General features: G+C 60.1%; 95 protein-coding genes and 18 pseudogenes (1 of these 113 running past the window's edge). 28 read left to right on the forward strand and 85 right to left on the reverse strand.

Annotated elements, in window-relative coordinates; translation table 11 throughout:
* The 3 genes from IVA79_RS31280 to IVA79_RS31290 all read right to left on the reverse strand — a co-directional run.
* A partial coding sequence (locus IVA79_RS31280) for a hypothetical protein (RefSeq protein ID WP_247560395.1) occupies nt 1-667 on the reverse strand: 667 nt, incomplete at its 3' end.
* 363 nt (nt 668-1030) lie between these two features.
* Nucleotides 1031-1333 (reverse strand): hypothetical protein, encoded by a 303-nt coding sequence (locus tag IVA79_RS31285; RefSeq protein WP_247560398.1) that lies wholly within the window; start codon nt 1331-1333, stop codon nt 1031-1033.
* A 556-nt stretch (nt 1334-1889) separates the two neighbouring features.
* Nucleotides 1890-2279: a hypothetical protein gene (locus tag IVA79_RS31290; RefSeq protein WP_247560400.1), complete on the reverse strand. Its 390-nt coding sequence runs from the start codon at nt 2277-2279 to the stop codon at nt 1890-1892.
* A gap of 127 nt (nt 2280-2406) precedes the next feature.
* Here IVA79_RS31290 and IVA79_RS31295 point away from each other — a divergent pair, with 127 nt between their 5' ends.
* The gene (locus IVA79_RS31295) at nt 2407-2598 is read left to right on the forward strand and encodes a hypothetical protein (RefSeq protein WP_247560412.1); all 192 of its coding nucleotides are present in this window, start codon (nt 2407-2409) and stop codon (nt 2596-2598) included.
* 1679 nt (nt 2599-4277) lie between these two features.
* Here the strand turns inward: IVA79_RS31295 and IVA79_RS31300 are convergent.
* From IVA79_RS31300 to IVA79_RS31390, 19 genes and pseudogenes are all read right to left on the reverse strand, one after another.
* Nucleotides 4278-4454, reverse strand: a complete 177-nt coding sequence (locus IVA79_RS31300) for a formyltransferase family protein (RefSeq protein ID WP_247449445.1) — start codon at nt 4452-4454, stop codon at nt 4278-4280.
* Nucleotides 4451-4618: a hypothetical protein gene (locus tag IVA79_RS31305; RefSeq protein ID WP_247560414.1), complete on the reverse strand. Its 168-nt coding sequence runs from the start codon at nt 4616-4618 to the stop codon at nt 4451-4453. The genes IVA79_RS31300 and IVA79_RS31305 overlap by 4 nt, the downstream gene beginning before the upstream one ends.
* An 8-nt stretch (nt 4619-4626) precedes the next feature.
* Nucleotides 4627-5667 (reverse strand): hydrogenase expression/formation protein HypE, encoded by a 1041-nt coding sequence (hypE, locus tag IVA79_RS31310; RefSeq protein ID WP_247560416.1) that lies wholly within the window; start codon nt 5665-5667, stop codon nt 4627-4629.
* Nucleotides 5664-6806, reverse strand: a complete 1143-nt coding sequence (gene hypD / locus IVA79_RS31315) for a hydrogenase formation protein HypD (protein ID WP_247560418.1) — start codon at nt 6804-6806, stop codon at nt 5664-5666. Before hypD ends, hypE begins: the two co-directional genes overlap by 4 nt.
* Nucleotides 6803-7039, reverse strand: coding sequence for a HypC/HybG/HupF family hydrogenase formation chaperone (locus IVA79_RS31320; protein WP_247560420.1), 237 nt, complete (start codon nt 7037-7039; stop codon nt 6803-6805). Before IVA79_RS31320 ends, hypD begins: the two co-directional genes overlap by 4 nt.
* On the reverse strand, nt 7039-9288 hold the full coding sequence (gene hypF, locus IVA79_RS31325; protein WP_247560432.1) for a carbamoyltransferase HypF: 2250 nt from the start codon (nt 9286-9288) through the stop codon (nt 7039-7041). Before hypF ends, IVA79_RS31320 begins: the two co-directional genes overlap by 1 nt.
* Complete coding sequence (hypB, locus tag IVA79_RS31330) at nt 9285-10169, reverse strand: hydrogenase nickel incorporation protein HypB (RefSeq protein WP_247560434.1); 885 nt, start codon at nt 10167-10169, stop codon at nt 9285-9287. Before hypB ends, hypF begins: the two co-directional genes overlap by 4 nt.
* Nucleotides 10169-10510, reverse strand: a complete 342-nt coding sequence (hypA, locus tag IVA79_RS31335) for a hydrogenase maturation nickel metallochaperone HypA (RefSeq protein ID WP_247560436.1) — start codon at nt 10508-10510, stop codon at nt 10169-10171. Before hypA ends, hypB begins: the two co-directional genes overlap by 1 nt.
* Nucleotides 10503-11597, reverse strand: a complete 1095-nt coding sequence (locus tag IVA79_RS31340; protein ID WP_247560439.1) for a nickel-dependent hydrogenase large subunit — start codon at nt 11595-11597, stop codon at nt 10503-10505. Before IVA79_RS31340 ends, hypA begins: the two co-directional genes overlap by 8 nt.
* Nucleotides 11594-12109, reverse strand: coding sequence for a [NiFe]-hydrogenase assembly chaperone HybE (gene hybE / locus IVA79_RS31345; protein WP_247560441.1), 516 nt, complete (start codon nt 12107-12109; stop codon nt 11594-11596). The genes IVA79_RS31340 and hybE overlap by 4 nt, the downstream gene beginning before the upstream one ends.
* Nucleotides 12106-12306, reverse strand: a complete 201-nt coding sequence (locus IVA79_RS31350; protein ID WP_247335150.1) for a rubredoxin — start codon at nt 12304-12306, stop codon at nt 12106-12108. Before IVA79_RS31350 ends, hybE begins: the two co-directional genes overlap by 4 nt.
* A complete protein-coding gene (locus IVA79_RS31355; RefSeq protein WP_247560443.1) occupies nt 12303-13166 on the reverse strand; it encodes a hydrogenase expression/formation protein in 864 nt (287 codons plus the stop codon). The genes IVA79_RS31350 and IVA79_RS31355 overlap by 4 nt, the downstream gene beginning before the upstream one ends.
* Nucleotides 13163-13606: a hydrogenase accessory protein gene (locus IVA79_RS31360; RefSeq protein ID WP_247560445.1), complete on the reverse strand. Its 444-nt coding sequence runs from the start codon at nt 13604-13606 to the stop codon at nt 13163-13165. The genes IVA79_RS31355 and IVA79_RS31360 overlap by 4 nt, the downstream gene beginning before the upstream one ends.
* A 238-nt stretch (nt 13607-13844) precedes the next feature.
* On the reverse strand, nt 13845-14141 hold the full coding sequence (locus tag IVA79_RS31365) for a HypC/HybG/HupF family hydrogenase formation chaperone (RefSeq protein ID WP_247560447.1): 297 nt from the start codon (nt 14139-14141) through the stop codon (nt 13845-13847).
* 25 nt (nt 14142-14166) lie between these two features.
* A complete protein-coding gene (locus tag IVA79_RS31370) occupies nt 14167-14751 on the reverse strand; it encodes a HyaD/HybD family hydrogenase maturation endopeptidase (RefSeq protein WP_247560449.1) in 585 nt (194 codons plus the stop codon).
* Nucleotides 14752-14769: 18 nt separating this feature from the next.
* Complete coding sequence (cybH, locus tag IVA79_RS31375; protein WP_247560451.1) at nt 14770-15513, reverse strand: Ni/Fe-hydrogenase, b-type cytochrome subunit; 744 nt, start codon at nt 15511-15513, stop codon at nt 14770-14772.
* 16 nt (nt 15514-15529) lie between these two features.
* Nucleotides 15530-17320: a nickel-dependent hydrogenase large subunit gene (locus IVA79_RS31380; protein WP_247560454.1), complete on the reverse strand. Its 1791-nt coding sequence runs from the start codon at nt 17318-17320 to the stop codon at nt 15530-15532.
* A 31-nt stretch (nt 17321-17351) separates the two neighbouring features.
* Nucleotides 17352-18443 carry a hydrogenase small subunit gene (locus IVA79_RS31385; protein ID WP_247560456.1) on the reverse strand — a complete coding sequence of 364 codons (1092 nt, stop codon included), beginning with the start codon at nt 18441-18443 and terminating at the stop codon, nt 17352-17354.
* Nucleotides 18444-18785: 342 nt separating this feature from the next.
* Nucleotides 18786-19261 (reverse strand): annotated as a pseudogene (locus IVA79_RS31390) (nickel-dependent hydrogenase large subunit); the annotation flags it as partial.
* Nucleotides 19262-21451: 2190 nt separating this feature from the next.
* Here IVA79_RS31390 and IVA79_RS31395 point away from each other — a divergent pair.
* On the forward strand, nt 21452-22510 hold the full coding sequence (locus tag IVA79_RS31395; protein WP_247277981.1) for a pyridoxal-phosphate dependent enzyme: 1059 nt from the start codon (nt 21452-21454) through the stop codon (nt 22508-22510).
* 81 nt (nt 22511-22591) lie between these two features.
* Here IVA79_RS31395 and IVA79_RS31400 read toward each other — a convergent pair whose 3' ends face one another.
* Entirely contained in the window at nt 22592-23215 is a 624-nt protein-coding gene (locus IVA79_RS31400; RefSeq protein WP_247560458.1) for a hypothetical protein, read from the reverse strand.
* Nucleotides 23216-24093: 878 nt separating this feature from the next.
* Here IVA79_RS31400 and IVA79_RS31405 point away from each other — a divergent pair.
* From IVA79_RS31405 to groL, 3 genes and pseudogenes are all read left to right on the forward strand, one after another.
* Nucleotides 24094-24771, forward strand: a pseudogene (locus IVA79_RS31405) (IS5 family transposase).
* Between the two features lie 1504 nt (nt 24772-26275).
* Complete coding sequence (groES, locus tag IVA79_RS31410) at nt 26276-26590, forward strand: co-chaperone GroES (RefSeq protein WP_247277985.1); 315 nt, start codon at nt 26276-26278, stop codon at nt 26588-26590.
* An 84-nt stretch (nt 26591-26674) separates the two neighbouring features.
* Nucleotides 26675-28315 carry a chaperonin GroEL gene (gene groL, locus IVA79_RS31415; RefSeq protein ID WP_247494167.1) on the forward strand — a complete coding sequence of 547 codons (1641 nt, stop codon included), beginning with the start codon at nt 26675-26677 and terminating at the stop codon, nt 28313-28315.
* Between the two features lie 442 nt (nt 28316-28757).
* Here groL and IVA79_RS31420 read toward each other — a convergent pair whose 3' ends face one another.
* The 3 genes and pseudogenes from IVA79_RS31420 to IVA79_RS31430 all read right to left on the reverse strand — a co-directional run.
* Nucleotides 28758-29135, reverse strand: coding sequence for a hypothetical protein (locus IVA79_RS31420; RefSeq protein WP_247560460.1), 378 nt, complete (start codon nt 29133-29135; stop codon nt 28758-28760).
* 518 nt (nt 29136-29653) lie between these two features.
* Nucleotides 29654-30175: a prolyl oligopeptidase family serine peptidase gene (locus IVA79_RS31425; RefSeq protein ID WP_346658219.1), complete on the reverse strand. Its 522-nt coding sequence runs from the start codon at nt 30173-30175 to the stop codon at nt 29654-29656.
* A 323-nt stretch (nt 30176-30498) separates the two neighbouring features.
* A pseudogene (locus tag IVA79_RS31430) lies at nt 30499-31821 on the reverse strand (S9 family peptidase); the annotation flags it as partial.
* Nucleotides 31822-32059: 238 nt separating this feature from the next.
* Here IVA79_RS31430 and IVA79_RS36670 point away from each other — a divergent pair.
* From IVA79_RS36670 to IVA79_RS31450, 4 genes are all read left to right on the forward strand, one after another.
* On the forward strand, nt 32060-32764 hold the full coding sequence (locus IVA79_RS36670; RefSeq protein ID WP_249816262.1) for a VirK family protein: 705 nt from the start codon (nt 32060-32062) through the stop codon (nt 32762-32764).
* Between the two features lie 776 nt (nt 32765-33540).
* A complete protein-coding gene (locus IVA79_RS37065; protein WP_346658220.1) occupies nt 33541-33972 on the forward strand; it encodes a carbonic anhydrase in 432 nt (143 codons plus the stop codon).
* A 219-nt stretch (nt 33973-34191) separates the two neighbouring features.
* On the forward strand, nt 34192-34557 hold the full coding sequence (locus tag IVA79_RS31445) for a helix-turn-helix domain-containing protein (RefSeq protein WP_247560464.1): 366 nt from the start codon (nt 34192-34194) through the stop codon (nt 34555-34557).
* A 242-nt stretch (nt 34558-34799) separates the two neighbouring features.
* Nucleotides 34800-35528 (forward strand): hypothetical protein, encoded by a 729-nt coding sequence (locus IVA79_RS31450; RefSeq protein WP_247560466.1) that lies wholly within the window; start codon nt 34800-34802, stop codon nt 35526-35528.
* Between the two features lie 52 nt (nt 35529-35580).
* On the opposite strand, the gene IVA79_RS31455 is transcribed toward IVA79_RS31450, so the two are convergent.
* Entirely contained in the window at nt 35581-38862 is a 3282-nt protein-coding gene (locus IVA79_RS31455) for a Ulp1 family isopeptidase (protein ID WP_346658214.1), read from the reverse strand.
* 985 nt (nt 38863-39847) lie between these two features.
* Between IVA79_RS31455 and IVA79_RS31460 the strand changes: the two are divergent.
* From IVA79_RS31460 to IVA79_RS31470, 3 pseudogenes are all read left to right on the forward strand, one after another.
* Nucleotides 39848-40888: pseudogene (locus IVA79_RS31460) on the forward strand (ISNCY family transposase); the annotation flags it as partial.
* Between the two features lie 479 nt (nt 40889-41367).
* Nucleotides 41368-41597: pseudogene (locus tag IVA79_RS31465) on the forward strand (IS110 family transposase); the annotation flags it as partial.
* A gap of 34 nt (nt 41598-41631) precedes the next feature.
* Nucleotides 41632-42130, forward strand: a pseudogene (locus IVA79_RS31470) (DUF2493 domain-containing protein); the annotation flags it as partial.
* Between the two features lie 271 nt (nt 42131-42401).
* On the opposite strand, the gene IVA79_RS31475 reads toward IVA79_RS31470, so the two are convergent.
* Genes IVA79_RS31475 through IVA79_RS31485 form a run of 3 tightly spaced genes read right to left on the reverse strand, consistent with a single transcriptional unit; the run spans nt 42402 to nt 44724 of the window.
* On the reverse strand, nt 42402-43193 hold the full coding sequence (locus tag IVA79_RS31475; protein WP_247560468.1) for a hypothetical protein: 792 nt from the start codon (nt 43191-43193) through the stop codon (nt 42402-42404).
* Complete coding sequence (locus IVA79_RS31480; RefSeq protein WP_247560470.1) at nt 43190-44242, reverse strand: recombinase family protein; 1053 nt, start codon at nt 44240-44242, stop codon at nt 43190-43192. The genes IVA79_RS31475 and IVA79_RS31480 overlap by 4 nt, the downstream gene beginning before the upstream one ends.
* Nucleotides 44236-44724: a hypothetical protein gene (locus tag IVA79_RS31485; protein WP_247560472.1), complete on the reverse strand. Its 489-nt coding sequence runs from the start codon at nt 44722-44724 to the stop codon at nt 44236-44238. Before IVA79_RS31485 ends, IVA79_RS31480 begins: the two co-directional genes overlap by 7 nt.
* 32 nt (nt 44725-44756) lie before the next feature.
* Here IVA79_RS31485 and IVA79_RS31490 point away from each other — a divergent pair.
* The 8 genes and pseudogenes from IVA79_RS31490 to IVA79_RS31525 all read left to right on the forward strand — a co-directional run.
* Nucleotides 44757-44963 (forward strand): annotated as a pseudogene (locus tag IVA79_RS31490) (ATP-binding protein); the annotation flags it as partial.
* A 1184-nt stretch (nt 44964-46147) separates the two neighbouring features.
* Entirely contained in the window at nt 46148-47617 is a 1470-nt protein-coding gene (locus tag IVA79_RS31495; RefSeq protein ID WP_247560474.1) for a biotin carboxylase N-terminal domain-containing protein, read from the forward strand.
* 1 nt (nt 47618) lies between these two features.
* The gene (locus tag IVA79_RS37070) at nt 47619-48125 is read left to right on the forward strand and encodes a biotin/lipoyl-containing protein (RefSeq protein WP_247560476.1); all 507 of its coding nucleotides are present in this window, start codon (nt 47619-47621) and stop codon (nt 48123-48125) included.
* A 1-nt stretch (nt 48126) separates the two neighbouring features.
* A complete protein-coding gene (locus IVA79_RS31505; RefSeq protein ID WP_247560478.1) occupies nt 48127-49734 on the forward strand; it encodes a carboxyl transferase domain-containing protein in 1608 nt (535 codons plus the stop codon).
* A 1347-nt stretch (nt 49735-51081) separates the two neighbouring features.
* On the forward strand, nt 51082-52095 hold the full coding sequence (gene trpD, locus IVA79_RS31510) for an anthranilate phosphoribosyltransferase (protein ID WP_247560480.1): 1014 nt from the start codon (nt 51082-51084) through the stop codon (nt 52093-52095).
* Nucleotides 52096-52264: 169 nt separating this feature from the next.
* Nucleotides 52265-52492: pseudogene (locus IVA79_RS31515) on the forward strand (M20 family peptidase); the annotation flags it as partial.
* Between the two features lie 714 nt (nt 52493-53206).
* Nucleotides 53207-53428 carry a hypothetical protein gene (locus tag IVA79_RS31520; RefSeq protein WP_247560482.1) on the forward strand — a complete coding sequence of 74 codons (222 nt, stop codon included), beginning with the start codon at nt 53207-53209 and terminating at the stop codon, nt 53426-53428.
* 319 nt (nt 53429-53747) lie between these two features.
* Nucleotides 53748-55280, forward strand: coding sequence for a long-chain fatty acid--CoA ligase (locus tag IVA79_RS31525; RefSeq protein ID WP_247560484.1), 1533 nt, complete (start codon nt 53748-53750; stop codon nt 55278-55280).
* 1371 nt (nt 55281-56651) lie between these two features.
* On the opposite strand, the gene IVA79_RS31530 is transcribed toward IVA79_RS31525, so the two are convergent.
* The 15 genes and pseudogenes from IVA79_RS31530 to IVA79_RS31600 all read right to left on the reverse strand — a co-directional run bounded on the left by IVA79_RS31530 (nt 56652) and on the right by IVA79_RS31600 (nt 66325).
* Entirely contained in the window at nt 56652-57128 is a 477-nt protein-coding gene (locus IVA79_RS31530; protein ID WP_247560721.1) for an Lrp/AsnC family transcriptional regulator, read from the reverse strand.
* A gap of 484 nt (nt 57129-57612) precedes the next feature.
* Nucleotides 57613-58122 carry a hypothetical protein gene (locus IVA79_RS31535; RefSeq protein WP_247560486.1) on the reverse strand — a complete coding sequence of 170 codons (510 nt, stop codon included), beginning with the start codon at nt 58120-58122 and terminating at the stop codon, nt 57613-57615.
* Nucleotides 58123-58420: 298 nt separating this feature from the next.
* Nucleotides 58421-58600 (reverse strand): hypothetical protein, encoded by a 180-nt coding sequence (locus IVA79_RS31540; protein WP_247560488.1) that lies wholly within the window; start codon nt 58598-58600, stop codon nt 58421-58423.
* A gap of 1266 nt (nt 58601-59866) precedes the next feature.
* Entirely contained in the window at nt 59867-60085 is a 219-nt protein-coding gene (locus IVA79_RS31545; protein ID WP_247560490.1) for a hypothetical protein, read from the reverse strand.
* A 560-nt stretch (nt 60086-60645) separates the two neighbouring features.
* Nucleotides 60646-60915, reverse strand: a complete 270-nt coding sequence (locus tag IVA79_RS31550) for a DUF6129 family protein (RefSeq protein WP_247560492.1) — start codon at nt 60913-60915, stop codon at nt 60646-60648.
* Nucleotides 60916-60948: 33 nt separating this feature from the next.
* Entirely contained in the window at nt 60949-61302 is a 354-nt protein-coding gene (locus tag IVA79_RS31555; RefSeq protein WP_247560494.1) for a DUF3024 domain-containing protein, read from the reverse strand.
* A gap of 15 nt (nt 61303-61317) precedes the next feature.
* Nucleotides 61318-61557, reverse strand: a complete 240-nt coding sequence (locus tag IVA79_RS31560) for a nitrogen fixation protein NifZ (protein ID WP_247560496.1) — start codon at nt 61555-61557, stop codon at nt 61318-61320.
* Nucleotides 61554-61865 (reverse strand): nitrogen fixation protein NifZ, encoded by a 312-nt coding sequence (locus IVA79_RS31565; protein WP_247560499.1) that lies wholly within the window; start codon nt 61863-61865, stop codon nt 61554-61556. The genes IVA79_RS31560 and IVA79_RS31565 overlap by 4 nt, the downstream gene beginning before the upstream one ends.
* Nucleotides 61862-62155 (reverse strand): hypothetical protein, encoded by a 294-nt coding sequence (locus IVA79_RS31570; RefSeq protein ID WP_247560501.1) that lies wholly within the window; start codon nt 62153-62155, stop codon nt 61862-61864. Before IVA79_RS31570 ends, IVA79_RS31565 begins: the two co-directional genes overlap by 4 nt.
* Nucleotides 62156-62806: 651 nt before the next feature.
* Nucleotides 62807-63031, reverse strand: coding sequence for a ferredoxin (locus IVA79_RS31575; RefSeq protein ID WP_247560503.1), 225 nt, complete (start codon nt 63029-63031; stop codon nt 62807-62809).
* Between the two features lie 12 nt (nt 63032-63043).
* Nucleotides 63044-64229, reverse strand: a pseudogene (locus tag IVA79_RS31580) (NifB/NifX family molybdenum-iron cluster-binding protein).
* A gap of 362 nt (nt 64230-64591) precedes the next feature.
* Nucleotides 64592-64984 (reverse strand): SIR2 family protein, encoded by a 393-nt coding sequence (locus tag IVA79_RS31585; RefSeq protein ID WP_247560505.1) that lies wholly within the window; start codon nt 64982-64984, stop codon nt 64592-64594.
* A 455-nt stretch (nt 64985-65439) separates the two neighbouring features.
* Nucleotides 65440-65628, reverse strand: a pseudogene (gene nifT / locus IVA79_RS31590) (putative nitrogen fixation protein NifT); the annotation flags it as partial.
* A 99-nt stretch (nt 65629-65727) separates the two neighbouring features.
* Nucleotides 65728-66021: an aminotransferase class V-fold PLP-dependent enzyme gene (locus tag IVA79_RS31595; RefSeq protein WP_247560507.1), complete on the reverse strand. Its 294-nt coding sequence runs from the start codon at nt 66019-66021 to the stop codon at nt 65728-65730.
* A complete protein-coding gene (locus IVA79_RS31600; RefSeq protein WP_346658215.1) occupies nt 65939-66325 on the reverse strand; it encodes an aminotransferase class V-fold PLP-dependent enzyme in 387 nt (128 codons plus the stop codon). Before IVA79_RS31600 ends, IVA79_RS31595 begins: the two co-directional genes overlap by 83 nt.
* A gap of 529 nt (nt 66326-66854) precedes the next feature.
* On the opposite strand from IVA79_RS31600, the pseudogene groEL reads away from it, so the two are divergent.
* A pseudogene (groEL, locus tag IVA79_RS31605) lies at nt 66855-67249 on the forward strand (chaperonin GroEL); the annotation flags it as partial.
* Nucleotides 67250-68215: 966 nt separating this feature from the next.
* Here the strand turns inward: groEL and IVA79_RS31610 are convergent.
* The 3 genes and pseudogenes from IVA79_RS31610 to IVA79_RS31620 all read right to left on the reverse strand — a co-directional run.
* Nucleotides 68216-68727: pseudogene (locus IVA79_RS31610) on the reverse strand (transposase); the annotation flags it as partial.
* A gap of 565 nt (nt 68728-69292) precedes the next feature.
* Nucleotides 69293-69701, reverse strand: a pseudogene (locus IVA79_RS31615) (hypothetical protein).
* 26 nt (nt 69702-69727) lie between these two features.
* Nucleotides 69728-69928, reverse strand: a complete 201-nt coding sequence (locus tag IVA79_RS31620; RefSeq protein WP_247560509.1) for a hypothetical protein — start codon at nt 69926-69928, stop codon at nt 69728-69730.
* 1397 nt (nt 69929-71325) lie between these two features.
* Here IVA79_RS31620 and IVA79_RS31625 point away from each other — a divergent pair.
* Nucleotides 71326-71742, forward strand: a pseudogene (locus IVA79_RS31625) (aldehyde dehydrogenase family protein); the annotation flags it as partial.
* Between the two features lie 331 nt (nt 71743-72073).
* Here the strand turns inward: IVA79_RS31625 and ald are convergent.
* Nucleotides 72074-73186: an alanine dehydrogenase gene (gene ald / locus IVA79_RS31630; RefSeq protein WP_247560511.1), complete on the reverse strand. Its 1113-nt coding sequence runs from the start codon at nt 73184-73186 to the stop codon at nt 72074-72076.
* Nucleotides 73187-73561: 375 nt separating this feature from the next.
* Between ald and IVA79_RS31635 the strand changes: the two are divergent.
* The 4 genes and pseudogenes from IVA79_RS31635 to IVA79_RS31650 form a co-directional block, all read left to right on the forward strand.
* Nucleotides 73562-74475 (forward strand): annotated as a pseudogene (locus tag IVA79_RS31635) (IS630 family transposase); the annotation flags it as partial.
* A gap of 547 nt (nt 74476-75022) precedes the next feature.
* A complete protein-coding gene (locus tag IVA79_RS31640) occupies nt 75023-75280 on the forward strand; it encodes a LuxR C-terminal-related transcriptional regulator (protein ID WP_247560513.1) in 258 nt (85 codons plus the stop codon).
* Nucleotides 75281-75346: 66 nt separating this feature from the next.
* A pseudogene (locus IVA79_RS31645) lies at nt 75347-75716 on the forward strand (acyl-homoserine-lactone synthase); the annotation flags it as partial.
* A complete protein-coding gene (locus IVA79_RS31650; protein ID WP_256465676.1) occupies nt 75703-75897 on the forward strand; it encodes an acyl-homoserine-lactone synthase in 195 nt (64 codons plus the stop codon). The pseudogene IVA79_RS31645 and the gene IVA79_RS31650, both read left to right, overlap by 14 nt.
* 130 nt (nt 75898-76027) lie before the next feature.
* On the opposite strand, the gene IVA79_RS31655 is transcribed toward IVA79_RS31650, so the two are convergent.
* The 28 genes and pseudogenes from IVA79_RS31655 to IVA79_RS31795 all read right to left on the reverse strand — a co-directional run bounded on the left by IVA79_RS31655 (nt 76028) and on the right by IVA79_RS31795 (nt 106870).
* Complete coding sequence (locus IVA79_RS31655) at nt 76028-76270, reverse strand: DUF2274 domain-containing protein (protein WP_247560515.1); 243 nt, start codon at nt 76268-76270, stop codon at nt 76028-76030.
* A gap of 5 nt (nt 76271-76275) precedes the next feature.
* Nucleotides 76276-77481, reverse strand: coding sequence for a TrbI/VirB10 family protein (locus tag IVA79_RS31660; RefSeq protein WP_247560517.1), 1206 nt, complete (start codon nt 77479-77481; stop codon nt 76276-76278).
* On the reverse strand, nt 77478-78452 hold the full coding sequence (gene trbG, locus IVA79_RS31665) for a P-type conjugative transfer protein TrbG (protein ID WP_247560520.1): 975 nt from the start codon (nt 78450-78452) through the stop codon (nt 77478-77480). Before trbG ends, IVA79_RS31660 begins: the two co-directional genes overlap by 4 nt.
* A 1-nt stretch (nt 78453) precedes the next feature.
* Nucleotides 78454-79134 carry a conjugal transfer protein TrbF gene (gene trbF / locus IVA79_RS31670; RefSeq protein ID WP_247278012.1) on the reverse strand — a complete coding sequence of 227 codons (681 nt, stop codon included), beginning with the start codon at nt 79132-79134 and terminating at the stop codon, nt 78454-78456.
* A gap of 51 nt (nt 79135-79185) precedes the next feature.
* Nucleotides 79186-80418, reverse strand: coding sequence for a P-type conjugative transfer protein TrbL (gene trbL / locus IVA79_RS31675; protein WP_247560522.1), 1233 nt, complete (start codon nt 80416-80418; stop codon nt 79186-79188).
* Between the two features lie 3 nt (nt 80419-80421).
* Complete coding sequence (gene trbK-alt / locus IVA79_RS31680) at nt 80422-80793, reverse strand: putative entry exclusion protein TrbK-alt (protein ID WP_247560524.1); 372 nt, start codon at nt 80791-80793, stop codon at nt 80422-80424.
* 19 nt (nt 80794-80812) lie between these two features.
* Nucleotides 80813-81547, reverse strand: a complete 735-nt coding sequence (gene trbJ, locus IVA79_RS31685) for a P-type conjugative transfer protein TrbJ (protein WP_247560526.1) — start codon at nt 81545-81547, stop codon at nt 80813-80815.
* Nucleotides 81547-83979: a conjugal transfer protein TrbE gene (gene trbE, locus IVA79_RS31690; protein WP_247560528.1), complete on the reverse strand. Its 2433-nt coding sequence runs from the start codon at nt 83977-83979 to the stop codon at nt 81547-81549. The genes trbJ and trbE overlap by 1 nt, the downstream gene beginning before the upstream one ends.
* A gap of 8 nt (nt 83980-83987) precedes the next feature.
* Nucleotides 83988-84251: a VirB3 family type IV secretion system protein gene (locus tag IVA79_RS31695; protein WP_247560530.1), complete on the reverse strand. Its 264-nt coding sequence runs from the start codon at nt 84249-84251 to the stop codon at nt 83988-83990.
* Nucleotides 84251-84571 (reverse strand): TrbC/VirB2 family protein, encoded by a 321-nt coding sequence (locus IVA79_RS31700; protein ID WP_247278044.1) that lies wholly within the window; start codon nt 84569-84571, stop codon nt 84251-84253. The genes IVA79_RS31695 and IVA79_RS31700 overlap by 1 nt, the downstream gene beginning before the upstream one ends.
* A gap of 2 nt (nt 84572-84573) precedes the next feature.
* Nucleotides 84574-85494: a P-type conjugative transfer ATPase TrbB gene (trbB, locus tag IVA79_RS31705; protein WP_247560532.1), complete on the reverse strand. Its 921-nt coding sequence runs from the start codon at nt 85492-85494 to the stop codon at nt 84574-84576.
* 490 nt (nt 85495-85984) lie between these two features.
* Nucleotides 85985-87280 (reverse strand): C4-dicarboxylate transporter DctA, encoded by a 1296-nt coding sequence (dctA, locus tag IVA79_RS31710; RefSeq protein ID WP_247560534.1) that lies wholly within the window; start codon nt 87278-87280, stop codon nt 85985-85987.
* A 69-nt stretch (nt 87281-87349) separates the two neighbouring features.
* Nucleotides 87350-87820 (reverse strand): hypothetical protein, encoded by a 471-nt coding sequence (locus IVA79_RS31715; protein WP_247560536.1) that lies wholly within the window; start codon nt 87818-87820, stop codon nt 87350-87352.
* The gene (locus tag IVA79_RS31720; protein ID WP_247560538.1) at nt 87817-89031 is read right to left on the reverse strand and encodes a TlpA disulfide reductase family protein; all 1215 of its coding nucleotides are present in this window, start codon (nt 89029-89031) and stop codon (nt 87817-87819) included. The genes IVA79_RS31715 and IVA79_RS31720 overlap by 4 nt, the downstream gene beginning before the upstream one ends.
* Before the next feature lie 217 nt (nt 89032-89248).
* A complete protein-coding gene (locus IVA79_RS31725) occupies nt 89249-90496 on the reverse strand; it encodes an MFS transporter (RefSeq protein ID WP_247560725.1) in 1248 nt (415 codons plus the stop codon).
* A 2058-nt stretch (nt 90497-92554) separates the two neighbouring features.
* Nucleotides 92555-92704 (reverse strand): hypothetical protein, encoded by a 150-nt coding sequence (locus tag IVA79_RS31735; protein ID WP_247388744.1) that lies wholly within the window; start codon nt 92702-92704, stop codon nt 92555-92557.
* Nucleotides 92705-93314: 610 nt separating this feature from the next.
* A complete protein-coding gene (locus IVA79_RS31740) occupies nt 93315-94316 on the reverse strand; it encodes a nitrilase-related carbon-nitrogen hydrolase (protein WP_247560542.1) in 1002 nt (333 codons plus the stop codon).
* 10 nt (nt 94317-94326) lie between these two features.
* Complete coding sequence (locus IVA79_RS31745; protein WP_247560544.1) at nt 94327-95037, reverse strand: SDR family oxidoreductase; 711 nt, start codon at nt 95035-95037, stop codon at nt 94327-94329.
* The gene (locus IVA79_RS31750; protein ID WP_247560546.1) at nt 95034-95372 is read right to left on the reverse strand and encodes a hypothetical protein; all 339 of its coding nucleotides are present in this window, start codon (nt 95370-95372) and stop codon (nt 95034-95036) included. Before IVA79_RS31750 ends, IVA79_RS31745 begins: the two co-directional genes overlap by 4 nt.
* Before the next feature lie 609 nt (nt 95373-95981).
* Nucleotides 95982-96401, reverse strand: a complete 420-nt coding sequence (locus IVA79_RS31755) for a CopG family transcriptional regulator (RefSeq protein WP_247560727.1) — start codon at nt 96399-96401, stop codon at nt 95982-95984.
* A 12-nt stretch (nt 96402-96413) separates the two neighbouring features.
* Nucleotides 96414-98393 carry a conjugal transfer protein TraG gene (locus IVA79_RS31760; RefSeq protein ID WP_247560548.1) on the reverse strand — a complete coding sequence of 660 codons (1980 nt, stop codon included), beginning with the start codon at nt 98391-98393 and terminating at the stop codon, nt 96414-96416.
* A gap of 965 nt (nt 98394-99358) precedes the next feature.
* A pseudogene (locus IVA79_RS31765) lies at nt 99359-100649 on the reverse strand (IS5 family transposase).
* A 538-nt stretch (nt 100650-101187) separates the two neighbouring features.
* A complete protein-coding gene (locus tag IVA79_RS31770; RefSeq protein ID WP_247560550.1) occupies nt 101188-102915 on the reverse strand; it encodes a DUF3363 domain-containing protein in 1728 nt (575 codons plus the stop codon).
* 590 nt (nt 102916-103505) lie between these two features.
* Nucleotides 103506-104261 (reverse strand): lytic transglycosylase domain-containing protein, encoded by a 756-nt coding sequence (locus IVA79_RS31775; RefSeq protein WP_247560552.1) that lies wholly within the window; start codon nt 104259-104261, stop codon nt 103506-103508.
* On the reverse strand, nt 104261-104755 hold the full coding sequence (locus IVA79_RS31780) for a S26 family signal peptidase (RefSeq protein WP_346658216.1): 495 nt from the start codon (nt 104753-104755) through the stop codon (nt 104261-104263). The genes IVA79_RS31775 and IVA79_RS31780 overlap by 1 nt, the downstream gene beginning before the upstream one ends.
* Before the next feature lie 11 nt (nt 104756-104766).
* On the reverse strand, nt 104767-105231 hold the full coding sequence (locus IVA79_RS31785) for a DUF2840 domain-containing protein (RefSeq protein WP_247560554.1): 465 nt from the start codon (nt 105229-105231) through the stop codon (nt 104767-104769).
* A 454-nt stretch (nt 105232-105685) separates the two neighbouring features.
* Complete coding sequence (locus IVA79_RS31790; protein WP_247560555.1) at nt 105686-106588, reverse strand: replication initiator protein A; 903 nt, start codon at nt 106586-106588, stop codon at nt 105686-105688.
* 3 nt (nt 106589-106591) lie between these two features.
* Nucleotides 106592-106870 carry a helix-turn-helix domain-containing protein gene (locus tag IVA79_RS31795; RefSeq protein WP_247560557.1) on the reverse strand — a complete coding sequence of 93 codons (279 nt, stop codon included), beginning with the start codon at nt 106868-106870 and terminating at the stop codon, nt 106592-106594.
* Between the two features lie 489 nt (nt 106871-107359).
* Here IVA79_RS31795 and IVA79_RS31800 point away from each other — a divergent pair, with 489 nt between their 5' ends.
* Entirely contained in the window at nt 107360-107704 is a 345-nt protein-coding gene (locus IVA79_RS31800; RefSeq protein WP_247560731.1) for a GNAT family N-acetyltransferase, read from the forward strand.
* Nucleotides 107705-107839: 135 nt separating this feature from the next.
* Here IVA79_RS31800 and IVA79_RS36870 read toward each other — a convergent pair.
* From IVA79_RS36870 to IVA79_RS31815, 3 genes and pseudogenes are all read right to left on the reverse strand, one after another.
* A pseudogene (locus tag IVA79_RS36870) lies at nt 107840-108325 on the reverse strand (DUF2285 domain-containing protein); the annotation flags it as partial.
* A gap of 61 nt (nt 108326-108386) precedes the next feature.
* Nucleotides 108387-108578: a DUF6499 domain-containing protein gene (locus tag IVA79_RS31810; protein WP_247560559.1), complete on the reverse strand. Its 192-nt coding sequence runs from the start codon at nt 108576-108578 to the stop codon at nt 108387-108389.
* Between the two features lie 156 nt (nt 108579-108734).
* Nucleotides 108735-109013, reverse strand: coding sequence for a DUF2285 domain-containing protein (locus tag IVA79_RS31815; protein ID WP_247560561.1), 279 nt, complete (start codon nt 109011-109013; stop codon nt 108735-108737).
* Nucleotides 109014-109247: 234 nt separating this feature from the next.
* Between IVA79_RS31815 and IVA79_RS31820 the strand changes: the two genes are divergently transcribed.
* Complete coding sequence (locus tag IVA79_RS31820; protein WP_247560572.1) at nt 109248-109475, forward strand: helix-turn-helix transcriptional regulator; 228 nt, start codon at nt 109248-109250, stop codon at nt 109473-109475.
* Between the two features lie 62 nt (nt 109476-109537).
* Here IVA79_RS31820 and IVA79_RS31825 read toward each other — a convergent pair whose 3' ends face one another.
* The 5 genes from IVA79_RS31825 to IVA79_RS31845 form a co-directional block, all read right to left on the reverse strand.
* Nucleotides 109538-109858 (reverse strand): DUF736 domain-containing protein, encoded by a 321-nt coding sequence (locus IVA79_RS31825; RefSeq protein ID WP_247560573.1) that lies wholly within the window; start codon nt 109856-109858, stop codon nt 109538-109540.
* A gap of 527 nt (nt 109859-110385) precedes the next feature.
* Nucleotides 110386-110868, reverse strand: coding sequence for a hypothetical protein (locus IVA79_RS31830; RefSeq protein WP_247560574.1), 483 nt, complete (start codon nt 110866-110868; stop codon nt 110386-110388).
* A gap of 133 nt (nt 110869-111001) precedes the next feature.
* A complete protein-coding gene (locus IVA79_RS31835) occupies nt 111002-111925 on the reverse strand; it encodes a DUF2493 domain-containing protein (RefSeq protein ID WP_247560575.1) in 924 nt (307 codons plus the stop codon).
* A 333-nt stretch (nt 111926-112258) separates the two neighbouring features.
* A complete protein-coding gene (locus tag IVA79_RS31840) occupies nt 112259-113320 on the reverse strand; it encodes a toprim domain-containing protein (protein ID WP_247560576.1) in 1062 nt (353 codons plus the stop codon).
* A protein-coding gene (locus IVA79_RS31845) for a strawberry notch family protein (RefSeq protein ID WP_247560577.1) crosses the window boundary here: on the reverse strand, nt 113320-115343 show its final stretch. 2275 nt of this gene lie beyond the right edge of the window; only the last 2024 of its 4299 coding nucleotides appear in the window; the start codon falls outside the window, past its right edge — the gene reads right to left on this strand; the stop codon is at nt 113320-113322. The genes IVA79_RS31840 and IVA79_RS31845 overlap by 1 nt, the downstream gene beginning before the upstream one ends.

Below are 115343 nucleotides of genomic sequence, written 5' to 3' on the forward strand. Positions count from 1 at the left end.
CGGCTCGACGAACTCTTGCCCTGGAATTGGCGCGACCGGAACAAGCAAGCCAATCAGGCTGCCTGAGTGACCGCTGCGCGGTCCTCACCGGATGCTTACCAGGTAGATGTCGGCAAGCTGGATCATGCGGGAGTGGTGCGATCGCGCGAAGTGCACCGAGTCCACGATACTGGTGATCTTGATGCCCCAATCCCACGGCGTACCTTTTGTTCGGTAACGGGCGAAGTCCGCGATCATGTTCTTGAACTCCTGATTGTCCAGGTCGCCGATCAGGATTGTCCGCTCTTCTTGATTCGCCATCTCGACACGCTCGCAGAAGTGGGCGAACGCGATCCGCGATTTTGTGCTTTGCCTTTAGTTTCTCGTAATCAATGGCCACGTAGACCCGCTTCACAGGCGCGTTCGCCAGGATCTCGGTCAGGCCCTTCAGGACTGCTAGGCGTTCCGGGAAATCCATGTTCCCGAAAGGCCCCTTCTTGAAGTGGATCAAGCGAGCGTGGAAGCAAGTCTCCGGCGTAAGGTCTGCCGTTTCAAACAGCTCGATGGCAAGGTTATTCAGTTGGCTTTCGATCTCCATGATCTTGTCCATGGGCACGCAGATGCCGCCAACGAAATAGTAGTTCTGGCCCTGTGATGGCTGGGACTTCACTTCGTCGAAATAGGTCACGTACACAGCACAATCTCGCGGGTTAGCAGGGAAGAATGCTCAGAACAGTTACACCGGCCTGAAGCAGAAACTTCCAGTCACATGTTGTCCAGGCTCGATCGACTAAGCCTGCACACGGCAAAGGCCCCCACGAAGGGGCCTTGTTGTTTGGCGAGTTGAGGACGGCGGATAGGACAAACGGCCAAAGCTGCTCCTGGTGCCCTCTCCTTGTTCCCGTTGCTGGACACGGTGGACGGGTCCATTCAGCCTACGCCGGGTAAAATACCCTCACAGCCGTTTCCCGACTTTGGACTTTCCCGTGCGAGAGGTGATCGCCGGCCGGGACGGTACAATTCTGCGCACAGCAACACAGAAGCTGGCAACTTAGAACAGCATCTTGATGTCCTGCGTCAGCGTTTGCCAGAGTGTTAGGGCCACTCTCCAGAATACGCCTGCTGACGGAATAAGAAGGCAGACAAAGCCGATGGAGTACAAAACCGCGACCACGACGCGGGATATGGGATGAAGCTCGTCGAGGTATCGGTAATGCAGATGCAAGTATCCGATTTGTGTCTCTGTCTCCGTCTGCCCGCTCGGGTTTGTCTTTTTGTAGCGCTCCCTGATTCCCCAATACTCTTTGAAGTACTTATCGTTGTTGTGAGTGAACGCTTTCTCGATATCAACCATCGGAAAGTCGCCGCTTACATCCTTCACTGCTGAAACGTAGGCATTGGCAGAGCCGTAGTATTTGACAGCGTTTGGACAGCGCCACGAGTAAATAGCGACTGCCGCCGCGATAGCGCAGAGTCCGAAATATATGAGCAGCAACTGGGCGAGACAGACACCTCGTTCGGCGAGCCGCCCAGCTCACGAATGACATGCAGATACTCCGCGATCTTTGCGTTGAAGATGATCAAGTAGCCTATCAAGGGAATAAGCACCGTCATACGGGCTGCTGGCGAGCTGCTAACCGCCCAAAAACGCGACCACACCACGGGGCGTAGGTGAAGCAATGAGATGCGATGCGTCATCCGTCCAAAGAACGTGCGTTTCATAAATTCGTACCCTTGCGCAAGCTCTAAGCCGGCCACGTGTTCTAACTGCCACTTCAGTATGTTTCTCACCCAAAAGCCGGGAGACCGTACTTCAACACGAGGCCACCGGCCACACTCGCGGCAGCAATCAGCCCGCTCCACCAAAAGGACCTAGGCTTGGCCGCTTTCATCGGTGAGTTTTGGATCGTTCAGATATGGATCGAGCGGCTCAAGCAACTGGCCGGCGCGAGATCCCAAGCGGGCTGAATCCCGGTGCCCACGACGTCCCAGCTTGGTGACTTCGTGCTGAGTTGGATCGTCAGCTTATTCCAATATGCGTCGTCCGGATAAAGCTCCGGCGTCACCTTGATGCCGGTGAGCTTCTCGAACTCAGGCAGCTGGGCTGCGACCGCGTCGGCGTACGGATGAATGTCGTAGGCCCAGACGATCGATGCACCTTCGAACTGCCGCCAGTTGATGTCGTCCGTCTTGGCGTGGGTAGATGTCATGGCCGACCCGGCCAAAAGCGTGCAGCATATAAGAGCTTTTCTGACAAAATCGGCAGAATGGCCGCAACCAGCGGCGAGCTTCCTTGGCATGATCCCCTCCGATGGGCTCTTTGTCCCGTAAACCACGCGCCCTCCTCATCCGAAAGGCCGCAGTGGTGGGAACGCTAGCGGTCATTCTTCCGTCGTAACCGGCTTTTCGAACTCAGGTTGGGTAAAATTGAGTAAGGTCAAGAAGTGGATGATTCAGCACAGAATCGCGAATTGGGAGAAAGCTCCGCCGGGCCAGACGGGTATTGAAGTTAGAGGCATGGAAGCAGTGATGCTGCACATTCATTCAGCGCATGCAAAACGGCAGGCTGATGATCAGCTTGCCGCGCAGCGTATGCCGGTTCGGATCGAGCGTCTATGATGACTTCCACTGAACTGCTCAAGAGCACTGAGCGCAAGGCTCGTCAGGGGTTGGGTTGATCGTGCAAATCAATTCCTCGAGTTGCGCTCAAGCAGCCTTCGCGGAGGTCCTGGCCCTAAACAGGCCCTCACATTGAACGCGAGGACCCGTTTCGATCTACGGGCTCCGCAACCCGATAGAGCGAAGCGTTTCCTGCAACGCGTGATCGATCGTCGATAATTGACTAAGCCTCAGCAGCAGTAGTTCATTCAACGAGTTTATATGGCATTGAAGGTTCTCGCGCACGCGCCGGTCATCAACGCTCCCAGTCATGCTCTCAATGGTCCTGAGACATTCGCGCAAACTCTCGATGCTCCGTCGCAATGTTTGACAGTGTCTCCTGGTCTCTGAGATCTGGTTTCTCTCCTCGAAAGGAACAGTGATGATGTTTGCGCCCGCAACTTCGGACGAAGTCTCAGCTGTATCCATTTGATTCCTTCATTTCGGATTGTGCTGCCCGTTGATCTTCCTTCAGGACGGTGGAAGCGCCTACTAGGCAGCTTTAAGGTACGCGAACCATCATCAGGAACTTCTCGACTCGGGTCTTCAGTCGCCGCTGTCGTTGGACAGCCTCTGTGCCGAGACAAGCAGCTGGCTTAAAGCCGAACAGGCGTCCGTTGCGCCGCGTTTGACGTCGGCAATGCATGCCACTGCCGCCTTACGCTCCCTGCTGCACGTTTCGGGAAATGCCTTTGCGTGGCTGGCTACCCCCTGCTCTCAACTGCAGACGGGATCGCCATGAGATTTCCGAGACCCGGCTTATGATCCCGCCGATCTTCTGGATTGCGAGGGAACCTACGGCCGACTGCATATCATCGATTTGTGGACTGATCTCGCCAGTCTCAAGCCGTCCGCAACCGACGAAGCCATTTATGGTCGGCTTCCCGCCGCTCCCTGAACCGGTCGACGCATTTCTTGGAGCAAAGTGCCGTTCGCCAGCTGTAGTAGCGTACGAGCCCAAACCTTCGACCGCACATTGCGCAGAACTTTACTGAACCGTGCTGGGAACGATAAGAGCTATCGTGCATTCTCGCCTCCTGTCGGCGTTACGTGGGTGCCTCCTGCATCTTCTTCACCGCAGCACTGACCTACGGGACGACAATGCCAAGCCTCTCGGCGCACGATTGGCGCAAGAGTCTGAGTGCGCCCTCCTTGGCGACCGGAACATTCAATTTGAGTGCTTCGCCGTGACCGCTGAACCTAACGATACCTGAATCTTAATTGATGCAACAAACAGGGTCTTAACTGTGAAATCCTGCGCTCTGACCCGCATTCTCGGCGCAAATCAACAGATCGAGCCAGTAGGGCGCGTATAGCTGCATCGCCTGGCGCAGGGTGCGCCAGTCTTTTTTAACTGGCGAGATCCGATATCCCCTGGCTATGAGGTCGGTGAGATGTAGATTTGAAGGCTGCTTTGGCGAAGCCGAAGCGCCTGCCTTCGTCAGAAAAGCATGCAGAGCAGATCGAATCCCGCCTTGGGAGCCCCCGCCTGCATTCGATGAGACAGAGGCAAGATGGGCGAGATTGCCAACGGCGATTATTGTTTGAAATCATCGCAGCGGAATGACGCTTTGAACGCGGTCTGCAGCGTGTCCGTGGTTAGGGAAGAAAGCCAGCGCAATCGACCGAGCCAACAGGACCTAGATCGGACCGGCGTCGAACTCGCCATCCGCCTGCAGCACCGTGACACCCCACTCCGCGACGCCCTCGAGAATGGCCCGGTCGAGAGCCGCAGGACCGCGGTCACCTGGCGGGCCGGGGTGCACGATGAGGCAACGCACGCCACGCCAGACATCGTCCGGGATCGGCCGTTTCAAGAACGGCGCGATAACGAGGTCGGGCGGATACAGCGCAACACTTCGCGGGTCACGTCGGGATGGATATCGAGCTCGACCGAGATCTCATGGCTACGCTCGCAGAGTTCGACATGCAGCCGCTGCGTCAGGTTGTTCAAGGAATGCGACAAAAGCAGAATGGGCATCCTGAGCCTCAACAGATCCGAGGTAATTGTTCGCCCGACAGCCAGTCGACGATCCTTCCGCCGCCAAAGCTCGTCGCCATCTGCACGAAATGGTGGTCGTCTGCCACGGCCTCGCCGATCTCGGCGGCATCACGGCCGAACGGATGCACCCGCATCGCCGCAAGCACGGCTGCTGCAACCTCGGGCGCCACGATGGCTGCGAGCTTGCCTTCGTTGGCGACGTAGAGCGGATCGAGCCCGAGCAGTTCGCAGGCCGCAGCAACACCTGGCTTCACCGGGATCGCCGCCTCCTGAAGTCGGAAGCCGAGGCCGGACTGCTGGGCGATCTCGTTCAGCGTCGCGGCGAGCCCACCGCGGGTGGGATCGCGCATCAAACGGATGCCCTTGCCGCCGGCCGCCAGCATGCTCGCCACGAAATCATGCAACGACGCGGAATCCGAGACGATCTCGGTCTCAAAAGCGAGGTTCTGGCGTTTGGACATGATGGCGACGCCATGGTCCCCGAGCGTTCCAGAGATCAGGACACGATCGCCGACGCGGGCATTCCCAGCAGAGAGGTCGAGCCCGGCAGGCACGACACCGACCCCGGCTGTCGAGATGAACAGGCCGTCGGCCTTGCCGCGCTCGACGACCTTCGTGTCACCGGTGATGATGTAGACGCCCGCGGCTCGCGCGGCCTCGCCCATGGAATCCGCAATCATCTTCAGGTCGGAGAAACGAAAACCCTCCTCGATGATAAAGCTCGCCGAGAGATAGAGGGGCCGCGCGCCGGCCATGGCGATGTCGTTGACCGTGCCATGCACGGCGAGCGAGCCGATATTGCCGCCCGGAAAGAACAGCGGCGAGACCACATAGCCGTCGGTCGTCATCACCATGCGCCCGGCGCCGACATCGAACGCAGACTGGTCGTTGCCGCACGCCAGCCATTCATTGCCGAAGGCCTCGTGGAACAGGCCCGAGATCAGTTGCGACATGGCGCGGCCACCGGATCCGTGGGACAGGTCGACGCAGCCGTTGCTTATGTCGAGCTTGCGCTGATGGGCTTTCATGACGCCCGCCGTTGCTGATGATCGCGGAAGCGGCCGTAAGTCCAGTGTGCCGCACATGCACCCTCGGACGAGACCATGCAGGACCCCATCGGCGTCTCCGGCGTGCACACCGTGCCGAACAGCTGGCAGTCAACCGGCTTCTTCACGCCGCGCAGGATGGCGCCGCATTCACAGGCCGGATTGTCGGCAACGCGAAGCTCGTTCATGTCGAAGCGGACCTCGGCGTCGTATTTGGAGTAGGCCCGCTTCAGCTTGAGCCCGCTATAAGGCACTAGGCCGAGACCGCGCCACTCGAACTGGTCGCGCGGCTCGAAGATGTCGGAGACCTCCTCCTTGGCGCGCAGATTGCCGTCACGGGTCACTGCGCGGCTATACTGGTTCTCCACCTCATGCCGGTGCTCGTTGACCTGCCGCACCAGCATCAGGATCGCCTGCATCATGTCGAGCGGCTCGAAGCCCGCGATCACCACCGGCTTGCCAAATTCTTCGGCAAAGAACTCGTAAGGCTCGGTGCCGATGATGGTCGAGACATGGCCCGGCCCGACGAAGCCGTCGATCTCGACACGGTCGATATTGCGGATATCGGGGCTTTCCAGGATGTTCTGCATCGCCGGCGGCGTCAGCACATGATTGCAGAACACGCTGAAGTTCTTGAGCTGCTTCTTATCAGCGAGCCGGATCATCATGGCAGTCGGCGGCGTCGTGGTCTCGAAGCCGATGGCGAAGAACACGACCGCGCGGCCGGGAATTTCTTCCGCAACACGGATTGCATCAATCGTGGAATAAACCATACGGACGTCGCCGCCGCGCGCCTTCGCCTTCAGCAGCGAGCCACCCTGCGAGCCCGGCACCCGCATCAGGTCGCCGTAGACGCAAAGGATCACGTCCGGCCGCTCGGCGAGCCGGATCGCCATGTCGATGCGTCCCGCTGGCAAGACGCAGACAGGGCAGCCGGGGCCGTGGATCATCCGCACGTTCTTCGGCAGCATGTCCTCCAGCCCGTAGCGGGAGATTGCATGCGTGTGGCCACCGCAAAATTCCATGAAACGATAGGATTTTTCCGGATCGGCCTCCGAGCGAATCGCCTTCGCCAATCCCAGCGCGATCTCCTTGTCGCGAAACTCGTCGGCATATTTCATTGCGCGGCCTCCCGGCTTTCGGCGCCGATTTCACGCAACAGCCCCAGCGTCCGCTGCGCCTCCTCCGGATCGATCTTGGTCAGGGCGTAGCCCACATGGATGATCACGTGGTCGCCGACGGCGAGGTTTTCGATCAGCGCCACCGAGATCTCCTTGCTGACGCCATCGATCGAGACGACGGCCATGTCGTCGGGCAGGAGCTTTGTGACCTCAGCAGGTATCGCGAGACACATCAGGCGTTTCCTTCCGGGCCTTGCTGTTCGAGGAGTTGGAGCGCGGCGAGCCAGGCCTGCCCGAGGCTGAGGCCGCCGTCATTGGACGGCACCTGGCGAGGCAGCAACGGCGAGAGCCCGGCGGCGACGCAGCCGCGCCCGATCTCGTTTGCGAGGATCGCATTGAGGAAACAGCCACCGCTCAGGATGACGGTCGTGACGCTGGTCTCCAGTGCCGCGCGCGCGATCCAGTCGACGCAGGCGGCGGCGAAGGTGCCATGGAAGAGGTCGGCCCCATCGACCGGATCGACCGCAAGGCGCTCGAGCAAGGGGAAAAGAGACAACACGCCATTCTCGATCGTCCAGCCGTCCTCCGCGAGGCGCGGTGTGCGGACACGCGCTTCCAGTTTCATTGCGGCTTCGCCCTCGTAACTCTGCACCGGACAGAGACCAAGCAGCCCCGCCGCCGCGTCAAACAGCCGGCCGGCGCTGGTCGTCGTCGCCACGCCGGGCTGGTCGAGCATAGCGCAGAGACGCGCAGCCTGCGGCTGCATCGCAAAGCGCTTCCCAATCGCGTCGCCGCGCCGCAAGGCGTGCAGCACGCTCGCGGCCATGCGCCACGGCTCGCGCGTCGCGCGATCGCCACCGGGCATCTTCATCGGCGCCAGATGTCCGAGCCGCCGGAAGCGTGCACCATCGCACGAGAGCAACTCGCCGCCCCAATTGCCACCGTCGCTGCCATAGCCGAAGCCGTCGAGCACCAGCGCCAACGCTGGCCCTGCGACGCCATGTTCCGCCATCACGGATGCCGCATGGGCATGGTGATGCTGGACCGCGATCAGCCGCCTCCCGCTGGCTTCGGCGAAACGGGTCGAAGCCATGTTCGGATGCAGGTCGTGGGCGATGACGACCGGCTCGATGTCCAGCGTCGAGAGCAGGTGATCCACCGTCTCCTCGAAAAAGCGAATGCCTTCCGCGGTGTCGAGATCGCCGATGTGCTGGGAGACGAAGGCTTCGTTGCCGCGGATGATGGTGACCGTCGACTTCAGCGCGCCGCCGACCGCAAGCACCGACGGGACGGACTTCGCGAGCCTAATCGGCTCGGGAATATAGCCGCGGGCGCGGCGGATGAACTGCGCTCGGCCCGCGACGACCGACACGACAGAGTCGTCCGCGCGGGTGACGATGTCGCGGTCATGCGTGACGATCAGGTCGGCGATGCCGGCAAGCCGCCGTTTGGCCTCGTCATTGACGACCACCAGCGGCTCGCCGCCAGGATTGGCGCTGGTTGCCACGATCGCCCAACTTGCGCCGTCCGCTCGCGGATGCGCTGAATTGAGCGCCTTCAGCACCAGATGATGCAGCGGCGCGACGGGCAGCATGACGCCGATCCGCGACAGCTCCGGCGCAATCGCGGGCGGGAGCATATCGCGGGATCTCATCAGCACGATGGGCCGCGGCGAGGATTCCAGCAGCGCGAGCCCGACCCCATCGATTTCAGCGATCTCGCCGACCACATCCGTCGAACCGACCATCACGGCGAACGGCTTCTGATTGCGATGCTTCCGGCGCCGCAGACGCCACACAGCCGCATCTTCACGGGCATTGCACAGCAATTGATATCCGCCGAGCCCCTTGATCGCGACGATCCGTCCATCAGCGATCGCAGTGGCGATCTGCTTGGTATCATGACTGATCCTTGGCCCACATCGCGGGCAGGCAATTGCTTCGGCGTGGAAGCGACGGCTCGCCGGATCGGCATAGTCTGCTGCGCAGGCCGTGCACATCGCGAAGCGTCTCATCGCGGTGGTACGGCGGTCATAGGGCAGCCGCTCGGCGATGGTGTAGCGCGGGCCGCAATGGGTGCAACTGACGAAAGGATAGAGATGGAAGCGGCTCGCCGGATCAAACAGCTCGCTCAGACACTGCGGACAGGTCGCGGCATCAGCGGCGATCCGGGTCGAGACCTTGCCCTGCTCACTGGCGCGGATGTGGAACTCGTCGCTTTCGGTGATGCCGACCGGTTGCACGGAAATCTCGTCTATCCGAGCCAGTGGTGGTTTTTCCAGCGGCAGCGCATCGACAAAATCGGCGGCGCGGTCGCCCTCGACCTCGATCACCACGCCACCGGGATCATTGGCAACGAAGCCGCCGAGCCGATAGCGCGCGGCGAGGCCGTAGACGTAGGGACGAAAGCCCACGCCCTGCACGGCGCCGCGCACATGCAGGCGCAGCCGTGTTCGGTCTCGCGCCATGGCCTCGCCGCTCATGCTGGTCCCGACACGGCCATCTCGGTCGGCTTCATCTGTGCAATCCGCTTGCGAATCCAGGCATAGAATGCCGCAAAACCCTCACCGGAGCACGCCGACACCGTCAAAACCTCAATCTTCGGATTGACCCGGCGCGCATATTCGATCGTCCTTGCAAGATCGAAATCGAGTACGGGCGCAAGATCGATCTTGTTGATCAGCATCAGAGAGGAGGCTGCGAACATGTCCGGATATTTCAGCGGCTTGTCCTCGCCTTCCGTGGTCGAGAACACCACGATCTTGCAGGCCTCGCCGAGATCGAACGCCGCGGGACAGACGAGATTACCGACGTTCTCGATGAAGAGGATGCCGCCGTTAAGCCAGGGCAAGCGGTCATAGGCTTCGCCGACCATGGCGGCATCGAGATGGCAGCCCTTGCCGGTATTGATTTGGATCGCCGGCACGCCGGTCGAGCGGATCCGTTCGGCATCGTTGGAGGTCTGTTGATCGCCTTCGATCACGCCAATCGGAAAGCTGTCCTTCAGCTCGGACACGGCACGAACCAGAAGCGAGGTTTTTCCGGCGCCGGGACTCGAGACCAGGTTGAAGACGAGCACGTCGTCGGTTCGGAAGCGCGCGCGGTTGTCGGCGGCAAGCCGATTGTTCTTGCAGAGAATGTCGCGATCGACCTGGATGATGCGGTCGCTGCTCATGCCGGCGATCTGCTGGCCTGCCGGATTGGCGCTGCAATCGACCAGCCCGCTATCACCGGGCGCGTGATCATGATGATGGTGATGGTCGTGGCTGTGCCCATGATGATGCGAATGATCGTGCCCATGGGAATGATCATAGGTGTGTTCGATGGACGCTTTGGCATCGCTGCAACCGCATACCGTGCACATCAATCGACCTCCAGCTCCCTCACGCGCATCTCTTCGCCGCCGGTCGCCTGCAATTGATAGCTGCCGCAGGACGGACATGGCTCATAGCGCTGCTTGATCTCGACGCCTTTGGAGCAGGCCATGCACCAGGCCGCCCCCGGCATCTCGACGATCTCGAGCTTTGCTCCTTGCGCAATGGTGCGCGCGGCGACGGCCTCGAAGCAGAACTTCATCGCCTCAGGCGCAACATGGCTGAGCGCACCGATCTCCAGGCACACGACGTTCACCCTAGCGAAGGCGCGCTTGCGCGACTCCTCCTGGATAATCTCGATGATTCCTTCGCACAGCGCCATCTCATGCATGGCCGATCTCGCGGAAGCTGAGGCTGAAGCCGACGCACGGATCGAACGAGCTGACGAGCGTGCGGACCGCATCCAGCCCCTGCCGGCCCCCAGCGAGAACGGAGCCCTGGAGGCTGCGAACCAACGGCCCGCGGGCATGGAAATTCCACTCCGTCGGCGCCAAGAATTCGAAGCGGACGATGCGGTCTTCATCGTCGAGCTCGACGGCATGATACAGCCGGCCCCGCGCGCATTCGACGGCACCCGCGCCTCTGCCGGTCCCCAGCCGGTAGCTCTGGAGGATGGCGTCCTCGACTGTCCCATCGTCCGCCTCTAGGAACGCGCAGAGCCGCGCCACTTCCGCGATCCGCGCCTTCAGACGCTCGGCGGGCCCCGCGCCTGGCGGCAGAATCGGCTCACGCCCAACCCGCCGTGCCCAGACGCCGGTCTCCGGAACCCGGCCATGGAGATCAGGCGCATCGGAGAATATCGCGCCATCGGCAAGCAGCCGCATGACGATTTCGAGATCGTCGGCTGCCGACAGGAATGACTCTTCGACCACCGGCGGCAGCAAGGCATGCCCATCGAAATTCGCAAGATGTACCGCCAGCGCGCTGCCGGCCCCGGGGGTTTGCTCCTCGCTCGCGATCCCGAGCGCGGCGAGCGATGCCCTGATCTTCGCCACCGCCTCGCGGCGCGAGACCGCCTCCCCGCGCTCGGCGATGCTGCCACCCAGAACGGCCGTGGCCTCCATCATGGCACGAACGGCTGCCGCGCCGGCACCGTCAAGCGTGAGACGGCCAACGAACAGGCCGCGCAACAATTCGATCAGGCGTTCGGCGACGACAGCGACGACGCGACCGTGCTCGATCTCGAGACTGGCATGCTCGCCCCGCGCCGCCTCGACCGCGGACAGGAAAGCTACCTGATGCGCCATCGAGCACAGGGAGAACAGACGCGACAGCACCGACGGCAGTGACGAGGCCGGCTTTCCCGCGAACAAGCGCGTCAACGGCGGCCGGCTGCGCGGCCGGATCGCGACGTCGGCAATCGTGCCGCCGGCGAGCCACACCGTGATGTCGATCTCGTTGCGGAAGGCCAGACTCATCCGCACCGCTCCGTCAGAACACCGCGCAGGAAGTTACGCCGATCGATCTGGCTTGTTGCTGGCTCGCGACGACGGACCGCCTCCTCGCTGTCGGCCGGCAGCATCAGCTCGGCGAGGGTCGCTTCGGCCGTCGCCCGCGCGGCGACCATGTCCGCGAACTGGAACATCGGCGAGAACAGCGAGCAGCTCGCGATCAGGCCCATTTGTCCGACGTCGCTGAGAGTGAATTCGATATCGCCCGCAGGGAAGCGCATTCGCAGGCTCGGGCCCGACGTATCCCGCGCGATCGCGCTCGCCGGCATCACCACGTTCATGAACCAGGGCGTGACCATGATGCCGATGGTCGTGCCGTTGAACCAGCGGAAACCGACCGCTTCGACGCCGAGCGCGTCGTTGTAGATCGGCAGATCGCGCATCGCGCGCTCGCCGATCTCCCGATAGCTTCCTGCCAAGAGCTCGCCCCACGCGTCGGCGTCGGCAACGCTGGCAGGAATTTGCGCATCAGCCGTCATGACTCGATCGCCATGAACTTGGATTTTGGAGAGTCGCAGTTCGGGCAGCGCCAGTCTTCCGGCAACGCCGCGAACGGAGTGCGGGGCTCGATCTGTGCCACCCCGTCGCCATCAGTGGGGTCATAGACCGTCCAGCAGATGCCGCATTCCAGCCGCGTGACATCGGCGACGTCCTGGCGCTTCTCGAACCCGCTCATTTGAAATAGGCCTCGATGATCTCCTGAAGCCGCTCAGCCGAGTCCTCGAAATCCTCGTCAGCCGCAATCGCCACCGTCGGCACGCCGCCGACCTCCAGCGTATCGAGGATGATGGCGTCCATGGCGTTGAAGAACTGCACCGACCAGACATTGCGAATGCCCGTGGAGAGCACCCGGCAGCTACCATAGCCGCGAGAAACCAGTTGGATCGGCCCGTTCTTGATCGTGTCCTGGAGAAAACTCATGTCGACCGGGCTCATCGGCAGCAGCGTGAAATTGATGATCTGCGAGCGGATGCCCGGCCGCCATGCGGGCGCCCGCTCGCGGATTTCCGCAAGCACCGGCAGCACGTTCATGGCACCTTCGGGGGCCTGCCCGATCTCGAAATCCGCAGCCGTGAGATCGGCAGCGGCGCGCTTCACGATCTCCGGGATCGGCCCGACCTCGAGATATTCGTGATTGGCGTCGCTCTCGAGCCGCACGCGCCAGATCCCGGCCAGCACAGATTCCTGGATCTGCGCCAACGATCCATCGGGCAGCGCAACGACGGCGGCCACTTCGCCCTCGCCCATCACGTCGGCAATCAGCTTGCGCTCGAGATCGTTGAGATTGCCAAGCCGGAACAGTTGCGTCGGCATGTCGGCCTTCTGGCTCCCGATCGCTGCGGCCACCTTCGAAAACAGCTCGATGACCTTCGGGCAGATCCTGGCGAGTTCCGCGCTGTCGAGCTTGGCAAGCTTGGCCAAGGCACCGGCCGCGGTCAGACTGCCGCTCGTCGCGGTCAGGTTCTCATCGCCGATCGGAAACACGTTGATCGGCTGCTCCGCGCCCTCGGGCGCAGTCCAGAAACCCGCTTTCATAGTTCGACACCTTGGCGGTGTGGGGGAACGACGGTTGTCATGACAACGGCGCGCGTGCCGCGCGGACGGTCGATCAGCTTGGTGATGCGGTCGACATAGATCGACCAGTCCTGGATCTTCGCGATCAGTCCGAGTGTCTCGCCCTTGGCGACGAAGATCAGCGTCGGCTGCACGCGTACGCCAAAGCGCTGGCCGAGTTCGCTCTCGGCACCGCGGGCGATCACCGCGGCACGCAACCGACCCTTGAATGCCTCGATTAGCTCCGGCAGCACGACCGCGACGTCGATCGCCTCCGGAAAACGCGCGGGGTCTCCCGCCGACAGCAACACGGCGATGGCGCGGGCCTCGTCGGTCGTATTCAGAAAACGACCGACTGTCGCAGCATCCACGTCCGGCAAGCCACGCCGCGCCAGATCCTGCCTTCCCTGCTGGAATTTCATCAGACCTCCCCTGACAAGCTTATGATTCTGCTGGGAATAGGGATCAGCAAGTTACGTGCCAAGGACGGTTATCACCTTTCCTGATTTATCTAGTTGATTTGAATCATATATTTCCACGACAGAAGATGCATCAATCCCAGGACGGAAAGCTAATTTCCATATCGGATGAAAATAAACTTAGCAGATAGAAATTTAGCTTCCAGCGAGTACGCGGGCTCTCGCGGAGCGGGCTGCCGCCCTAATCAAGCCGGAGATGCTCGGGCAGTTGCGGCTCGCGGTCAATGAGGTCGGCGAAGAAGTGATCGCAATCCTCGCCATTGATCGCCGCGCCCAGACCGTCGATCGCGGCGCCGATCAGGCGCGCCTCGGCCTCATGCAGAAGCCGAACCGCGGTGTCGATAAAGACCAGCACCCTGGCACCGGCCGGAGGGTCCGAGAGCAGCAGCATCGAAACGCGCCGCTGCTCGCCTCGGAACTCGCACAGCGCCGATATCCCGTCAGTCTCAACGATCGTCATCGGCAAGCCGAGGCACATGGCGGATCTCCGATGGTTCAGCCGGTCAGGCCGGCCGCCCCCTCATCTCGTAATGCTGATGATCGATGTCGTTGGCGAGCAGCCGCTCCGATTCTGCCAACGGCGCGGTGCGCGGCATCACCTCGACGCCCCATTCGGCCAGGATCTCGCAACCAAGCTCGAGCGCCGGCGCGATCTGATCGCGCACCGGCTGTGTCAGCGGGCCACCCCAATCCTCGAGGTCGAGCGGCTGGCAGCCGATCAATACGAGATGTCGCGGACAACGGCCAAGCAGGTCGGCCGCGCTGATGACCTCCTGGAAGCCGGTCTGGTGCAAGCTCATCTTCTTGGCGTCGGTGAAACGCGGCACCTCGTCGTCGCGAACGAGCTTCAACTGCCCGGGCTCGAGCCCATAGTCGATCGCGTCGAATACGATCAAACGATCCGCATCCTCCAGGTAGTTCACGAGGTAGAGCCCCTGCGTGCCGCCGTCGAGAATGGTGACGTTGTCGGGCACGGCGTAGCGGCGGTGGAATTTCTCCACCGCACGCACGCCGAAGCCTTCGTCGGCCCACAGGATGTTGCCGATGCCGAGCACCAGGATGCGGTTTGCTTGCGAAGATGTCGGCATCGGTATCATTCCAGTTTCTCAGTCGCGGAATTGCCGCTCGCCGGAGATCATCGAGGAGACGATGCTGTGGCGCGACATGATGTCCTCACGGACCGCGGCGTAGATGTGCACCATCACGAATACGACCAGCGCCCACATGCCGAGATGATGCCAGGTGTGAACGTCCTGGCTGTTCGGCCAAATCGCGAACACCCAGCCGAACAGCTTGTGCTGCCAACTGTCGATACCCGCACCTTCCGAATAGAGCGCAAAGCCGGTAACGATCATGAACGCCACGAACAGCGTGAAGCCCGTGAACATCGCGGTCCGCGCCAGCGGGTTGTGGCCGATATACATCTTCGGCTCGCGCTCCAGGAACGCATACCAGCGGATTTCATGCAGCACTTCCTTCCAGAAGTGCTTGCGATGCACCGGCAGATAGAAAATCTGCCGGGAATGGTGATTTCCGACGAAGGCCCACAGAATGCGGGCAAGGAAGAACACCGCCAGCACCTGCCCCGCCGCGAAATGGGCAAAGCGGATATAGCCCATCACGAAGTTCGCCGAGGCCTCCCCCTCGACCGACGGCAATGGCGTTCCGATCAGATAACCGGTCACCATCAGCACGATGATCGAGAACGCGTTCACCCAATGGCAGATCCGCACCGGCGCTTCGTAGACATAGACGGCGGGACGGCAGACCCCATGTTCGCCGGCCGCATCGGCCGCTATCGCGGAGAGGTCCGGCTCGGCTTCCGCCGGACGTGCAGCTACATCCATCATGGCGTTTCCCCCTGCTTCACCTGACCTTGACGCTGGCCATTTCCTGGCCGTCCGGACTCATGACATGCGTGGAGCAGGCCAGGCACGGATCGAAGGAATGGATCGTGCGCAGGATCTCCAAAGGCTGCTCGGGATTGACCATCGGGGTGTTCATCAGCGAGGCCTCGAATGCACCGATGTTCCCTTGCGGATCGCGCGGTGAGCCGTTCCAGGTGGTCGGCACCACGCACTGGTAATTGTCGATCTTGGTTTCCTTGATCTTGATCCAGTGCGCGAGTGCGCCGCGCGGCGCCTCGGTGAAGCCAAAACCCTTGGCCTCCTTCGGCCAGCTCTCCGGCTTCCACTTGTCGACGTTCGCGGTCGAGCTGTCGCCGGCCTTGATGTTGGCGACGAGCTTGTCCTGGAAGTAACGCATTTGTCGTCCGGCCCAGACCGACTCCAGCGCGCGCGCCGCCGTCCGACCGAGCGTCGAGAATAGCGCCGATAGCGGAAGGTCCATATCCTTCAGGAACTTGTCGACAGGATCCTTGAACTCGGCCTTGTTCTGCGCATAGCCCACCACCCAACGCGCCAGCGGGCCGACCTCCATGGCGTGACCCCGCCAGCGCGGCGCCTTGATCCATGAATATTTTCCGCCCTCATCGAGCTGCTCGATCGCGGTCTTGGTGCCTTTCGCATTGGGCCCCAGCACGTAGTTCGGCTCGGTTACGCCGTCCCAGGGATGCAGTCCCTTTGTTTCGTCGGGATATTTGTACCAGGAGTGAACCACGAACTCCTGGATCTCACCGGGGTTGGCATGATCGACGGGAAGCACCTCCGAGAGATTGCCGTTTATGATGGCGCCCCGCGGCAGCTTCAGGCTCTTGGAGGAGTAGTCGTTGGCGTGTTCCGGCACGTCGCCATAAGAGAGTACGCTCTTGCCGGAAAGACCGCCGCCGTAGAGCCAGTCCTTGTAGAACGAACCGATCGCCGCCACGTCGGGCAGGTAGACCTGCTCGTTGAACTCGATCAGGCGATCGATGATCGACGAGATCAGGTTCAGGCGCTCGATGTTGATGGCACCGACCGCGCCCGTGCCGTCGACGTTGATCGGAGAGGGCACGCCGCCCACGAGCCAGTTCGGATGCGGATTCTTGCCGCCGAAGATGGTTTGGATCTTGACGATCTCCTTCTGGAAATCGAGCGCCTCCAGATAGTGCGCGACCGCCATCAGATTGGCCTCAGGCGGCAGCTTGTAGGCCTTGCTGCCCCAATAGCCGTTCTTGAAGGGCCCCAACTGCCCCGACTCGAAGAACTTCTTGAGACGGGTTTGCAGGTCCTTGAAGTAACCTGGCGACGACAGCGGCCAGCTCGAGATCGACTGCGCCAGCGTCGAGGTTGCCCGCGGGTCGGCCGAAAGCGCGGAGACCAAATCGACCCAATCCAGCGCGTGCAGGTGATAGAAGTGAACGACGTGGTCGTGCACCTGCAAGGCAAGCTGCATCAGATTGCGGATCGAATTGGCGTTCTCCGGAATGGTGATCCCGAGCGCGTTCTCGACCGCGCGCACCGACGTCAGCGCGTGCGTGCCGGTGCAGACGCCGCAGATCCGTTCCGTGAACGCCCAGGCGTCGCGGGGATCGCGATCCTTCAGGATCACCTCGATCCCGCGCCACATCGTGCCGCTGGAGACTGCGTTTCGGATGACGTTATCGGCGTCGACATTGACCTCGACGCGCATGTGACCTTCGATACGGGTCACCGGATCGACGACGATGCGCTTGCCGGAATTGTCGCGATTGAAGCCGTTGGGAGTCTGGATACCCATGATTTTGTTTACTCTTGGATCTCTTTGGTGCTTAGCTGGTGTGGTGCGCGTCTTCGCGCTTGCCGGCGAGCCGCTTCACCGCGGTCACCGCTGCATGCGCGGCGACTGCCGCACCGACGGCTCCGGCCGCCATCATGCCGATCTGGTCGGCGTTCTTCTCGATGCCGAACTGCTTGATGTTGGTGAGGCGGTCGTAGAACGAACCCTTGTCCCAGAATCCGTCTTCCGAGCAGCCGATGCAGCCATGGCCCGACTGGATCGGGAAGGAGACGCCGCCATTCCAGCGCACGGTCGAGCAGGCGTTGTAGGTGGTCGGGCCCTTGCAGCCCATCTTGTAGAGACAATAGCCCTTGCGCGCCGCCTCGTCGTCCCACTCCTCGACGAACTGGCCGGCGTCGAAATGCGACCGCCGGTAGCACTTGTCGTGGATACGCTGCGCGTAAAACATCTTCGGCCGGCCCTGACGGTCGAGCTCGGGCAATTTGCCGAAAGTGGTGATGAAGGTGATGACGCCGGTCATCACTTCAGCGATCGGGGGGCATCCCGGCACCTTGATGATCGGCTTGTTGGCGATGACCTTGTCGATGGGCGTCGCCTGCGTCGGATTGGGCTTGGCCGCCTGCACGCAGCCCCACGAGGCGCAAGCGCCCCAGGCGATGATCGCCATCGCATCCTCCGCCACCATCTTCAGCTTCTCGACGAACGGCTTGCCGCCGTCGATGCAGAACATGCCGCCTTCGTTCAGCGGCGGATTGCCTTCCACCGCGAGAATGTATTGCCCTTTGTGCTTGGCGCGGGTCTCTTCGAGGATCGCCTCCGCCTGGTGGCCTGCGGCCGCCATGATGGTGCCGTCATAGTCGAGCGAGATCATCGAGAGCACGGCATCCTTCACCAGCGGGTGCGCGGAACGAATGAAGCTCTCGGAACAGCAGGTGCATTCGAGGCCGTGCATCCAGATCACCGGCACGCGCGGCTTGGTCTCGAGCGCGTTCGCGATGCGGCTCGCCCCCAGCGGCCCGAGGCCGAGACTCGTCGCAGTCAGACTGCAAAATTTGTGAAAGCTCCGACGCGTGATACCTTGTCGCCTGATCACGCTGTAAAACGTTTCCGTCGCCGCGCCCATGAATCGTCCCGCCTCGGCTTTGACTTGTCTATGACGCCAAGGACAGCAAGAAGCAGGCCAAGCACCGGGAGCGTAAGGAAAGTAGAGTGATACCAAATTGTTGCAGATTTGAATTGCTCGAATTGCGGTGCGCGCGCATGCCCCGACCGAGAAAAACGCAAACAATTCGATTTCAGGCGACAACGAAGTTTCCGTCCCCGCGCGAGAGACCACTCAATGCGCGGTGCACACCATCCAGGGATCGAACGAGCGCACGACGTGCTGGATGGCGACCGAGCGTGCGCCGGCGCCGCCGACATCAGTGCCGATCAGCGCCTGCTCCAGCGGGCCGCCGACATCGGCCGGCTGGAAGGCCAGACTATGCGGCCATTTCCCGTCGAAGATACCCATAGGTTCGAGCAGCCGCGCCCGCGCCGGCAAGACATCGCGTGCCGCAGTGCCGCGCGTCGCTGCGAAACGGTCCCGTGTCTCCTCATGCCAGGAGTGCGCGGCACAGGCCTCGCGAGCGAAGTCCGGCATGAAGAAGATGTAGACGTGCGTGAGATGATCGGCGGCCTTCTCCGCCGCATGCGCGAGATTGATGGCGAGAATCCCGTTCGGCGCGACCTCGGCCGCCATCGCATCGCGAAGAGCGACAGGCGCGGCGACTGCGCGACCGAGCAGATGCCGCAGATCCGCGGCGCCAGCGCCCGCGCTTCGATGGGCGGACGCGCCTCCAGGATCTGCTCGAAGCCGCGACACAGCGGCGCCGTCACCTCCGCGTGCATGACCCGCCCACTCTCGACATCGAGGCCAACTTCGAGATCGCCCTCGACGCGTTGAGCGGACCATCGTGAAGCGCGTCATGGCGTGCGCTTGGCCGTCGGGCGGCCGGGCAGCACGACAGCGGTCGCATTCAGCCGCACCCGCCGCGGCGTCGCCGACCCACGAACGAGGTCTTGGGCATGTCGGTCGGAAGTCCGACCGGAATGCCGGCAAGCTTTGCGGATGTCTCTCTCCACAGTGAAACGCGAAGCGACTTGCTCCGGCGCGACCTCCCTCGGTACATCTGGTGCGTACGCGCGATGTTGGAAAGACAATCAATCTTCGACTTGCTTTTTGACGCGACAGATCTCTTCAACCGAGCCACGTGCCCGAGCTGGCTTATCGGCCCGATATGTGCAGTTTTCGCTTCGCTGGCGAGCACGCCTGAATTCCAACAGCGCAAAGCGACGGCGCCTCCGAACAGACACGTGGACAAACGTTGGAATGGCTCATCGACCACCTGGATGAATTTCAAGCAGCGGCGACCGCCGGCGCGACTCCGGTTCGCACTCCACGCCCGTGCTGCCGTCCGCAAGCCCTGTCCTGACGCCTCAGTGAGCGAACAGAGCGCGGCGGGCTATACTCAACATACGAGAGGCGGTGATCCGCTTTCGAGCGGGCGCTAACGAATAACTAGGCCAAAGGGGCGACACCTTAAGCTCTTAAGAAGTTGGAACGGGCCCTGGGCCTCAGCGGGGTCAATGCCTAGATCTTGTGATCTGCGGCAGCCGCTTTATCGGCAAGGTCCTCGCGAACCGACGCACTATGTCGCCGCGGGGCAGTGTCTAGCGCACCCTCAACGCGCCCCTCGCCGGCACATATCGCCGCGGCTTAGCCCAGAGTATAGTATGCAGAGACGTGGCTTGCCCCATCAATGCTTGCCTGTAGAGACCGTTCGGGCCTCGGCTGATCCGAACTCCTCTTCAATCGCGGGACACACCAACTGCACGTCCGGCTCGAAGACGAAGCCCCGTAGCACAAGCGTCACTTCAGCTTGATCTGGACATCACCACGGCAGAATGCCTTCGGCAATGCCGAAGCCGCACGACTTTCCAGTCGCGTTAGTGTCGAGATCGCAGCAATGACCAGAACAAAAATTTAGCTGTCGGTGAAGCTCCACTGTCACATTCAACGGGTCCTAGTCATTGTATTCGTTTTGGGCACAGCTGAGCCACTGACCGCCACGTCAAAACTAAACATCGTTACCGTCTTGATGGACCATCAGGAGGCTGGGACATGCTGGGCCCTCATCGTTTGATTCTAAGTTTTCAGGATTTTGCGCCATGTCATATCCACCCCCTCAAACCAAGCTGCATGCTGTGCTGAAAGGTGCTCTGGAGGATGCTGTCCGGATGGTGCCTGAAGCAAAGCGGACGTCTTCATTGAAGGCTTGCCTCGCCGAGAAGGTTCTAACTCTGGCCGCGCGGGGCGAGAGCAATCCAACGATCCTAACTCGTCTCGCCGTGCTGACAGTGCAGAAATCCTGCCATGGCTGTTACGGATGTGAAAGGTGGCAGTCGCACGGGGGAGCCTGCGAGGCGCGAATTGATTAATTTGAACTGGAAGGTCGGGCTTTCTGGCGTCACAGTAGCGCGGTTGGCGATACGCTTTTCGCTGACGTGATGGGAGACTCGTTCACTATGTCATAGCGTCCGCGTGACCCAGTAGCGGCCACCCACGCCGAGGCCAAACTTAACGCATATAAAATATGACAGAACTTCCCTCGATCTGTAAAGCGCCACTGCCTCGCTTCGGGAATGTCGTTTTCGCGACACACGAGCGTGCATTGAAACACGACCGCGTCGGAATCGAACACAACACACATTTGCCGAATACCGGAGTGCACATGCAGGGAGGACCAGACTTTGATGACGGAAACGGTCGCCTTGATCACGCAGGCGAATACTACCCAAGAGCCTAAGTACTGTTCGCTCGAAACGTCGGCTGGTTCTGCGACGTGATATCCGCGAAGATCCGCAGCATCCCGCACAATGCAATCCTTCAGTCGAGCTTCGCTGGGATCGCTCCAACCGCAATTTAAACTTGCGTAGGCGGACGCGAGCGCGAAAAGGGCCCCTGGGAGAAGCGCGCGATCGAAGTCCTCGAGGATGGTGCTCGCAGGTACAGCTGGTTATGATCGGCGGAAAGAGTTGCTGTGCAACGCTCCAGCAGCAGCCGTCACCTGTAGCGGGCAAGATCAACGCATGAACAGCACCTCTTCACCAGTCAATGCGATCGCAGCCGAGCTTGGCCGCCTCGATCCCGCATACGCGCCGACGCCACTCCTGAACCTTCCGACGCTTGCGGAGCGGCTCGGAGTGGCGCAGGTGCTAGCGAAAGACGAGGGCCGCCGCATGCTCGGCAGCTTCAAGTCGCTTGGTGGCACCTATGCCGGGTTGCGCGCGCTCGCCCGGGCCTCGCGCATGCAGTTGGCCGACCTTCTCGCGGCCCGACCTAAGGGGCAGCCGACCCTGGTCTGCGCCAGTGACGGTAATCACGGGCTCGCGGTAGCTGCCGCCGCGCGCTTTGCCGGGGCGCCCGCCCGCGTGTTCCTGCACGAGGGCGTGCCGAACGCGCGCGCGCGCCGCATCGAGAATCAGGGTGCCGAGATCGTCTGGGTGCCGGGCACCTACGACAATGCAGTTGATGCGGCCGCAGCCGCGGCCTGCCAGGGCGCCGGCATTCTTGTCGCCGATACGACCGACGATCCGAACGATCCCATCGTTTGCGACGTCATGGCGGGATACGGCGTTACGGCGGCGGAAATCCGCGATCAAGTAGATTTCGCCGGCCATGGGCGTCCGACACACGTCTTTATACAAGCTGGTGTCGGCGGACTCGCCGCTGCCATCGCCGAGGGCCTCTCGGGCTGGCTGGCACCTCCGGGATGCATCGTGACGGTCGAGCCGGAAACCGCCGCGTGTCTTGCGCCCGCGCTCGCGGCCGGTCACCCGATTCGGGTGATGGGCGACCTCCGAACATCCGCGGAGATGCTCTCCTGCGGCCAGGCGAGTGCGCCCGCCGTTGCGGTGCTCAGGCGTCACGGCGCTCGGGCCATCACCGTGCCCGAGGCGGAATTGGTGGATGCTGTTCGCGTACTCTCCGCCCATGATGGCCTCGCCACCACGCCGTCCGGTGCAGCGGGCCTGGCGGGTGCTATGGCTGCCCTCGCAGACCCGAGCCATACAAGCGATCTCGGACTCGACCGGTCGAGCCGCATTCTCGTCCTCCTCACCGAATGCGCCTGGGAGGACCGAACGTGAGCACCGCGATCTTCGCTCCTAGTTCGACTTGCATCCTCTCAGCGAGGCCATGTCTGGCAGGCTCGAGGCTTCATGATTAGATCATCGGCGGTCCGTCTCCGGCTCCGGAACCAGCGGCGCGCCCCCGACGGAAACCGGCCCTTCTGGTTTAGGCGGGCGAGTGGCTCTTGTAATCGGCTTTGAAGCGGCCTGGGCTGCCGGCGGACGAATATCTGCAGGAAGAGGCGCAGCAATGTTCTGCAGAGACTCAATTCTTGAGGTCAGGGCTGCGATTTGATCTAACATCCGTTTCAAATCGGCTTGCTGCGCATCGATGTTGCGGTTAAGCGCTGAAATCTCCTCGCTCACCTCCTGTTGCCCCGACCGGATCTCCGAAAGCGCTGCCTTGTCTTCAGGTGACAACGCCGGCATTGGGACGACTTCACGTGCCGTTAACGCCTCGATCATTCGGTCGATATGGGGCCAGTAAAATGCACCCCCAACGCATAGCCCGATGAAGACGGCGATAAATCCAAAAACCCACGGAAGGCGTCTTGATGACTTCTGCAAGACGGGCGGCAACTCCGAACCGTTCGCTTGATCAATCACATTCATCATTCTTTCTCTCGATCTATAATGGCTCTCGTTGCCGAGATAATAGATGACGGTCAAGAGCGTCCATGTGAAAGTAATTGGCATGCGCACAAAGATATCGGGAAAGATCATGCCGCTTCAGCGTCCAACACGATTCCTCTCGTTCAACAAATCGATGTTTTACCGCGCCAACAGGCACTCGGCGCATTAACGCTGCACAGGCAATGAAAAAACGCACGATACGATCGCGGCCATAGCTCTAAGTACACTCGCGATGGCGCGGGCTCCTCCGCACAGGCCGCAATCTGCGGGCGCACTATCGAAAGATAAACAAGCACGCTCGCAGAAGGCGGGCTCAGCTTCTCAGATCAATTCTGCGCCTGAATGGATGGCTTTAGGCAAAGTTAAGCTAGCCGATTGAGAGATGACGAATCGCGGTCTATAAGAACGGGCGTTATCTGCGCGAGTCTAACAGCGAGCCATTTGACCAGAATCATGAGCCAGGAGCCACGGCTCCCTATGCCGGAATTTACCGGTGCATGGGCTGGCATCGCGAGATCGGCATCGTAGCGGACCACGTCTTACCGCCACAAGGACATCATACGCACGCGGTGCATTTTTCAAGCGTGACCACCCGGTTCGCAGACTTACTCGGAAATACAAGGAATATTGATTTTGGCGACTGAGTGGGCCTATCTTTTCGACTTTGCAAGCCTAACAGCCTGCATTGAACGCGGCGGCATTTTCGCGGCGAGCTTAGAGCAAGCGCATCAGGTGTCAGCCGTTTCATAATTGCGATGGAATTGGTGGGTAATTCTTTGGAATGCGTGGACTTCTGATCGTTTTTGTGGCGCTTACAATAGTGTTGGCAGCACGCGGCCGACACCAAGATGGCTTTGTGCCGCGGCTGACCGCGTCCATGCCGCCTCAACGTGCCCTAGGTGGTGTGGACTCTTGGGATTCTCAAATCAGACGGAACGTGATTCAAGGCTTTCTTTTAGGAGGAAGCCTTGGGCGTCATGGATCGGCTCGTCCTGAGCGATGGGCAATGGGATCGCCTCTCCGGCTTGATCATCGGTCGGCCGGACCAGCGCGGTTCGACGGGCCGCGACAACCGGATGTTTGTCGAGGGCGTTTTATGGATCGTGCGAACCGGTTCGCCGTGGCGTGGTCTGCCCGAAGTGTTTGGATCCGGACTTTGAATACCTGATCGTTGACTCCACTATCGTCCGCGCCCACCAACACGCCAGCGGCGCAAAAGGGGGGCTCAAAATCAGGCCATCGGGCGTTCGCGCGGCGGCCTGACGACAAAAATCCATATGGCTGTCCGCGGCCTGGGTTGCCCGGTCCGCTTCTTCCTGACGGCAGGTCAGGCCGGCGATGCGCCTCAGGCCCAGCCGCTCATCGAGGGGCTCGCAGCCGAGGTCGTCATGGGCGATGCGGCCTACGATTCCGATGCGTTGAGATCCGCCGTCGACGCTAAAGGCGCACAGGCCGTCATTCCAAACAATCCCTCGCGGGCGAAGAAATATCCGCTCAACAAGCCCATCTACGCCGAGCGTCATCTCGTTGAATGCTGCTTCTCAAAGCTGAAGCAGTTCAGACGCGTCGCAACGCGCTACGAAAAGACCGCCCGGAACTACTTCGCCGTCGTAACTATCGCTGCAGCTCTGCTCTGGCTAAGGTAACTGTCCACATTACCTAGTCTTATGATCGTGGTCGAGTAGCGCGACCATTTGGCTTTCCGCTGACAGATCCGGGCAGCCGGCTTTCCCGCAGCCCCGCTCTTCCCGGGGACAACCCGCGTCATATCCGCGCCTGTGCCCAAATGTGAGCGGCGTCTTACCATCCGGCGGTGAGCCAAGCGCATCTGTCGGACGCGCGTTGCTATGACCCAGCCACAGCGAGCTTCACGACAGTCGCTGATGACCGGGCTCATCTTGCATGAGCCTAGGATTTGGGACATTTGCACTCTATGTCACTCGTTCGGACGGGCTTCGGGTACCGAAGCCTGTCGCCGCCTATTTCGATACGTTACATCTTGACGTACGGTGCGATTCAAGCGCCTTAGATAGCTTGTCGTGTGAAACTTTTCGGACCACTCGGTTGTGTCGCATGTAATCCGAGGCGCACAGTATGTGTACGATGTCCAACATGAATCCCATCAAGCTCCAAAGCTAAAGACGCGCCCAAAGCACAAGGCAGCATCTTAAGTCTAGCTTTAAGGTCACGTGGCGAATGCAAGTCGATGTGTTCGGCGCCGAAGGTCGGCGGCGATGGAGTTGCGACGAGAAGGTTCGTCATGTCGATGGACCTTGCAGGCTGGCGAGACGGTCTGCGGCGTCGCGCGCCGGTACGGGGTGGCTCACAGCCTGCTGTTCACCAGGCTTCGACAAGTGCACCAGGGGCGACCGGGCGGAGATTCCGTGCAGCTCTTGTTCCTGTCGAGATCACAACTACGCTGGCTCCGGTATTGATCAGCACGCCGCCACCGGCGTCTTCACAGCTCGCCCATCGCTTCAGGATTTAGTTGAACGCCTTGGCCAGGTCATGGCCGCCGGACAGTTTGGCGAGCTGTTTGCGCATATAGATCTGTCGCGATGCCGGCATGCCCTTTCGCGCAAACCGGGGACATCGGCGCGCACGCTGTCTGGAGCACGGGCGATCCGCCCAGCAGCGACTTCGGCGCGCAAAGGTGATCTGATACTGGACGAGGTGCCGAACGATTTGCGCTAGCTCTCGCAGCCAGCGTTGCCTCGCCTCGAGTTGCTGAGTATCGGATCATCGATCAAGCGGAGCGATACCTCCAATTCCCGACCTCCGCGTTAGGTTCTAAACGCATCGCAATCTTAGAACGAAATCAGCCGACGATTCGCATTTGAACCGGCACCAGATCGGCGGGCCTTTACCATCTCGAATTTAGGGCAGAGGAATTGAACTGTAGATGACATTAGGTCGAGAGACAGAGCCATACGACTCACTCAGAAGAAGGTCGACGCTCGGCGGCAAACTCGAAGAGGTGATTTGGGGCAGCCCCACAGAGATCCCGCGGGCCCAGCCGATTTTCCTGCTACAAACACTTGTTCCCCAAAAAATCGGTCCTATTTCAGCTGCGCCTGCATTGGCACTCGCAGGCAGCGATTGCTAGAAATCGTGAAATTTTCAACTGGTGTAAATGCTTAGGAGATCTGCATGGAATTCCGTCCGCTTCACGACCGGGTCGTGGTCAAGCGTATCGACGCAGAAGAAAAGACCGCTGGCGGCATCATCATTCCGGACACTGCCAAGGAAAAGCCTTCGCAAGGTGAAGTCATCGCCGTCGGCCCCGGAGGCCGCGACGAGAGTGGCAAGCTGATCCCGATCGACGTCCTGGTCGGCGACCGCGTCCTGTTCGGCAAGTGGTCAGGCACCGAGGTCAAGATCGACGGCCAGGAGCTGTTGATCATGAAGGAGAGCGACATCCTGGGCGTTCTCACGGACGCGTCCGCCAAGAAGAAGGCCGCCTAAACCATCGCTCGCACGCTCATCCTGAGGAGCGCCTGCTGGGCGTCGCCAAGGGTGAGACCAAGTAAAACATTCAGGAAAACCCACATGTCAGCCAAAGAAGTCAAGTTCGGCGTAGACGCCCGCGACCGCATGTTGCGCGGCGTCGAAATTCTCAACAACGCGGTAAAGGTCACGCTCGGCCCCAAGGGCCGCAACGTCGTGCTCGACAAGTCGTTCGGCGCTCCCCGCATCACCAAGGACGGCGTCACCGTCGCCAAGGAGATCGAGCTCGACGACAAGTTCGAGAACATGGGTGCGCAGATGGTGCGCGAAGTCGCCTCCAAGTCCGCCGATGCGGCCGGCGACGGCACCACCACCGCAACGGTGCTTGCCGCTGCGATCGTTCGTGAAGGCGCCAAGTCGGTTGCCGCCGGCATGAACCCGATGGACCTGAAGCGCGGTATCGACCTCGCGGTCGAAGCCGTGGTGGCAGACCTCGTCAAGAACTCCAAGAAGGTCACCTCGAACGACGAGATTGCCCAGGTCGGCACCATCTCGGCCAACGGCGACGCCGAGATCGGCAAGTTCCTCTCCGACGCCATGAAGAAGGTCGGCAACGAGGGTGTCATCACCGTCGAGGAAGCCAAGTCGCTCGAGACCGAGCTCGACGTCGTCGAGGGCATGCAGTTCGACCGCGGCTACATCTCGCCCTACTTCGTCACCAACGCCGACAAGATGCGCGTTGAGATGGACGACGCCTACATCCTCATCAACGAGAAGAAGCTCTCCTCGCTGAACGAGCTACTGCCGCTGCTCGAGGCCGTGGTGCAGACCGGCAAGCCGCTGATCATCGTCGCCGAGGACGTCGAGGGCGAAGCCCTCGCGACTCTCGTCGTCAACCGCCTGCGCGGCGGCCTCAAGGTCGCGGCCGTCAAGGCTCCGGGCTTCGGCGATCGCCGCAAGGCCATGCTCCAGGACATCGCGATCCTGACCGGCGGCCAGGCGATCTCGGAAGATCTCGGCATCAAGCTCGAGAACGTCACGCTCAACATGCTCGGTCGCGCCAAGAAGGTGATGATCGACAAGGAGAACACCACGATCGTCAACGGCGCCGGCAAGAAGGCCGACATCGAAGCGCGCGTGGCCCAGATCAAGGCGCAGATCGAGGAAACCACCTCGGACTACGACCGTGAGAAGCTCCAGGAGCGTCTGGCCAAGCTCGCCGGCGGCGTCGCGGTGATCCGCGTCGGCGGCGCGACCGAGGTCGAGGTGAAGGAGCGCAAGGATCGCGTTGATGACGCGATGCATGCGACCCGCGCCGCGGTCGAGGAAGGCATCGTCCCCGGCGGCGGCGTCGCCCTGCTCCGTGCCTCCGAGCAGCTCAAGGGTCTGCGCACCAAGAACGACGACCAGAAGACCGGCGTCGAGATCGTGCGCAAGGCGCTCTCCGCGCCCGCTCGCCAGATCGCGATCAACGCCGGTGAAGACGGCTCGGTGATCGTCGGCAAGATCCTGGAGAAGGAGCAATACGCCTACGGCTTCGACTCGCAGACGGGCGAGTATGGCAACCTGGTCAGCAAGGGCATCATCGACCCGACCAAGGTGGTCCGCGCCGCGATCCAGAACGCTGCCTCGGTGGCCGCGCTGCTGATCACCACGGAAGCCATGGTCGCCGAGCTGCCGAAGAAGAACACCGGCGCGCCCGCGATGCCCCCGGGCGGCGGCATGGGCGGCATGGACTTCTGATCCAACTCTCTCTAAAGTGCGATCCCCGGCAGAAAAATGCCGGGGGTCATTTTTTGCTCGCGACTTTTCAGTTCGTTGTTCTGATCTCGCGCTATGCGCTCTGCGGAAATGACGATCAGCAGTTGCTAGACGTTCCGCTTGGGGTTTTGCGAGTCTGCTGGTAGGCATGTCACCGGGAGGACGAGCGGGTGATCGCGGTTCTGCACGGTCTTTCCCTGCGGCCTCAACGTCGGCGGCTGGTCAAGGCGAACACCTGAGAACGCCCGGTCGCGGTAGCCACCCATTGGCGCTACTGACTTAAATAGCATCGGTCCCCGCGCCTATCCATCGCTGTAAACGGATGCGCGAGCTAGGTGGTGGTCCCCGGGAAGAGCGATCCTCATCTCTCGTAATTTGTCCGATCTGTTGCACCGTCCACAATCAGAAGAAGAACATCGCCAACTCAATCGAGACGGAAGATCTTTCGCCCAACCGCTACAATTTCCCGGTCGGTCGGAGGATTACTTGTCTCGACGTGCAGGATGAGATCCGGCCTGTTCACTCTCAGGAAGTTCATCAGCTTGGTCTTCTCGGTTCCCGGTCCGATGATCAGCAGATCAGTGCAGCTACTCAGCGCCCGACCTACCCTGACGACAAACGTCGGATCGTCATTCACGTCGGCAGAGCCAGTATGCGCTTTGCAATCAAGACGCTGGGGCGCCAAATGCGCGCGCACGGCCGTCGCGCTGACGCCCGTTAAACCTATGGAGAATATCTTAGCAATGAGGTGGTCGATCCACACGACCGCGTGCGAATGAATCTGTGTTGTCATGTCGCTCATGAATGGATTCCATTGTATTTCGTGATTCACCTGTCCGTCGGAGCGCAAGCCCGCACGCAAATTTCCTGCGGCTGACGATGCCAATCATGGCTCAAGTGATCAGCGTGAACCGACTCGCTACGTTGATGTAGCCGGGAACAGATCGCGTTGACCGTGAGCGCTTTACAGGTCCAAAACCTCATGCCGCACGCTGCCTCTTGACGATCGAAGGCTTGTGCATTCTCCGCTCCATGTCGCCCACTGCTCCGAGATGGAATTAACGCACCATTGCGAATGCTCGAGCGCAACGAAGGAGAGCTCTTGTGGCTGTGAGAGTTCTAGATATTCAGGTTTGCGAAGCCATCCCGCCGGACGCGGGATGGCTGGAGTGAAGCCATAGAGCACAACGACATCCCGCAGTGGCGGGTCATGACAAACACGGATGCGGCCTGGTCACTGATCTCTCCGACCAAACGCGCTGATGCTGACAAGCCGCCATTTGCACTGGCGACCTTAACGAACTCGCCCGTCAACCGCACTCAATCCACAAGCCGCCTGGATGCATAGGTGTATTCGAGTGCCAGCCGTCGCGCGTATCCTAAGATTGGCGGTCGCGCTATGTCCGCCGTCGATATTCTCATAGTAGTAATAGGGCTGGCGGAGCGCAGCAAGCCTGGCGGCTGCCTCGCGGCCGTGGGCGGATGCACGCCGTTGTCCTTGGTGGAGGTGAGAATGAAGGGGACTGGGTAGGTCTTGCCCGGGACAAGCTTCTGATAGGGCGAGTAGGCCTCGATCCATCCGCGCTGCTCGGGATGGCGGGATCGCCATCCCGACTTGGTGAATCGAAGCATGTCGAACAGCGCCACCTGCACGATCGCTGCGTTGAAGAGGTCCCGGCGCTGAGTAATCGCGGTGCCCACCAGCAGACCTTCCTGGCTGGCGCCGACCACGCCCAGTCGGCGCGGAGAGGTGACCTCCGGCGGATTAGGTCCTCCGCAAAGGCGATGAAATGATCCCATGTCCGCTGCTTCGTTGCCGCTTGGGCCGACTGCTCGTGCCATCGCGGTCCAAACTCGCCGCCGCGCAGGTTCGCGACGACATATGCATTGCCCTGCTCGGGCCAGAGCCTCCCCATCGCTCCCGCATAGGATGGCAGGAGCGAAGCCTGGAATCCGCCATAACCATTGAGAAGGGCTGCGATCTCCGCTCCGAACCTCGCGTTCTTGGGACGCACCAGAAAGTAGGGAATCCGGGTCCCGTCCAGCGAAGTGGCCTCGAACTGCTCCGCAACATACCTGGACGCGTTGAACTTCGGAGGTGTCGTCCTCAGTATTTCAAGCCGTTCGCTCGCCGCGTCGAAGTACCAGAGGGAGGTCGGCCCCAGATAGTTGGAGACGGTGAACAGCACCACGTCCGTTTCTTCGCTAGCGGCAGACAGGCTGACGTTCTCGTTCGTAGGGAGCGGGATCGGCGTGGCCCGCCAAGTGCCCTGGTCGTACCTGTAGGTGAATGCCTTGCTCTGAACATTGTCAGGGATCGCCAGGATCAACAAGTTCTTGGTGACCGCGAACCCGCTGAGCGCTTGCCGAGGCTCGGGCTGGAAGACGAGCGATGGCATCGCGCGCAGCGGATCTTGCTTCCATTTGTCCAAGCCATATGAGATCATCGAGCCGGCCGCAAAGCGGGTGCTGCCGGACAGTATCCAGTCTTCATTGAGCGTCACGAGCAGGCGGCCACTGACGATGCCGCTGATGTTCGCTTTCTTTGGCAGGTTTAGCTTGATCGGTCCGTTGGGCGCAAAGAGTACATACTCCTGCTCGAAGAAGCTTATGGCGCGCATGGCGCCGGCCGCATGAACTTTGCCTTCATTATCCCGCAGCACGAAGGGCGCCGCCACGGCATCGGTCGGCTCCCCACGGAAGACCTCGCGCGCTCGAACGAGCGGCTGAGCGCGCTTGAGCTCCTTCAAGAGGAAAGGGCAGCCAACCTGCGTCAGGGTCCGTTCTCCCCAATCCCGTGCAGTGAGGACCGTGTGGCGGTCGACCCAGCTGACGGCCTGCTCTCCCTCCAGAAGCGCGAAACCGGTCGGGACGAAGGCGTTGGTGTCCGGGTCGAACTCTCGGACGAGCACAGCGTCCTTACCGCCATCAGAAAATTGGACGAGGCACGGGCGCACTTGGGGCGGCAGGCAGGTAGCGCCTTTAAAGACCCAGCTTTTCTTACCCGCGACCGCCAGCGCGTCAATATCGAGGATGGTCTCCCAGTGCGGGTCCTGGCCGCGATAGCTGTCAAGCGTAGTACGCCGCCAGATGCCGCGCACGTGGTTCTCGTCCTGCGAGAAATTGCTGAGACCCCGCCGTTCCAACGAAACATAGGAAATCCGGTCTTTGGCCTGAAGGATGCTGATGGCCTCCTCATAGAAGCGGCGATTGCGGGGATCTGATTGGAGCGCGCCGAGCGTCTTGTCATTCTCGGCGCGGGCCAAATCCAGTGCGCGTGGCTCTTCGATTTCCTCGAGGCAAAGGAAGGAATCGTCCACCCGGGCCGCAGCGGCCCACTCCTGGGGCACCGCCGTGAAGGACAAACACGTCAGCGAGAGCAACACGGCGGCGAGGAGCGAGTGTTTCATGGGAGTGATCCTGGGCTGGGTGGGCCGCCCGGCTCGCGCGACTTGCGAGCTGGCCGAAAGCGGACAGAAGACGTACATTCGGTTTCGACAGCGGTCATGGGGCGGGACTGTGCCCGCCGGTCCGAACGAAGCAAGCAGCGTGCCGCCTGAAAATTGGCGGTTCTCCAGTCGCTCGGTCGCGCGCCTTGGCTCAAACCTGACAATGCAGTGTTAGCTTCGAAAATATTGTGATGAGCTTTACACTACTCACCGATGGAGCAGAGGTGCCCTGCTCTGGCATTTCACAGACCGGTCCGTAATCGCGCTAGAAACATTTATGGCGCGCCTAACTTGCAACGGCACGTGCTCAAGAAAGGCCCTCGCGCGGAGAATTTGCCGCTGCTTGGTGCAGCGAGCGCGAGCACATGTCAGCACGGCGCGTCATAATGCGGAGGATCCAGTGACAAGCCCGCCGAGACGCCAGTCGTTCTCGCAATTCGCAGGCATTGCACGAAGTGACTCGCACTCCGCGGGATCGATCATAATCATTTGCAAGCGCTACGCACCCTTAGGCCCACATACCCAATCACCTGCGCAGGTTCCGTCGGGTAACAACAAGAACTGGCTCCACCGAATCAAGCACAGGCTCTCGACTTTCGTCAAAATCGTCAGGGCAGTGTCTCTTGGTTGTTCATTAAGAGCGGCCACCAATGGTGGTCCGCTACTCACCGACCTCCGAGATCGATGGGGCGTGCCAGGGAGAGGTTGGTCTTACCGGCGGGCAACAAAACCCGGCTCGGCCACACAGGGCGGGCCAATTATCAATGCATTCAGGGTGACTGCCCAGAACGGCATCAACTTCTCCTATGCTCATCAAACCGTGGACAGTTCCGGGTACCCAGTGACGGAATACATCCGCCACAGCCTCAGCCGCGAAGGCAAACTCACGGTGCGGGCCTCAAAGCTGGTGGCCGGGCCGGCCAAGATCATGAACCAGGGCGAATTGGTCTGCGAACTGCGGGACGGCGCGAAGTTCGTCTAGAAATTGGAATGAGGCTTGAGCCGTTCTTAGCCGCGTCGGAATGTGATAGGTATCCCATTCGGCACGCACCGATGACAACTTCGATCGGGCTACATTACCTGAGGAGCGCTAGCGACCAGGATGCCAAGTTCGTTCGTGCTCACCGCTGCCAGCGCACATCGATGGATTCCGGCGCTAAGGCCGTTCGCGCGGCTCCGCGTTCGCTCCACTCATCTTAATCTAGTGGATCGCATGCCGCGCGAAGAACGGCTGTTTGGGAGGCGGTGACGTTGTCTCGAAATCCTGATCAGGTTGCCGTAACGACCCTTTAGAACTCCTTCTCGGAGCCATTTTGGATAACGCTCATCGCGGTGTCATCAAGCGCAACGAGAGGCGCTAGGGCGAACACATCACACATCTGCGCAACTGAGTTGGTGCAACTCCATAGGTAAGGCGCTGGGTTAGCGCTGGTTCCGCAGCGAGGCGGAGCCCGAAGCGACGGGACAGCGTAGAGCAGCACACGAAGAGGGAAAACATGTGTGAAGACCGCCTCCCGAGCTTGCCTTATCCGATGACGCCGTCTCGCCGTTCACTATGCTGTTCACGGCTTCGGCGGCGGGCATGCTGCTGGGCGGTAGGATTGCGGGCGCCATGGAGGCAACGGCGCCGCCAAAACCGGACAACCTTCTCACGCCGGATGCTTCGCTGAAGCGCCTAATGGAAAGCAATGCGCGCTACCTCCAGGGCCAATCACGACGCATCCATATGCGGCGGTCCTAACCTGCGCCGATTCACGTATCGCACCCGAACATGTTTTCAATAGCGGACTTGGCGATCTGTTCGTCTGCCGTGTCGCTGGTAATTTCGCCAACGATGAAATGCTCGCCAGCATTGAATATGCGGTGGCCGTGCTAAATACCCCGGTGGTCCTGGTACTTGGCCACGATCTCTGCTGCGCCGTCGGTGCTACGATCGAGTCCTTAAGAGAGGGCAAGTCTTTGCCTGGGCACATTCCATCTCTCGCCGCCGCACTTGCGGCCGCGGTAAAAGCGTCTTCCCAGGAAAGCGGGGATGCACTCGCAAATGCGATCCGGCAAAATGTAGTCGACAACGTCAATAAGCTCAAATCGGCGGCTCCGATTTTAAATTTAGCAATCGAGCAGAATAGGCTGAAGGTCGTCGGGGGTCTTTATCGGCTCGACACCGGCCGCGTCGAATTGGTAAGCTGACGGTCATCAGGGCGTTAACTTCTGAGCAGTGCCGTTTGAAGCGACAAGGTTGAAAGGTTGTTGTCTCTGCCGCCGAGTCGACCAGATCCTGGATCGGAGGGACAGATCTTACGCAGCGCGCCGGCGCAGCGCGTTCACGGGGTGTCGCGCGCCATGGAAAACTGCCCCCTCAGGGTCACGAGGAATTGCCCCCTCCTCGGACAGCTGAGGAGAGAGTGAATGAAGCGGGAACGAATCACTGAAGGCTCGCCGTGGAATGATCCACGGGGGCAGGTGATGAAGACGCCGGATGACGTGGCGGAGATGATGCGCCTGAGGGCGTGCGGGTGGGGCGTAAAGCGGATTGCGCGGCAGCTGGGCTGCAGCCATCACACGGTGAAGGACTATGTGGCGGCGGGCGGGGTGAAGCCGTTCAAGTCGCCTGAGCGGCCGAAGCGTCTTGACGGCCTTGAGGGTTGGCTGCGGGAGAGGCTCATTCGGCATCGCGGCAATGCCGACGTGGTGCGCCAGGACCTGTTGGCCGAGAAAGGCGTGGCCGTCAGCCGGCGGACACTGCAACGCGCCGTGCAGCCCTATCGGCGCTGAAGGCGGAGGCGCTGGCGACGACGCGGGTTTGAGACGCCGCCGGGCCGGCAGCTGCAGATCGACGTCGGGGAGCGCCTGGTCGAGATCGGAGGGGCGAAAGTCAAGGCATTCGTGTTCGTGGCAACGCTTGGACACTCGCGACGGCTCCATGTGCGTGCGTTCCGGGCCGAGAGCAGGAGCATTGGTTCGCCGGGCTCGAGAGCACATTCACGACCTTCAGCGGTGTGCCGGAGGAAGTGCTGATGGACAATCCACGCGCGCTTGTCGTGCGCCACGACGCGGTGAGCCGGTCGGTTCAGTTCAACGACAAGCTGATAGCCTTCGCAAAACATTGGGGCTTCCGCCCTCGCGCCTGCGCGCCATATCGGGCGCGCACGAAGGGCAAGACGGAGAACGGCGTCGGCTATGTGAAGAAGAACGCTATCGCCGGTCATTCCTTCCCAAGTTGGGAAGCATTCGAGGCGCATCTCGACAGATGGGAGCGTGAGGTTGCGAACGTTCGTATCCACGGCACGACCGGCGAGGCGCCGATCATCCGCTTCGCGCGTGACGAGATACATCGGTTGAAGCCGCTCGGCGGGCAGCCCTCGTTCGGATCCTTGCGTGAACTGACCCGCGTCGTCGGCAATGATTGCGCCGTCGAGATCGACACGAACAGCTACTCGGTACCGTGGCGGCCTGATTGGCGAGCGCGTGGCGGTAACGATTACGGCCGGCGAAGTGCGGATCCGCCATGGATTGCACCAGGTAGCAGTGCACAAGCAATCGGAGGGGCGCCGGCTGCGGATCGTCGACTCCGCCCATCTCGATGGTGTCGCTGGGCGCAATGGCGCGGTCCGCCATGCGGAGATCGCGGCGGTGCTGGCGCCGTCTCCACCGCTATCGCTCCTTCGGTGGAGAAGTGGAGGCGTCAAGCACCCCCACGATATGCCGCCTTTCCGATTCCCGCCGTCACCAAGTTTGGGCGATAGCTCTTTGGGTGCTTCACGGACGACTATCATCTATTGCTCGATCTTTTCCTCCCTATTGCAGGAAGACGTGAATGTCGTTCTGCTTGCCTGATCGCCCCAGAGTGGCCGTGTAGGGCACATCATGGATCCTGATGTGGGTCTGTGGTCGGTCCGCGTTCGGCAGCACGTTATGCCAGTGCATTCCGCGCCGGAGGTTCTCCGGCGCCGGTTGATTGCCGTGTTGCCAACTCGGAGGGACGAATCCTCCTAAGTCTTGCGCTGGCGGCATGTACTGTGGCGCGAAGATCGATGTCCCGAAGTTTTGCTCCCATGATGGTGGCGGATTGACGCTTTGCACTGGCGAATGGGCGGGTAACGACAAATCCTGCCAGAAGTTCGCTGTATTCCAGCTATCGGCGGGAGGCTGGCCGGCTTGATCCACTCCACGCCAAAACTCTGGCGAATCGACAAGTTGCGTTGAGGGTCCCGGTCGATCCGCTATCGATGTCCCGAAGCTTTGCTCCCATGATGGTGGGCTTGGCGGATTGACGCTTTGCACTGGCGAATGGGCGGGTAACGAAAAATCCTGCCAGAAGTTCGCTGTGTTCCAGCTATCGGCGGGAGGCTGGCCGGCTTGATCCACTCCACGCCAAAACCCTGGCGAATCGACAAGTTGCGTTGAGGGTCCCGGTCGATCCGCTGCAGCCGCCGCTCGCGCACTGCTGGGAGCGGTCCTCAAACGTCGTTGGAGTTGCTGCCGATCGGCGACGAGGTTGTCGAGGTGCAGCACGGCTGGCGGCCGTCTTTGCGCCAGTCGCCTAACAAGCGCCCGCGTGCCGTCAACCACGAAGACTCCGCAATCCCAACCGTTCCCCTGCCGGGTCATGCGGACAGGCTCCAGACGCGTACCCAGCCTTTGTGCGAGCATTTTTGCAAGCTTGTCGTTGTATCCCCCGAAGGAGTCATAATGATAGGCAACCGGCCGTTCCCGGTCGCTGCGATCAACGAACAGCAGCGACCAATGGGTGCCGCGACGATCAGGATCCGTAGCACTGGCATCGTTCACTGGCACGAACAGGAAGTCGGCTGTGTCGTTACCGTTCTGATTATGGACGATGCGCTGGAATGCGCTTAGCGCGACGCTCTCGGGGCCCAAGCGCAGATGATAATTGGCTATGAGGGGATCCACGAACCGCGTCCGGGCGGCGAGATCTGGATTGTTCCCCTGCAACTCCTGCTCCAGGAGCTCGTAATCCCTCTGGATATGCTCGTCGCCCAGCCAATCCTCGCGGCCAAGCGATAATTCGCTGCGGCCTTGAATCGATGGATCAACCTGCTGCGGCGGCCAGGTTGATCCGAACCCGGTAGGTTGATCCAAGCGGCCCTCCGGACCGGCCGATTCCCGCCCACTTGCCTGCTGAGGGGACAACCCCGACGCCGCGTTCGCCTCAACGACCTGTAGGTACTGCCCAAGCCGCTTGAAACCCACGGAAAATCCTCTGAGGGCTTCGGTGCAGTCTCGGAAGTCTTGGTAATCTATTTTTAACGACCATTTCTGCTGATCACTGCCGTTGAGACGGCTCGCTATGCTCCCCCTACCCCTCGTTCGCAGCCAATCACTAAACTTTCGTTGATTGCTGGCCAGTTTCGAGACTTCTTTCCTCTGGGAAGCCGAGTCCGATCCGAGCTTGCTCCGCTCTTCGTTGGCCAGGCCATCAATCATGCGGGCGTCGTCGGGATAAGGATGATGATGCTTCAATTGGGGCTCGGTGCCTAGATACTGCCGAAGCCGATCGAAACTCACGGCCACTCTTCCCTCGGCTTTGGTAAAGGCCCTGTAATCGTCATCCAACGACCATTTCTGCTGATCACTGCCAGTGATTCGGCTGACTATGCTCCCCCTACCCTCCCTTAGGAGCCAATCACTAAACTTTCGTTGATTGCTGGCCAGATTCAAGAAAACTTTCCTCTGGGAAGTCGAGTCCGATCCGAGCTTGCTCAGCTCTTCGTTGGCCAGGCCATCAATCATGCGGGCGTCGTCGGGATAAGGATGATGATGCTTCAGATGATGCTGCTTCAGATGATGCTGCTTCAGATGATGCTGCTTCAATTGGGGCTCGGCGCCTAGATACTGCCGAAGCCGATCGAAACTCACGACCACGCTTCCCTCGGCTTTGGTAAAGTCCCTGTAATCCTCCATCAACGACCGTTGCTGCTGATCACTGCCGGTGAGTCGGCTGACTATGTTCCCCCTACCCTCCCTTTGGAGCCAATCACTAAACCTACGTTGTTTGCTGGCCCGTTCCGAGACACCTTTCCTCTGGGAAGTCGAATCCGATCCGAGCTTGTTCAGCTCTTCATTGGCCAGGCCATCAATGAGGTGGGCGTCCTCGGGATAAGGATAATGTATTTGGCGCCCCATCAGGCGCGGCCCGGGCCCGACGGCTTGGAGTTCTTGCTCGTTAGGCGCGAACCTCCTGAAATGAGACAGTGCCGACTTGAGACGGTTATGATTGTCCCCACCGCCTGCCCTGTAATCCGCGATATCAGCGGCTAGTGACTCAGGATCGTTTAAAAGCCGAGAAGCCATCGAACCCCTGTTCTCTGCTCGGAGCCAACGAGCAAACCCCCTAAGAAGCCCTAAATTGGTCCTGAGGGTACCATCGCAAACCCTTCCGTCCCCTCGGCCGGTGCTACCGTCGGGGAGAATTTCGTATCCTCGGACTGCTTCCGCGAACTGCTCGATGCGGGCCTCGTCTTCGGGATGCATGTCCTGGCCAGCGGGGCGACCACGCTTGGCGAAATCCATCCGAAGCTCTGAAGAGGCCACCTCGGATGTCGAGCCGCCGGACGACTTTTCGCCACCACTTCCTCCGAAGACTTTGCCGAACCCTGACTTAACACGAGAAAACAGTCCACGGCTTTTGCTATCCTTCGTCCGCGCCGCAGGCTGCGGTTCCGATGGCGCTGTGTAGCGCGTGCTACTGAACAACCGGTCACGCAAGCTAGACTGCGAGGCCGTCGCACCCGCGCCAAGGTGAGCGCTAGGAATATCGACGCTGTACCGCGTACTGCTGAGCCCCTTGTCCTGCAGGCTGGATTGCGGCGGCATCCGCATCGAACGGCCCATGTCAGTGCGCTGGATTGGTCCATGTGCCTCCGCGGGGCGAGTATCAGGCGAACCAACCTCAGCGGAGCTCTCATCAGGGGAACTGAGTTGCAGGTTGCTCAATTGCTGCTCAAAGCTAGCTTGATCCGCAGGGTCAACGTCGGTCTCTTGCCGCGCATGCTGCAGCTCCCGCTGCTCGGCGTACCAGCGCATCCAATCGTCCGGATTGTTATATACGGGTTCCACACGACTCTCCCTAGATGAGGTGACTCTTCATAGCTGCCCCGCAGCCACACTCCGGTGCACTGACCACAGAGACTCCGGATTCAAAAAGCCGGACGTCAAGATTCGCCAAATTGAACAAAAAGGGACCGTTAGCGCCGCTCCGAGCTCGTGCATTACTCACACCTGTCCAGCCTTGGCTGCTGCAGAAGAGCGCCCCGGCTCCCGGGCAACAGGTGACCGCTCACCAAACCTCAAAACAATCCAGGAAAAACGAAACCCAAATACTCGCACAATCCAAAAAGCCACGGTGTTGCCGCACTCCTTCCGGGCAAGATCGCATGCGGCACATCGCGATCGAAATTGGGCCGCCCCATTGCTGTTGGAAAGCGTCCGGGTTTCGATACTTGCACTGCAAGCTCTGCTTCCTCATCAGTTCTTCAGTTCAACGTCCTCACATTCGCTAAAACCAACCGGGTCGTGCCTGCACAATCACATACTCCAACGCACCTGCGGTCTCAGGACATTGAAGCCTCTCCTTGTGATCATGAAGCTTCAGAGCGATGGCCGCATGTATGATTCAGACTGTACAACCTGACGCTACGTAGACTTCAAGCCCCCATCGCTGTCGCGTCGAGCCTGGTTGGCTTTCATACCCGTTTCAGGATGCGGCAAATCCTGCAGCTTGGTGATCTACCGCCGCTTCAAGGACCTTAATTGCGCGAGGCGCCGCCGCCGATGAATACAAGACGTGTTGGCAGCGGCGTAAGCGCGAAGCTTTGGCCGTTCAGGCTTGGAAGTTCCAGGGCATGAGAGTATCGATCTGAGAGATCGGCCAGCGCCGCTTTATCGATGCGAAGTCCCCCGAACATCATACACCGACGCTGACCCAGCATAACGCTGCCGCGGTCGCAGCGATATACAGCGGGTGGTCACGACTGTAAAAACCCTGACGACGCCCTTGCAGTTATCCGCAGCATGGCGGCCGGCCGCGGTCCAGGTCTTGCGCATCCGCGCGAAGCTGCTGGCGGTGAGCGCGTCGACGGGCAAGATCCGACAGGAGGGTGGACGCCAGCGGCGCCGGCCGGTGGCGAGCGCATTGCGACGGAATCCCGGTACGGACGTCCGCCGGCTGGAAGGATCCGGCGCCGGGCTTAGTCGAAGCCGATCTGGTCGCTCACAGTGGGCGCGCGCCAGTTTTATACAGACGCTGGTGCTCACGGATATTGCGACCTGTTGGACGGAGCGTGCGCCGTTGCTGGTGCGCGAGCAAACGCTCCTGAGCACTGTGATGACAGAAGTTCGCCGACAGCTGCCGCTCTCGCTGCAGGGCATGTGAGCAGACGAACATCGAGTTCACGCGTTGCCGACCCTACCGCAAGAACGACCAGGCGTTTGTCGAACAGAAGAACGGAGCCGTGGTCCGACGCATCGTCGGCTATCGGCGGTTTCAAGGACTTGAGGCGGCTGCGTTGCTCGCAGAACTCTATCGCTCAGTGCGCCTGTTCGTGAACTTCTTGCAGCCGTCGTTCAAGCTGATAGCGCGATGGCGCACGCGTCCGTAAATCTTATAGTGCACCGACGACGCCGCATCAGCGGCTGGCAGCTGACCACATATCTCCGATGCGGTTCTGGCCCGACCGCAGGAAATCTGCTTCAGCTTGGACCCGATCGCGTTGATGCGTAACATTCGGTCTGCGCAGCAACATCTGACCGACCTTGCCGACGTGAAGTCGTCGGGCGATTCGATTACTGCGGCCCCGCCGATCGACTTCTTCGCCAGCTTGCGAACGGCTTGGAAAGAGGGCGCATCTCGACGGACGGACCGTCCGATCCTCAAAGCGAAGCGAGGTCGTCGTCCCCCTGATCCGCTCGTTCAGGCGACCCCACAGCTGCAGGAGTGGTCAAGGCCGAGCCGTGGCGAAACGGCGCCGAGCTCCTGACAAGGCTACAGGCGGAATATCCGGGCGTGTATCCGGATAAGTTGCTGCGAACGCTTCAGCGCCGCCTCAAATCCTGGCGCAGCGAGCAGGCAAGCGCGCTGCTGTTTGGATCGGCAGATCATGCAGAGCGGTTCGACGAGGCACCCGTTGCAGGGAGACAGCACCCGCTTCCGACACGGGGGAGGCCGGTCGTTGCGCAACCCGGCCAGCTCCACGACCGGCCTCCGAGGTACCGACCGTCCGGTGTTCTCGGGAGCAAAATAAATGAGGCAACGATCGCGTCTTCGGGAACATTCCACCATGAGGCATACGGCAGTACTGCTTGATTGTCGCGCAGCGTCAATCAGCGCTTGCCAAGCCGGCGGCCAGCGTCAATTATCTCCTAACTCGGCTGCCTTGTCTCACGTTGATTGACGCGCCATACTCAACTGTTCCGCAATCAGATAAGCAAGCTAAGCTATTGGGCAAAGATCATCAGCGTCTCAGCGTGATTGCGCCGCTCCTGTCGATCCATGAGCATATCTGTCAGCAGCAGAACAAGTTCGACGACGAGGTCCGCCGATTGTCGAAGTCTGACGAGACGACGCGTCGCCTGATGACGGTTCCTGGTGTCGGCGTGGTGACTGCCTTGCCGTTCCGCCATACGATCGATGACCCGTCCCGCTTCCGATCGGCCTCGACAGTCGGCGTCTATCTCGGCCTCACACCTCGGCGCAACCAATCTGGTGAAACTGACACTAGTGGCACTAGATGGGCGACAGGCTTCTCCGAACCTACCTGTTCGAGGCAGCGACCGTTCTTCTCTACCGGACCAAAAATAGTCTTCCCTCAAGGCCCTGTGCGCGTTTCGCGGGATCGTGCCGCGGATGAGTTCAACGCCACACCCATTCCGCCTGGCGGCCGCGCAACGGGTCGAAGGTCAACCACCGCAATCTGACCTCTGCGATGATCGACAGTCGCGACTTCCTGGCCGCGAAGAAGCGCGCCGAGAACCAAGTGCTCGTGCCGACGGGGCAGAAGGTGGCGCTCACAGGCGGACTCGACTTCAACGATCACCGGCTGATCTGGGCGAAGCTGACCAGGTGCACGCCAAGCATGCCGACATGGTGCTGCTGCACGGCGGATACCCCAAGGGTGCCGAGTTGATCGCCGCCAAGTGGGCCTACAATCGCAAGGTCCCGCAGATCGCCTTCAAGCCCGACTGGACGAAGCATGCCAAGGCCGCTCCATTCAAGCGCAACGACGCGATGCTTAACGAGCTGCCGATCGGCGTAATGCATTTCCCGGGCACGGGAATCCAGGACAATCTCGCCGATAAAGCCAAGAAGCTGGGCATTCCGGTCTGGAGGGCGGCGCATAGGCGCCGCCGTACCTCGTCGTGCAGAACGACGGGCGAGCTGAGAGCCCAATCGCGCCATGAAACACCTAGCGGCCCTCAGGCGTCCTCATCATCAAAGTAATGTGACTCATCCACGGCGCCCGATGTGTCCAGCTACGGCCGCATATACCCCACCCGACCAGCCACACGCTCCAATGACATGATCGTTGTGGAAAACGATCGAATCTCCGTGAAACGGTTTATCCGAATCGTTCTCCCATTGAGCGCACCTGAGACATTTATCACAAGGACTCGTCTCCAACGTCCAGACTTACTTCTTTGACGTAGAGCTCATCAAAAAAGGCGTTCGTCCTAGCCATCTCACCCGAGAGGGCGTCCTCGATCATCATGGGATCTTCTTGAATGAAGGACACGTCGATGTACTCTTCGAGATCTCGAGTGTACCAAACCTCACCAGAAAAGTAGCCGTTAAGAAAGTTGGAGAGCTGCGACGCCAGTTCGTCAACAGCGGGTAGGCCCGCGGGAAGACCATTGAGCTGCAGCATGCGCTGGTCCATCAAGTGAAGACGAATGCGCTTGCGATCGGCTGCCGACGTGGTGGCCGCGTTCCAAATCCGCGGCAGGTTCTCGCCGAGCGCTTGTAGCGCTGCGCGTTCCGCCGGGCCAATCAGAAGCGGCTCTTGCGCGCGCCAACGCGCATGCTGCTGCTCGACCGCCTCGACGATACGCAGCTTCTCTTCCCAAACCCGCTCGAGTGAGCGCGCCACAAGACGGTTCTCGGGCTCTACGGCGTCATACTGACGCCGAGCGCGCTCGGCCTCGTAGCGGGCGCGCTCCACGCGAAGCGCCCACTGGCGCTCGAGCTGACGGCTCTCCTGCTCCAGTTGGCCCGCCGCCGCGAGTGCGATCTCAATCTGATCCGGCACCAGGGCATCGAGGACCACCCGCTCGACCAGCGCGTCAACCGCCAAGGCCCGGACTTCCTGACACAGAACACTGCCTTGCTGGTCCCGATCCGAGCGGCAGCAATAGACCGGATAGTCGGCATTCGGGCCGGTGTAGCGCATGCTCATGCGCCGTCCACAACGGCCGCAGATCGCAATTCCTTGTAACAGGGCTGCCCCTTGCGCGGTACGCCAGAGTGTCCTGCCTCATAGCGGAAGACGTTATCTGCCAGTCGCCGCTGGTTGGCCATGAACTCCTCCCAGCTGATATAGCCTGGACGAGCGGCGTGGAGGCAAATCGCCCAATCCGCGATCGCCACCTTGACCGTTCCCGTCAGCGATCCCGGCCGGCATCGGCTCGGATCCTTTTGCCGGCGGCCATAAACATACGCACCAGCATAGGCCGGATTTTGAAGGATACTAAGGACGCGTGCACTATCTGGCGCACGCCAGGCGATCTCGTGTGGAGTTGGTCCAAGCGGCGGTCGAACCGGCAAGGACAATCCGTTCCTGTCCAAGTACCGCATCACCCCGCGAGCGCTTTGCAGTTCCTGGAATTTGGCAAACACGAGATGAAGACGGGCCTGCACCTCCTCATCGGGATTGAGAATAATTGTGCCCGCTCGATCATAGGCGAGCCCGGCTGGCAGGGGCAGCCGCAGTTCGCCCCGCGCCGCCTTCTGGCGTTCCCCTTGGTGAAGGCGCATCCGAAGTTGATGCAACTCCGCCTCGCTCATGATGCCGGACAGGCCCAACAGCAGGCGGTCGTGGTAGGCGCGCGGATCGTAAAGCCGCTCGTCATCCGCAATGAGCACGCCGAACACCGAGCACAGTTCGAGCAGCTGATGCCAGTCCCGGTTATTGCGGGCCAAGCGCGAAGCGTCGAGGCTCACCACAAGACCGGCGTTGCCAAGGCCGATCTCGGCAATGAGCTTCTGGAAACCATGACGATCCACACCGCCAGCACCAGATTTGCCCAGATCCTCATCAATGACCTGGACACGTTCAGGCGGCCAGCCCAGACCGATGGCACGATCGACGAGGCGGTACTGCAGCTGCGTGCTCTCCTGGTGCTGGCGCACCTGGTTCACGGATGACTGCCGCACGTAGACATAGGCCAACTTGGCTCGGTGCGCAGTCGTGAGCCGCTCGTCAGCGACGTTCAAGCTGATCAGCACGGCTCAGTCCCCTTCCGGGCGTGCCGGGAACCGCTTGCATCCGCCGCAGCAGCGTGGCGAGGATTTGAGCGATCTGGGTTTGCGTCGCGGTCGACAAATTCGGCCACAGGCGCGGAATGTCGGCCGTCGGGCGGCCGGGTGGATTTGCCGACGTCGGCAGTGGTCGATACGCAACGCGACCTGGAAGCGGTCGCTGGGTCATCGCGAATCACCTTCTCGTCGAGAAGGCTCAGACTCGCGCTCAAATGTTGCATCAATGGGATCAGCGTACGTGCACTGATGCGCGGCAGATCGGCGGCGTTCGGGCGGGAAGTGATAGGCGTCTCGCCAAGATCCGTCGACGCGATCCGAACCGCCCGCGGCCGTCCGTCCGGCAGCGCGACAACGACGTGGGCGGGACCGCGCCCCGACCGCTCCTTCAGCACCTCAAGCCGGTGCCCAAACAGGAAATGATGCGGGTCGGTGATCGTGACGTGAGACACGACCCGCTCAAGAATAGAGGTACTCTGTCGTGTTCGGCGATCCCGTGGTCGCCACCGCGATCCTAGACCGGCTCCTGCACCACAGCCATGTGCTGACGATCCGCGGCGACAGCTACCGGCTCCGCGCCAAGCGCAAAAGCGGCCTCGTCAAGACGCCGACCGCCGGTGACGGCCCTCCGGTCGGCTCCGCCTCCCTCCGGCCCGTCACCGGCGGAAACAACCTTCAACCGAGATCATAATCCCGATGGTGGGGGCAGTTCTTCATGACGCAAAGGGGGCAGTTCCGGATGGCGTTTGACACACGGGGCAAGCCCCCAGCCGTAGACAGAATGGATAGTGCGTTACGTACGGACCTGGCTACTTCCGGGAAGCCAGGAGCTTGGACAAATTTGTGCGATCATTTCGTTGAAAGGCCTTGAATCGCACGTAACGTCACATTGTACGATCTTGAAATGAGATCGCGACCTCTGACAAACGAACGTAAGCTACTCCTAGGGTGTGGGACGATGGCATAACGATCTTGTCGTAATTCGAATTTGCGGCGAACGCTCGCCGTAAATGAGCCGGCGGCAACTCTCCCTTGCCGACGGTCGGGGCGATGCTGTAGCAGCGTCGCTCCTCCCAGACTGACTTCGCCCGGCTTCCAAAATGAGGCCGGGCCTTCTTTGCCGTCGGGAAGACGTTAGTGCCTTGTCGACGTGCAACTGCTCGATCCGCTCGTAACCAGGCAAACTTGCGAGGTCGAGTCCGGCAAGACAACACGCGTTACGACGACATCGGCATGCTGATTGTAAATCGTCAACACATCGCAGCCTTCGGTTCTAGCATACAAAGCAACGCTTCCGAGCCATCAACGACTTGAACGGTTCCGGCCTGTTTTTCCTGTAGACAGGCCATACTGTGCCTTGCGCAGGAACACCAATACCGCAACGTACCGACCTAAAGAGGATATCGTGACGCGCACACAACGACCGCATTGGTTTTTGCGTCCCAAAGCCAACTGCTGTGCAGTAGTTCTTATTGTGCAACGGCATCTCTGTGCTCGAGTCGGCGGGTGCGCGAGATCAGCCGCCGACCGACGCGAAGAATGACGCTTGCATGGAGGACGTGTTTCGCCTCCCGGATCGCGCCGCCATCACTGCGTGTCTCAGAGCCAAGCAGGCGAGCTTGATTCATCAATGTCGCGACGAGATTTCCATTGGCGATACCGCCAAAGAAAAAACGAGACTCGAATTGAGGTACTACGAACCATCCTGCACACTCGATCGTCCCCGCGCGGCGCTCCCCAAACCGAGCCGCAAGGTAATAATTGCGCGGTGGATGGCCGACTCACTGTCAACAGATAAGCGAGCGGAGCCATCGAAAACGGACCAACCGCTCGCAAGTGACGGAAGTCTCGTTTGAGTTGCTTGTTTGGATATGAATGCACACAATGCCTTTCGATACAGTCCTTATCGCCAACAGAGGCGAGATCGCCGCCCGCATCATCAAGACGTTGCGAAAGCTGGGCCTTCGTTCTGCAGTTGTCTACGACGAGGTCGATGCGCGAAGCCCGGCAGTCTCCATGGCCGACACAGCGATTCTTATCAGCGGTCACACGCCGATCGCGGCCTATCTGGACATCGCACAAATTATCGCCGCCGCTCACAAGGCGGGCGCCGGCGCTGTTCATCCAGGTTATGGATTTCTTTCCGAACAGGCTCAATTCGCCACGGCCGTGATAAAGGCCGGCATTGCGTTCATCGGCCCCGCACCCGAAACTATTGAACTGATGGGCGATAAGATTCGGGCCCGCAACTTCGTCCAGTCGAACGGCTTTCCAGTGGCCCAATCTGCAATTGAGGAGGACGATCCAGCGACGTTCGTCTCCAGGGCGCGTGCAATTGGAACCCCTTTGCTGGTAAAACCATCAGGGGGCGCGGGCGGCAAGGGCATGCGGATTGTACGCGACGTTGATGCTCTGGAAGGCGCGATTGAGCAGGCTCGCTCTGAGGGGCAACGGTATTTTGGGGATCACCGGCTTTACGTCGAAAGATACATTGAGAACCCGCGGCATATCGAAGTGCAGGTACTCGGCGACTCTTTTGGGAACATTGTACACCTGTTTGAGCGGGAGTGCTCGGTGCAACGCCGCTTCCAGAAGATCATCGAGGAAGCGCCCTCGCCAGCGCTGTCGCCAGAACTACGGAAACGCGTCTGCGAGACCGCGGTCGGTATCGCACGCGCCGCGAATTATCAGAACGCAGGAACCGTTGAATTCATTTTCGATGCAGGAGAATTCTACTTTCTCGAGATGAATACGCGCCTACAGGTCGAACATCCCGTGACTGAGATGATCACCGGCATCGATCTTGTCGCCGAACAGGTCTATGCCACCGCGGGCCGAGAACTTGGTTTTGCTCAGTCAGATATCGTTTCGAACGGCCACGCTATCGAAGTAAGGCTGTACGCTGAAGCCCCCGAACGAGGCTATGTTCCGACGTCCGGCAAAGTACTTCTTCTCGAGTATCCGAGCGGGGTACGGATTGACAGCGGCATCACGCAGGGTCAGCAAATCACCACTGCGTTTGATCCCATGCTCGCAAAGATCATCGCGCATTCCCCGACGCGCACATTGGCCACCGCGACGGCCAATCACGCGATTCAGGGGGTCATTCTTCTCGGCTGCGAGACAAACGCTAGCTTCCTCGCCCGCATCCTTTCCGACGAGTCGTTTGTCCGCGGACAGTTTCATACGGGATATCTGGAGGAAAACCCGCACATTGCGGCTGGTAACCCTGCTACCGGCCTATCGGCATTCCTGGCATCAGCTGCTCTCCTGACCCGACAAGTCCGCGAATCGGCCGATGCCGTGCCCGCGCTTCACGCTTCGCTGGGCCATTGGAGAAATTAACGTGTATCACTCCGTCGAGGTTGATGGCGTCGACCATCAGTTATGGCTTTCACCCTGCCAATCCGGCTCCTATCATCTTCACTTGCGCGACCATGTCATTTCCCCGGTCGCGTTCGCCCAATACGGCGAGAATTCAGGTGTCCTGACCATTGCCGGCGAGACCGAACGGGTCCGCTTCGTCATCGAAGGCGACCTGATTCACGTCCACATCCGTGGCATGACGCGCGTTTTGCGCTACAGCGACCCGTTGCGAACGCTCGCTTGCGTGAAACAAGAGGAAAGTTCGCTCATAACCCGCGCACCGATGCCGGGAGTAGTCGTTACGATCGCGGTTTCGCCCGGTCAACCGGTATCCGCAGGCGCGGCGCTGATGATGATTGAGAGCATGAAGCTGGAAACTGTTATTCGCTCTTCACAGGATGGCGTAGTCGATCGAATCCATTTCAAAGAAGGGGAGAGCTTCGAGCGGGAGGCTGTGCTGATTACGCTATCGAAAGAAAGGCGCTGAAATGCTACGAATCGCTTCTGGGGCGAATGTCAATTCGCAAGACTTTCGTCAAAACGAGCTCCACAACAGGCGGCTTGCTGACGAGTTGAAGGAGCGGCAACGTGCTGTCCGCTTCCAGCGGCCCGAGCGGGACCTCGAGCGCCTTCGACGTCAAAATAAGCTGTTTGTACGAGATCGGATCGACGCCTTGCTCGATCCAAAAACTCCGTTCCTCGAGCTTTCAACGCTGGCCGCTAACAAGGCCTATAACGGCGAAGTGCCCGGCGCGGCACAGGTCGTCGGCATCGGGATCGTCGCGGGTCGCGAGGTGATGGTTCATGCAGACGACGCAAGCGTAAAGGGCGGCGCATGGTATCCGTTGTCTGTCAAGAAGATAGTGCGAGCCTTAGACATCGCAATCGAGAATCGTCTGTCAGTGATTCATTTGTGCGACGGCGCTGGAGGATTCCTCCCTTTTCAGGCAGAGTTCTTCGCCGATCGCTACTTCGCGGGTCGGATCCTCCGTAATCAATCCATTCTCTCCAAGATGGGAGTACCGCAGGTCGCGATCGCAATGGGTCATTGCACAGCGGGAGCGGCCTACGTCCCGGCGCTTAGCGAATTCAACATTATGGTCGAGGATACGGGAGCTATATTTCTCGGTGGCCCTCCAGTCGTGAAAGCTGCTACCGGTGAAGACATATCGGCACAGGAGCTTGGGGGCGCCCACATGCATACGAGCGTGTCGGGCACGAGCGATTATTCCGCGAGCTCCGAGATGCACGCTATTGCGATCGCACGTGATATCGTTGCCCGATTCCATCGTCCCGCGAAGACTCCGATTGATCAAGCCGCCCCGGAGCCCCCTGCCTACGACGCATCGGAACTATACGGCATTATTCCAAAGGACCCTCGAGTGCAGTTCGACATGCGGGAGATCATCGCCCGCATGATCGATGGCAGCCGATTTCACGAATACCAGCCGCGTTTCGGCACGTCCCTGCTGTGCGGTTTCGCGCGGCTTCATGGATATCAAATAGGGATTCTTGCAAATAATGGCGTGCTGCTCAGCGCAAGTGCGCTGAAGGGCGCTCACTTCATCCAACTATGCGACAAGAACCGGACGCCCCTGCTCTTCCTGCAGAATACAACGGGTTTCATGGTCGGCCGCGAATACGAGCGCCGTGGCATAACCAAGGATGGTGCCAAGCTGATCATGGCCGTCTCGGGAGCGTCGGTCCCAAAATTTACGGTCGTTTGCAACAGCTCGCACGGAGCAGGTACCTACGCTATGGCGGGACGTGCTTTCGATCCTCGGTTCGTCTTCACCTGGCCGCAGTCTCAGATCTCTGCGATGGGCGCCGAGCAAGCGGCAGGTGTGCTGACCCACGTTAAGACCAGACAACTCGCCCGTGACGGTGGGCGGCTCGCAGAGCAGGAGCTGGCAGCCATTCGAGGTTCCCTTCTCGACGAGTATCGGGAACGATCCAGCGCCTACTATGCAACCTCCGAAATCTGGGACGACGGAATTCTTGATCCAGTCGATACCCGAAGTGCACTCGTGATCGCCCTGAGCGCTTCGCTGAATGCTCCCATCGAAGCGCCCCATTATGGCGTATTCCGAATGTAGCCGGCGGGAGTCGAACGTCCGTGTCTGTAGATTCTACTCTCTAACTGGAGTCCAAATCGAGGCATCGTCCTGTCCCCGGCATGAGCCGGATTGGTGTCGTCCATATTCCGGGCAGAACTCGAATTCGCGACCTTGGTCAAATTAGACCAGCCCGTTTCTAAGTGGTGCGTTGAATTCGGTGACCACGTTGTCGATCAGGACAACGGTTGCGCCGAAGTAGGCCGAGCTGGGGTCGCATAGGCCTGATTGGCCGCGCATCGAACCTCGCGTGGGGCCTACGCAAATTGCGTAACACTCGAGATGATCTGCTCGTTACACTTCTAGCATTGCGTAGTGTATTGCGAGGCACCTGCGGGTCGAAGCCATCGACATCTGGAGTTCGCGATTGATGCAAGCGCGGGCTGCCCTGCTGACTCTGATCCACCAACGGACGCGTCAGTCACATTAGATCTAAGGTGCGCCCTCCTGATGAATTGTTGGTCCATTCATCGTCGACGATAACAGTCCTTGGGAGGAGACATGCAAGCCATCATACCGATCTCAGTCAACGATTCCACGACGGGCTGGGTGCAGAAGAAGTTGTCCCGCCATGCTCGACTATGGAACCACCCACCGTCTTGCCGTCCAATCGTCTGATCTGATCTCGAGCAAAGAACACTTGCTCCTTTGCAGGTGAACGCCATGGATAGCTTGATTCTTACGTGGCGTCAGGTTGTAGGATTGCAGAGCCGACTGACGTTCAAGCTGACACCGCGCATGCCTCGACAACGCATACGCGGTCCGAGCCGGACCGGTTGCCGAGCTGCATGACCCCACTAACGCCCGTTTCGAATGACGCCTCGCTGTTGAACGCAAAAACGAAAAAGGGTGAGAATGATGTCATGGTGCGCGCAAGTATCGATCACGAGTGCCTTAGGATCAGTGCAAACATCCACTAAGCCCACAGACGCTGCCGGTAACGAGCGCCGATGATGCCGGCCGGGATGCGCGCAAGTTGCGCAAGGCGCTCGAAGGTCAAGTATCTCAAAGAGGAGGAGCACCATTTGTGATCGAGACGGCGCGACATAATTCCATATCAAGAGCAACATGCAATGTATTTGGTCAGGATCTCGAGCTATCGCCAGCGCCAGCTGGAGCATCAACGGCGAGTAGTCGTGTGTGGCATCGATGTCATCCTGCAACCATCGAGTTCGGCTCGATCCCACAAAACCGCAACGTTTGTCCGATCATATATCAGCAAAGAACAGCGTGGGTATCGACAACATGGAAGATGGGATCAGCTAGCGGATTGAAGTCGCGCTCACACGCGCGACTGGCCAATTGGAACGACTAAGCACGTGTAGAGCAATGAACGCCCTCAAATCGATCATTAGCAAAGTTGCTACAGGTGCCACGCTGACCCGCGAGGAGACCGCAACAGCCTTTGAAATCATGATGTCGGGCCAGGCGACATCCTCCCAGATCGGAGGATTATTAATGGGGATGCGGGTACGTGGCGAAACCGTAGAAGAAGTCACCGGCGCAGCCTCGGCCATGAGGAGCAAAATGCTCCGGGTCAGTGCGCCCCCCAATCCTGTCGACATCGTTGGTACGGGCGGTGACGCTTCGGGCTCAGTCAACGTGTCGACATGCGCCTCATTCATCGTCGCCGGGGCCGGCGTTCCTGTGGCCAAGCATGGCAACCGCGCCGTGTCCTCACTATCAGGCGCTGCTGACGTCTTGGCCCGCCTCGGCGTGAAGGTCGACCTCCCGCCTGTAGGCGTTGCTCGTTGTGTGCACGAAGCTGGCATCGGCTTCATGCTTGCGCCCATCCGTCATCCGGCTATGCACCACGTTGCCCGAATCCGAGCGGCACTTGGGACCCGCACGATCTTCAATCTAGTCGGCCCGCTCGCAAATCCGGCCGGAGTCAAGCGGCAGATCGTCGGAGTGTTTTCGCGGCAATGGGTGCAGCCTTTGGCGCAGGTGTTAAAGAACCTTGGTGCTGAGTCGGTGTGGGTGGTGCATGGCTCAGATGGACTCGATGAGATCACCCTCACCGGGCCGACGTTTGTTGCCGCGCTAGAGAGAGATGCGATCCGCACCTTCGAAGTCACCCCCGAAGAAGCGGGCCTCGCCCGCTGCCACAACGAGGCGCTGAGGGGCGGCAACGCCGATGCCAATGCAATCGCGCTGCAAAGCGTGCTCGACGGCATGCCAAGTCCGTACCGCGATGTTGCTCTTCTCAACGCCGCCGCAGCAATGATCGTGGCCGGCCACGCAAGCAGCTTGAAGGACGGCGTCGCCCTTGGGCACGAATCCCTTAATAGCGGTGCGGCAGCCGCGCGATTGAAACACCTGATCGCGATCTCCAATGCTTGACACGGCCGGTGTACGACATTTTGAACACCAACATCGAAGCCTACGAGCGCGCGAAGAGATTGCAGGCGCAAAGCGCGAGTTGCCTCTGCCACACGTCGAGGCGCTTACCGCGGTTGCCGGGTCACAGACGCAGCAGCCCCGCTTTCGAAGCGACGGGAGCAGGAGCGCCCCCTATGAGAAGTGAAGCGCCGGAGCTGCGCTCTTCGATCATGCCAAACCCCTTGCCGCCGGGCTCGGCTTCGATTTGGTCGACGTCTTCACCGGCGGCGTTTCCGACGGCGATTTTACCGCGTCGCGTACCGCAAGACTCGACGGCCTCGCCGTGACGGCAAGGGGCGCGCATACCCACTATGAGCAGCTCTACATTTCGTTAGTTGAACCGCGTGGGCGGCTATAGCATCGGCTCTATCAGACGCTGTGATGATCGCTGCGTGACGCGATATCTGCCATCGCCATTTGCCGCCGTACGGCGGCGCGCTCGCGCATTCGCGCGGCTCGTTCTTTCAGGGCAGGCGCCGCAGCTGGGGTGCATCTCGTGAATTGTGTTGGCGGGACAAAGGCACGCTATTGCGTGAGGGTCGAGTGCGAAGACGTGGTACTGTGTATTTCTCGGTTGCGGCGACTAATTAAGCTTGGCATCGCGAGCTCTTCCACTTTTCCTATCGGCGTTGCCCGGTGAGCCTCGGACAAATTTGATCCAGCGACAGGACCAAGGGGCTTGAATCGCACGTAACGCTAAATTGTACTATCTCAAGGTACACCAGTCTCGGGCTAGCCGAGATAAGGATTGCGAATGCTCGAGCATGTCAGAATCGCGCCGCACCGTCTTACCTCGATCATCGCGACAGTGCGGCTTGCGGGTGGTCCTGATTGGCTCGACAATCTACGGCCGGCACCATACGCCTTCTCTGATCCACATCGCTGGAGAGCTGGTCAATTCAGAGGACGTCAACGTCACCCGTGCAGCGCTGTGCGGCTCCCCCATTGCAGATTGGAAACCGAGTTCCTCCGCGGGCCGGGACACTCGTGGAGATCAGTTGAACCAAGGCGTTTTTGGTTCTGTTCGCTCAGCCCGCTTGGAGCTCGCACTGCGCCATCTCGGAAATGCAGGATGGTCGATCCGACCTCCGATGGTTCCAATCGGCTTAGGCGGCTAATGTCGGTCGGCATGACCGGCGCGACAATCGCGAAAGATTGCTTCGCATTTCGGGGCAGCACGATGAAAAAACCCGACGTTGCCAAGAACGTTCTGTTGGTCGACCACACTGAAGGTCAATGCCGAGCCATAGTCGGCTTGAAAGATGAAGATTCCAGATCTCCTCATGTGCGGTGAGCCTGTAAGTCGGAAACTTGAAGAAGATAACGTCATGTTACGCTTATCACTACGCGCAGATGTACGGCAGCGCTGTCGGACAAAACGGAGCCCGTGACGAAGCGCGTCCGCCTTTACGCTTTAAGAGATTTACATCGAGCCCGGGCTGATGACGTCGTCAAGACCGTATGCTTCCCACTGAGATCGCTTGACTGCTCGCGTGCCTGAAGGCCATCCGATGCGATCTGATCGCGATCGAGAGCTTCCGAACGACTCAGGGAGTAAGGGGTTTAAGCAGTTTTGCAAGTACGTAGCGAACCTGAGCAAAAAGGGGACAAAGGTGGATCTTTGCACACTGATTGAGCGTAACGCGTCGTTTACTCCCGACAAACCCGCGATCCACTTCGACGGGGGCACCCTTAGCTACGCCGCCTTCACTCGAAGGATCGAGCAAATCGCTCGTGCTCTAAAACACCAGCTCGGCATCGAGAGAGGCGACCGCGTCGCGATCCTTGGCCTCAACCGGCCCGACTACCTGGCCCTGCTCTATGCCTGCGCGCGACTCGGCGCAATACTCGTTCCGTTAAATTGGCGGCTTACGGTCGCGGAACAGTTGTTCATCCTCTCCGACGCCCGTCCCAACGTGCTAGTTCTAGAACAGGCCTTTGATGCGCTGCTACCAGCTCTGGCGGGGCAATTGCCCGACACCTTTGTTGCCGGGTTGGACTTTTCGCCTCTCGGCGGAAGTAAGTGGGACTGCCTGCTAGACCAGGGCCGAGGCGACGATCGCAATCAGCACACGGACCTGTCTTGCCCGCTTCTGATTGTCTATACTTCGGGTACCACAGGGCGGCCGAAAGGCGCTGTGCTGCGTCAAGAAGCGTTGCTGTGGAATGGAATTATGAGTCAACACATGCATAACCTCGGCTCGACCGATCATGTCCTGACAGTCTTGCCGCTGTTTCACGTTGGCGGCCTGAATATCCAGACCACGCCGGCGTTGCATCACGGCGCGACCGTCACCATTCACAAGCGATTTACGCCCGAGGCGACGCTTGCTGCGATCGAACGCGACAGACCTACGCTGGCAGCGTTGGTGCCTGCCACGATGCAATTCCTAACCGACCATCCTCAGTGGCGGACGACGGACCTCTCCTCACTGAAGGCAATTTGCACCGGTTCAACGATGGTCCCGCAGCACCTTATCGAACGCTTTGTCGCTCGTGGGGTGCCAGTGCTGCAGGTTTACGGTTCGACCGAGACCTGCCCTATTGCTGTGTATACGAGGCTCGGCGGCGATCTTACGCGTAATGGCTCGAGCGGCCTGCCCGGCCTATGCTGCGAAGCTGCTATTCTCGATGATACCGGCAACAACTTGCAGGCAGGCAGCCCGGGCGAGATCGCCGTACGGGGCCCCAATGTCTTCAGCGGGTATTGGGGCGCTCAACAAGCAACGCGCGAGGCTTTGCACAACGGCTGGTATCTCACCGGTGACATCGGCCGCCGCGATGCCGATGGCTACTTTTGGGTTCATGATCGCAAAAGGAACCTGATCATTTCCGGTGGAGAAAATATCTACCCGGCGGAAGTAGAGCGCGCGCTTATGGAGCATCCCGATGTCGCAGACTGCGCCGTTGTCGGTCGACCCGATCCGCGCTGGGATGAGGTGCCGATCGCTTATGTGATCAGGCGGCCGGGGGTTCGGCTTGACGCGGAAGCATTAACGGCGCATGCAGGCTCGCAGCTCGCCCGCTTTAAGGTGCCGCGCGAAATTATTTTCACGGAAGAATTGCCACGAACCGCGTTGGGCAAGATCCAGCATTTCGTGCTGAAGGGGCTTACAGGATCAAGCCAGCACAACGACGGCGACTGAAGATTTCGATCGGGTTTGGCATTTCCTTTACCCCGCAGGCGTGGCCGCTGAGGGCCGCGAAAACCCCACGGGTCACCGCGTGTATGCGAACACGGCAGCTGCGAGTTGATCATTGTCGGCGCCTTTCCGTCGAATAACGTTGCCCCGAGGTCGCTGATGCCGCGGATCCTCATTATAAATGCCGGTACCGCGCAAATGTCGGGCTCTGATCTGGCGACAACCCAACTTTCGCTTGCCTCCAAGTCGGCTTGGTCTCCGTGCGGTTTGCACGGGAGGGAGATAGGGGGGCCCGACCACAGTCCGGGTTTGGTAAGTCAAGGATTCGCCGACTGATATCTCTGGATGCTCGCGCAGTTTGAAAGGAAGAAGCATTAGAACGCGTCATTTGAACCTCAGAAACGGAAGAGAACGCTGCATGGACGAGAAGGCAAGAGAGCTCAACAGAGCGGCACTCACAAGCGCTTCTCGGCCCATGCGCCTCCTTCTCGGTCTGCAGAGCAGACCGCCGAGCTGCACGACGCCGGAGTTGGCATGGTTCGGAATGTCTCTTGAAATGCTGCTGGCGGCATACATTGCCATCCTCTCACCGAATATCGCGATTTACATCTCCTGCGCTTTGAACTTGCGAATCAGATCGCAAATGCCGTTGCAGTCGACGTATGTCGACGGTTCGCACGAGACGTCGTCCATGCCTTCACAGGTGCCGCACTCTTCCAGGAAGTTAATAGAGGTGCTGAGCCGGAGCGACGTCGCCAGTTGGGGTACCCGTCCTCACTCAGCCGATATTCCGATCGTCCATCCCATCTCCGTTTTTGGCTCCTCGACGCCGCCGGCGCCCGCGTCAGTTAGAGCTTTGCCCGTGTTGCTGCCGGCGTATTCTGGGACGTGATCGAACTGCCCATGCCGTCTTTGGGAGCGCGATTTGTATCAATCTTCCTATCAACCGATGAGTAGCGCGCCATTCGAGCCCGTCCGGGTTCAAAAGGAGAGATCGCTCTTGCGAGCCTGCGTGGACGCTCGCCCTTGACGAGTGCTTGCAGCAATCCCCGTACCAGCGCCATGCTGAATAAAGCTTGTGATTATGCCCGAAAAATTAGCGACCTGTCGATCGCGCAAGGCGTCTTGAACCTGACCTGACTTGTTCGGCAGTCCGAAACCGCACAACAAGCGCCGGCCTCATAGTGTTAGCCTCGGACATTGCTGTTGAGGAGCATGCGCCGAGCCAGATGGAATTGCTGGAACGCGGCCTCATTTTAATCGGACCGCATCGACCCGGGCCGAGAGTGCGAGATGGTCGTTACCGCTCTCACAGCGCGGAAAGCGATTATGCTTGATCCAAGATCAGGGCGTTAAGGGTCACGGCGAGATTGGTCACCAGCATGCCAACGATCCCATTGGTAAAATGAAACCGGCTTTGACTCGGTCCAGAACAACTACAGTCTCGAGGCGCATTATATCTGGATTTTCCTTTATCAAGCGTCGGGTGAAATGCTCGTACTCTTCCATATTATTTGCAGTCACCAACAGGATGAAATCAGTTTGGCCCGTGACGTAAAATCCGCTCATCACCTCCGTCATAGTGCGGATCCCCCGCTTAAAGCGATCAATGATGTCGGCGCGATCGCGCTCAAAGAAAATGAGGACCAGCATAGTCACGTTTCGGCCGATCGCCCTTGGCGAAATGATTGAGACGTCTGATTCTATCACGCCCTCCTTTCGTAGGCGCTTTAGTCGGCGCTGAACTCCGGATGCAGATAGGCCAACTTTCGCGCCGAGTTCTTCACTGCTTAGGCGATTGTTGCGTTGAACGAGATCAAGAAGACGAGCATCGATTTTGTCGATTTCCATGGCTGCATTGCGGACTGTCGAGCGCGACCGCCTCGTCCAAGCATGCGACATAGTCCCATTGAGCGTCCCGGTCATCTCCGAACCTCCTCCCTAGCACCTCTACGAATGTACGTCTTCAGCCGACAATGCGCGCACTGACGAGTTGAAAGGCTCAAACCTTATCGGGGACAGCTAACCACCGGTTCGGGCCTTGCGCGCCCGGTCGGCTTGCGTCGCCTCTCCGAATTCCAATAAGCCGCTAAAGCTCTTTTCCTCACGGCGCTGTTTGTGGGGGTGAATTTGTCGGTACCGCACCTCTCTTGATCCCTGGCAGCTGATTGAACGTAGTCCTTTCGGAAAGCGGACATGTGGGCGGCTTAGCGTCACCAATGGAGCGCCATTGGATTGACCTCGCGGGCGAGCTAGTGCGGGGTGAATTTCCTTCAGCTATGTCACATCGCGCCCGTGGCGGCGCGCAGGCCACACTGGTGGTTCTCGAAACCGATTAACGACAGCACTCTTCCATAGGCAGGGCGGCTTCCCGCCTGCGTCCCGTCGTCTGATGATCGATCACTGGACGCAATAGATCAGGAAGCAGCGCGCCCGGTATCGTCCCGCTCGCACCAACATCGAGATCTGGCATCATTGTAATGGCTTCCTCTCCGTCGAAGGGGCCTAGGATTGCCTCTCCTCCGGCGTCAGTCAACGTCCGCGGCTTCGCCGCGGCAAACGGCACCTCGATATTGAAACAACTAAAGCGCGGCATCTCCCGGGCAAGGCGCACCAGAAACGACATTGTTAACGTCACGCCACTGAGCAGCGCATTCAGGACCAGGATCGAAATCTTGGCCGCATCTGCGATACAGCCGAAACGATCGAGCATCGAGGGCGCGTCTGCGTTGAGGCTCACGCTGTGATAGGGCGGCATTAGCATCAGAAGGCTTGCGCCACGCGCGGCCGCATAGCGGGCGCGCTCGATTGCAAATTGCGTGCTGAAATGTTTGCATGTGATCATGACCGCCTTGCGACTACCCACATGAGCCAGGACAAATCAACCAATATATCGCACTCCTGCTCCGATAACAGGAACTGCTCGGAACAATGAGCCAGAATGCAGATCCCATCGACGCGCTCGTCGATCATGCATTCGAGCACGCGGCGCTGCCCCTCAAGGGCAAGAACTCCGGTTTCCGTGAAAGCCGGTGCGACTGGGAAGAGGCGGCTATAGGCGTATTTCCTTGCATTTGGCATGAGCAGGCGTCCAACAAGCAGATGTCCTTGACGGTCAGATGTCTTTGGGCTCGCTCAGGTCATCAAGAACATTCGATGCCTCGAACAGATAATAGGATTCGAGAATGGTCCTCGCAGTGTTCGCCGCCTGCAACCGAAAGGCCGAACTGATCATCGGGCGTCCAGCCATCTGCTGCGAAGACTTCGTAGTTATTGTTCCAGAGGGGCCACCAGAAACTCAAGGCTGCGTCGGTGTAGCTCATGCCATAACCCGCTTCACTTTTCTTTTCCGATGCAGGGCATGAGCAATCCCCACGAGATCATTCCGGCTCTGCGGCAGCCTTTGCCGATGAGATCGGAGCGATAGAACTTTATCCCAGCGGTTGTCCGTGGATACGCGGTGTTTTTCGGTCAGCATTTTGGAGATGACTCGAACTGTCCTGCTTCGGCCCTATGAGGCGCGGCCCTGCCCCGATCGTCATTATTCCAGATGAGGTCGCATTGGTCGCTGGCGTCCGAACTCAGCATCTGGGTAATTTTGGGAAAATATCCCTTGTAAGACGCAACCGTCTAATTCAGCTGCCAACTCAGACTTGTCGGTTTCTCGCGTATCGCGACGTGAACGGGATGATTCACCTAAGTATGCTGAGCGGTGTCTTCCGCTTGTACAGCTTTCGAAAAGCAGACGGCGCTAAAGGCTCCGCGGGAAGGAAACGCTAGCGAGCTTTTGTCTCATCCCATGGGCTCCTCCCGCGGCCAAGCATGCTGCGGCCAAGGCATGCTTCTGAGCGAAGCTTGTTCTTGCTCAGCTGAGAGAAGGACACGACGCCCTATTTTAGAGATCTTCAAATTGCCGGCCGTCTCAAGGATTCGAGTGCGCTGGCGTCCGCCAGTATCAATCCCGTATAAATCCTTGTCCACTGGACTCCGGCTGGACACTTTCGGAATGAAGCTGAGGCATCGGCGGTGGTCAGGCGCATCAGGGACAAGACGCTCGAAAGGCGCAGTGAGCGGCTGGACAAGCCGGTGCGCAAAACGCCCGTCTTGGTATCAATCGGACGAGGCCTGTCGATCGGTTATCGGAGGAACGAGACCGCCGGCACGTGGGTGTTTCGCAAAGCCGACGGATCGCGACTATACGGACCCCCGGACACTCGGACCCGACTGTCGACTACAGCGCGGAGTGCAACCGATCTAGCGCGTGTCCATTACGGGGCCCCGATGCAAAACCCACTGTCGACTTCAAAGGTCGCACCGTGCCGTTGTATCTGAATCATGACCGATCCGGGGAGAACAACCCGCAGTACCCGATCTTAAGCCAAACTCCGTCGTGTCAGCAACGATTGATATAATCGAAATAGTCATTGCCGAAAGTCAGGATCACAAGAATTGTAGCCGGCAGGCCCTCGCCGATGTCTTCGATCTGCGACAGACTGTACGCCCTGGCGCCACCCGCTCGATCGCATCGGCTGGACAGCCTGCGAACACCTCAATCTCGTGGCTAGCCACGATATCGATGATCTCTTCGCTCATGCCGGCGTCACAGTTTCTTGCTTGAAGGTATCAACTGCGGCCCGGGTCAGCCGAAAAACGCCACGACCACGGGACAGTGGGCGATAGGCCGAGCCGGCTCGGGCCTTGAGAACATCAAACCATTGGTCGGGCGTGAGCCTCGCCGGGCGCTCGCTGATCTGGATCACCCTGCCATTCGGGGCGAAGCGGACGTGAATGATGATCTGCGGATTCATATCGTTCCCGTTTTTTTTGCCAGGTTTAGAGACCGGTGGGCTGCTCGCTTGTGACGTGTTCAGTTTCGCCCCCTATGGGGTGGACCTCGCGCCGCGACTTGAACTTCGCACCTGCATTGGTGCCGGGTGGCCCGTTCGGGTTGGCGGCGATAATCGCCCGTGTGTTAGGCCTCATACGTTCTTCGGCGTGCCGTGAGCTCGTTTCGGACCAACAGTCGATGTCGACAAAGTCCGCCCGTGCGCCCGCGAGATTGATGGCATGGACGGCTTGAGAAACGAATAGGAGGAGGCGATTACATCTTGCTCCCCTCGATACCGAGCGCCTTCAGACCAAGCAGGAACCCAATCGTGCGCTTGGAACCGCAACGCTATACTTGCGACCAACATAGACCGCGAAAGCTGGTTCGAGCGTCTCAGTCGTCGACCGACTGGAAATTCGCTGCGAACACAATAGCGCTTCGACGGCAGAGAGTCGGCAACAATGATATTTGGATCCGAGAACGGAATTGCATTCACCGCCTCCGTGTCATCGAGGCGATTCTCTGCAGGTCCAGTGCCGATCACCGCCCAACATGCCTTCTAGCTAGCACCAATCCAGTCGCTCGCGTCTGATCGGCCGTAATCTGCATGCAGTGGTCCGATCCATCGATTAAATGCAGGTCAAACTGCGGAAGACGCCGGAATGGCTGCTGCGTCACATCCGATGCATCACATCGAACCAAGGTGAGCTGCGGAAAGCGGCGCCTTAGGTCAGCAACGGCGCTAGTGTCTGTGTTAGCTGTCGCAAGCAGGCGTTCGATTTCGATCAATTGTTCTGTGGCTAGCGCCATTGTGGCTCCTATATGATTGCTGCCAAATGAGCATCACTGCCAGAAGAGCCGCTCGGGATCCGTGTTCAATTCATCGATCGCCGACGCAAGCCGGTGGAAAATGCTGTAAAATTTCCAGCTTCCTCGCGCGTGATTCTTGAAAAACAGTTTCCAGATCCCGCTCACAGCATCGTAATGAAATAGCGCGACATCGATCTGACCGCCATCGTTGTCGATATTGCGCGAGCAGCAGGGGCTCTCAATGAGATAGCCCGCCTTTACCGGCGTTACACTCGGCGAGACATAGCGATAGTGCTTGCGCGAGATCAAAGCACGTTCGATCCGCTTGCGATCTAGCTCGTTCGGATGGGGGATCAGCCCGACCGGTACCTCTCTCGACACTCTCATTGCGAGAACATCCCCTCAAAGGACTGCGATCTCTTCTTCAAGACAACCAACGATCAGCCGCTCACCAAAATCTACAAGATAAATCGGTACGCTCGCTTCGGTATGCATCGCGACCCGGACGATCTCGCCGATAGCACCGGCGCCGACCAGGATCCCATCAGGCGGCGCGGTGGCAACCGACTCGTCATTGATGAGATTGACTGCGGTTTTGACGAGCTGGCCCGATCGATATTTTGGAACGCGCGGCTCTGTCATGACACAGCCACTTCCGGCAATGGCAGATCATCTACGCCCTCGTCGACCGGGTCGAGCTCTTTGCGCGCCATGCCGACGCGGTAGCCACTTTCAAGAAATTCGACACCGTAGATATAGAATTTCTGCAACGTGCCGATGGAAACGACATAACCCACGTCGCCCTTCTTGGCCAGGATGTCGCCGATCTCCTTGCCGCGAAGGGTGCCGTCATTGCGGATCGTACTGCTGGCCCGCACTTTTTCGCCGAAGCTGAACGCGGGCGGCCCGCTTAGCTGGATCACATCACTGTCGCGAACGATCATGTTCATGCACCGCCCCCTCGCGAACCTGCAGGGCGCACGGAGATGCGAGCAGAGGTGCTCTTCTGAAGCATATTGTCCTCGTCTGCGATGAGACATGCCGACTCGTCAACCGCGATGCGAAGCGCCACTTCGTAGCGGGCATGCCGTTCAGGTTCGCGGTTCAGAGCGGTTACCGAATGGAGTGAAAGTCGCTGCGCGAACTCGAGGTGCACGGAGGTGTCGGGGCCGTTCACCATGCCAAGCAGCCGCATACGTCGTGCCACCATGCGACGAAACTCAATGGCCTCATCATTCATCAGCCAGCCAAGCCGGCGCGGCTCGATGCGCTGCGTCCCGATCCAACAGCCGCAATAAAATGCAGAGCTTTGCCACCTCCGACGTCTTGGCCCAGCGAGTCTGTAGAAGTCGAAGCGGTAGAGCTCGATCGGGACAGAAGCCAACGTCTCTGCTTCGAGCAGGTGTTTTCGGCCACTCTGTCCAGATAATAGAAGAGTCCGGTCTGCCGTTGCTGATCCTCGGCTTCGGGTAGCAGACCTTCGTCGAGCCGCGTGTGCGCTGCCAACGCTCCCTTGCTGCCTGATAGTGGAATGACTGGGTCCATGTTCGTGGGCAGCTTTCCTCCTCTGGGTGGGCCCTTCGACGTTGCGAGGCGGTGCACCTGGCTCGGCGAAGAACAGCCCCGTCAGCACAGCGGCGTGGGTCAAATCGCTGACAGCGCTGCTTAGTGGGCGCTCGGCATCGAGGCGCAACTTTGGACCCTTGCGCTCCAGGACTTTCTTACGGGGCCCGCGGCGCCGCCTACGCACCGATGTTGGCGATCGATCCTGAGTAATCCATGGCCATGACAAGAAATTGCAAGTCGACGCCTGCGGCGCCGTAAATGCACACGGCGATACTCGCGACTTTGCAGTGACGGAGCTCGGCATGAAATTCACGAGCACACCCCTTTAGGCAGGCGCCTGGTAACGCGGCACTGATGTGTCGATGACGCTGGTGTTTTCAACTGGACAGACAGCGACACACTGCGGCTCGTCAAAATAGACGATGCATTCGCTGCACTTCTTGGGTTCGATTGCGAAGTTTCCAGCCTTCACCGACATTGCAACATTCGGGCATAAGGGTTCACAAGCCGAGGAACTCGTACATTGCGAGGCGATGAGCTTGAATGACATAGATACGACCTCTTAGGCGACCGAGATCAGCGGTTCTTGCCCCAACGCGGCGTCGCCGCGCTTGACGTGCCGGATCTCACCGCTCTTGATTTTATGGAGATAGCCCCTGAACCAGCCGATCGCCGATTTCTCGATGGTATCGTGCGCGTATTGATCGACCGGCTCGATCCCAGCATTGATCAGAATGTCTCTTGGGCAGCCACAAATCTTGGCCACGAATACAGCATGGCAGTCGTTGATGGCGCGGATGATGCGCGCAAGCCGATCCTCCTCGCCATATCCGCCCTGGCAGTAAACGCCGACACGACGGTGCCCGACGAGTTTGACGCCGGATGTCGAGAGTTCGTATACTTGGAACTCCCCAGCATGCCCAAAATGCTCATTAATGAGGCCCGAGCCTTTAGTTGCGACCGCGGCCAGAAGCTTGACCTCACTCATTTCGCCAGCGAGTTCCACCAACTCCTCCTGCCTGGTCGTGATCCTCGTCGCAGGCTCATCCTCAATCTTGGCCTGATAAGCCTTGCGCGACTCGAGGTCATATTGAACGTCCATGGCCATGACCTTCTCTATGGTGAACTCGCTGCTGCGATCATCTCCGAGCAGGCCGACGGCGTCAGCCCGGCACCGGCGGCAATGCCGCATCATCTCTATCTGACCTTCACAAGCATCCTGCAGCGCCGCCAATTCCTGCGCTGTCGGGCCTCGCTGGCCTTTGAGCCCGAATGCTGTGCCGTGCTCGGGCGCGGAGATCAGTGGCATGATAGGTCGTTTTCGGATTGGCCAAGGCATCGCCGGGGCCGGCGATACCGAGCACAGTCAGCTGTGGAATTCTGGTGGCGACCGCGAGCAGCTTTCTCGCCGCCTGCTCAGGAGTGAGCCTCTCACTAACAACACCCAGATGCGTTTCATTGGCGCAGTCGTACTTACGATTGCAGTAGTTGCATCGAATATTGCAAGCCGACGCTACCGCGACATGGATGCGAGCGTAATGATGATGAGCTTCTTCGCTATAGCAGGGATGAGTCCTAACTTTTTCCCAGATTTCGGACGGCAAATCGCCTGGGACAGCCTGTGACCCATAGCTCCCTTTGCCATTCTTCGAAGAGCTCCGGGAACCCTTATAATCGGTGATGACCCGCATCCCGCCGCTATCCTCAGCATCTTTGACATGTTTTCCGCGTCCGGCAACAGCGTTCATATTCAATTCTCTACCAAGTGTGCCCATGGCGATCAGCCTGAGCGGCCACAGCACGAGACTTAGCAACTCGCGTGCCATCTCGGAGGCGAAGGCATTCCCGCCCTGTGAATGAGTTAGCTAGACGTGATCCGCACAGTTGTGCACGCGTCAGCGACAGTTCACACGTCGCAAATGCGACAGGCGTCGCAATTGTGACGGAGATGGCCGTTGGGTTCTCATTGAGCTCGCGTGAAATCTTACCCGCACCGGTCGTTTGTGATGCGACCTCTTCCTACTAGCGGACCGGGGCGAACAGCCCACTTTGCGCCGCTACTTGGCGCTCAACTCTCTATCGCGTGCGGGAGCCATATCGCGATCGGGTGTCAGGTGTTGCTCGACCAGAAAGCAGAGTTCGTTGCGCGAGAGTGCTTGCGGATCAACGATCGCGTAATGGACGTCAACCGATCATTTTGGTGATCTGCCGCGCAAGGCGGCCGCGGAGGTGGCGGTGGCGCCCCATAAATAGCAAAAGACCGATCATTGAAGCGACCGCCGATGAAGAGGAAGCTCCGTCCGTTCGGCCTTTCCTCGATGATGTCGGGAACTGACGCCTGGATGTCGACTTCAGTCAGAACCTCAGCATAATCAGCGCCAGTAACCAGAAAGCTCTTGACCGGCAGCACGCTGCCATGCGGCTTGCGCAGCACAGTAGGCCAATGGGCCGCCGAGGCATGATCAACCTCTTGGCCCACCGGATCGTAAATGGATACCAGCAATCGACGTGGATGCTGGAGCGCGCGATACCTTGCACCTCACCCCATCCGTCGCGCGTACCGAGAGCGCCGTCCGCATCGGGCCGTCGTACCAAGAGTCGACTGTCACCGGCAGTAAGGATGCTAGATGATGATGCAGTGGTGTCGACTCCACCGGCGGGCGAACGCCTGGACCATCAAAGCCGTCACGGTGGAGCGATGTGTGTCGCTCTCGACATTCTGCGCCCGCGCCCAGACGTTGCCTTTGGCCTGGCGCGGTAGCGCAACTTTGCTGAAGAAGGCAGAAGGCCTCCTGTGTCATTGGCATATCTGGTCCGATCAACTCGGCGAGGCCAAGTCCGAGATACGGAACAATGCTAGGCTCTCATCCTCACCGCAAGATCGGCAAGAATCGCCTTCGCGTCGGCTGCGTTGACAAACTCAATTCGCGGGAGCGCCTTCATCAGTCCCCTCGTCTTCCCCCGCGTCCTGGCATTTATTGTGATCGGCAGCGGCGTGTCGCTCGCCATCTCGGGCAGATCGTCATCCAGCCATTGGCCATTCTGATCCAACCGCCCCAGAGCGTTTCATACTCGGATTCCACGATCGGCTCCTCGAGATCTTTCTTGCGAAAGGCCCGCAAGAGAGCGGCGACTCAAGAGCTTCATGAGGTCAATTTTCTGGACCGCGATGCATACTTTGGTGGTTTAGCATGCTCCCGCGAGTTGGCGCGCAGCTGAGCCGCGATGTGACAGTACGGAGATGACCTAGTCGACCTCTTCGAGCGTTGTCTCACGCGACAGGGACAAGCGCACCGCGCCGTGCAGGCTCTTCTCCGGCAAGCCCATAGCGTGCAGGACATGCGATGGCTCGATTGAGCGGGATCCGCAGGCTGAGCCGAGTGAAGCGGCAATGCCTGCACGATTGAGATGGTGGAGAATTGCGTCACTTTCGAGATGGTCAAAAGCGATGTTTGTCCTACTTGGTTGACGGTTGCTGATGTCGCCAAGCGCCATGCAGTCGGAGGTGGCTAAAATCCCCTGCTGGAGGCGGTCGCGCAATACACCAATGCGAAAGCGCTCCGGCTCGAGCCGAGCCGGCGCAAACTCTGCGACTTTTCAAGACCGACGATGCCGGGAATATTCTCGGTTCCGCGCGGCCCCCCCGTAACTGTGTGCCGCCCCAGATCAGCGCCCTGAATTTTGTGGCTTTGCGCAAATCAAGCGCGCCGATCCCCTTAGGACCGTGCAGTTTGTGCCCGGACAGCGACAGCATGTCGATGGCACCGTCCTTCAGGTTGATGGGCAGCTTGCCTACGGCTTGCACCGCACCCGTATGAAACAGCGCGCCCGCCTCTCGCGTCACCCGGCTAGAAACTCCACCGGCGTGCTCGGGTCTCGTTGTTGGCCTACATAACAGACGCGATCGCAGTACGCGGAACGAGCGCGCATCGAAACGCCCCGATGTCGAGCCGGCCGTATGAATGTAGAGGGATCACGTGCGTCTTAACGGTCGTTGTCGCCAAATTGGTCGACCAGCGCATGGATGGCGGAATGCTCGACGGAGGTGACGATTTCGTCGCGGCGCTCCTGCGTCGCGAGCGCAGAAAGGAATTTGGTGTTATTGGCCTCGCTCCCGCCGGATTGAAGATTATTTCGTGATCATGCGCGCTCCCTAACAATCCTTGCACGCTGCGACGCGCCTGCTTCACGGCTCTGCATCCTCTCGGCCAAGGGCATGGGCGGAGGAGGCATTGCCGGACTGTTCGGAGAAGAACGGCAACACTTGTAGAATGGACGGATTGTCCGTGTCGTCGCGTTGTTGTCGAGATAGATCAGCACTTAATCCTCCTCAATTCGAATGCCTTGGTTGCGCCGGCCACCCATCAGGCGAAGGCGGCCAGGCGATCTCGGAAGATCTCGGCATCAAGCTGGAGAACGTCACGCTCAACACGCTCGGTCGCACCAGGAAGTTGATGATCGACAAGGAGAACACCACGATCGTCAACGGCACGGGCAGAAGGCCGACATCGAGGCGCGCGTGGCCCAGATCAAGGCTCAGATCGAGGAGACCACCTCGGACTACGACCTTGAGAAGCTTCAGGAGCGTCTCGCCAAGCTCGGCGCCGTCGCGGTGTCCGCGTTGGCGGCGCGACTGAAGTCGAAGGAGCGCAAGGATCGCGTTGATGACGCGATGCATGCGACCCGCGCGGCTATCGAGCAGGGCATCGTCCTGGGCAGCGGCGTCGCCCTGCTCCGTGCCTCCGAGCAGCCCAAGGGCCTGCGCACTGTTCCAAAGGCATCAGGATCACACCGCTCAGCGGCGCCTTCAAGTCATTCCGGCAGAAAAAAAGCAGAAGAGCTCTTCGCGAGGCACATCAAGCTGGCCAAGGTGGCAAGTCGGCGGTCGAAAAAACTTATGGCCATTGGCGTCAGAGGCGATACGAGGCCTTAAATTGCTTAAGCTCTATAAGAACACGAAGGCGAATAGGCTGGAACATAGGAGCATTATCCAGCGGCGGTCACCCCCAGGAGGCGGCCGGAAACAAAATCATGCTCGCGCATGAGCGCCCCTAGTTGCGTCCTGAATTGCAACCGGGCCCCTTTCCTGCGCCCGCGCGGTCAGTTCTTATCCTGATTTTGCACATAATTCCGGCTGTTGCGCCTCGAGAATGCATTTCTTGAGCACCGCACAAGGCTATTCGGCCGCGTTGCAGCACGAATGATCGCTATTGCTTTCGGCTCAGCAAACGGCACCTGAAGAGCGGCGCGACATCCTGCCCGCGACGCGTGTCGTTTGGGCCGGATGTGAGGGGTTCACAATTGCGATATGGGTTCTGAGGTAGTTTTTGGTCATGCGTGGGTCTCTGATTTTCCTTGTTGGTTTTGCAATCATCTTGGCGGCGCGCGGGCAGCAGCAAGAACGCTTCGTGTTGCGCCCGACCGCGGCCACGCCGCCGGTCAGCGTTCCTTGAGAGCAAGCGCACGGAACGTGTCAGGGACATGATGATCATTTGGGGCACTTAACTGGTCAATTAGATCCGACGGGCCATCCGCCGGCGGAGATCGTGAGAGTCCAGGTCGATTGCGCTGGCCTCGTTAGCCAGCAGTTACTCTGCGCTTGCGCGGAGGCAACTCAGCCAGTCTGTCGTGCCGAGTTGGCGCAGCGGCACTTAACTCTCGCAGCACAAGCTTCGGCGCGTCTCGGCCGAGCCCTGTCCGGACTGGCAAGACTCTGGGTGATGCTGTTTCGCACGGCATGCAGCAGCTTGCCGTCCGCCGGGAAGGTGACGGCTTTGGGCTGCACCGTGGTATCCACCGTGACCCGCTGGGGATCGCGCCTGCGCAGTGCCCCGGCGTAGTGCGCCACCCTCAGGCTCTCGGCCAGCAGAAGGTCGAGCTTGTCACCAAAGCGCGTGCGCCAATGGCTGAGATCCGAGCGCTCGTGCGGAAACTCATGCTGGAAAAACGGCTCGCCGGTGAAGCGCTGGAATACGGATCATGGACCCAGCGATCGCACGCGCCTTCGTCGGAGAGGCCATAAATGTGCTTGAGCAGCAGCAGCCCAACCACGAGGCGGGTCTCGATCCCAGGGCGGCCCTTGTCGCTGTACAGCGGTGCAATCTGCGCATCGATCCAATCTCAGTTGACCTTGTCGGCGAGCTGCACCAGCTCGTGCTTCATGTTGATGATCTGGTCGAGCCTGGCACGAAATAGATCGCCTTCTTCCGTCGCTTTCGGCTTTTCGGTCGCATCGGCTCCTCCGATACGGCCATCGAATCAGGCTTTCGCGATTCGACGGAATCTCAAACTGCAAGTTGCAGGCTTCTGATGCTCAAACCTATCAAAGCCTGCAATCCGAAACGCGCCAACGTCCGGAAAACCGGCTCCTGATCAGCACCTTAGGCGCTGTTCACGGACGACGGTCTAAGAGGGATGCTTCAAGAACGAGGCGGGAGCGGATTGACGTGAGGCAATGCGAACCAAGCGTGTCGGCCATCGATCGCTTTATGCCGAGCGGCATCAGCGCTCAGATACTGTTGCCGGAGAGGCGGCGAGACTCCCAGGCACTCCGTCCCACTTGCCGCGCCTGCGCGTGGCACCAGCCAACCGGCTCACGCGCCGATAATCGAGGTCCATACAATGGCGCACTGCCATCCCGGGATCTTGGACCTGATCGAAGCAACGGAACCTTTTCCCCGATATGTGCTGAGATATCAGCACTTCTCGTTCCAGCTCTCCAATAAACATTTCGAACTCCAAAACGGCATCGAAAATTCTCCGTCGGCAACCTGATCGTCGGGCGCGGCCTTAATCGCCTAGATGGTCCGGTCTAAGAGTGCGGTGCGCACGTTCGGCTCTTAGAGGACCGGCGCCGCCCCAGTCGTTCAGGCTGGCGCCGACGTACTTCGACAGAATGGGATCGTGCCGGCACTGGCGATGGCAGCTCAGGAGCTCTCGTGTCCTCTGGCTGGACTTGGGGCGGGCTAGGGCGCGGCTCCATCAGTTCGAGCACCGCTCGTCCCTTGTCCGTGATGCGCCACCCTCCATTCACACGCTCGACCAGTCGCTGCGGAAAAAAGGTTGAGCTCGGGCACGCGGGCGCCCATTCTCTTGGTGCGCGCCGCGCAATCGGGACCGCTCGTGGCCAAAATGGCCATGTCTCGCTTGAGGTCCGGCATGGATGCGAACCCGTCCGGGTAGCTCACAAGGATCTTCAACACCGTGACCTGGAAGTTCACATGAGCACTATCACTGTTGTCCGCACCTACCGCCACATTGTTGGCGCAGAGCGAAGAGCTTCCATGCCGACCTGCCTAAGGCGGTCCGCCGTGACCTCACCTCTGTTGGCCGCGTCCAAGATCTTGGAAGCGACATGGGCCCGAGTGCCGGTTTCGTTGCGAGGCAGACCCTCGCAAACCTCCTCAAGAACAGCATGCAAAAGCGCAGTGGTCGTTGCGTCCAACACTTTGGCGACTCCGCAAGGCGCAAAGAATGGTAGCACGAGGACTAGCTGATTCCACGACTATGAACTTCACCACAGTTGCCGTTATTCGTTGATTGCCTGAAACGTCGCGGCCGTGTCCTCCTCACGGAGGATAGTTGTGATGCTCTTGCTCCGCCAGGCCAGTGCCGAGGAACCACCTCCGCTATGGAATTCAGCCCCGGAGAGGCTCTTTTTGACGATTTTCGTCGCGATGGCTGGTCCTCGCCGCGTTACATGAACTCTTTCTCGTGGCGGCGCATCTTCAGCATCAATATCGCGCGCTGAGGCTAATTGAGCTCGTTCACCCACTGCTCAACTGCGCGCGCGGCCATTCGTAAGTTACCTTGAACTCCTTAATCCTCGTTGAAGCCAAGGTTTCGTTGGGCCGAGACCACGTTCGGGAAGCGTGTGCATAGAGATTAATGACAGACCGCAGGGAGGTCGCCTCCCTCATGGGGTCATCGTCGTGCAAATCGGTCACGAATCCCTCAACACGACTGGATGCTGCGAGCTGGCGCTCAGATTATCGGCATGCTTCTTGATCGATTCTTCACTGGGCTTGCGCTCGAATTCGGTTGCAATTTGCCCGGATTCCAAGAAGGTTGTGACAACGATACGACATGATCTTTGAATTCGTTGCTGGCATTCGACTCACGTTGCGCCACGCTCCCGTAGAGCATGCGGTAGTGCAGATTGCGCCTGTGACAATGCCCCCTGAAATCTCCGGCAGTGCCAGCTGTTCGCGTAGCCCAACGTGGAATCCGCGACGCGGTGATGATCTTTAGCGAATTCTGATCGCGACTTTGCGCATTTTGCCCTTCAGATGACTTGTCCGGACGCGCCCGACGCTGGTTCGCACTGTCGCGACGCGGAACTATCCTGCTAAATCGCCGAGCTCAACGTTTCTCTGCCGCTCGTTGACGAGTGCTGACTAATTTAGATTGATGCTGAAACCGAGCTATCGAGGGTGTGGACGCGTACACCGAGCGAGTGTTCGATGGCCTCAATGAACAGTACGCAAGTTCGAACACTCTCGCGAGAAACGCTTCGAGATAATAGTTGCTGCGAACTTGACGAAATCTGCGCACAAAAACTGCAAGATATGGCTGCGAATGCCTCCAATCCTCCCAGGTAAATGAGTATCCGATATCCGCTTGCACGATCTGACGACGTTGTGTGCAAGATTGGAGTTCCAGTGAGTTCATTTACTTGCCGAGCTCCTATTCAGTGCCCTTCGGGGCGTTTCCTCCCTGACTCGGCCGCGCGATATCTCGCGCGGCCTTTTTTCACGCTCGACGAAGACCTGATTGCTCGGATTTGAAAACCTCCCGACCGCCGCCACACAACCCACGCAATGCTCGTCCATCCTGCGCTAGCGTCTGAAGGACCCGTCACTTCTGCGGGAGACTGCTACATTGATGGCGCCTGAGTCGGCTCACCTCGCCGTTGGTAAGAACAACCTGGCGATCGGCATTGAGTTCGCCAAACTGCTGCAGCTCTCGGTCGACGGCTGCACGAGAGCCGTGGAGGCTGCTGAACGAGCGCTCTCTGCATGGGCTAAGCTCAGAGCCAAGCAACGTTCCAACATCCTGCGCAAATGGTACGAATTGATCATCGCCAATCGCGAGGATCTCGCGCTAATCCTGACCTCCAAGCAGGGCAAGCCGCTCTCCGAGTCGCTAGGCGAAGTCGATATCGGTGGCGCCTATGTCGAGTTCTACACCGAAGAGGCGCGCCGCATCTATGGCGAAACGATTCCCTCGCCGAGCCCGGATGCAAGGCTGCTTGCGATCAAGGCCACCGGGCCTGAGCCTTGCGTATCCGTCGTATGCTGGAGCGCCCGCTTGGATCGGAACGCTGGAAGGATGATGTGCCCGACCGCGCCGCGAATGAGCTTTAGCTGCTGGTTGAACGCGCGGCGCAGGCACTAGCTGTCGTCCGTTCCATCGCACCCGCATTCAAGGACCTCGGGCACGTTGACGCCCTTGCGCTTGGCTAAGCCTTCCGTCAATCAAGTTGGGTAGAGGACTTCCATCTCCAAGCTGTCGCTCATACTCGGCACACAAAAAGGGCCACTCTGATGAGCGGCCCAGGTCTGCGACGAAACGTCCCGTCGGACCTCTAGGATCAGGCCGCGGCCTGTTCAATCGGCGAGAAGGGAAGACCAAGACTCTCGGCGACAGCCTTATAGGTTAGTCGGCCCCGATAGACATTCAGGCCTGCGCGCAGATGCGGATTTTCGAGTACAGCTGCAAATCCTCTACCGGCGAGAGCCAAACCAAAAGGCAGCGTAGCGTTGTTGAGTGCCTGGCTTGAGGTGAGCGGCACAGCTCCCGGCATGTTTGCGACACAATAGTGGATAACGCCATCCACCTCATAGGTTGGATCGGCATGTGTCGTTGCACGCGATGTCTCGAAACATCCGCCCTGATCGATCGCTACGTCCACGATCACGGAGCGTTTGCGCATCGAACTCAACATACCGCGGCTGACCAGTTTCGGCGCGCTCGCGCCAGGAACGAGGACGGCACCAATGACAACATCCGCCGCGAATACCTCTTCTTCAACGGCGTCAATCGTCGAGAATCTGGTACGTACTCGCCCTTCGAACAGTTCATCCAGTTCGCGAAGCCTGGTAATCGAACGGTCGAGGATCGTGACCTCAGCACCCAAGCCTGCCGCCATGCGTGCAGCGTGAGTGCCGACAACGCCCCCGCCGATCACCACAATGCGAGCGGGTGGCACGCCCGGTACCCCGCCAATCAGCAGTCCCCGTCCACCCGCGTACCGCTTCAGCGCCGCACCCGCGGCTTCAATCGCAAGTCTTCCCGCAACCTCGCTCATAGGGGCAAGCAGTGGAAGGCCACCGTGCGCGTCGGTCACAGTTTCATAGGCAATTGCGGTGCAGCCAGAGTTCATGAGGCCCTTCGCCTGGTCCGGATCCGGAGCCAAATGCAGATAAGTGAAGAGGATCTGGTTTTCTCGAAGCTGCGTCCATTCGGAGGGCTGTGGCTCTTTGACTTTCACGATCATTTCGCTCGACGCGAATACCTCGCGAGCAGAGGTCGCAATCGTCGCGCCAGCTTTGCGGTAGTTATCATCTGTCGCGCCAATCCCGGCGCCAGCGTTGCTCTCGACCAATACGCTGTGGCCAGCTGCAACGTATTCGCGGACGGCCCCAGGCGTCAGGCCGACGCGGTATTCGTGCGTCTTGATTTCCTTGGGAACACCGACCTTCATTTGCAATCTCCTTGGTGAGCAGTTCGTTGTAATCGGAAGAGCGGTACAAACCTGCGAAGCGAGAAGCTAAATAGCGCAGTAATCCGGCGATCTTCCCCGCCTGCTTGCAGGATTTCGAACAGACGACCGAAAACCGTCGAGTTGGCGGGGATGCTACCACAGGGTGGCAAGACCTGATGCGGCCCCAGCAGCCCAAACCAGGCACTCGTGATCAGGATTGATCTACGCCGGACTGGATCGACTTCTTCGTTGTTTTGCCTCATTCGCAACGATGCTCGATTCGCTAGGAGCATGTTGTTTTTGACCGGAATCGGGATTCCCAGCGGGAACGATTTCTGATTCAACCTCCATGCTGGAGGGCGGAGGCCAGCATGGATGACGCGACCCTATTCGGAAGACATCCGGGAACGGGCTCTAGCGCGAGCTGACGCAGGGGAAACGGTTCGTTCTATTGCCGAGGCGCTCCAGATCAGCCCCTCCTGCGTGACGAAGTGGAAGAACCTTAGGCGTGATACCGGAGGCCTGGCGCCCGGCCAGATCGGCGGCCACAAGAAGCGGGTTCTGTCGGATGCCAACGCCGACTAGCTGCGCAAACGCATTCGCTCGGGGCCATTCACCTTGCGCAAGCTGACGCAGGAGCTGGCCGCACGGGTGATCAAGACAGACGTGCGGGCGGTGTGGACTTTTGTTCACGCCGAGGGGCTCAGCTTCAAAAAAACGCTTCTACCAGCCGAGCAGGATCGCCCAGACGTCGCACGTAAGCGGACCCGCTGGAAAGCGCATCAAGGCAGGATCGACATTGCGCGGTTGGTGTTTATCGACGAGACGTGGATCAAAACCAATATGGCACCGCTGCGCGGCTGGGGGCCTTGTGGGCAGCGCCTCCAAGCCTCTGCACCTTTCGGCCATGGGAAGATCATGACCTTCATCGCGGCGCTGCGTCACGATCGGATCAGCGCGCCTTGGGTGATCGATGGTCCCATCAATGGTGAGCTCTTCACCCTGTACGTCGAGAACTCGCGCCGGGCGAGATCGTCATCCTCGACAATCTTGGCAGCCACAAGGGCAAAGCGGCTCGCCAAGCCATCCGCGCCAGAGGCGCCCACCGTATCTTCTTGCCGCCCTACAGCCCTGACCTCAACCCGATCGAGCGGGTCTTCGCCAAACTCAAACACCTCATGCGAGCCGCAGAGCCTCGTGACGTGGAGGCAACCTGGCGGAAGGTTGGTGAACTCCTCGATCTCTTCTCCGAGGAGGAGTGCACCAACTACTTCAGAAACTCAGGCTATGTTTTTCCGTGTAAATACAGCATGCTTCTAACACGAGTAGCGCTTGCGAGGAGGCCCGCGGGTTCATCAAAGATGGATCGGGTTTTTCAAAGGTTTGCTGAACGATTGACCGAAAGCAACGCATCAAGACGCAGCTCAGCAGAGCATGGCTGAGGTCGCCGCTGCGCTCAAACTGTCGTGCTTCGCATATATCGCTCTTCCCGTGAGCCGGGCAGTGCTCCCAACGTGATCTCGACATATCCCCTCCTGGACCGCCGTCTATCTGCAGCGTGGCTACGAATCCGTCGATCCGGGGTGCGTCGGGCAATGCGCCAGCCTAAGCCCTTCCGATGGGGGCTTGGATTTGAAGCGCGAAATCGGTCGGAGTCCGAACGCGCTTTGTTCGAAGAAATCCACGATGACAAGGGCGTAATCGCCACGCTGAGCTTTGCAAGTGACGAGCGTCGAACTGGTTTCGAGCGCGCGCTTGTCGAGCACGCCTAGAGCCTGCGATTAGTCGCAAACGCTTTTACATGAGCATGCAAAACGCTTCTGGACGATTGATCGCATGATCGGCGGCGTGGTGCTGTCTCCTCGCGAGTGCCAGTGTCTCGAATGCTCCGCGCGCGGTAAATCGGCTAGGGAGATCGGGATCATTCTCGGCATCGCAGAGCAACCGCGGGATTTCACCTGGACAACGCCCGTGCGAAGCTGGTGTCAGCTCGCTTCGTCAAGCGATCGTGCGGTTCACCGAATCAAAATCTCGAAAATGAAACACCGGCCTTCCATAAACACCTGTGGAACTGCACAGGATGCGCTTGCCTAGGCCTTCTGCTTAGTTGCCGAAACGAAGCAGGGGGCAAAAATGATGCAGCTCATCACGCCGGAGTACATGGAAGTCGACAAGTTTGACGTCCTTGAGCGGTGGATCTACTGAACCGCTCGGGAGCCGGACGTATTCAAGGTTGCGTCCGGCTTTTGCCTTCGACCGGTCCAACCATGCTGGGGACATCTTCCCGATCCTGCTGGACGGCCAGCCGGCGCCACGAAGCGATCGGATCTGGGGGAGCAGCCGATTCGCGCTCGATGTTCCCGCGGATGCGCCGAAGGCGAGCGGCGGACTTGCTGCTGCCAGTTACGAGCTGTTTGCGGGCATAATTGAATTCGGCCTTTCCATTGAATTGATCGAAATCGTCGCTGTGACCGACGCCCGCATGGAGCGCATTCTTCGCCGGGCCGGATGGCCCCTTGGCAGGGTGGGAAAACACGGGGAATTCGTCCCACGATCTCGCCGAGATGCACCGGCTGCGCTACCGCGTTTTCAAGCAACGCCTGGATTGGACCGTCGAGGTCAGCGGCAACACCTATGTCGGACTCGAGCACGAGGCTTATTCCTGTCTTCATGCTGATCAGCCTTTTGATGATGCCGTGACTGACGAGTAACATCAGGAATTCCTGCAGGGCCGGGTCTCATTGCCGGCGTGCCGATAGGCAGAAAACTCGAATCGGTTCGCACCCGCGCCATTGCGCAGCTCTCGGTAGACAAGGTCCGCCAAATTCGCCTCTCCGAGCGCTATTCCTCGCCTTCGATCGGTCGCTGACGCGCGCGGCGCGCTTTCCGGAAGCTCCTGTCGGCCGCCATGAACCGGGCCAGCATGGGCGCGATAAGCTTGGCCGGATCTCCGATCGGCTGAGCGGTCTCCTGTGCAAGGATCTGGGCATATGCCACGAGATCCCTGTGCACGCTCGCGGGCAGTTCATGCGTAATCTTGATCGGCTTGTCGTCTTCGATTGCTCCGAGCTTAAGCTTTGCCATCGTCCTCAACCTCTATACGGTTCGAGCATCAGGTCACGGTTGACGATCACCCGCACCGGAAATCCCTGACGGATCGTCAAAGTCGGCTGTATGTTGAGATTGCGGCGGACAACCTGCTGGCCTGTTTGATTGATCGAATCCCCAGCTCCACGGCGGAGGGCGGCAATGAGATCGTTGTTGGTATTGCCGTTATCCGCCCCGGAATTCACCTCCGTGCCGACGGAAAGCAGCGTCGAAAGAGCGGCCGCCCCCAACAGTTCCTTCCAATGATTGTCGACCTCGTCCTCAAGACCAGAGAAGCCTGCCGCATCTGCACCGGGCTGCCGTTCCAGAACAATCGACCTCCCATTCGGCATGATAAGGCGCGTCCAGACCAGGAGCACGCGCGACTGCCCAAATGCGACCTGGCTATCGTAGCTCCCGATCAGCCTTGCTCCCTGGGGGATAAGGCGAGCTCGCCCGGTAGGAGAATCGTACACCGATTCTGTGACTTGCGCCGTGATCTGGCCAGGCAGGTCGGAGCGGATTCCTGTGATGAGAGCGGCCGGAATGACCGTTCCGGCCTGAACGACAAAAGGCGAAGCCGGCCTCACAAGGCGATCGGAGCTTGTCGTCCGACGATCGACCGTTGCACTGACGAACGCAAGCTTTCGGTCTTGGCCATTCTGAGCAAATGCTTCGTCGGATGATGGCACGCCGCTCGAACGGGCTTCGCTCGATGAAGTGGCGGGGGCTTGTGGCCGGACATTGGTGCTGGCAAATACCTTGCTGGTCCGTGCCGCCTCGCTCTCCTGATTGACACGCTGCTGTTCGGCATCAATACCGAGCGAGCTGGATGTCGAAGAGCCCTGTGCTGCGACGATCGGCCGACCGAGATCACCGGGCAAAGGCGGCCCCAGGCGCGGCACGTCCTTCGGGATCTCGGTGTAATCCTTCGGTAAGGTCGCGAGCTGATCGGCGACGTTATGGTGGTCAGTCGCGTAAAGCTCCTCGGGTGCTGAAGTACCTGACCGTTTCTCGTGCAGCGCCCAGAGCACCGCGCCAGTGATCAGCGCGAGCACAAGGGCGCTGCCGCCGATAAGGACTTTCCGCGAGAGGCGCGCAACTTTTGGCCGATCCGGCCGGAGCCGCAGGGTTTCGGCAATCTCTTCCGGCGGCTTGCCGCGAGGCGCTTCCTTTGGTGTATCGATCGCCTGGTCCGTATCGTTCAAAGCGACCTCCCGTCGGTTCGCACGATCCTGACCTTCTGCTGGTGCTCCTCGCCCAGCCTCAGTTCCGCGGCCGCGAACAGCCGGTCAACAATTAGCACATTTCCGTAAGCGCGGTAGTTGACGATCTCGGTTTTGCCGTCGGGCCCGATCACGAAGAGCGGCGGCATCTCGCCCTGACTGACGCCGGGGGAGAATTCAATGTAGGTTTTTCGGCCGTCATCATAAGCGTTGACGGGACGCCAAGGCGGGCTGTCGCCCTCGATGGCGTAGCGGTAGCGGCGCGCCGGCAGGTCCGGAATAAAGGGTGCCGGCGGTAAAGCTCGAGCTCGCCCGCCAGGATCCGGCGGATAGAACCAGGCGACCGAGGGCATATAGGGCTTTTCGTTGGCGCGAAGCTCGATCAGGTAAGTACGGCGATCAGTATTGACGACGAGGTTGGTCTCGATCGAGGGACGGGTGGGCTTGACCATGATGTGAACGCGGCGGGCGACGCCGCTGCCACTCTCGGTGTCGCCGACCACCCAGCGGACGGTATCGCCTGCGGCGAGCGGTCCTGAGCCGATCAGCTGCTCACCGGGCTCGAGCGCAATGTCCGTAATTTGCCCCGGCGCGGCATAGATCTGGTAGAGCGCGCCCGGACTATAGGAAAACACTTGCACCGCATTGTAGTAGCCGGCTTTGCGAGGCTGCACGCGTGCAGCGTCATTTGCGGTTTCGATGCGCTCGACAGGCTCCTGGGCCTCTGCGCTCTTGCCGCCTCGTGCAGCCTTCCAGGTCGGTGGCACATGTAGCGGTCGCGGGCGATCATCGGCAAGCGCCGGCAAGTCCGGTGCCGGCGGGAGCTCGTTGTCGTAGCTGATTTGCGGCGGCCTGAAGGTCGTGCAGCCGCCGAGCGTCGAGACACAGACCAGAAGAGCCAGAGGCAAGCACGGCCGCGCTTTTCGTGACACAAAAACAAGACCTGACGGCATGTTAGCCGAGCTCCTTTGACCAGTTGATAGCGTTGACGTAGATGCCAAGGGGATTTTTGCGTAGGCGATCCAGATCGCGAGGCATTTCCACGACGATGGTAAGGATGGCAGTCCACCGTTCCGTTGCGGCAAGTTGACCGTTATCGTAGCGGCGCTCGATCCAGGCGAGGCGAAAGCTCTCAGGCGAGGCTCGGATAACGCTCGAGACCTCGATCGCGATTTGAGACTTTCCGAGCTTGGCGAAGGGGTCGTTGTTGCGGGCATAGTCGTTGAGCGCGGCGGCGCCGCGATCGGTCGTGAAGTCGTAGGCACGCAGCCAGTTCTCGCGGAGGACAATCGCGTCCATCGGCAAACCGCGGACGTGCTCGATGAAGCGCGCCAGGTGAAACGCTATTTGCGGGTCCGTCGGCTGGTAGGCAGCATTTGCAGGGGCAAGTGCTTTCGCTTCACCCAATTGATCGACCTCAACCACCCAGGGCGTGATCGTGCCATGGGCTGATTGCCAGACCAGAGCTCCAGCAAAGCCCGCGGAGAGGAACAGGCAGCCGAATGCCATGAGCCGCCAGTTCTTGGCCTGGACTCGTGCTGCACCAATGCGGTCATCCCAGACTTGAGCTGCGCGTTGATAGGGCGTGACCGGCTCCGGCGTGCGGCCATAGTGAACGGCCGATCGTTTGAACATTTGTCTGACCTCAAGGCATGGTTGGAAATGGATTTTGGAGAGACAGCGAACTCAGCGATTGTCTTGTGAGAGGTCCACCGATGCGCCGTTCCCGCCGTGATCGCCTGACCGAACCGCGTGCGTGGCCGCTGATGCTCCCTGTTGGATGGTCTGCGCACGCTTCATACGCCGAACCCAGGCTGGCGGACTGTCGGGGGCGGCCGAGGAGCCCCCCTCCTCCTGACCGACATGACCAGTCGCTCGTCCAAGGCCGGCTGCGAGCGAACGCAAGGGACTTGCCGCGCCTGGCGCGCTCGCCTCGACGCCGGAGCTTCCCGCCCGCAACATGTTCGTCGCGCCACTTGCAATCGCGCTTACACCGCGCAGCGAGCCCGCAATCGCGCCGGCGGCAAGACCTGCAGCGCCGGCGGCAGCGCCAGCTCCTGCCGCGATCACCCCACCGGCAGCGAGGCCCGTGCCGACGGCGGTGCCTGCGCCAAGCTGCGGACCTCCGGAGACGATGCCATTGGCGATACCGGGGCCGAAGATGCCAAGGCCCAAGAGGGCGAGCGCGCCCAGGACAAGTGCCATCGTATTCTCGATGGTCGGCTGGTTGCCGCCAAAGCCGCTCGTGAACTGCGAGAACAAGGTCGACCCGATGCCCACGATGACGGCAAGGACCAGAACCTTGACCCCCGATGAGATGACATTGCCCAGCACCCGTTCAGCCGCAAAAGCGGTCTTGCCGAAGAGGCCGAAGGGAATCAGGACGAACCCGGCAAGTGTCGTCAGCTTGAATTCGATGAGGGTCACGAACAGCTGGATCGCCAGGATAAAGAACGCGAGCAGCACCACGATCCAAGCAAACAGCAGGACCACGATTTGAACGAAATTCTCAAAGAAGCTGACATAGCCCATCAGCCCAGAGATGGAGTCCAGGATTGGCCGGCCTGCATCAAGGCCTACCTGCGCAATGCGGCCCGGCCTTAGGAAATCTGCTGACGAAAGGCTTGTCCCTGAGGCTTTCAGACCTAACCCCGCAAAACTTTCGAAGACGATCCGGGCGAGGTTATTCCAATTGCCAACCAGGTAAGCAAAGACGCCGACAAACAAGGTTTTCTTGACCAGCCGGGCGATGATGTCCTCGTCCGTTCCGAATGACCAGAACAGGCCAGCCAGGGTGATGTCGATTGCAGCCAGCGTTGTGGCGACATATCCGACTTCGCCCCCGAGGAGACCGAATCCGGAATCGATGTAGCGGGTGAAAGTTTCTAGAAACTGGTCGATGACGCCCGTGCCGCCCATGGCTCACTCGCTTTGGCTCGGAATGGAGGAAAAGCCGGACGGGAGGCGACCTTCGTCTTTACGCGGGACTGGAGAGGGGAATGGCGCCGCGCCGGTCCGGCTATGCGAACCATCAGTTGACCTGCTTCCGCCTAAGAACTGATTGCGCTGCTCGGCCCAGATCTTCTGGCATTCAAGCAGAGCGTCTTTCTGCTCGTAGGTGACGATACGGCATTGCTCGAGCTTTGCTGCGGTCAAATCCGATTTTGAGGTTAGAGAGACGGAAGACTGGGTCGCGCTCTCGTCGGTGCGCAGGCGAATGGCGCAGGCGGCAACCAACAGGACAGCAAGACCAGCTGCTGCCGCGACAGGTAGTCGTTCAAATCGTATTTTCATGATCAGTGGAACATCTGCATCAGTGGAACATCTGCACGGTTGTCGGTTGATAGTTTTGGCCCGGATTGAGAAAGCGCCGCAGCTGCTCCCTACCCTGCTCCTGCGCTGCAGCCCGTTGGGCGGATTCGAGCGTCTGTGCGCGACCTTGCGCGGCAACAGTCGCCGTAAGGTCAGCAAGCTGCTGGGCTTGCAGCGCAAGGAGCTGGTTGCCGGCCTGACTTGCCTGGAGCGCACCCGCTGCGCCCTGGCTCGCCGTCACGAGGGCGGACATCTGGATGCGGTTGGCGTCGAGATTGCCAACAACGCTCGCTTGGACCCTCATGGCGTCCTGCAGTCCGGCAACTGAGTTCTGCCAGCGTGTTTGGGCATTTGCGACCAGGAGCCCATCGGACATGCTCGCCGATGCCGGCGCATAAGTGGTGGAAAACGCGCGATCGATCTGCTGGACGTCGTAGGCAATCCGCTGCGCCTGCGAGAGTAGCTGCTGGGTGCGTTGAATCGACTTCTCGAGCTGTTGCAAGGATGAATAAGGCAGGCTCGCCAGGTTCTTCGCCTGATTGATCAGCATCTGCGCTTGGTTCTGGAGCGAAGTGATCTGATTGTTGATCTGCTGCAGCTCACGCGCGGCCGTCAGCACATTCTGAACGTAGTTGTTGGGATCGAACACGATCCACTGCGCCTTCGCTTCGCGGGGCGCTTGGATCATGGTCATGGCGATGATACTTGCTGCCAGAAGCGGGCGGATACGGCTCATCAGAGCGCTCCTTGTTTGGCGAACTGCGGAATGAGATTGCAGGCCCAGCCGAGGTCGCGCGCCTTGAGCCAGCCGGTGACGAACTCGTCCCTTCCGTGCTCGGCAAGCACCCGATCAATCAAAGCCTGGTCGGCTTTGGACGAGGCGGCGGCGAAGGCGAGCGCGATTTCGCCAAGTCCGAGCTCGAACAGGCGGTTGCCGCGGCGCGATTGGCAGTAGTAGTCCCGCTTCGGAGTGGCGCGGGCGAGGATCTCGATCTGCCGGTCGTTCAGCCCAAAGCGACGGTAAATCGCCATGATCTGCGGCTCGATGGCGCGATCGTTTGGCAAAAGGATGCGGGTCGGGCAGCTCTCGATGATGGCAGGCGCGATTTTGGAGCCATCGATATCGGCAAGCGATTGGGTCGCAAACACGACCGAGGCGTTCTTTTTGCGGAGGGTTTTGAGCCACTCGCGGAGCTTGCCGGCAAAATCGGCGTCATCGAGCGCAAGCCAGCCTTCGTCGATGATGAGCAGTGTCGGACGGCCGTCAAAGCGGTCCTCGATCCGGTGAAACAGATAGGCCAGAACTGCGGGCGCGACAGAGGTCCCGATCAATCCGTCGGTCTCGAACACCTGGACGGAGGCTTCACCCAGCCGTTCATATTCGCCGTCGAGCAAAAAGGCGTATGGACCACCGAGGCAGTAGGGCTGCAGCGCGCGCTTGAGAGCGTTGGACTGCAGAAGAACGGAGAACCCAGTCAGAGTCCGCTCCTTAACTGGTGCCGAGGCGAGTGAGGTCAACGCCGACCAGACATGATCCTTGGTCTCAGGGGTGACTTCGATCCGCTCGCGCGTCAGGATCGATGCGATCCAGTCGGATGCCCAGCCTCGCTCGCCGACATCGTCGATGCCTGCAAGCGGCTGGAGCGAGACGAATTCTGAGGATTCCAGGGCGCCGCCGAGATCATGCCAGTCGCCCCCCGTGGCGATGGCCGATGCGCGGATCGAGCCTCCGAAGTCGAACGCGAAGATCTGCGCCTCGCGATAGCGGCGGAACTGCAGCGCCATGAGCGCCAGCAGCACCGACTTACCGGCGCCCGTCGGCCCGATGACCATGGTGTGGCCGACATCTCCGACATGCAGAGAAAACCGGAATGGCGTGGAACCCTCAGTCTTACCGAAGAACAATGGGGGCGCGTTGAGGTGGTGATCCCTCACCTCTCCGGCCCATACGGCAGATAGCGGGATCATATGGGCGAGGTTCAGGGTCGAGACCGGCGGCTGGCGTACGTTTGCGTAAGTTTGTCCCGGCAGGCTGCCGAGCCAGGCTTCGACGGCATTGACCGTCTCGGCCATGCAGGTGAAGTCGCGGCCTTGTACGACCTTTTCGGCGAGGCGGAGCTTTTCGTCGGCTGCGCGAGGATCCCCGTCCCAGACCGTGACCGTTGCCGTAACGAAGACCTGTGCGATCTGATCCGAGCCCAATTCCTGGAGCGCACTGTCGGCGTCCATCGCCTTGTTGTGAGCATCGGTATCCAGAAGCGCGGAGGCCTCGTTCGTCATCACCTCCTTCAGGATCGCCGCGATCGACTTGCGCTTGGCAAACCATTGCCGCCTGATCCTGGTGAGGAGCTTTGTGGCATCTGTCTTGTCGAGCATGATCGCCCGCGTGGACCAGCGATACGGGAATGCCAGTCGGTTCAGGTCGTCGAGAATTCCGGGCGTGGTCGCGGTCGGAAAGCCCACGAGCGTCAGAACGCGCAGATGCGCCTCGCCCAGCATGGGCTCGAGACCTCCTGTCAGGGATTGATCGGCAAGCAACGCATCGAGATACATCGGAATTTCTGGCACGCGCACGCGATGCCGTTTGGTCGAGACCGTCGAATGCAGGTAGGTCAGCGTTTGCTCGTCATCGAGCCAGCCACATTCCGGCATGAAACCCTCGACGAGCTGCAGGACGCGGCCGGTCCGGTCGACAAAGCCGGCAAGCACCTCGCGCGCATCCGCTCCCGCAGCGCGATGGCTGCCCTCGTATAGCAGACGCTCCGCCACGGCCGCACTCTCTGCCGGAGGCAGATAGAGGAAAGTCAGATAGTAGCTCGACTCATAGTGGCTGCCGGCCTCCTCGAATTGCGCTTTCCGCTCCGCATCCACCAGCGCCGAGGCGACGTCCGGGAATGTATCCGGCGGATAGCGTCCTGCCGAATGCCGTTGCGCCTCGACGAAGACGGCCCACCCCGATCCGAGGCGACGGAGCGCATTGTTGAGGCGGCCTGCGACAGCAACAAGCTCGGCCGGCACTGAGCTGTCGAGATCCGGCCCTCTGAACCGGGCCGTTCGCTGAAAGGATCCATCCTTGTTGAGAATGACGCCCTCATCGACCAGGGCCGCCCAAGGCAGGAAGTCGGCAAGGCGCGTGTTTGAACGGCGATATTCGGCAAGATTCATCATAGGCAACTCTAGGACCTGAGGTGGCTTGGAATACGGACGTGCCGGCGCACGACTTCCACGAAATCGGGATCGCGTTTTGCGGCCCAGATGGCGGCCATGTGGCCGACGAACCAGAGGAGAAGGCCGGCAACCCACAGGCGCAGCCCAAGACCGAGTGCCGCCGCTAACGTGCCGTTGGCGATCGCCACGGCGCGCGGCGCGCCGCCCATCAGGATAGGCTCGGTGAGCGCACGATGCACGGGCACGATAAAGCCTGCGATAGGCTCCTCCATTAGATCACCACGCCGCCGCCGAAGGAGAAGAAAGACAGAAAGAAGCTTGATGCCGCAAAGGCGATGGACAGACCGAACACGATCTGAACCAGGCGACGAAAGCCACCAGACGTGTCGCCAAATGCGAGCGAGAGCCCGGTCACAATGATGATGATCACCGCAATAATCTTGGCGACGGGACCCTCGACCGATTGCAAAATCTGGTTGAGCGGTTGCTCCCACGGCATATTTGAGCCAGCGGCGCACGCCGGGATACTGCTCAGCCAAAGGGTCACAATTGCCGTGGCCGGAATGCTGGCGCGGCGGAGAGATGAAGGCATCGTCATGATCGGTCTCCAATTGCAGAAAGGCTGTAATCACCTGATGCTTCTAAGCCGGTGACGCGGGCGAGCTCGCTCAAGCGGCGTTCGGCGCCGCGGCCGCTGAGCACCGCGATTACGTTGATTGTTTCGGCGATAAGCGGCCGGGGGACTGTGACGACAGCTTCCTGGACTAGCTGCTCGAGTCGGCGTAGCGCCCCGAGCGCCGTTCCGGCATGGATCGTGCCGATTCCGCCCGGATGTCCGGTGCCCCAGGCCTTGAGCAAATCGAGAGCCTCGGCTCCGCGCACCTCACCAATGGGAATTCGATCGGGACGCAGACGAAGCGACGAACGGACCAGGTCGGAGAGCGAGATCAAGCCGTCCTTCGTGCGGAGCGCCACGAGGTTTGGCGCCAAGCACTGAAGCTCGCGCGTATCTTCGATGAGAACGACACGGTCAGTCGTTTTAGCCACCTCGGCGAGAAGGGCATTGGTCAGTGTCGTCTTGCCGGTCGAGGTGCCGCCGGCGACCAGAATGTTCTTACGCGCGCAAACTGCATGCCTCAATGCACCGGCCTGGTCCGGCGTCATAATGCCGACTGCGACGTAATCCTCGAGGCTGAACACGGCGACCGCCGGCTTTCGGATCGCAAATGTTGGCGCGGCCACGACCGGCGGCAGTAGCCCCTCGAATCGCTCCCCCGTCTCGGGCAGCTCGGCAGAAATCCGTGGGCTCCCGGGATGAACCTCGGCACCCACGTAGTGAGCCACCACGCGGATGATTCGCTCTCCGTCAGAAGGGGATATATTCTTGCCAGTATCCGTAAGGCCGCTCGACAGTCGGTCGATCCACAGTCGGCCGTCGGGATTGAGCATCACCTCGACGATTGCCGGATCTTCCAAAAACCATGCGATGGCGGGCCCCAACGCGGTACGCAGCATACGCGCTCCGCGCAAGTTCGCTTCTGAATCAAAAGAATGGATCGCCACGATTTGCCCCAAGCTGCTGAGGCCGCTTCGGCGCCCTCATCTGAAGGCCAATAAAAGATAGGTCGTGTCTTACCGCAACAAAGGGAATATGCCGTTCGTAGTCTAGCGTAGAAAAAGGAACATTTGAAAAGAGCGTCGGCTTGATGCGCCGACCCCTCGACGGCGAGGCGAGAAATCGAACCACTGTCGCTCGCGCGCGTAGGCACGATTGAGCTCCCGCTTTTGGAGGAAGCTCAAACCCGGGATAATGAACCACATCAGCCGGCGGGCTGCCGCAGGTACCAATGCCGACGCTGGTCTGGTGCACCACCGTGAGCGTAATGACCCTGCACCATTCCCGCTGGAATCAGGCTGGCCCTGTACTGCACGACGATTGCCCCCCAGAATGCAGGTATTCAAAGAGTGATTTCTAGTCCGCAATGGCCGAGCTGAGATCGCAGATCTACTTGAGCTGCGCGTGTAGGGAGACATGGTCGAGTTCACCTTCCCACCACGACACAAACACCGCGGCAATACCGTTTCCGATGATGTTGGTAAGCGCGCGCACCTCGCTCATGAACTTGTCGATCGAGAATACGATCGCAATGCCCGGGACGAGGTCAGGACTGACCACGGTCAATGTTGCGGCCAGGGTGACGAACCCGGCACCGGTAACACCACTTGCGCCCTTCGAGGTGAGCATCGCCACAACCAGTATCGTGAGCTGCTGGCCGAAGTCGAGATCGACCCCGAGCGCCTGCGCGATGAACAAGGTCGCCAACGTCATGTAAATGTTCGTCCCATCCAAATTGAAAGAGTATCCTGTCGGCACCACCAGGCCAACGACCGGCTTGGAACAGCCCAGCCGTTCGAGTTTTTCCATCAACTGCGGCAGCGCGCTTTCGGACGACGACGTCCCGAGGACGATCATCAGCTCATCCTTGATGTAAACGATGAACTTTATAATAGAAAAACCGACCAAGTGCGCGACCAGACCAAGCACAATGATCACGAAGAGCCCGGCTGTCACGTAGAACAGCGCAACCAAGCCGATGAGTTTACCGAGCGCGGACGGTCCGAATTCGCCGATAGTGTAGGCCATGGCGCCGAACGCCCCGATTGGCGCTGCCTTCATTACGATCCTAATGACACCAAACACCGCGTGTGCAGCATCGTCGACCAGACTGCGCATCCGCTCACCCCGCTCGCCAAGCGCCATCAGCGAGAACCCGAATAGGATGGCAAACAGCAGCACCTGTAGCACGTCGCCTCGGGCCAGAGCGCCAACTACGCTATCCGGAATAATATTAAGGAGGAAATCGACCGCCTTCTGCCCTTCCGCTCTTTTGACGTAGTTGGCTACCGCCGCGGCATCAGCCCTGGGAGGCAGCCCATGGCCGGCCTGAACGAGATTGCCCATCACGAGACCAAGGATCAGCGCGAAGGTTGAAACGATCTCGAAGTAAAGTAGCGCCTTGACGCCGACTCGGCCGACCTTTCGTGCATCCTGAACATGCGCAATTCCGGACACAACAGTGCAGAAGATGATCGGCGCGATCACCATTTTGATCAGCTTGATGAATCCGTCACCAAGCGCTTTGACCCAGCTGTTCGTCCCCACAGCAGGCCACAACCAGCCAACGAGAACGCCAATCAGGATCGCGATAAGTACCTGGACATAAAGAACATTGTACCAGGGGCCAGATGGCCGGAACAGGGCGGCGGCTTTGACAGAGCGGCGCTGGCGGTGATTGTGCATCACGCTCGACCGGGCGCCGTGGTACCAAAGACGGGTGACAATGAAGGCACGGCTTCGCTCAGTGTTGCCTTAGCGCGGCGCGCACAGGGCACTGACCGCTTTAAATGGCCCCGTCCGTTGCCAGGGTTTGCCGCCTCTCCCGAATGGGCTTGTGGCCAACGCGAAACGAAGTGCTGAATCCCTTCTGAAACCAGCGATAAAAACTTGAGAAAGCTTCCTTGAGAGTTGGAATTCATCAACGTCACCACCCATTTCAATCTTTTTTGGTTGTTCGAAGATGCCACCAGCATCTTGTAAGACGTCACCTTTAGCAGCCGGCGACCACTCTTCACCTGGACAGGCATTCTCGCCGCTATCGCACCGGATCGCGACGTACGTTGAATAAACATTCACCGTAAAGAAGTTGTGGTGGTGCGGCTCGCCTGCGCCCCTCACTCGTCCTATCCTCACCTCAGGTGAATGCCCCGACATCCCCAAAGGCATCGACGTCGATCGCAAAACCACAAGGGCCGAGAAGACATGGCCAGCAGCATTGCTCACGCTGCCTCCCTTGGCGATCCCGGCCGCGGCTTTTCGGGAGCTGTGTTTTGCGGTGTCGAACAACACTCCTCGTAACAGAGCTTCTCACTCCTGTAGCTCGCCAAGGCCTGGAGGGAGCACTGCACGAGATCCCGTTTCGCTACATCCGAGGCAGGCGCTGCATCCAGCCATTTCAGCGCCACCTCGACCAATTCGATCGCGCGATCCCTGTTACCGGTCTCGTAATAGTACCGAGCGACCGCCCCGTACGAGAGGAACTTCGCGCCCTCACTGCCTTGGGGCGGATTCGCCGCCAGGATGTGTTCGGAGAGGTCCCTGCCCATGGCAAAGCGCTCGGCATGTGGGAAACCGGAGTAGTCTTTCGCGGGGTCGAAGAGTTGGCGGATGGCCACGCTCATCCAAACCACGGATTTCTTGTCGATCGCATCGCGAACCAATTGGCGCAATACCGCCAGGCCGGCCCGCATGTCGCGTATCTTGTGAAGCAACAATTCCGCATGAAGCCCACGAAAGGTGACATCGTCCGGCATCGCAGCGAGTGCCTCCTCAACCCCTGAAAGGGCTGCCGCCCAATCCTTACTGTTCATGGCGGCTTCAAGTCTGGCAAAAATCGGCTCCACCAGCGCTCGCTTCTGCGATAGTTCTCGCTTTCTGCGTCGACCCTTGGTTATCCTCTCCGCATCCAGGGCTTGGGCTTCGTCGCTCACTGCCCAGGAGCCGTTCAGAAGTTTGGGCAACGCGTTATCGAGTTGCGTCGGATGGCCGATAAAGGCGAAGCGGCCGTCACGATCGATCACGAACGACGAGGGAATCCCGACAGAAAAGCTGGGATCCATCCAAAGCTTGTTCATTTCGCCGGAGTAGTCGAATGCGATCGCGAAGTTCAGATTTGGCAAGCTCTTCGTCAACCAAGCGTCCAAGCTGGCTCGCGCTTCATCTGCCGTCGAAGCTTGTTCGTGAGCCGCGATGCCTACCACCTCAACTCCGCTGCTCCTGTATTTGCTTTGCAGGATCACCAAATTCTGCATCGAGGCGATACATGGTCCGCACCACGTCGCCCAAAACTCGATGATGTATACTTTCCCAAGTTCGAACGTTGTAACGGGCTGGCCACGTAGCCAGTCCTCAACTTTGATGGAGGGAGCCGGCGAACCGACTCTCAGCACATTCTCCGCACCGACTTGACTTGCGCTCTCAGTCACACTGGTCATTGCTCAAATTCGCTTTACCTGGCTCTGCGGAAAACAACAGCAAGTCGCATGCCAGCCAGCGCTCATTGATATTACGCATTTTTCGTATCATTCCTGTCGACCTTGCGACGCATGTCGCATATCCGACCAGCTGTTTGGAGCTTCTCAGGCAATCAGTCGGCCGGACGTTCTTGACGCGCCTGTAGACCGACGAGGCGGGTCACGCAGAGGGCCGAGTTCACCACTCCACATCTTGATCGGTTTTCAGGATAACCATTTCGGCGATCGGGATAATGACGTGAACTGACCTGCTTTGGCCCGTCGACTTGCGCTTGACGGCGATCTCAGATTTCCAAATCAACTCTTTGAGCCGAGGGGCGATGAACCAGACCAGGGCGACCAGCTGCAGCACAACATTGATACTGAACGCCGTCTGATACGCGATTGAGGGGTAGTGTCCGTCCTTTACCGGCCATTGCGCGAGAATTAACCCCGTCCCGTACTGGACGAGGAAAGCCCACCCAAAATGCAGAACGTTGAGCACGCCGTTCGCGCGCGCGATAAGTTGAGCCGGAAAGTAATCTCCGATGATCGCGTAGCTGAGGACGATTGCTGATCCGACCACCGCCACAATGATCCACGACGGTAGCGACGGAAATGGCGGATGCAATATCAACGCGAGTTCGGCTGCAATGAACACGGCAGCTATGATTGCGAGCAACGTTTCAATGTTCTTGCCATGCCGACGCAGCGAATCGGCGACCACGCCGAGCAGCAATGCGCCAATGCTTAGGGCTATCGCCATGACGAGCAATTGTGTGACAAGGCTTGTTCGATCCAATCCTTCCACATCGTTCAGCCAGGACGCTGCCCACAAGGACTGCAGGGCCCACGCGGACCCGATACATGTTGAAGAAATCGGCGCAATTCTCCAGAACCGCCCATCCGTATAGACGGTCTTCAGGCTGACCGTCCCTGGAGGGCTCTTCGCAGTTGCCTCATGCTCTGGAACCAAAAAATAGATGGAAGCGGCCGCGGAGGCACTGGATGCGGCAAGCAGCTCAAATAGACCGCGCCAGCCTATCCAGTTAAGCAATGCCTCGGCTGGTGCGGTTGCCGTTACCGCGCCCAGTGCACCCAGCATGATCATACAGCCGTTGATGAGCGCCACGCGCTCTCTCGGAAACCAGAGCACGACTGTTTTCAGGCCAGACATGAGGGAAGCTGCGGTGCCAAATGCTATCATCGCGCGCGCAACCAGAAGCGACAGAAATCCACTCGATAATCCGAAAAGCGCAGCGCCTGCGGCAGCCAGCAGCAAGAGCGCACCCTGGACTCGGCGCGGACCGAACCGATCCAAGAGCATGCCCATTGGAATCTGGCTGCCGGTAACGACCAGAAAGTAGATCGAGCCCAACAGCCCCAAATCGGCCGTACCAAGCTCCAATTCAGAGGCGAGGCGGCCACAAATGAGCGTGTTGATCATCCGAAACAGGTAGGAAAGATAGTATCCCGCGGCAAAGGGAAGGAACACGCAAGAGATGATCCGCCAGCTCCAACCCCGGTTGACCGGCTTCTCGCCTGATATCAGCCCAGCGGCATCGCTGCGCGTGTTGCTCGGAACGCGGCCACTGGCTTTAACACAAGGCGTTGGCAGCTGTCGAAAGTTGATATTGCTGCCGCCCTCCTCGGCGACAGCACACGCTTCTGAGTTTTCACCTACGACGGCCACACAGTGGGGTTCTTCTTCAGCCGGCGCTCGTGGAACGGCGCGTGACGCTCCGCCTCCTATTTCAGACCCGGATCGGCTGGAATTTCCCGAGCGATCAATTGCCTCCTGCAGCAAGGGGCGGCCAAACCGTACGCGACGATCGACCTGCTCGGCAAACGCCTTGAAGCGCTCGAGCCCGAGCACGCACGCCTCGTCCTGCTTGGATGGCGGCATCGGCGGCGTCAGCGTGAGGTGGTATCGCACATGGAGAGCCACTATTTCCGCGATCATCGCAATGTCCGTCCGCAGACTGAGCACCTGCTCATTCGTTCGCCCGATCGCCTCAAAAACAAGGCTCTCTATAGGCGGCGCCGGATCCAGGAAGCGCTCAAGAGCCGCCTCGATGGCGACGCTCTTGCCCATACCAGGGCGGTCAGTCGCGGCTTGGAGACGCTGAAAAATGCACTCAGAAAGTTGAATCGTTATCTTTCTGGTCTGCTGAGCTTCGCTTGGACTCGGCTGCGCGTCTACCTCAGCTTCATTCCGACTTGAGGTCGGTTCTCCCCGGCGCTCGCCGCTAATCTGCATACTCCAGCTTCCTTCTCTCTGCGACACCGCCCGCGCTTGCACGCGCGTGGTTTGTATGTTCGGTCGAAACGGATCAATCGCGCTGCGATGACGCACGACAAAAGCGCCGAGACCGCATGCCGCTTCAACCGCGGGGACATTCTGGTCTCAGTCTGGCGTACCGAAAGAAAGAAACGGCGGACTCTCAAAGACCAGCGCCAGACGTCTCGTAGCCTCTTGTCCCTGTAAACAGTCAGGTCGCCGACAGACGAGCGATTTCGCGGACGGTGCGTGCACCCTTACTTGAAATCGAAAAGTTACCGATCCAAAAAAGAGGCGCAGGCGCAATCTAGACGGCGCCCTCGCGCCCCCGACGTCGCGAACGACCCCCGCGGACGCACCGGCGTTGTTCCCTATGGGGTGATGCGCCTCATAAGAAGCGCACCAGCTCATGCGCGCGACCAAATACACCTGCGCCTCACCGATTTCCGGCATGCATCACCAGCGTGCGATAGGACTTACAACCGTTCGCGTGCCGCGCGTCCAGCCCGGCTCACGGCCGTTGAAACGTATCTGCTGGCCCGGTGCAGCCACTCACTTCTCGGGGGCCTTAGGGGAATGGTCGGCCGCACTGGCAGGCGGCTTAATCGCGTAGGGGTCCCCTCGCTATGGCGGCAGACGTAGCGCTCGTTGTGCCCGTCCTCGCCAGCCAGGAGATCCATCGGTCCCTCCGCACGCCGGGCATTGCTTCCGGATCTGATGCCATGTGAATTGTCCCTGCCGACAGCGAGCTTACTCGCGCCAGATCCGCTGTTACAGGCACGTCGCAGCACATTCCGCGCAAGGCCACTGCTCGCCCGCCTTGACGTCGGAGCCGCCGATGTACTTACGTGCATCCTGGTAGCGTTGAGTTGGGGCACACCATGGATGTTGGGTTGTACAGGAGTGCAAGGCCCGCGATCGGCCGGTAAGGCCGACCCGTTCACGCGAAAGCGCCTTCTGGTGCTGGCCGCGAAACACGATGCCAAGCTCGGCAAGCCTTCGTCGGCCAGCCGCAATCTTCAACGCACGCTACCGCTGCCCCGCACCGTGCCAGCCGTGAGCCCCATCTCCGATGCCGGCGAGGCTTGACGAAGACCGCCGGCAGCGCAGCAAACATCACCGCTCCAGGGCGCTGGATTTTCCAGGGAAGGTACACGAACTACACCGGCAAAGGATGCGCACCCAAGCCGGAGTGAGCACCCGGATCTCACCAGTCGACCGCCCTCACCGCACTTCGGAAGCACTGCGGCCGCCGAGCAGCTTGCCGGTGGAGGCATTCACGAAATGGACCGAGGAGCATGCCAGACAAACGACCGGCAGATGAGTGTCGGGACCGATCTGCTCCAGTGCCGTCAGCAGGTGCTGCACGTTCATGCCCGTGCGTGGGCACCTGAAAAGTACTGTTTGCTCCATCCGGCCAGCATAGGCCTGGATACTGCGCCCTGAAACTGCGGTTGTTTACTGAGAGCGTGCCGGCGCCTCCTGGAGCACCGTGCGGCGGCAGTTATGAATCTTCATCGCGTCTGGAGGCTGGGTCGAGGACACCATTTTGCGTATTCTTTGGCCAGCGCTCAAGCCGCGCGGCTGGCTCCGGATCGTTGAGCGCAAGAGTGGGCACCTTCTATCGTCCTCCATGGAATTCCTACCCCGGATGGGGCTCGTGTTGCGCAGAATGCTGGATGCCCTTGCATACAACTCACCGTAGCTTGACTCCGCGTTCACCTTCAGCCGCCAGCTTCCCCGGCGAGGATTGCCTGGACCTGATCGAACACCTGAAGCGTACTTGCCGCTGCAGTGACGAGGTGCGCTGTAGGCTGAAGGCCTCGGCGAGGCTCCGCAGCTGGGCATTTCTCCAATAGAGAATCGGTCTGGATCATGCGAGCGGCCCGCATGGCCCTGCTGCAAACTAGCTCCTTCTACCTGTATCTCCGGCCGTTCGCGTCGAAGGGATGCACCAATCTCCGACCCCTGGCGGGCAGGACCATTAACTCTCAAGCGGCGTCAGAGCACGGGCCTCGCGGTGAAGGCCGGTAGTCGCCACGCTCCTGGGGGGAATAATCCGTTCATGGACGTGCGGAGAAGGTGTCCGGTCGATCAGGAGGCTGATCAGTTCAGGGCGACTGTAGTGACCGCTTGCATCCATCACTCTCTTGCGCCCGTCGATTTCGATGAAGTCGAGATCTGCAATCACATCTCCTTCACCTTCCTTCAGGGGCTCGCCTATCAATTGACCATCGGGGGCAACGATAGCGGTGAAGCAACCGCCCGAAATCGGAGCGATAGCAGCGCCCGTGTCGTTGGCAATTTGGGCTTGTTGGTCGGCGTTGAGCCATGCGGTTGCGCTGACGACGAAGCAGGCCGACTCAAGGGCATGCTGTCGGGTGCTCACTTCCGTTTGCTGGGAGAAGAGGGGACCGAAGATCGAACCGGGGTACATCGCGGAGTGGATCTGCTCGCCATCGGCAATCAAGGCGTATCTGGCCAGCGGGAGATAATGTTCCCAGCACGCAAGCTGGCCGATCCGGCCAACCGCGCTGTCTACGGCGCGAAGGCCCGCACCGTCGCCCTGGCCCCAGACCATCCGCTCATGATAGGTAGGGGTGATCTTGCGGCGACGCTGGATCAGCGTGCCGTCCGCATCGAACAGGAGTTGAGTGTTATAGATTGATCCTCCGTCCCGCTCGTTGGCGCCGACGGAAACGACCATTTGGGCGTCCTTGGCGGCATCGCCGATCGCATGCGTCTCCGCAGAGGGTACCGTAAGGGATTGCTCAAGCAGCCTCTGATGCTCCTTGGCAAGCGTGAAGGGCGGCTGGACGAACGAGAAATACGGGTAGTAGGGAATGATGGTCTCGGGGAACGTGGCGAAACGCACCCCCTTCTTGCCCAATTCGCGAATCTTTTTGGTGATCTTCTCGACTGTCCCCTCTCGGCTGTACAACATGGGGCTGATTTGTACGGCGGCTGCCTTGACGATGTTTCTCATTCTCTTCTTCTCATTGTGAGTATTCGAGCGCTGCACTGGACTGGTGTAGAGGACGACAGATGACTCTCACGGGAGGCTCTTCGAGCACATCGGTAGGCCTTGTTGGATTCAGGGCTGTGTGTGTCTGCCATCGACAGGCACGTCGATGCCGGTTATGTAGGATGCGTCGCAGAAAGCGAGGAAGCTCACGCGCCGCGATCTTCCGTGGCTTGCCGAAGTGTTTCGCGGCTATCTGCTCGAGCAGGACCGTTCCGCGGTCTTGCACGCTGGCCTCGGAAATGCCGATGTTCCTAAACAGCGGTCTTTCGAAGACGCCCGAGTTCTCGGCGTTTACCTGAACGCTTCGGCGGATCAGTTGGTCGCCAAGCGCTCGCGTCAAGTTGCACAGTGCGGCCTTGGATGCGGATACGGCCGATGTTCCCGCGATTCCGACCTGATCGGACAAAGAAGCCGTGAAGTCGATCGCGTTTAGGTTGCTCGCGAGAGGCAGCGCGTTGCGGACGTTGAAATCGGGTCGAGGGAAATTGACGCTTAAGACGTCAAAGCTCGGCTGAGTTTTTTCCGCGAGCGAGCCGGGTTTCGCGATTTCGGCATTGGCATCGAAATGGGCTATAATAATTTCGCGCATTCCTTCGAAGCGGGATAGCCAGCGGGAAAAGCGGCAATAGCCAAGCCTCGCTGTCCAGATAGCTGCGCAATGCCCTGCAGGACTTTGGCTCATGACGCGTTTTCCGCATCGCTTGGCTTATGCATTGAGGGATAAGGCTTTCTACCTACTATGTCGGTAGTCGCGTCGGCTACTGCCGTAGTCGAATCATGCACCATCATGTAGTACGTGGCGAAGTGGCCGCTCTTGCTGGCGATCTTACCATTCTTGCGAGTGACGTTGCCCTTCTCACGTTTGGTAATCAGCTTCATCTTGCACCGCTTGGCGATCAGGGGCATCGGGACAAGCTTCCATCCCGTGGCCTTGCGCAACTCTGCTTGCGTAATGCCGTCTTGTCGCGAGGCGAGAGAGCGGATCAGATTGGATTTGGTGTGAGGATGCTTGGCCATTGTCGCCATCCGGGGGAATTGGGCCTCATTCAAACGGCTCCAAGCCAATGGGCTTCTCGTGGCGAAGCTGTCCCTTCCATCGAAAGGGGACGATTTAGTTCCGTTCCTTTGGAACTGTGGAAACATATTGCAGACGATCTCAGGCGTTGCCCGATCGCAATCTGACGTAAACGGATAACGTCGCACCAGTTTGCCGAAGTGTGGGGCAGCGCAAGTTCTCGCATTTTTCGACAGGATGTTCGCATAGTAAGACCTCACAACGTGGATTGCTAACACAGAGGACCTGCGATGCAATTCGCTAAAACTGGTAGGCCAACTATTCAGAAGACCTTCCGAAACTCTGGAAGGCTTCCGCTTGCTCAAGCAAGCAGCGTTACTTCAGTGAGCGGCAGCTCGATGGAGACCGGAGAAGTCTCAACTCGCTTCAGATTTCAGCATTCATGTCATGCGGCCTGCTACCCTCAGATATCTGCCGCCGGTACCGATCTAACGCGCTCGCTCCGTTCGATTTGGCTCTATCGTTGTTTGTGGCCGAAATGTACTCGGGGCGAGCACCCTCGCAAATTCCCTTGTAGTCCTGCATCGACCGCCCGCTCGTCGGTTGTTGAATTACTCTGGAATTGCGGGGTCCGAATCGAAGCTCACCTCTTTCAGAACGGTTGATCCGCTGGAAAGCCTTCGGCCAAGCGCTTCAACGAATCGATCATAACGTTCCGCGCCTTTGGCGCGAGCGGCTGGACTGGATTGTTCTGGTAATGCCGGCACCGATGTCAACCAGAAGCGAATGAACAGGGCGAGCGTCTCGAGCGTGATGTTGCCATTGCGTTCGAGACGCTCAAGCAGCCGTGCGGTCCGATCCAGCCGCTTGGCAATAGCCGCCTCGCGTCGGTCGGAATCGTCAGGCGAAAGAAATGACGTGATCGCGGCCTCTGCGACCAGCGACTTGGGTTGGCCACGGCGTTCCGCGAAGACATCAAGGGTTCTAAATGTCTCCGGATCAAGGTAGACACTGAGCTGAATCTTTTTCACCGATTTGCCCACTCAGAGGTCCATGCCATCGTCAGGGTCGAGGCTGGTCGCGCGCGCTAATCCCTGCATTGCGCGGCTAAGCGCTTGTGCCTGGACAGCATCTGCGTCGGGCTCATCGGGACCAGCATCGAACTCATGTTCCGCGAGCGGTGCCTTGATTTCGATCTCCTCGTGCTGCGGCAATTCTGGCTCGCGCCGCAGCCCTCCATTCGGATCGCCACGCTTTCGCTGCCGAGGCGCAAGCAGTTCGGTCGAGGGCGCAGGGGTTGGGTGCCCTGACCAGTCTTCATCTGGGCGCGAGGACAAGAGAATTGTTCCTGTTTCAGCGGGCTTGACGATTCGCTTCTGAAATTGCGGGTCCTCATAGTAACGAACCTTAGTGGCACGCAGCGGATGGAGGCCCGACAGCATCACAATCGCCTCTTTCGATGAGAGCTGCATGACTTCGCCGGGCGTCAGGAGCGGACGGGACGTCTCTTGGCGGCTCACCATCAAGTGTCCAAGCCAGGGGCTTAAGCGATGCCCGGCATAGTTTTTCATGGCGCGCAGTTCGGTTGCGGTCCCCAGCGCATCCGAGACGCGCTTAGCGGTGCGCTCGTCATTTGTGGAGAAGGCGATCCGGATGTGACAATTGTCGAGAATCGCGTGGTTCGGCCCATAGGCGCGTTCTAATTGATTCAAGCTCTGAGTGATCAGGAAACTGCGAATGCCATAGCCCGCCATGAAGGCAAGCTGGCTCTCGAAAAAATCGAGGCGGCCAAGGGCTGCGAACTCATCGAGCATCAGGAGGAGCTTTTGACGGCGCCGGTCGGGATCCAGGCTCTCGGTCAGGCGCCGTCCGATCTGGTTGAGGATGAGCCGCATCAGGGGTTTTGTGCGGACGATGTCGGATGGCGGCACGACGAGATAGAGTGAAACGGGCTGCTGTCTGTCGACGAGATCGCGAATGCGCCAATCGCTCCGCGCGGTGACCTTAGCGACGACCGGATCGCGATAAAGGCCCAAGAAGCTCATTGTGGTCGACAGCACGCCCGACCGCTCGTTTTCGCTCTTGTTGAGCAGCTCTCGCGCAGCTGAAGCGACGACGGGATGAACGCGATCACCAAGATGGGGAGTCGCAAGCATCGCATTCAGCGTGGCCTCGATCGGGCGGCACGGGTCCGAAAGGAATCTGGCAACCCCGGCAAGTGTCTTGTCAGCTTCAGCGTAGAGGACATGCAGGATAGCGCCGACGAGCAGAGAATGGCTGGTTTTTTCCCAATGATTGCGCCGCTCGAGCGCCCCTTCGGGATCGACCAGGATATCCGCGACATTTTGCGCGTCTCGTACTTCGCAATCACCACGGCGAATCTCAAGAAGGGGATTGTAGGCCGCGCTTGCTGCGTTGGTCGGGTCGAACAAGAGTACATCTCCAAGGTGCGCGCGCCACCCCGAGGTCAACTGAAAATTCTCGCCCTTGATATCGTGGACGATCACCGAACGCGGCCAGGTCAAAAGAGTCGGAACGACAAGGCCGACTCCCTTGCCCGAACGGGTAGGCGCAAAGCAGAGCACGTGCTCAGGCCCATCATGGCGAAGATATCGACCATCGAAACGCCCGAGCACAAGGCCATCGTTGCCTAGTAACCCCGCCCGTTTGACTTCGCGCGTATCGGCCCAACGCGCTGATCCGTAAGTCGTGACATCGCGAGCTTCATGCGCGCGCAAGACCGAAAGCACCATTGCTGCGGCGACTGCCGCGATCCCACCGCTCCCGGCAATGGCGCCCCCCCGGAGGAATATCGTGGGCGCGTAAGCGTCAAATTCAAACCACCAGATGAAGAAGGCAAACGGCTGGTAAACGGGCCAGGTGCCTAATCTGAACCAGGCCGGTCCAAGCTGCGGCTGGAACGCAAGCTGACAAGCAGTCCATTCGGTCGCGGCCCACACGAAGGTGAACGCGATTAGGCAAACCAGGATCACCTGATGCCAGATGATTTTTGTCGCAGACATGGCTTGCCGATATCGACACAATCGACCTGTTGGCTACAATCAGAGGCTTACGCTTCTCGTAGTCGCGCGCGCCCTGGCGAAGGGATCGGCGGGTCAGATTGGCAAGCCGCGTTTGGGCCCAAAAAGATCCCTCGCGTGGAACAGGCCGCCTCAAAGCACCGTCCCAAGCAGCTTCGCGTGATAGGTGCTTGGATGATGAGACAATCAAGTCGTACCGTGCTGCCGCTCGAGGCGAACCGGCCGGTCTTCGCGAAGCGAGACTCCGGGTTATAGATGTCCGGAAGGCTAGCTCGCGTCTGCCCTAAGCTCTCCGTAAGTGCGCGCGATCAAGAGAGGTGCGGCGTGCCACAACGCGTTATCGATGAGGCGGGCGTTCCCGGATTAAATCGGCGGGAGGCGGGGGTCCCGGAGTACAAGAATCATGCGGGAAGCGTCCCCGGCAGGAGCTTATTTCCGATGGGACGACACTGCCGGGCCGACGGTCATCTAGATAATCCCGCACATCGTGTCGAGCGAGTCCTCCTCCAGCCGGTCGCCTGTTGACGCCTTGGCCAGCCAGATGCTTGGATGTTGTACGTCAGTTGCGGTCTCTCTGGAAGCCGGGACAGGCGAACTGGCGTTTGCCAAATCTTCATTGCGCGAATCGCGTTGCCCTTCGGCTATCCGCTGTCAAAGCCGGCTTGCGGGCTCGGAGCTCTCCGATTGCTCGCCGGCCTGCCTACGCGGATAACCTCGCGCGAATGCCTCCGGATCAAAATCGAGCAGGTTGAAATCGCTATTCGCCCGCTCGATGACACGCCCACAACTGAGTCCAGCAAATTGGACTCTGGTGGTCGGTGCGCGAAGCGCCGGCGTCTTCTGCAGAGCATCTGGCCATCCGGCATCCGAGACCAGCACGCAAGGAAGTATCGTCATCGCCATCATGCCACAGCCAGACACCTTCCGATTACTTAAAGAGTCGTCCGTTAAGAAGCCGGATTGATCGAGGCTGGCCGGGCGAGCGTGCGCCATAGCTGGGCCAGGAACAGGCACAAGAGATATCTCAGCCAGGCGAGGATGCGCCGGAAGTTGTGCCCGACGGCTGAGAGGACGAGTTGGCGGCATCGCCGGTGCGGCCTTTGAGGTAGCAGCGCCCGAGGTGGCCTTCGGCCTTGTGTCCGATTATGGGCTCGATGGCGGAGCGACGGCACAGCTCGCGCTTGATGACACCGAAAACGCCGCGCTTCTGGCCGGAGATGAAGACGCGACGGGGATTTTGTGCGTCGTGGCCGCGGTATCCCTTGTCGACATAGGCCCGCTCGATCGGGCAGCCGGTGAGTGTCTCGGTGCGGTCAATGACGTCCCGCAATGTGTGACCGTCGTAGGGGTTGTCGGGCAGTGCGCTGGTGTGCAGCACGAACAGGCCACCGGGAGCCCGGCGGTTGTTGGTGACGATGGAGGCCTTCACGCCGAACTCGTAAGCGCGCTGGCCTTGCTCTTGCCGATGCACTCCACCTCCGGGGCATGGAAGGAATAGAGCTTGCAGCCGCGCAGGCGCTGCTGCTGCGAGCGGATCTGCGAGGCCCGGCTGAGCGGGAGGGCGAACGCCTGCTCCAGTGCTGGCTGGCCTTCGATCTTGCGGCGGATGTCGCGGATGATCCGGCCCAGCCGGCTACGCAGGATACGCAACTGCCGCTGATGTCGCCTGAACTGCTTGGCATGGGCCTAGCGGCCGGCCATCATCGCGGCGGCCTTGGCGATGCGAGCATAGGATTGCCGCAACCCTGACGCCGTGCCTGATCGCCAGGCGATTGAGCCCCTTGATGGCCGCATGCAGCAGCTTGGCATCGGTCGGAAAGGTGATGGCCTTCGGCTGCACCCGTGGTGTCGACCGTAACCCGCTTGAGGTCCTGGCTGCGTAATGCATCCGCCTCATGCGCTACCCGCAAGCTCTCGGCCAGCAGCAACTCCAGCTTCTCGCCAAGCCGCTTGCGCCGAGCGCTCGTGCGGGAACGTGTGCTAAAAGAACTCTTCCCCGGTGAAGAACTGGAAGTATGGGTCATGGACCCAGCGCTCGCACACCCCCTCATCGGGCAGCCCGTAAATGTGCTTGAGCAACAGCAGACCGAGCATGAGGCGCGTCTCGATCCCGGGCCTGCCGTTCTCGCTGTAGAGCGGCGCGATCTCGCCGTCGATCCAGTCCCAATCGACCTTGCCGGCGAGCAGAACCAGCTGGTGCTTCATATTGATGATCTGGTCGAGCCGAGCCCGGAACAGATCGTTCGATCCCGTCGTCTTGTGCTTCTTCGGCCGCGTCGTCCCCTCCGATGCAGAAAGGAATCATGCTTCCCGCTTCGAGGGAATCCACGAAAACGAAATCGCAAGGTTCTGACGCCCAAAGCATCAAAACCTTGCAATCTGGAAATGCCCCTTAGCCCAAATCGAGATTCCCGATCAGTGGCTTAGGCCTTCTTCACGGACGACTAAAGATCGAAGGCCCCATGCCGTTTCCGCTACACGGGATGGCCATCTAGATTCGAAGGGTTCTGCTGTGCGATTTAGCCGTTGAGATTCTCAGCGACCTAAGGGTGAACGGCGCATTATCCACACAGCTGCGTCCAGTCGATGATCGAACGCCACCAAGGTCGAGCGAACCCGGAGGCGATGAAGAGATAGTTCCAGAACGGTGGACCCTCCATTCGCTATTCGCTGCTCACTATCGCTCCTCTCCCATTTTTCCGCTCGACAGTCGACGCGAGGCAACCAAGCCTTCCCTGCCCTGCAATTGGGCGCAGTGCAGCGCCATCGCCTCAGGTCAGACCGATAGGCCGCGCTTGCGACCGAAGTCCCAGTCGACGCTGCCTGGACCGGCGATGCCGCTGACCTGTTTTCCCAACTCCCGCTCGAGCGAAGGCGACCAGGGCACAAGCTGAAACCCGAGGCCGTTGTCGATCATCGCGAAGCGCCCCGAGGCCAGTGACAGGCGTCGACGATAAACCCCCGAAATCTGCTCGCCTACATCGGATGACGAGTGCGGAAGCCCCGTTTCCTTCATGAGACGTCGTGTGACGACGTCGAGTTCGCGATCGCGGAGGGTTTCTATCAGGTTGCGGCTTAGCCGGACCTTGTTACCATCGCGCTGGGCGAGCCCTTGGTCGGCCAAAACATCGATGCGCCGTTCAAGTGCTGCACGAACCTCCGCGCCAAACGCATTGCGCGAGAGCTCGGCAGGATCTCGCGCAACGAGCTGCCGGTCTAGCCACGTTGCACCATCCGCCGCGACCTGCTGGTCCAGGGCGAGCTCCGAGCGAACCGCGAGCGCAATCCGTGTTCGACCACGGGCGTCCGCAAACCGGCGCAGTTCCACAATCCCACCGATCGGCCCATCGCCGGCCGCCTCGACGTCAGGAAGCTTTACGTGATGCACGCGCCCGTCAATCCCATCGACAATTGCAAAAGCTGTGCCCTTCAGCTCGTCATCAAGCCCGCGCGCGATGAGACGGCCAACGATCGGTTCGCCATGAGTTTCGCCCTCCAGTGCCCAGGATGCGGGGGTGCGGCGGGCGCCGTCCCGCGTGAGGGTTTTGTGCAGCCGCTTGACGATGTCACCGCGCTCACCCAGCGCGCGCAATCTCGCCTCCGCATCGGCGGCCAGAACCCAGACCGCGGGGCCAGCAGGTTCCGCCAAGCCGAGCCGCTCGAGCGTCCGCATCCGCCCCATCCGAATTTCCCGCAATGGATCGCGCCCGGCATCCCGCTCGAACCTAAAATCGATAAAGCCGTCCGCCATCTCGGCTTCCCGGGCAAGTGTCCGATCGAGCCTGGTCCAGCGTTCGGCTGTCGTGTCCGCCTCAAGGCTCTGGCGGATCTCGAGCTCCGAACGAGGGCCAAGTTCGCGCGTGACAAGGTCGCTGGCGCGGGCGCGTAAGCCCATAGCGATATAATCGCGGTTGATGACGAGGTCGGCACCGTCATCGGTACGGCCCCGCACGAGGATGTGAATGTGCGGATGCTCGGTATTCCAATGGTCGACCGCGACCCAGTCAAGCCGTGTGCCAAGGTCGCGCGAGGCTTGGTCCATCAGCTCCCGAGTGAAGCTACGCAGGCTGGCAAGTTCACCAGCATCATCAGGCGAGACGATGAACCTAAAATGATGGCGGTCACCCTCGCAACGCGTGACGAACGCGCGACCGTCCGCATCATCCCCCGCAGCGTCGAATAGTTTGCCAGGAGCGCCGTCGCGAGTGACTCCGTCGCGCTGCAGGTAACCGATATGGCCGCGCAACGCGCCCGGCGAACGCATCCGCCGTACCACCCGCGCCTTGACCATAGCGCCGCGGCCGCGGGCGTTGAGGAGCCGTGCCGCAGCGATGCTCGCGGCGCGGCCGCGTCCAAACTTACGGCCGTGGCCATCCTTGCCTCTCGAGAGGCCGCCGGCCTTCTGAGCGGCTGTGAGTACCTGCGCCAGAAACGGCTTTGTCCGGGGCGCGCGCGTGGAACGGATACGGCCGGGACGGATCCGAAGATCATCGTCGCGCGTCATTCCGGCCGCCGCAAGGCATAGAAAACCGTGTAAGAAGAGCGCCTTGGGGAAAGCTGAACTTTGCTCGCAATGTTTTGTCGATCATTGAAATCCGTACACTTTCTCGCACAACCGACCGGCCGCACCTTGCGGCTTTTATCCTGCCCTCCTCCGTCGCTGGTTCCCGGGGCCCAACTTCCACGCCAGCAGAGTCTCGGTACTCGCGGCGATTTGCGGCGAAATGCGGTTCGGGTCATTGCAGTGGATCATCCAATGGCGCCTGCCCGAACACGTCGGCTGGCGGCCGATTCATGGCGAAAGAGCCGCCGCGACTTTCGCATCTGAGTTGCGAGGCTCCCCACTGTTTGCGAGCGAAGCGAGCGCTTGCGATAGCGATCGTTACCCGGAGGGCCGAGACACCCGCAGGGTGGTTCGGTGAGGAGCGAAGCGACGAGTAGAGCGCGGGCCGAAGGCATCGCCCGTACGCCATCAGCGCGTATGTCCCACTCCTGCGAACTCCTACCGCGTGAGCAAGGGTTCTTCAGCGGCAAACCAAAAAGTCTTAGCGTCATGATCGTGTAGCAGCGTTTTGACTCCAACCCGAATAACCCTCACGGTGCGCTTGCCCGCTCGAAAAACAGGGGAGCTTCCCGCCAAGAGAGTGCACGTCTGCCGTCAGCTGTGGCATGTTTACCCTGCTCGTTGTCCAGCAATGGTGTGACCGCCGCGACGTAAGCCACCGTTTCGGATGGAAGCGGCCTTCCCGTTACGAGGTGCTGTTCATATCGCCACGGACCTGCATGGTAGGCCGCAAGAAAGCCTGCCGAGCCGAAACCGTCGTGCATCTCTTTAAGATATGCAGTGCCCGCCAGGATGTTGTCGCGAGCATCAAACGGATCGAGACCGAGACCATAGCGAGCGCTCAGTTCCACCCAAGTGCCGGGCATGAGTTGCATCAGGCCCAGTGCGCCGCGAGGCGACGTCGCGCCTCGTTCACCGCGGCTCTCAATCTTGATCACGGCGCGGATCCAGCTTGCCGGGATCGAGAACCGAGCGGATGCTTCCGCGATGAATCCAGCGAACTGGTCGATGGTCTCGGGATGCACGGCTGGTTGGGCTTGCGCAGTTCCCGCAGGGACCGTTGAAGCGGCTATCTGGCACCAAAGTGGCGCAATGGCCATGATAAGGCCTGCAATGATCTGGCGCGAACGTAGTCCTGCCATCTGACCCAGCAACAGCGGCCTGCAGCGCTCGCGCCGCAAAATGCGCGGCCGCCCAAAATGTTCTGGACTGTCCCGGTAAGGGAAGATCAGAGTGTGCAGGAAGGACCCGCAATCGCTCGAAGAGATGCCGCCGATCTTCATCATCAATCCTCGTAAGTCCACACCGGCATCGCCTTGCCGATTACCGCGGACGCCGCGATCGGCCCAAAGTAGCGCCCATCAAGAGAGTCAACCGACTGCCAGTTCATGAGAAACACTTCGTCTTGTTCAACAACGCGGCATCCCCGCCAGACGGGCAACGGCCGCCCGCGGCCATCGCGCATCCGGGCCTCGCCCATCTCGATGCCGTCGACGATGATGGTGAACTCTCTTCTGCAGACGGTCTGTCCCGGCAGCGCCAGGACACGCTTGAGCATGGGAACGCCGACAGGCAGATAGCCGTTCAGGTCCAAAAAGCTCGCAAGTGGCTCAGGCGGCCGAACGGCCACGAGCTCGGTGACGGTCAGGGGCTGCGATGGCTGCAACCGATAGAGGCCGATTGGAACGCTTCTCGACGCGTTCCAGATGTACAATGGCGCGGTGGCCGGGTCGGTAGAGAGCGCAAGCGCGCTGGCCCCGCACATCGTAAGGATAGTCATCAGCCGGCCCCTCAAAGTGTCGTCCTCCGGCGACGGAGCCACGCCTGGTGGCGTGCACGCGTATAGGCCCGTGGGGTTTCGTTGACTGACAAGCGGTTGTGCACGTGGTGCCAGTAATCCGGGGCCACTTCAGCAGGATTGATGCCAAGTGCTTCCACTGCATCGATCAACTGGAGAACGCGCTCGACCTTCGGCCAGCCAGCTAATCGCAGCAGGCTCTCGCCGCCAGGCGTGATCCATGGAACAGTCGAATACCGCTCTCCTGGCTTTACCGCGCGCAGAATATCGATCCGAGACAGGACGGTTCCGAAGTCATTTGACGTCCAACGCACGAAGGCGAAGATGCTGCCGGGCGCAAATGAGAGAACACGCCGGTGATCACCGGTGATCGTTTCCGCTGCGACCTTGCCGAACCGGATGCGGTTCTCGATCCGCTTCTCGAGCCACAGAAGCTCGACTGTTGTGAGATCATTCATGTTGAAGCTCCGTGCCGGCGAACTGCACTCGCCCCGCCTGCAGGCGGTGATGCAACACTCTGGATTGCGCAACGGGGGGCAGGCGCAGCCGGTGTCGGCAACCGTGGCCAGCGCGCGCTATCGTCATCGCCGGAATGCAGCCCCCATCCCGGGACGAGGGCTGTCCTTGCATCGGTCTTCGACCAGGAAGATGCGTGCCGGCAAGCCGCATGCAGGCCGCTTCTCCGCGGCTGCCCGACCAATTGTTCGGGACAGTCGACTAAAAACGGCGACCGACATCGTGGCGAGAAGTCTTGGTCCGTTAGAAGGAATCCGAAGGATTCCTTGTTAGGAAAGTTAGAGGACACACAAGTGTTTGTGTCACCAAGGATTGTCCGCGATTCTGGTCCCTGATGGCACGGGTATCCCGTCCCCGATGGCACGGGAGTACTGGTCCCTGATAGCACGGGGCAATTCACAGGTTTTTCCCCGAACCAGAGATGAAGGCCCGTTTGCGCAGTTGCTCGCCAAGCGGGTCGGCACAAACGGGAGCGAAATTCAATCGCTCCACGCCCTTTGGATCTTGCGAAATGACGAGTTGGTAGCCCGGCAATGTCTGCTGGCGTACGATCTGGCGCAGATCGTATGCGAAATGCTTGAGAGGCGATAAGCACCCTGACTTCGCGTGAAGGTGCACGAGATCAAAGCTCCAGCCGTCTTTTTGGCGGCCGCCGTGCTTACGCACGAGGCGATAAAGCCAGCGCTCCAGTCCGCCGGTCAGATCGAAATACGCGCGGTCGATCGTCAGCACGAGTGCTTCGTTGAGAACACCCGTGTAGAACCAGTCCGGCAGGATCAGTTCAAGCCCGCGGGCGCGGCCGTGCAGATCGACCGTCTCCTTCCACTCATTGATCCAGGAGAAGCGATGCTGGCGCCGCTCGGTTGGCTGACGAATCGACGTCAAGACGGTTGTTGATTGTAACCGGTCGAGTGCGGCCTTGAGCCGGTCGTAGTCGCGCACGCTGGTGCCGCGACCTACGAAGGTCAGGATCTCATATGGCGTTGCGGCCATCAGCCGCGAGGTTTTCAGGCCGGCATCACGAGCCTCGACGATTTGCGACGCGGCCCAGATCAGGACGTCGGCGTCCCAGATCGTGGCCATGCCATGCTCCTGCACGGCTTCGACCCGGATCTTGATTGTCCCCGCGTGGAAATCGATCGGAACGGTCCGCTTCGACTTTGCGAGCGAAAAGAACGGATAAGCCATCAGATCTTGCGCGTCGCGCGGCGCAAGTTCACCGGGAAGAGCGCGAAATAGCTCAAGCTGATTGCGCTCCGATTGGCGCCGCCCGCGTGCAAGGGAGTTGCCGTCCGACATGGCTTAGCGCCGCTCCTTACCGGCATATGGAGCTGGCGTATGCCGCTTGGCGGGCAACACAGTGCCGACGCCGGGATCGCTGGTCGACGTCTTGGCGCCGCGGTCTACCCATGCCTTGAGATCTTCGAGCGCGTAGACGACGCGGCCGCCCAGCTTACGATAGGTCGGGCCCGTGCCGTAGGTGCGATGCTTTTCGAGAGTCCGGGCGGATAGGCCGAGAAAGCGCGCGGCCTCCGGTGTGCGGAGATATCGCTGCGGCGTGCCCGCGTTCGAATCAGGCATTTGAAAGGCTCCGTGGTCATCTGGAGCGCGAGGGAGTTTGATCGCGCGTCGACGGACATCATGGCGGACCAGACGCGCCTAGGGGGATGCCGAAGATCGAGGGACGATTTTCGGCACCCCTATCTCGCAAGACGACTTATGCGGCTACCGCCAGCAAGCGCATGGCGCGCTTTGCGACCCGAGTCGATCAATCAGCATGCGGGCAAACGCATCGGGAGACGCAATAGGGTGCAGGATTCATTCGTGAATAGGCGGCTCATTGCATGAACGATACGAAGAGGATTGCTACACTGAGCTCGAAACAGAGTTGCGGCCGCTTCTCGCATTCAGCCGCCGTAAACCTCAGCGAGCGGAGTTGTGATGCCTGACAACAGCTTTTCCTTCAGGCCCGCCCGGCCGGAAGACGCAGAGATTGTTTTCAATCTGACGAATAAATCGATCGCCGGTCTTGCTGGCGCGTCTTACTCGCGGGATCAAATCCAGCGCTGGATGGGTCAACGCACGCCGGCATTTTACGAAGAGCTTATCGGCAAGGGACGCATGACCGTGTGTCAGCGCGCAGGCGAAGTCGTTGGATTTGTGGACGCAGATCCTGGTGAAATCACCAGGTTGTTCGTCTTGCCCGAAGCCGCAGGCGGCGGGCTCGGCCGACGCCTGCTGGAGATCGGGATAGCGCAGGCTCGACTGGGCCATTCTGGGCCAATCAGGCTCGAAGCAACAATCAATGCGGAAGGCTTTTATCAGAAGTGCGGATTTCGAAGTATAAGCCGAGGTCTCTTCACCCACGGGCTCGGCGGCGATCCCATCGAGATCGTGCATATGGAATTTGAATGATTTTGCATTAGAATTACCGCGGCCGCGTATTGGCAGGCGAGCAGCATTGGCATGAATATTCGGGCGGTGGAGGTACTGGAACGGAGCATGTTTCAACCTGGCTTTTTCCGTACGGGAGGCCGGACGCAGCAGAGCGCGGTATCCGCCACGGATCAGCGCCCGTGCGGTCTGAACAAGGCGGATGGTCCGGCTGCGCAGTTCGTCCGTCTTCCAGGAACGCTCGGAAATCAGTTTTCTGCCTGACAGAACCTGCGCGATAAGACGATAGGAGGCGCCGTCCAGGTCTCCGTCCGCGGCGCGAAGGACCAAACCCCATCGTTCGCGCCGCTGTATGGAGATTCGATGGAAAGGTGGTCCCGGCGGGCGGCCGTAGGCCGCACGCCACATGCGATGTGAGGCGTGGGAGCGGATGTTATAGTCGGGACCGTACGGCAGTTCGGCTGCATAAGGGACGCCGAGCTGCGGCGCCTCTCTGAACCATAGCCGATGTTGTGCTCCCTGAATGCGGAGCACGGCATGCCATCCGTCCGGTGCCTGCCTGATGGTAGCCGACGCGAGATAGCCACGCGGCAGCTTCCAGCCGAACTGTTGCGCACCGAGCGCGCTTCGGACCAACGGCACTACCGTCGGCAATGCCTCAGGCGCCCAAAAGATTGTCTGCTCGTAGAAGGACCCTTGCGGGTCATGAGCGAAAGCAGACGCCCCATCTCCTCCGGAAATCGGAGGTCACCTGCCCGCGCTTCGATCGCGCGTTGCGGTAGGCGCGCTGATACTCAGGATTCCGCCGAAGACATTCCCAAGCAAAATCTTCGATCTCGCCTGATGTGATCGCACGCTGATAGCTCTCCGTTGAGCGCCAGTCGAAGTCGGACATTTCAATAATCCCCGCGTCAGAACGTCGCGGCGGACTCTCTATGTAACCCTTGGTTGTCGTATAGTCAGCAATTTGACATCGCGTGATGCGCGCAAGCATCACCACGGCTGAGAAGAAACTTGTTCTCGATCGGATGTCACGAACAACAGGATTTTGCTATTTGGTAGCTCCGCCGCGAAGCAAGTGGCGATAACCGTGGTCGGCCATCCAATTTGCTCGCGCCAGGTGAGTATCGAACGCAGTTCGAGCGCGCGCCGGTTCACGATCCGGATCAATGCGCAGCACGATCCGGACCACCTCTTTCCAATCGGCGGACGCGGCCGCAGCATCGAGAAGCCGCCAATAGGTCACCAAATGCTGCTCGTCATAGGCCGTAAGTGCCGGATCGTTCGGAGCTGAATCGGCGACGTCAGGATCGAGTGGCGGAGTCTGCATCGCTATTCCCATCAACTTTCTGGCTCGATTTTACTCATCTTCTGCATGCGCCGCCATACGCGCGCCATAATATCCCAGATCGAGGAATATTATTCTCCAAGCTGAGCTGGGCAGAGGGACCGCGCGTTAGCAGCGGCTTGGCAGGCGGCGCCGCCCACTGACGATAGCATGTTCGAATACGAATAGGAACGATCGTTCCTAGAACGATCGTTCCGGCTCAGTTCCCTTATCGCCATGGATCTCAACGAGATCATGGCTGTGAACCTGCGTCGGAAACGCCACGATCTACAGATGACGCAGGAGGAGCTGGCCGAGCGCGCTGGTTTAAGCGCCCGTTACGTCGGCGCCATCGAGCGCGGCGACGTGTCAGCTAGCGTCACCGTGCTCGGACAAATTGCTGAAGCATTGGGGATCGAACCGGCAGACCTGCTCAGAAAGGCTGCGCGGCTTAGCAAGTCGTAAGCCGGCTCAGGCTAGCCGCGAGGCGCCCCGCCCGGAGGATCGGGCGGGGCTTGGAGATCTTGTCACTCGCCGTTCTTGCGGGGACGTGACCAGAGCAGGGTATACCCTTCTCCGCCTTCATCATCGAACAGGTTCGCGTAGATCGGTGCGGTGAAGGAGGGGTCGTCAAGTTTGAGCGAGAGGTAATCCCGGCCCTCCTCCGAGCGCTTCGCCCAGGCTGCACCGATCTCGGCCCGACCGACATAGACGCGGTGGCTCGGAGCGTTGTCGTTGGAGCGAATGGGCTCGAGGACGATGCGGACGCCCTTGGCCTGCAAGCTGAGGGTGACGATCTCGCCCTGGAAATCGTTGCCGACCTTTTTGAAAGAACCGATGCTAGCCATGTCACTTCTCCTGTTGTTGTCGAGCCCGCGACCACCGCGGCCTCGATGGCGATGAACAGGCAGAAGACGATCGGCGACGCACCCGAAGGGCCGGAGCGTAGCGGAGGACGCTGTCGATGCGACTTTCTTGCCTCGCGAGGAATGGGCGTCAGCCCAGGGGAAGAAAGTCGCTTCGACTGCGTTGCGGCTCAGACGATCGAGGCGCAGCCGGTCTTCGGCCAGATCAAGCCATTAAGAGGCGAGGTGCGTTCGCGTGCTGAACAACGACCTCCGGAGAAGACTGGCGTGTGTCGGTGGCGCTACACAAGATGTCGGAATGTCTGGGCGAAGAGAAAGAAACGATGTGCAGGAAACGGCACTGACGTTCCGAGAAATGAGCTGAGACCGCGATCTTCTGTGCTCTCTATGTCGACCTAGCCGAAAACGCCCTCTCTGGTGGAAATGCGGTTAGGAAGGTCGTACCCCTTGCTCTGGCTTCACGACCCGTACCGCCCGATCTACCCGAACCTGTTCGATGATGCGCCTGTTTAAGGATTATCTCGCGCGCGTGGCAGCCCATGGGCGGCTGGATATGTGCCAAAATCCTCGCCGATCTCAACGGCCGGAGCTCCGTAAGAGGTCAGGCGTGTCCACGCCGTGCCACCGACGAACACCGCGCCGAGGCAGGCGACGATCTCCCGCCAAGCCATTGAAGAGATCCCGATCTGCGACATGACGAGGACGATGTGAAAGCCAGCAAAGCCGGCTGGGATCACGAACGCTGCTGTGATTGCTGCGCGCAGGATTGGAGGTCGTGCAACTGCCAACGCGGTTTGACCGGCCGGGATCGTCAGGGCCCCGAACACGATGGCAAGAAGTGTTGCGGCAAACAGGCCTGCACCGGCGTGATACGCCATCGTGCCCACGCTGATGGCCACAAAAAGTGGCAGAGCGTGGACCGCCAGTGTAAAGATCAGCCAACAGAACAAGCCGATGGCAGCAGTGTTGAGAACAAGACCAAGAGCAAGCATGATGGCGGCTCCGCGCACATAGATGTGACGTGAGCGCCTTCCACCTCCACCGCGGCACAGCTTCGGATAGGATCCAAAGGAGGCAGAGTTGCGGCGCGCAACTCGACCTCCTCTTTTGAGTGCGAGACGGCGCTCATGCGCCGCCGAACTTCCAGACGGGGATGCCGAGCCGCCGCGCCTTGTCGGCGAGGTTGTCCTGGATTCCCGTGCCCGGAAAGTGCATGACGCCGATTGGCAGGAGCTCGAGCATAGCGTCATTGCGCTTGAAGGGTGCCGCCTTGGCGTGCTTGGTCCAGTCGGGCTTGAAGACGATCTGCGGTACCTTGCGATTGGTCGCCCATTTGGAGGCGATGAGTTCGGCGCCTTTCGGGGAGCCGCCATGGAGCAGGACCATGTCGGGATGCTTGGCGCGAACCTTGTCGAGGCGATCCCAAATAAGGTGGTGGTCGTTGAAATCGAGCCCGCCAGTCAGTGCGATCTTGGGTCCCGGTGGCAACAGGACCTCGGTCTCGGCGCGCCGTTTTGCTGCGATGAAGTCGCGGGAGTCGATCATTGCTGCGGTGAGCGTGCGGTGGTTGACCAGTGATCCCGACCGAGGACGCCAGGGCGAACCGGTGTGGACCTCAAATCGCTCGATGGCCTGGTCGCGGAAGAGCTCTAGGCAGTTGCGGCGCTCGATCAGCGTGATGCCTTCAACGGTGAGCCGCTCGAGTTCGACCGATCGCACTTCGGAGCCGTTCTGCTCGCGCTGGCTCTTGTGCTGCGCCTGCTCGTTGTTGTCGAGCTGGCGTTCGATGCGATCGACGGCACGATGGAACAGATTGACGGTCGACCAGAGCAGATCGTCAAGGTCCGGTTCGAGCCGCGTGTCGTTCAGGGTCGCAACCAGGGCGTCGAAGATATCCGCCACGGCACCGGAGATCATCTTGCCTTCGGGAAGCGGTCTCGGATCAGGCTGGTCGTCGAAGGGACGGTAGCCGAAGAGCTGTAGTTCGGTGAGCAGGTGGTCGGTCGGAGAAGAGACGTGCGGCGGCTCGACGTCGTCGTGGTCGGTCATGGAAGGAGGTCCTTTTGCCGGGTTTGGCCGCGCCCTTCGCGGCCTTCGTGGCGATCACTCAGACGGCGGGCGGAACGGGCCAGAACCCGAAGGGCCGAAGCGGCAGCGGAGGATGGCGGAGGCCGGCTATTTTGCTTCGCGATGCAAAGCGCGCTGGCTGGACATGTGATGTGTGTTTCAATTGCCGGCGCGCGGCGGAAAATAGCCGGACGCAGCCATTGCCGGCCCGGGCCGCTTGCCGTCCGATCGCCCTCTAGAAGGCCGAGGTCGCGTCCTCTTCCGGTATTGGCCTCGCCACGGCCGACCTGTTACGGTCGACCGAATTGTCGTTACCTATTCCGCAGGCACCGCCGACCCATGCAGGAAGCGGACGACATCCTCAGGTACGAGCTGAATCCGCAAGGCCGCTCGGAGACCGTCAAGACCGAAGACGTGCAGATCTTCGTTGAAATCGCCGAGCCGTGGCGACAACGCGATCGCTTCAATGCCGGCGTCTGCTGCGCGCTGGGTCAGAACGGCGAGCACCGTCTCACCGGCGGCATCGGCATCGCGAGCGATATAGAGCCGACGCAAGCCAGACGGCAGCAACATGGCCGCGAGGTGATTGGCTGAAAGCGCTGCGGCCATCGGCATCCTCGGCAGCACGTAGCGTAGCGATAGCATGGTCTCGATGCCCTCGCCGGCGGCGAGCACGTCGTCCACCACGCCGAAACGAACGGCATTGCCGAGAAGGTCGCCCATCGCGCGTCGTGGCGTATCGATCGGAGCCTTGCCTAGCCGAACCCGATCAAAGCCGTCCGGATCGAGCCAGGTACGGTGTACGCCGGTGATCTTGCCATCGAGGTCCGTGACACAAGCGATCATCGCCGGCCAGGTCTCGGTCGGCAGGTGCTCGTCCGGCCGATAGTAGCAGCGTGGATGGAACCGCAAGCTGCCACCATCGCGCACATGGGCTATTCCGCGCCCCTGCAAATAGGTCTCGACCACGGTCCCCTCGATCGAGCTGGATATTGCAAAGAGCCGACGGGCGGCCTCTTGCGATCCGGCCGGTGCTGCCGGACCGACGGGCTTTGAGACGAGCTCCCGTTCAGCGCGAGGCAATTTCAAGAAGCGTCTTGCTTCCTCGGCGGTCTCGCGGAAGTCACGCAATCCCAGGCTTTCGCGGATGACGTCGAGGAGATCGCCATGCTCGCCGGTCGCGGCGTCTGTCCATTTGCCGGCAGGCCCCTTCGGCGATTCCTGGAGCCGCACGAACAGCGAGCGCCCCGGGGTGTTGTGGACGTCCCCGACCAGCCAGTACCGCCCTTGCCGCTTACCGTTGGAGAGATAGTGGCGGCACACCGCCTCGGCCTCACGCGCCAGGCGGCGTGTCAGTTCGATGGCATCGCGGGGCATCAGGCGGCCTCCCGCTCGCTGATGCGCGCGAACACTTTCGCCAGGATCTCGACGCAGCTAGCGTCGGTGGGCACGAATATGCGCAGCTTCCAGGAGATGATTCCTCCGAAGAGGCCGTAGGCCCGCAAGCGGTCGCGCATCGTGTCGTTGAACCCAGACGATTCGATGCGGTATGCGCCCATCACCTGGGCACGGCGAAGCTGGAGCCTCTCCGCGAGCTCGAGGACGGTCCGCCCCTCCATCACCGCGGCGAAGGCCGCGTCCGGCGTCAGTGCCGGCGCGTCAGCCGCAAGGAAGTTCGCGACCCAGGTCGCGGAGACCTTGCGGCCGATGATGCGCTCGCCCGCATCGGTCTGGAGCCGATAGACCCGCGTCGACTCGTTCGGCAGCCGCTTCCAGATGGGCAGTAGCAAGCCCGCCACGACGTGAATCATGCTTTCCGTAAACTCGGGGACCTCGGCGAGCTCCGCCAGCCAGGCTGCGGCGAAGCCATCACGGTCGGCCTCGACCCAATGGCTTTCCGCGATCATCGTCAAGGGAGCGCTGTGCTGCTCCATGGGCCGGATCAGGCGGACGCGCCGCTCGATCTCGCCGTCATCAAGTATGAAGCTCGGAGCCGGGAGCTGTAGGGCGGCACGGCCCGATCGCTCATTGATCAAAAGGACGGCACGATGGTCGGAACGACGAGCAAGAGCTTCATCCAGGCTCACCGGATGATTGCGCTGGCGCTGGGTAATCGTGAGAAGCCGAGTCTCTGCGCCAGCGCCCGGATGGGCATAGATCGTGCTCCGGTCGGTAACGACGAAGCTTTCGGCGCGGAGCGTTTCCAGTCCCAGGTCATAGGTACCAGATGCGACCGCGCCCTCGATCCGAGCGGCCAAGAGCTGCTCGAATACGGTGAACAGGATGTTCTGAAGTTCGATCGTGAGCGCCAGCAGCCGGTTCAGGAAGGTCGTGATCGGCGGCAGGTCATCCCTGGGCCCATTGGTATCTGTTAGCTTCAGGCCGGTTGCACCCTCGAATGTCTCAAGTGAGCAGCCGTCGACCTTGCCACGCGCGAGCAGCGTATAGAGCTGGCGCAACGCATCCCGTCCGTACTGGCTTTCGAGATTGTCCTCGGGCCGAAGCAGGCCCTGCCCTCCGGTCTGGCACTGGCCACGCGTGATAGCTCCCAAGGTGTCGAGCCGGCGCGCGATGGTGCTGAGGAAGCGTTTTTCAGCCTTCACGTCGGTCGCGATGGGACGATACAGTGGCGGCTGCGCCTGCTTGGTCCGGTTGGTCCGGCCGAGCCCCTGGATCGCGGCGTCGGCCTTCCAGCCGGGCTCGAGCAGATAATGGACCCGCAGGCGGCGATTCCGTGCGGAGAGTTCTGCATGGTAGCTCCTCCCCGTGCCGCCCGCGTCAGAGAACACTAGGACCTGCTTGACGTCGTCCGTGAAGGCCGACGTCTCGGCGAGGTTGGCCGAACCGGCCCGATTCTCGACGACCAGCCGCTCGCCCTTGCGAACGATGCGGCGTGACCGGCCGGTGACTTCCGCGACCATGTCGGTGCCGAAGCGCTGGATCACCTGATCCAGCGCACCCGGGACCGGCGGCAGCGAGGCGAGCTTTTCGATGAGGCGGTCGCGGCGAGCGACGGCGTCCCGGCTCTCGACCGGTTGGCCGTCGCGATAGACGGGCCGGGAGCAGAGATTGCCCTCCTGGTCGGTGAAGGGCTCGTACAGCTGGACCGGAAAGGAATGAGCGAGATAGTCGAGGACATATTCGCGCGGCGTGATGTCGACCTGGACGTCGCCCCACTCCTCAGTCGGAATCTCGGCGAGCCGGCGCTCCATCAGCGCCTCGCCCGTCGAGACGATCTGGATGACGGCGGCGTGGCCGGCGTCGAGATCGCGTTCGATCGAGCGGATCAGCGACGGCGTCTTCATCGAGGTCAGGAGGTGACCAAAGAAGCGCTGCTTGGCGCTCTCAAAAGCGGATCGCGCGGCAGATTTGGCCTGACTGTTCAGCGTGCCGGTCTCGC

This window comes from Bradyrhizobium sp. 138, assembly GCF_023074075.1.
GTDB lineage: Bacteria > Pseudomonadota > Alphaproteobacteria > Rhizobiales > Xanthobacteraceae > Bradyrhizobium.

What these genes read in the sequence shown, in the direction of transcription:
- IVA79_RS31290 (WP_247560400.1), bottom strand. Translation starts at nt 2,279, where the DNA reads ATGCCAAGGAAGCTCGCCGCTGGTTGCGGCCATTCTGCCGATTTTGTC.
- IVA79_RS31350 (WP_247335150.1), bottom strand. Translation starts at nt 12,306, where the DNA reads ATGAGCGGGTTCGAGAAGCGCCAGGACGTCGCCGATGTCACGCGGCTG.
- IVA79_RS31545 (WP_247560490.1), bottom strand. Translation starts at nt 60,085, where the DNA reads ATGAATCCGCAGATCATCATTCACGTCCGCTTCGCCCCGAATGGCAGG.
- IVA79_RS31745 (WP_247560544.1), bottom strand. Translation starts at nt 95,037, where the DNA reads ATGAGCCAAAGTCCTGCAGGGCATTGCGCAGCTATCTGGACAGCGAGG.
- IVA79_RS31340 (WP_247560439.1), bottom strand. Translation starts at nt 11,597, where the DNA reads ATGAGTCTGGCCTTCCGCAACGAGATCGACATCACGGTGTGGCTCGCC.
- cybH (WP_247560451.1), bottom strand. Translation starts at nt 15,513, where the DNA reads ATGATGGATGTAGCTGCACGTCCGGCGGAAGCCGAGCCGGACCTCTCC.
- hypD (WP_247560418.1), bottom strand. Translation starts at nt 6,806, where the DNA reads ATGAAATATGCCGACGAGTTTCGCGACAAGGAGATCGCGCTGGGATTG.
- IVA79_RS31790 (WP_247560555.1), bottom strand. Translation starts at nt 106,588, where the DNA reads ATGTCGGACGGCAACTCCCTTGCACGCGGGCGGCGCCAATCGGAGCGC.
- trbL (WP_247560522.1), bottom strand. Translation starts at nt 80,418, where the DNA reads ATGGGCGGCACGGGCGTCATCGACCAGTTTCTAGAAACTTTCACCCGC.
- IVA79_RS31420 (WP_247560460.1), bottom strand. Translation starts at nt 29,135, where the DNA reads ATGAGCGACATGACAACACAGATTCATTCGCACGCGGTCGTGTGGATC.
- hybE (WP_247560441.1), bottom strand. Translation starts at nt 12,109, where the DNA reads ATGACGGCTGATGCGCAAATTCCTGCCAGCGTTGCCGACGCCGACGCG.
- IVA79_RS31370 (WP_247560449.1), bottom strand. Translation starts at nt 14,751, where the DNA reads ATGCCGACATCTTCGCAAGCAAACCGCATCCTGGTGCTCGGCATCGGC.
- IVA79_RS31775 (WP_247560552.1), bottom strand. Translation starts at nt 104,261, where the DNA reads ATGATGAAGATCGGCGGCATCTCTTCGAGCGATTGCGGGTCCTTCCTG.
- IVA79_RS31740 (WP_247560542.1), bottom strand. Translation starts at nt 94,316, where the DNA reads ATGAGAAACATCGTCAAGGCAGCCGCCGTACAAATCAGCCCCATGTTG.
- ald (WP_247560511.1), bottom strand. Translation starts at nt 73,186, where the DNA reads ATGAAGGTCGGTGTTCCCAAGGAAATCAAGACGCACGAATACCGCGTC.
- IVA79_RS31760 (WP_247560548.1), bottom strand. Translation starts at nt 98,393, where the DNA reads ATGTCTGCGACAAAAATCATCTGGCATCAGGTGATCCTGGTTTGCCTA.
- IVA79_RS36670 (WP_249816262.1), top strand. Translation starts at nt 32,060, where the DNA reads ATGGCGCGCCTAACTTGCAACGGCACGTGCTCAAGAAAGGCCCTCGCG.
- trbJ (WP_247560526.1), bottom strand. Translation starts at nt 81,547, where the DNA reads ATGAGCCGTATCCGCCCGCTTCTGGCAGCAAGTATCATCGCCATGACC.
- IVA79_RS31560 (WP_247560496.1), bottom strand. Translation starts at nt 61,557, where the DNA reads ATGACAGAGCCGCGCGTTCCAAAATATCGATCGGGCCAGCTCGTCAAA.
- IVA79_RS31355 (WP_247560443.1), bottom strand. Translation starts at nt 13,166, where the DNA reads ATGAAAGCGGGTTTCTGGACTGCGCCCGAGGGCGCGGAGCAGCCGATC.
- IVA79_RS31695 (WP_247560530.1), bottom strand. Translation starts at nt 84,251, where the DNA reads ATGGAGGAGCCTATCGCAGGCTTTATCGTGCCCGTGCATCGTGCGCTC.
- IVA79_RS31540 (WP_247560488.1), bottom strand. Translation starts at nt 58,600, where the DNA reads ATGAGCTACACCGACGCAGCCTTGAGTTTCTGGTGGCCCCTCTGGAAC.
- IVA79_RS31400 (WP_247560458.1), bottom strand. Translation starts at nt 23,215, where the DNA reads ATGATCTTTCCCGATATCTTTGTGCGCATGCCAATTACTTTCACATGG.
- IVA79_RS31575 (WP_247560503.1), bottom strand. Translation starts at nt 63,031, where the DNA reads ATGTCATTCAAGCTCATCGCCTCGCAATGTACGAGTTCCTCGGCTTGT.
- groL (WP_247494167.1), top strand. Translation starts at nt 26,675, where the DNA reads ATGTCAGCCAAAGAAGTCAAGTTCGGCGTAGACGCCCGCGACCGCATG.
- hypA (WP_247560436.1), bottom strand. Translation starts at nt 10,510, where the DNA reads ATGCATGAGATGGCGCTGTGCGAAGGAATCATCGAGATTATCCAGGAG.
- IVA79_RS31640 (WP_247560513.1), top strand. Translation starts at nt 75,023, where the DNA reads ATGATCGGCGGCGTGGTGCTGTCTCCTCGCGAGTGCCAGTGTCTCGAA.
- IVA79_RS31385 (WP_247560456.1), bottom strand. Translation starts at nt 18,443, where the DNA reads ATGGGCGCGGCGACGGAAACGTTTTACAGCGTGATCAGGCGACAAGGT.
- IVA79_RS31535 (WP_247560486.1), bottom strand. Translation starts at nt 58,122, where the DNA reads ATGATCACATGCAAACATTTCAGCACGCAATTTGCAATCGAGCGCGCC.
- IVA79_RS31800 (WP_247560731.1), top strand. Translation starts at nt 107,360, where the DNA reads ATGGGTCAACGCACGCCGGCATTTTACGAAGAGCTTATCGGCAAGGGA.
- IVA79_RS31815 (WP_247560561.1), bottom strand. Translation starts at nt 109,013, where the DNA reads ATGCAGACTCCGCCACTCGATCCTGACGTCGCCGATTCAGCTCCGAAC.
- IVA79_RS31700 (WP_247278044.1), bottom strand. Translation starts at nt 84,571, where the DNA reads ATGCCTTCATCTCTCCGCCGCGCCAGCATTCCGGCCACGGCAATTGTG.
- IVA79_RS31825 (WP_247560573.1), bottom strand. Translation starts at nt 109,858, where the DNA reads ATGGCTAGCATCGGTTCTTTCAAAAAGGTCGGCAACGATTTCCAGGGC.
- IVA79_RS31445 (WP_247560464.1), top strand. Translation starts at nt 34,192, where the DNA reads ATGAAGCGGGAACGAATCACTGAAGGCTCGCCGTGGAATGATCCACGG.
- hypF (WP_247560432.1), bottom strand. Translation starts at nt 9,288, where the DNA reads ATGAGCGGCGAGGCCATGGCGCGAGACCGAACACGGCTGCGCCTGCAT.
- IVA79_RS31570 (WP_247560501.1), bottom strand. Translation starts at nt 62,155, where the DNA reads ATGAATGATGAGGCCATTGAGTTTCGTCGCATGGTGGCACGACGTATG.
- IVA79_RS31565 (WP_247560499.1), bottom strand. Translation starts at nt 61,865, where the DNA reads ATGAACATGATCGTTCGCGACAGTGATGTGATCCAGCTAAGCGGGCCG.
- IVA79_RS31820 (WP_247560572.1), top strand. Translation starts at nt 109,248, where the DNA reads ATGGATCTCAACGAGATCATGGCTGTGAACCTGCGTCGGAAACGCCAC.
- IVA79_RS31365 (WP_247560447.1), bottom strand. Translation starts at nt 14,141, where the DNA reads ATGTGCCTCGGCTTGCCGATGACGATCGTTGAGACTGACGGGATATCG.
- groES (WP_247277985.1), top strand. Translation starts at nt 26,276, where the DNA reads ATGGAATTCCGTCCGCTTCACGACCGGGTCGTGGTCAAGCGTATCGAC.
- IVA79_RS31425 (WP_346658219.1), bottom strand. Translation starts at nt 30,175, where the DNA reads ATGGCACGAGCAGTCGGCCCAAGCGGCAACGAAGCAGCGGACATGGGA.
- IVA79_RS31795 (WP_247560557.1), bottom strand. Translation starts at nt 106,870, where the DNA reads ATGCCTGATTCGAACGCGGGCACGCCGCAGCGATATCTCCGCACACCG.
- IVA79_RS31555 (WP_247560494.1), bottom strand. Translation starts at nt 61,302, where the DNA reads ATGAGAGTGTCGAGAGAGGTACCGGTCGGGCTGATCCCCCATCCGAAC.
- trbE (WP_247560528.1), bottom strand. Translation starts at nt 83,979, where the DNA reads ATGATGAATCTTGCCGAATATCGCCGTTCAAACACGCGCCTTGCCGAC.
- IVA79_RS31750 (WP_247560546.1), bottom strand. Translation starts at nt 95,372, where the DNA reads ATGGCCAAGCATCCTCACACCAAATCCAATCTGATCCGCTCTCTCGCC.
- IVA79_RS31495 (WP_247560474.1), top strand. Translation starts at nt 46,148, where the DNA reads ATGCACACAATGCCTTTCGATACAGTCCTTATCGCCAACAGAGGCGAG.
- IVA79_RS31475 (WP_247560468.1), bottom strand. Translation starts at nt 43,193, where the DNA reads ATGAGCATGCGCTACACCGGCCCGAATGCCGACTATCCGGTCTATTGC.
- trbB (WP_247560532.1), bottom strand. Translation starts at nt 85,494, where the DNA reads ATGCTGCGTACCGCGTTGGGGCCCGCCATCGCATGGTTTTTGGAAGAT.
- IVA79_RS31830 (WP_247560574.1), bottom strand. Translation starts at nt 110,868, where the DNA reads ATGCTTGCTCTTGGTCTTGTTCTCAACACTGCTGCCATCGGCTTGTTC.
- dctA (WP_247560534.1), bottom strand. Translation starts at nt 87,280, where the DNA reads ATGCACAATCACCGCCAGCGCCGCTCTGTCAAAGCCGCCGCCCTGTTC.
- IVA79_RS31735 (WP_247388744.1), bottom strand. Translation starts at nt 92,704, where the DNA reads ATGAACGTGCAGCACCTGCTGACGGCACTGGAGCAGATCGGTCCCGAC.
- trpD (WP_247560480.1), top strand. Translation starts at nt 51,082, where the DNA reads ATGAACGCCCTCAAATCGATCATTAGCAAAGTTGCTACAGGTGCCACG.
- IVA79_RS31380 (WP_247560454.1), bottom strand. Translation starts at nt 17,320, where the DNA reads ATGGGTATCCAGACTCCCAACGGCTTCAATCGCGACAATTCCGGCAAG.
- hypE (WP_247560416.1), bottom strand. Translation starts at nt 5,667, where the DNA reads ATGAAAGCCCATCAGCGCAAGCTCGACATAAGCAACGGCTGCGTCGAC.
- IVA79_RS31505 (WP_247560478.1), top strand. Translation starts at nt 48,127, where the DNA reads ATGCTACGAATCGCTTCTGGGGCGAATGTCAATTCGCAAGACTTTCGT.
- IVA79_RS31285 (WP_247560398.1), bottom strand. Translation starts at nt 1,333, where the DNA reads ATGGTTGATATCGAGAAAGCGTTCACTCACAACAACGATAAGTACTTC.
- IVA79_RS31720 (WP_247560538.1), bottom strand. Translation starts at nt 89,031, where the DNA reads ATGACCAGTGTGACTGAGAGCGCAAGTCAAGTCGGTGCGGAGAATGTG.
- IVA79_RS31530 (WP_247560721.1), bottom strand. Translation starts at nt 57,128, where the DNA reads ATGGAAATCGACAAAATCGATGCTCGTCTTCTTGATCTCGTTCAACGC.
- IVA79_RS31320 (WP_247560420.1), bottom strand. Translation starts at nt 7,039, where the DNA reads ATGTGTCTCGCGATACCTGCTGAGGTCACAAAGCTCCTGCCCGACGAC.
- IVA79_RS31360 (WP_247560445.1), bottom strand. Translation starts at nt 13,606, where the DNA reads ATGAAATTCCAGCAGGGAAGGCAGGATCTGGCGCGGCGTGGCTTGCCG.
- IVA79_RS31840 (WP_247560576.1), bottom strand. Translation starts at nt 113,320, where the DNA reads ATGCCCCGCGATGCCATCGAACTGACACGCCGCCTGGCGCGTGAGGCC.
- IVA79_RS31780 (WP_346658216.1), bottom strand. Translation starts at nt 104,755, where the DNA reads ATGACTATCCTTACGATGTGCGGGGCCAGCGCGCTTGCGCTCTCTACC.
- IVA79_RS31785 (WP_247560554.1), bottom strand. Translation starts at nt 105,231, where the DNA reads ATGAATGATCTCACAACAGTCGAGCTTCTGTGGCTCGAGAAGCGGATC.
- IVA79_RS31450 (WP_247560466.1), top strand. Translation starts at nt 34,800, where the DNA reads ATGGACAATCCACGCGCGCTTGTCGTGCGCCACGACGCGGTGAGCCGG.
- IVA79_RS31725 (WP_247560725.1), bottom strand. Translation starts at nt 90,496, where the DNA reads ATGATCAACACGCTCATTTGTGGCCGCCTCGCCTCTGAATTGGAGCTT.
- IVA79_RS31395 (WP_247277981.1), top strand. Translation starts at nt 21,452, where the DNA reads ATGAACAGCACCTCTTCACCAGTCAATGCGATCGCAGCCGAGCTTGGC.
- IVA79_RS31770 (WP_247560550.1), bottom strand. Translation starts at nt 102,915, where the DNA reads ATGACGCGCGACGATGATCTTCGGATCCGTCCCGGCCGTATCCGTTCC.
- IVA79_RS31810 (WP_247560559.1), bottom strand. Translation starts at nt 108,578, where the DNA reads ATGTCCGACTTCGACTGGCGCTCAACGGAGAGCTATCAGCGTGCGATC.
- trbG (WP_247560520.1), bottom strand. Translation starts at nt 78,452, where the DNA reads ATGCCGTCAGGTCTTGTTTTTGTGTCACGAAAAGCGCGGCCGTGCTTG.
- trbF (WP_247278012.1), bottom strand. Translation starts at nt 79,134, where the DNA reads ATGTTCAAACGATCGGCCGTTCACTATGGCCGCACGCCGGAGCCGGTC.
- hypB (WP_247560434.1), bottom strand. Translation starts at nt 10,169, where the DNA reads ATGTGCACGGTATGCGGTTGCAGCGATGCCAAAGCGTCCATCGAACAC.
- IVA79_RS31550 (WP_247560492.1), bottom strand. Translation starts at nt 60,915, where the DNA reads ATGGCGCTAGCCACAGAACAATTGATCGAAATCGAACGCCTGCTTGCG.
- IVA79_RS31655 (WP_247560515.1), bottom strand. Translation starts at nt 76,270, where the DNA reads ATGGCAAAGCTTAAGCTCGGAGCAATCGAAGACGACAAGCCGATCAAG.
- IVA79_RS31520 (WP_247560482.1), top strand. Translation starts at nt 53,207, where the DNA reads ATGGTCGATCCGACCTCCGATGGTTCCAATCGGCTTAGGCGGCTAATG.
- IVA79_RS31835 (WP_247560575.1), bottom strand. Translation starts at nt 111,925, where the DNA reads ATGACCGACCACGACGACGTCGAGCCGCCGCACGTCTCTTCTCCGACC.
- IVA79_RS31305 (WP_247560414.1), bottom strand. Translation starts at nt 4,618, where the DNA reads ATGCCCATTCTGCTTTTGTCGCATTCCTTGAACAACCTGACGCAGCGG.
- trbK-alt (WP_247560524.1), bottom strand. Translation starts at nt 80,793, where the DNA reads ATGAAAATACGATTTGAACGACTACCTGTCGCGGCAGCAGCTGGTCTT.